This window comes from Actinoplanes sp. GCM10030250, from assembly GCF_042666575.1.
GTDB lineage: Bacteria > Actinomycetota > Actinomycetes > Mycobacteriales > Micromonosporaceae > Actinoplanes.
In genome coordinates this window covers 57,672-173,014 of sequence record NZ_JBHTDO010000014.1, presented here as the reverse complement: position 1 = coordinate 173,014, position 115,343 = coordinate 57,672, and the positions used below count along the sequence as shown (strand labels likewise).

Here is a 115,343-nt window from a genome sequence, read left to right as displayed (position 1 = left end):
ACTGCGGCTGGCCCCGGCCGCCGCGGTGCGGCAGCGGGGACAGCGACGCCGCCGGCGGCACATCGCCGTCACCGCGTCGTCCCTCGTCCTGGTCGCTGCCGCCGCCGGCTTCGCCCTGACGAACACGGCGCAGGACCGTCTTCCGGCCGTCGGCGCCGCCGGTCCCGGCAGCAGCGCCGAGCCCGGAACCGTGGACGGCACGCGCTGCGGACCTTCGGGCATACCGCTGAACCTTCAGCTCCCCGACGGTCCCGAGGCGGTTTCCGTCCGCGTCTTCAACGGCGCGACGCCGACCGGTTTGGATCAGACGGTGACGCTGCAACTGCGCCAGCGCGCATTCACCCGGGCCGAGAGCGCCGGCACCGCGACAGTCGCCCTCAAGGACAAGGTCGGGACACTTCGGTACGGTCCACGGGCGCTCGGTTCCGCCGCGCTGCTCAGGGCGTACTTCGCCGACGAGGTGGTCTCGCAGTTCGACCCGGCCCTCGACGGCGAAACCGTCGAACTCGTCGTCGGACCGGACTTCCGGCAACTGGCGACGCCGACCGAGATCAACCAGGCCCTGGTGGAGATGGGACCGGTGACCGTACCCCGGGAGTGCTGACCCGCTCCGGCGGCCGGCGCGACATCGTGGTGTACCGGGCCGGACGGTATGATCGAAAACCGCCGTCCGGCCCGGTACGCCATGGGGGATGACATCAACTCGCCGCCACGTTTCGTGTTGTTCCCCGGCCGTCACCACCTGCTGACCCGCTTCCAGGCCGACTATCTGCACCGCCTTGCCGCCGCCGGCGAGGCCCCTGGCGGTGGAACCGTCGGCAGCGGAGCCACGATCGTGTGGGCGGTGACGTCGGCCAACCACGACAACACCAGGCGCAACCCGGTGCCGTACCACCGGCGGGAGGCGGCGATCGAGCGGTTCAGCCTGCTCAGCGGGCTGCGGTCGCTTGTCGTGCCGATCTTCGACACCGCACCGACCGACGCGTTCGCCGAGGTCACCCTCAAGAGCATCGCCGTGGCCACCGGGATCGATCTCACCCCGGCGGACACCGTCGTCGCCTGCTCCACGCCGGAGGTCGCGAAGCTCTACGAGCGGCTCGGCTTCCCGATCGCGCCGGTGGAGGCCGATCCGCAGTTGCGTACGGTGCCGGAACGCCCCTGGGACGTGCTGCTGCGCCTGGCCGCCGGCGACGAGTCCTGGCGCAAGCTGGCCCACCCGGCCACCGTCGACGTCTTCGAGCGGTACCGGCTGGCCGAGACGGTCCGGACCGTCGTCGAGGACCCGCTCGTCGGTGACGAGGGCGGCCTCACCGCGACCCGTGACTACCGCACCTACGTGGAGGCCTTCGCCGGCGCCGCCGAGCGCAAGTGGTCAGCGGTCCGGCAGCACGTGCGGCCCGGCCGCATCGTGGACATCGGCTGCGGCGCCGGTGCGGTCCTGGAACTGGCCGACCGCGAACCCGGACTGCACGAGAGCGACCTGATCGGTGTCGAGGTCGCCCGGCACCTGTACTCCGAGTGCGTGCACAAGAAGGCCCAGGGCGTCTTCCGCAACGCCAACGTGTACTTCTACCAGCGCAACGTCCTCGGCGGCGCGATCTTCGCCGACCGGTCGGTCGACACCACGCTCACCTTCGCGCTGACCCACGAGATCTGGTCCTACGGCCGGCAGCGGGAGTCGCTGCTGCGGTTCGCCCGGCGCATCTTCGACCACACCGCGCCCGGCGGCGTCTGGATCAACAGCGACGTGTGCGGGCCGGACGACCGCCGCCGCCCGGTGAGCCTGCGGCTGGTCACCGACGACGGCAACAACCCCGGCGAGCCGCGGCGAGACCTGAGCGAGCTCACCTCGGGCGAGGTCAAACGGTACGTCGAGAGCCTGTCCACCCGGGCCCGGCTGGACCAGTTCGCCGCCGACTTCGCGTTCCCATTCACCTTCGAGGATCTCGGCGACGGCACGGTACGCCTCGAACTGGGCGCGGCGATGGACTTCCTGACCCGCAAGGACTACGTCGACAACTGGCTGTCGGAGACGAGGGAACAGTTCTGCGGCCTGTCCTTCGCCGAGTGGACCGAACTGCTGACCGAGGCCGGCTTCGAGCTGGACCCGGCCTCGGCACCGATCCGCAACGACTGGGTCGTCGACAACCGGATCGCCCCGGTCGCCACCCTCACCGACCCGGAGGGCCGGCCCCTCGACTGGCCCACCACCCACCTGCTCGCCGTGGCCCGCCGCCCCCGCAACAGCTGATCTCCCGCTCTCACCGCTAAGTCGGTAGAGTGTCGCTCTATTGAATGAGCGACTACGCTGCAGCGGTGAGTGTCAACCGGCGATACGTCTCGGAGCGGCGCCAGGAGCAGGCCCGGCAGACCAGGCGCGCGATCCTCGACGCGGCCGCCAAACTGTTCGTGGATCCCGGCTATGCGGCCACGCCGCTCACCGCCGTCGCCGCCGAGGCGGGCGTCGCCGTCCAGACCCTCTACGCGGTGTTCGGCAACAAGCGCCAGCTCCTGTCCGACCTCGTCGACGTGACTCTGGCCGGTGACGACGAGCAGGTCGCGCTGCCGGACCGCCAGTTCGTCACCGACATCCGCGCGCTGACCGGGCTGCGGGCGAAACTCGCCAGGTACGCCCGGCACCTCGCCGAGACCCATGCCCGCCAGGTCCACGTGATGCTGGCCCTCGCCGGCGCGGCGACCGCCGACGCCGACGCCGCGGCGATCTGGCGCAAGAACGTCGAGGAGCGCCACCACGGCATGCTGATGTTCGCCGCGGACCTCGCGGAGTCCGGCGAGGTCCGGGTGACCCGGGAGCAGGCGGCCGACGTGTTGTGGCTGGCGCAGGACATCCGCAACTACGACTGGCTGGTCCTGCGGCGCAAGTGGTCGATCGAGCAGTTCGAGGGGTGGTTCGTGGACACCGTCGGCGCCGCGTTGAGTGGACCGGGTCCGGCAGCCTCGCCGGCGGTCGAGGTGGTGCGGCGGTGGCTGGACAGCGGCGGTTTCTGCCGGGTGGTCGCGCGGGGAGACACCTGGGTCACTGTGGCGTTGCTGACCTGTACGGAGGAGGAGGCCGACCGGGTGACCTGGCCGGCCGATCCCGAACTGCTGGCGTTCCTCGCCTCCGCGGACGCGTCCGGCTCCTGACCCTCAGGCGGCCTTGCGAAGTGCGGCCGTCGAGCTGTCGTTGCGCTTGGCGGTGAGCCTGACCGGGTCGGGCCAGCGTACGTCGTAGACCCAGCCGAGCTTCTCGAAGATCCGGATGAGGCGGGCGGCCGGGTCGATCTGGCCCCGGAGCACGCCGTGGCGGGCGCCGGTCGGGTCGGCGTGGTGGCTGTTGTGCCAGCTCTCGCCGAACGACAGGATCGCCAGCGGCCAGAAGTTGGTGGCCCGGTCCTTGCTGTCGAACGGCCGTTCACCCACGACGTGGCAGATCGAGTTCACCGACCAGGTGACGTGGTGCAGCAGCGCCATGCGAACCAGCCCGGCCCAGAAGAAGGCGGACAGGGCGCCGGCCCAGGTGCCGGTGACCAGCCCTCCGATCAGGGCGGGCGTCAGCAGCGACAGGGCGATCAACGGCAGGAACAGCCGGTCGACGATCCGGATGCCGCGGTCGGCGAGCAGGTCGGGGGCGAACCGGGACTTGTTGGTGACCTCCGGGTTGAAGAACCAGCCGCAGTGGGCGTACCAGAGGCCCTTGGCCAGGGCCCGGACGCCGGTGCCGTACCGCCAGGGCGAATGCGGGTCGCCCTCGCGGTCGGTGAAGGCGTGATGCCGGCGGTGGTCAGCGACCCACTCGGTCGGCGGCCCCTCGACGGCCAATGATCCGGCGACGGCCAGAGCCAGGCGCAGCGGCCGTCGGGCCTTGAACGAGCCGTGCGTGAGATGGCGGTGGAAGCCGACGGTCACCCCGGCGACCGCGATCACGTAGCCGGTGACGGCCATGGCGGCGTCCAGCGGGGACAAGCCCCAGCCCCAGGCGATCGGAATGGCGGCGAACAACGCGAGAAACGGCCCGACTACGAAGACCCAGAGCATCGCGATGGCCGCGCGCGACTGGGTGGCCTCGATCATCGGCTTGGGGCCGGGAAGCGCCGTGGATACAGATGTGCTCATGGCACGACTCCTAAGATCTTGCCGGCTGAGCATCACGACGCATCGAGCAGACAAGCGGGGTACTGCGGGGGGATGAGGCCGCGGCGGGACCGGCGGCCGCCGTGGCCAGGCACGCGGGAACGGCCACGACATCGAGCGGTGTCCGGCCTGGTTACCCGGCTTCCGCGCCCGCAAACGGCCCGTCCCCCCAGCTGGCACTGACACCCGAAGCGCCCGGCCGGCGGTGACGCACGTGGTGGCGGCCCGGCTGGCGGTGACGCACGTGGTGGCGGCCCGGCTGGCGGTGACGCACGTGGTGGCGGCCCGGCTGGCGGTGACGCACGGAATAGCGGCCGGATAAGGTGCGTGACCGCCAGCCGAGCGGGCGCGGCTGGCGGTGACGCACGGAATGACGGCCGGATAAGGTGCGTGACCGCCAGCCGAGCGTCCTGGCTGGGCGTGGGTGCTGCGCTCAGCCACTCCTACACGGCAACCGCAACCACGCACGGCCCCCGGTCAGGAGCCGTGCGTGGAGCGCGGGAACAAGTGGGTGTGAGATCAGGGTGCGAGATCAGTGGGTGCGGGGGTCGTGGTCGTTGGTGCGGCTGCCGGCCTTCGCCAGGCCCCGGCTGATCAGGTAGCCGACGGTGAGCAGGGTGATGTACCACCATGCCTTGTCCGCCGCGAAGTAGTCGGCGCCGTTGTTCGAGGAGCCGTCGCCGACCACGTTCGAGGCGATCAGCACGCCGATGACGGCGAGCAAGTAGACGACCAGTTCGCTCGTCTTGAACGAGGGCTTGGTCTCCTCGCCCCGCGAACGGCCGTGCGCGTAGTGGGTGGTGTCGTGGTTCTCGCGGGTGGACGTAGCCATGTGGTCATCTCCTGAGAGGTCGTCGGTGTATCGCCTCGGTGACGTCCTCGATGACGTCGTATCTGAGCTACCCACCGCCCCCAGGTCCACACCGGAATGGCCACATATCACCCGTTAGAGGACCAGCTCAGAGCCAGTTCGCCTCGGTGGCGATGCGGATGGCGTCGAGCCTGCTGCGCGCTCCGACCTTCTGCATGATGGTCGAGAGATAGGTGCGGACGGTGCCGGCCGTCAGGAACAGGGCGCCGGCGATGTCGCGTACGGACATCCCCTCCGCGGCGAGCCGCAGGACGTCGCGTTCCCGCGGTGTCAGCGGGTTGGGCCGCGCGATGAGCATCGACGCGGCGATCGCCGGTTCCATGAAGCGTTCACCGGCCGCCACCCGCCGGACCGCGTCGGCCAGGTCGCCGATGTCGCAGTCCTTCTTCAGGTACGCCCGGACCCGGCAGCCGACGGCGTGCCGCAGCGCGTTGGAGGCGGCGACCGTGGTGAGCACCAGGACCGCGCGGTCGGGGTGGTTCTCGGTGAGGGTGTCGACGGCGTCGATGACCGCGCCGTTCAGGGTGTCCAGGTCGACGACGAACACGTCCGCGTCGACTTTGACGGCCAGTTCCGGTGTCACTTCCGCGCTGGTGTTCCCGGCGACGACGTCGAGGCCCGGTTCGTGCGACAGGGCCCTTCCGAGGGCGGTTCTGAGCAGGCAGGCGTCAGCGACCAGCATGATGCGGATCACGAGGGTTCCCTTCCCGGGGTTCGTGCACTCTGCCCGATTCGCCGGGAGTGGTCACGGCGCTGAATCGGCAGCTGACAAAGGCACGGAGTCCCGCCGGCACACTGCGGTGCCGGACGTGGACGGGAAGGGTCAGCCGGGCGGTGCCGCGCCGGCGGGGCAGCGCCCGCTGTGGTCCGAGAAGCCGGTCGTAACGGTGGCGGCCGCGTCGGCCGCGGGAAGCCACGCGGCCGGGGTGACGGCCCAGGCCTGCGGGGCGAGGTCCGCTCCGCCGGTGATCCAGGAATTCAAAAGCCGGAGGTACGCGGGAAGCGTCACCGGCACCGGATAGTCCCCACCCGTGGCGGCGACCGTGGCGTGATGCCGCGTGCTCGCCGGTGCGTGCTCGGCGCACGGCGGCCGTGCGATGTGATGCAGGGCCGTGGCGCCGGCCACCGGTTGCGCCACAGCGAGCGGTTGCGCCACCGCGATCGGCGGCGCCACAGCGTGCGGTTGCGCCACAGCAAGCGGTTGCGCCACAGCGATCGGGGCGACGGGCAACGCAGCCGGTGCCCGCGCCGGGCTGTCGGGGAGCGCGATGACCGGATCCGCGACCGGAACAGGTCGTGGCAGGGGAACGGCAGCAATCGGCTTGGTGAGAGGCGCGGTCACCGGCTTGAGTGCTTTGGCCAGCGGCTCGGTCACGGGCCGAATCGTCTTGGTGACGGGCTTGGTGACGCGCTCGACCGTCTTGGTGACGGGCTTGGTGACTGGCTTGGTGACGCGCTCGACCGTCTTGGTGACTGGTTTGGTGACGGGCTTGAGAGTGCGGGTGACCGGCTCAACCTTTGCCGGGACCTTCTTGACGATCCGCGTGACCTCGGCCGAATCCTTCCGAATCGGATCCTCCCGGGCCGGTGTCACCGCCTCGACGACGTCCTTGACGCCGGGGATCGCCGGCTTGTCGTCCGCCCGCGCGGCACCGGCGCTCACCAGCAGATAGGCCACCACGGCGAAACCCGCCAGGATGATCAGGCGAAGGACCGTGGGCAGGTGGCGTCCAGCCGTTCGATCGGGCACTTCTGCCGTCACCACGGGAACGCTCTCCATCCTGTTTCGCCGAGTCGGTCCATCAGGGACCGTAGCGCCGTCGCGCGTTGATCGCACATCGAGCGGCCACTCTTTTCCCTGGCGTCCTTCCGTCAAACGCTGCGTTTGTCAGTAATGCGCCGTGAATCGTGTGCCACACCCTCTGACATCGGCGACTGTCGGTGCCCGGCCGCTCCGGACAGGATTGGTGCATACCGATGAAGGGAGGCCGGGATGGACCGCCGATACGACGCCTACTGTGCCGCTGACCCGCTGTTCTACGACTCGCTGGCGACCGTTCAGCGTTCGGCGGGCGACTTCCCGGCCGCCCGCCGGCAGCTGCCGGACGGGTGGAGCATCCGGGCGCACGACGACTGGCTGATCGCCGGCCGGGACGGCGCGACGCTGCCCCGGCAGGGGTGGAAGATCCATTCCTCGGGCCGGCCGGAAAACGCGCAACAGATCGTCGACACGATCTGGCACTACTGCGTGCCGCGGGGAATCCCGTTCAAATTCCTGCGCTCACCGCAGGTGCTGTTCATGCGCAACTCGAAATACGCGTCACGTGCGTCCAGCGGCAAGCTGGCCACCATTTATCCGTCCGATGACACCGCCGCGCAGACCATCCTCACCGAGCTCGGCGCCCTGCTGACCGGCGAGTCCGGCCCGTACATTCTCAGCGACCTGCGCTGGGGCGACGGCCCGCTGTACGTGCGGTACGGCGCCTTCGCCCACCTGTACTGCGTCGCCGACGACGGTGACCTGGTGCCGGCGCTGGCCGGGCCGGACGGCACGCTCGAACCCGACCGGCGCCAGGCCGTCTTCGCCCTGCCGCCCTGGCTCGAGCTGCCCGCCTTCCTCCAGCCGCACCTGGACGCCCGCAACGCGGTGACCACCAACGACCTGCCGTACCGGGTCACCCAGGTCCTGCACTACTCCAACGCGGGCGGCCTCTACACGGCCGAGGACCAGCGCACCGGCGAGCGCGTCGTGCTGAAGGAGGCACGGCCCTACGCGGGGCTGGACGGCCGCGGGGACGACGCGATCACCCGGTTGCGCCGTGAGCACGAGATGCTCGACCGGGTCGCCGACGCCGGCTTCTCGCCGCGGGTGCGTGACCGGTTCACGCTGGGCGAGCACGAGTTCCTGGCCATGGAGTTCGTCGACGGCGAACCGCTGAACCGGCTGATCGTGCGGAAGTACCCGCTCACCGACCCGGACGCCGGCGCCGCCACGCTGGAGGAGTACACCCGGTGGGCGCTGTCCGTCCACGATCAGGTGGAGCAGGCGATCAGGGCCCTGCACGAGCGCGGTGTCGTCCACGGCGACCTGCACATGTTCAACATCATGGTGCGGCCGGACGGCCGGATCGCGCTGCTCGACTTCGAGGTCGCCGCGCCGATCACCGAGCAGCGCCGGCCGGGCCTGCGCAACCAGGGCTTCGCCGCGCCGCGCGACCGGGTCGGTGCTCCGGTCGACGAGTACGCGCTGGCCTGCCTCGCCATCGCGCTGTTCCTGCCGCTCACCCCGCTGCTGCGGCTGGACCGCGCCAAGGTGCGGCACCTCGCGGACGTCATCGCGGAGCACTTTCCGGTGCCGCGTGAGCTGCTCGACCGTACCGTTGCTGTGGTTGAAGGCCCTTCTGCCGCACGGCTCGCGGCGGTCGGCACCCGGGACTGGTCCGTCTTCGGCCCGGACCCGGACGCCTGGCCCGCGGCCCGCCGAGCGCTCGTGCGCGCCATCCTCGGCAGTGCGACACCCGAGCGCACCGACCGGTTGTACCCGGGCGACATCGAGCAGTTCCGGGTCGGCGGCCTCGGCCTCGCGCACGGAGCGGCCGGAGTGATGTACGCGCTTGCCGAATCCGGCGCGGACATTCCCGTCGAGCACCGCGACTGGCTCGTCAAACGCGCCGCCGATCCCGGGTTCGACCCACGGCACGGCTTCTTCGACGGGCTGCACGGCGTCGCGTACACCCTCGACCACCTGGGTGAGCGGCAGGCCGCGCTGGACCTGGTCGAACGCTGCCTCGGCAGCGGGTGGGAGGGCCTCGGCCCGGACCTGGCCGGCGGTGTCGCCGGCATCGGCCTCAACCTGCTGCATCTGGCCGGCCGGACCGGCGAGACCGGGCTGCGAGACGCGGCGTTCCGCGCCGCGGACCTGGCCCGGGACCGGCTCGGTGACGTCGGCTCGGTGCCGGAGACCAGCGGTGGTGCGCACCCGCACGCCGGGCTCACCCGCGGCTCCAGCGGTGTGGCGCTGTTGTTCCTGCGGATGTACGAGACCACCGGCGACACGGCGTATCTCGACCTGGCCGGCACCGCGCTGCGGCAGGACCTGCGCCGCTGCGTGACGCGGCCGGACGGCGCGCTGGAGGTCAACGAGGGCTGGCGGACCATGCCGTACCTCGCGGAGGGCAGCCTCGGCATCGGCCTGGTGCTCGACCAGTACCTGCGGCACCGGCCGGACGACGAGTTCCGGGACGCGTCGGTGGCGATCGCACGGGCCGCCCGCTCTCCGCTCTACGTGCAGTCCGGGCTGTTCGCGGGACGCGCCGGTGTCGTTGCCTACCTCGCCCGGCGCGGCGACCCCGGCATGGCCGCGCAGGTGCGCCGGCTGGCCTGGCACGCCCTGCCGTACGGCGGCGGGCTGGCCTTCCCCGGCGAGCAACTGCTGCGGCTCTCCATGGACCTGGCCACCGGAACAGCCGGCGTGCTGCTGGCGATGGCGATGGCCCGCAACGAGCGGCCGGTCACCCTGCCGCTCCTCGACTCCCATCCGACCGTGGTGGGCCCGATCACGACCGAAGAGGGGAGGAGGTGAACGACCATGGCGCTTCTGGACCTGCAGGGCATGCAGCTCTCCGCCGAGCAGCGTGGTGGCGGCGGCAGCAGGGCGTCGCTGCTGCTGTGCGGCGACAGCTCGCTCAGCGTGACGACGTGTAACTGACCATGGCAGCACCCGTCCGTTCGTACGAAATCTCGAATCATTTGATCTAGAAGGAGAAACTCTCATGGCACTCCTCGACCTGCAGGGCATGGAAATGACCACCGAGCAGCGTGGTGGCGGCGGCAGCCAGGCGTCGCTGCTCCTCTGCGGTGACAGCTCGCTGAGCGTCACCACCTGTAACTGACATCGATCGGCCCCCCATCGATGACGCGGCCCCGTGCCGGCCACGAGCCGGCCCGGGGCCGCGCGACGTCGCGACTCCGTGAGCGCGACTTCGTGATCTTGAGGAGACGCCCGTGACCACTCGCCGCTCGCTGGTGCCGCTCGCTGTCGCCGCCACGCTGTCGGCGGTCGCCGGGCTGTCCCTGCCGCTGGTGATCGGCCGCACTGTGGACGCGATCATTTCCGGTCGTGACACCGAGTTCTGGCTGACGTGGGCGTTCGCGCTCGCCGGTCTGCTCGTGGCCGCCGATCCGATCCGTGACCTGCTCGCCGGGCTGGCGCCCGCGCATCGCACCGCGGAGTTGCGCCACCGGCTGGTCCGCCACACGCTGCTGCTCGGCGCGCGCCGGGCGGACGCCACCGGTGACGTGGTGAGCCGGGTGCTCACCGGCGCCGCGGAGGCGGGCCAGGGCGGCGTGGCTCTGGTCCTCGCCGTGGTGGGCACGGTGCCGGTGGCCGGCGCGGTCGTCGTGCTCGCCTACCTGGACCCCTGGCTGATTGCCGGCTACCTGGCCGGAGCGCTGGTGATCACGGTGCTCCTGCGGCGGCACGTGCGGGACACCTCCGACGCCGTGCTCCGCTACCAGCGTGCGCAGGCCGACATCGCCGCCCGGCTCTCCGACGCGCTCACCGGCCGCCGCACCATCGCCGCCGCCGGGACCGTGCCGGCCGAGATCGATCGCTGCCTGCACCCGCTGCCGGACCTCTCCGCCGCCGGTCACCGCACCTGGCACGTGCTGTCCCGCTCGGCCGGGCAGAGCGCCCTGATCGGGCCGTTGCTGCAGCTGTCGGTGGTGGCCGTCGGCGGCCTGCTGCTCGCCCGCGGGCGGCTCACCCCGGGCGAACTGCTCGCGGCCGTCCAGTACGGCGCGATGGGCGCCGGGATCGGCGGCCTGGTCGCCGGGTTCAACCGGGTGGCGCGTGCCCGCGCCGGGATGCGCCGGGTCGCCGAGGTGCTGGACCGGCCGGAGCCCCGGTACGGGCATCGCGACCTGCCGCCCGGACCCGGCGTGCTGACGTTCCACGACGTCACGGTCCTGGCCGGCGGTGTCCCGGTGCTGGAGCGGGTCAACGCGACCCTTCCCGGCGGCCGGCCGGTCGCCGTGGTGGGCCGGTCCGGGGCCGGCAAGTCGACGTTCGCCGAGCTCGCGGCCCGCCTGATCGACCCGGACGAGGGCCTGGTCCGGCTGGACGGGGTACCGCTGCCCGAGCTGTCCGCGGAGGCGCTGCGGCGGGAGCTGGGTGTCGCGTTCGAACGGCCGGTACTGGTCGGCGCGACTGTCGCCGACGCGGTCGGGCTGGGCCAGGACCGGCCCGGCGAGGTCGCTGATGCTCTGCGGGCCGCCTGTGCGGACGCGTTCGTGTCCCGGCTGCCGGAGGGTGCGTCGACACCGCTCGGCGAGGCGCCCTTCTCCGGCGGTGAGACGCAGCGGCTCGGACTGGCCCGCGCGTGGCACGCCCGCCGCCTGCTGGTCCTCGACGACGCCACGTCCAGCCTGGACACCGCTACCGAGGCGCAGATTCTGCGGCTGCTCCTCGGGGACGACCGGCGTACCCACCTGATCGTGGCGCACCGGGTCAGTACCGCGGCACAGTGCGCGGCCGTCGTGTGGCTGGACGGTGGGCGGGTGCGTGCGGTCGCGCCGCACCGGCGGCTGTGGTTCGACCCGGAGTACCGGGCGGTCTTCGGGGGGCGATCGTGAGCGCCGGCCGGGAGACCGCCGTCGTGCTGCGCCACCATCGCGGCGACGTGTTCCGGCTGCTGGCCTGGTCGGTGCCGGAGTCGGCGCCCGCGATGCTGTCCGGGCTGGTCGTGGCGCGGGCGGTGGACCAGGGCTTTCTCCGTGACCGCCCGGCGACCGGCCTGGCGTGGCTGAGCGTGCTGCTGGTCGCGGCCGTGGCCGGTGCGTGGGGTGCCCGGCAGACGAACCTCGCGGTGGCCGGTGTGGTCGAGCCGTTCCGCGACGACCTGGTCACCCGGGTGGTCACCGCGTCGCTGCGCACGGCGACGCGGCCGGGCCCGGACACCGTACCGGCGGGTGCGGTGGCCCGGATGACCCAGCAGGTCGAGACGGTGCGGGACTCGTTCGCCGGCCTGGTACTGGTGTCCCGCGGCTTCGTGGTGACGGTCCTCGCCGCGCTGCTCGGCACGGCGTCCCTGGCCGCGCCGCTGCTGATCCTGCTCGCGCCGCCGCTGATCGTCGGACTGGGGCTGTTCGCCGTGGCGCTCCGGCTCGGCGTCAGGTGGCAGCGCGAATATCTGGCGGCCGGTGAGCGCCTCGCCGACCGGGTGTCCGCGGCGGCCACCGCGGCCCGTGACGTGGCGGCCTGCCGCGCCGCCGACCGTGCCGCCGGATACGTCGGCGAGGCGGTCACCGCGCAGGCCGGTGCGGAACGGGCGCTGGCCCGGCTGGCCGCCTTCCGGTCACTGACGGTGGTGGTCGCCGGATGGCTGCCGCTGGTCGCGGTCCTGGCCGGTGCCGGGCGGCTCACCGGTGGCGGCATCAGCACCGGGGCGCTGATCGGCGTGCTCACCTACCTGGCTCAGGTCCTCGTTCCGGCCCTCGACCTGTTCGTCGCCACCGTCGGCAACGCCGGCCTGCGGTTCGTGGTCACGCTGGGCCGGCTGCTGCAGAGGGCCGCGCGATCGCCGGACCTCGTTCCCGGCGCCGGTAGTGGTGTGCCGGCCGCGGGGCCGCTGGAGTTACGGGGTGTCACCTTCCGGTACGGCGCCGCGGCCCGCCCGGTCCTGCGGGACGCCGATCTGACCGTCGGGCCCGGCGACCACCTCGCCGTGGTCGGGCCGAGCGGCGCGGGGAAGTCCACGCTCGCCGGCCTGCTCTGCGGGACCCTGGAGCCGGACCGGGGCACAGTCCGGTACGGCGGCGTCCCGGTGACCGGCCTCGACCCGGCAGCCCGAGCCGGGTGCCGGGTGCTGATCCCGCAGGAGGCGTACGTCTTCCCCGGCACTGTCGCGGACAACCTCCGCTACCTGAACCCGGCGGCCTCGGACCGGGCAATCCTCGCCGCCGCCGAGCGTCTCGGCGCTGCCCAACTGCTGGCCCGGCTCGGCGGTCTCCAGGCGTTGCTGCGCCCCGGTGAGCTGTCGGCCGGCGAACGTCAGCTGCTCACGCTCGTCCGCGCCTACCTGGCCCCGGCGCCGGTGGCCGTCCTGGACGAAGCCACCTGCCACCTCGACCCGGCCGCCGAGGAGCGGGTGGAACGCGCGTTCGCCGCCCGCGGCCCGCTCGTGGTGATCGCCCACCGGATCAGCTCCGCCGAGCGGGCCTCCCGGGTCCTGTTGCTCGACCCGGACGGCCCGCTGCTCGGCGACCACGACAGCCTGCGCGAGACCAGCCCGCGATATCGGGAGATGACCGGTTACTGGGCGGCGACCGGCTCAGAGCCAGCCGGCCCGGCGCGCCCGCTCGACGGCGTCGGCCCGGTCGCGAGCGCCCACCTTGGTGGTGATCCGGCTGAGGCGGTTGCGGATCGTGCCCGGTGAAAGCGCCAGCTTGCCGGCGATCTCGCCGACGCCGATGCCCTGCGCGACCAGCGCCAGCACCTCACGTTCCCGGCCGGTCAGCGGGTTCTCCGGCTGCACCAGCAGCGAGGCGATCAGCTCCGGGTCGATCACCGGGTTGCCGCCTGCCAGGCTGCGCACCGCGGACAGCAGATGCTCGATCGAGGCGCGCCGGGTCACGAACCCCACCCGGTCCATGTCGTCGGTGGCGAGCCGGGCGAGCACGTCATGGCGGTCGGCGTCGATCAGAATCAACACCCGGGTTTCGGGTACGGCTGTGCAGATCGCCGCCGCGGCGAGCAGCGGATCGTCGTCCCCGCCGAAGTCGAGCAACGTGAGGTCCGCGGGGATCGGGAGCGTGGTGGCCTCGTGCCAGGCGGCCAGCTCGGCGACCACCTCCAGATCGGGCTCGGCGCGGATCGCGGCGGCCAGCACGCCCCGGTAGAGGGGTGAGTCCTGCACGACCGCTATGCGGACAGGCTCGGATTCCGTTTCCGGCACGCCGTTTCCCCCGCCGCTCCCCGTGCTTTCCGCCACGCCACTCACCATGGCACGAAGCGAAGATCGAGGGCGAGCGTGTCCACCGCCGGGGAATTGCAGGCTGACGACCGAGGCCCGAAACTTTCGGAGTTTGGAACCCTTCTATCGCTCGACACGGCTCAGTATTCGTAACATCAGTCAGCGTCCCTATGATCCATAAAGCGTCTTGAGCTGCTCTTACTCGGTGAAAACGACGAGGCTGGCCCAGGTATGGGTTACCGGTATGTTTCTGGAAGTTGTTGACAAGCCGCCGAGCTGGACCCTACCGTCGCCATCGACGGAACTCGATTACGTCGGGCCCGTTCATCACGACCCACTCACCACCACCGCTGGTATGACGCTGTTGTCCGGCGGCCCTTCCCCTGGCCGCCGCCAACCCCGCCGGGTCGTCAGGCACTGCTGGCCTCCGCCAGTCGTCACGAGGAGGAAGCATCTACATGAACGACATCCCCACCCAGCCGAGAAGGCGCGGCCGCATCCGGCTCCTTCTCGGTGCCGCGTTCGCCGCGGTGCTCGCCGTCGGCGTCAGCGTGATGGCGCCGAACGCGTATGCCGAGTCGGACCGGACGGTCAGCTCGAACACCACCGGTACGCACAACGGCTACTACTTCTCGTTCTGGAAGGACAGCGGCAACGCGAGCATGACGTTGCGTGCTGACGGCCGCTACTCCAGTAGCTGGAGCAACAGCACGAACAACTGGGTCGGCGGCAAGGGCTGGGCCACCGGTAACCGCAGGACGATCACCTACTCGGGTTCGTACAACCCGAACGGGAACAGCTACCTCGCGCTGTACGGGTGGACGCGCAGCCCGCTGATCGAGTACTACGTGGTGGAGAACTTCGGTACGTACAACCCGAGCAGCGGCGCCACCCGGATGGGGTCGGTGACCACTGACGGCAGTACCTATGACATCTACCGCAGCCAGCGGGTCAACCAGCCGTCGATCGACGGCACGGCGACGTTCTACCAGTTCTGGAGTGTGCGCCAGCAGAAGCGCAGCTCGGGCACGATCACGACGGCCAACCACTTCGACGCGTGGGCCCGTGCCGGTCTGAACCTGGGCACCAACCACAGCTACCAGATCATGGCGACCGAGGGTTACCAGAGCAGCGGAAGCTCGGACATCACCGTCCGCGAGGGCAGTGGAGGCGGTACGAACCCGACCACTCCGACGACCGGCCCGACCGGGAACCCGGGTGGCAACTGCACGGCGACGCTGTCGGCCGGTGAGCAGTTCGGTGACCGGTTCAACCTGAACGTGGCGGTCAGCGGCACCAGCAGCTGGGCGGTCTCGCTGAACCTCAACGGCGGTCAGAGCATCCAGAACAGCTGGAACGCCTCGGTCAGCGGTACGAGTGGCACGGTCACGGCGAGGCCGAACGGCAACGGCAACAACTTCGGCGTGACGATCATGGCCAACGGCAACTGGACCTGGCCGACGGTCACCTGCCGGACAAGCTGACCCAGCTTCTGACACACCCGGCTTCCTGAAACACCCGGCCTCCTGAAACACCGCACCCGTGGCGCGGCGGCCCCGACCGCCGCGCCACCCGCCGGTTTGGCCGGCTGGCTCTCAGGGGTGCCTTTCGGCCCGCGAGACGCCTCTCACGGCCAGCTGGTTGGGTCGGCTGGCTCTGAGGGGTGCTTTTCGGCCCGGGGGACGCCTCTCACGGCCAGCCGGGGTCGAATGCGGGAGGAGGAGGGGGATGGGGGAGGGGTCAGACGCGGAACTGGCCGACCAGGACGCGCAGTTCGTTGCTCAGCTGCGACAGCTCCTGGGTTGCCTGCTTGATGTCGATGACGCCGCTGGTCGTGGTCTGCGCGCCGGACGAGATGGTGGCGATGTTCTCCGCGATGTCGGCCGAGCTGGTCGTCGACCGGCTGATCGTGCGGCTCATCTCCTCGGCCGTCGCGGTCTGCTCCTGGACGGCCGCGGCGATGGCGGACTGGTACTCGCCCAGGCGGACGGCCGTCTCGACGATGCCGCCGATCGCGTCGTTGGCTGTCGTGGTGTCCTGCTGAATGCTCTGCACCTTCGCCGTGATGTCGTCGGTGGCGGCCTCGGTCTCCTGCGCCAGTTCCTTTACCGCGCCGGCCACGACGGCGAAGCCCTTGCCGGACTCGCCGGCCCGGGCCGCCTCGATCGTCGCGTTGAGGGCGAGCAGGTTGGTCTGCTGGGCGATCGCGGTGATGGTCTTGACGATGTCGCCGATCTCGCGGCTCGAGGTGGCGAGCAGGCCGACCACCCTCTGCGTCTCCTGGGCCGCCTCGGTGCTCTGCTCGCAGACCCGGGTCGCCTCGGCGGCGGTACCGGCGATCTTCTGCAGCGAGCCGCCCATCGAGGAGGAGCTCGCCGCGACCGTGCGCACGTTGGCGGCGACCTCGTCGGCGTCGAGCGCCACTTCGCCGGACTGCCGCGATGTCGCCTTGGCGTCCACCATGATCTGGATCGCGGTGGTGGTCAGGGTCTCGCTGGCGTGTGCGACGGTCGAGGCCGAGTCGCGGATCTCGCGTACGGTTGCTGCGATCTTCTCGACGAACAGGTTGAACGACCGGCTGACGTCGGTGAACTGGTCGTGTCCGGAGGTTTCCAGCCGCAGCGTCAGGTCGCCCTCGCCCTCGGCTATGTCCGCGAGGCGTTCCTGGAGTGCGCTCAGCGGTCGGATGATCGACAGCGCCAGGACGATCGCGAGCACGACCGAGACGAACAGTGCGAGGGAGCCGGCCAGGTTGGCGACCCGCCGGGTCCGGTCGGCGGTGTCGTCGGCGCGCTTGTGCGCGACGGCTTCGGCCTCCCGCGCGCCGGTGAGCAGCCGGTCGACACCGCCGGCGATCACGGCGTACAGCTCGAGCCCCGGGCCGGCGACCAGGCTGTTGGCCTTCTCGGTCTGTGCGGGGGAGCCGGCCCGGTAGGCGGCGATCACCTCGTCGTCGAGGTCCTGGAACTTCTGGAACGCCGTCCGGATCGTCGCCACGTCCCCCCTCTCGGGTGGCGTCAGCGGCAGTGCCGCCGCCTCGTCGAGCTCGGTGACGAAGTTGTCCATCGCCGAGAGGAACGCGGCCCGCTCGGGCGCCGTGTCCGAGGTCGCGTGCGGCGCCCCGCGCACGATGTTGAACGCGTAGCCGGCCTGCCAGCCGCTGATGTCGGTGACCCGGTATTTGAGCTGCTGGGCCGCGTCGAGCTGGGCCTGGGACCGGGACAGGGCCTGTGCGGTCTCCCGCGTGCTGTCGGCGGACCACACCGCGGCCATCCAGATGGCCACCACACACAGCGCCATGAGGAGGAATCCGGCCACCAGGCGCGTCGTCACCCGCATACGGCGAAGCAGTCTCACGTCGGCCTCCGCGACCATGCTATCCAGGCGATTCACCGGGTTCGGGCAAACCGGGAACCTACTGAGTCGGGACAACTCGGCACACTCGCGGAAGTTAGATCATTGTTGATATTTCCGGCTATAGCTGCTTCACTGTTGGGAGCGCTCCCATTGACCAAAGTCGATGAACGGAGGACGTACAGTGCGTCTCAACAAGCTCGAGAAATCCGGCAAGCGATCCCGGTCGGCCCCCCGCCAGCCCCTTCGCGTGCTTGTCCTGCTCCTCACGCTGGTGGTCGGTCTGCTGCCGTGGGCCGGTGCCGCTCAGGCACACGGCACCATCGTCGGCCCGGCGACCCGCGCTTACCAGTGCTGGTCGTCCTGGGGAACCCACCACATGGACCCGGCCATGCAGCAACAGGATCCGATGTGCTGGCAGGCGTGGCAGGCCAACCCCGACACCATGTGGAACTGGATGAGTGCGCTGCGGGACGGCCTCGGCGGAAACTACCAGGGTGCGACCCCCGACGGGCAGCTGTGCAGCAATGGCCTGGCCCGCAACGACAGCCTGAACCAGCCCGGTGCGTGGAAGACGACCACCATCGGCAGTAACTTCTCGGTTCACCTGTACGACCAGGCGAGCCACGGTGCCGACTTCCTCCGCGTCTACGTGAGCAAGAACGGGTTCGACCCCAAGACCCAGCGCCTGGGCTGGGGCAACCTCGACCTCATCACGACGACCGGCAGGTACGCGCCGGCGAAGGACATCACGTTCAACGTCTCGACGTCCGGATACACCGGGCAGCACATCGTGTTCGTCATGTGGAAGGCCTCGCACGCCGACCAGACCTACATGTGGTGCAGCGACGTCACCTTCGCCTGACCCTCAACCGCAGTGGTGCCCCGGCCCGGGGCTGACGTCCTGGGCCGGGGTCCGCGTCAGTTCAGCCGGAGTGCGGACGTCAGCCGCGAGCGGAACTCGGCGAGCGTGAGGACCGCCGCGCTGCGCTCCTCGACCGGGAAGATCGCGATGTCGGCGTCGTCCCCCTCGAGCTGAGGCAGCCACTCCTTCAGGAACACGTCCGCCTTGATCTTGATGGCGTGCTCGCCGTCGACCTCGCCCTCGTTCTCCAGCCGGGCCACCGTCGCATGTGGCCAGATCGGCAGCAGGGTCCGGCGCCTGGCGTCCTCGGTGAACAGGATCTCGTCCTCGTCGCCCCAGACCCACAGCGCGCCTTTGTCGCCGATGACCTCGAACGTCCGGGCCACCCGGGCCGCCTCGTCGAGCCCGCGAAGGCGTTCCGCCTCGCCGCGCGAGATGTCATCCGGTGCCACGTGACCTCCGATTGTTGTCGCCTGATGTTCCGCAGCGATCGTATCGGTCACCCCACTCCGATCCCCGGACGCTTTCGGCGCTGCCGATCCCCGAAAGTTTCAGCCGTGCCGGAGAAGGCGCGAGGGACGTCAAAGCATTGACATTCATCTATTTTTAACCCTAGCCTTCGAGCGAAGTTCCGGATGTTTACCGAAACTTCCGAAACATTTCTCAGCGCTCGCAGGAGGACCGGACCATGTCCGAATTCGCCCTACTCGGGGCCGAGCTGGTGGCCATCACCGTGCTGGTGCTCGGGCTGTACTTCCCGCGGCATCGGCGCCGCGACCTCGTGGTTGCCTATTTCGCCGTCAACATCGGGGTGCTGGCCGTGGCCGACGCGCTGCGCACCAGCGGCGCCGGAGCGGGTCTCGGGCTGGGGTTCGCGCTGTTCGGCGTACTGTCGATCATCCGGCTGCGATCCACCGAGCTGGACCAGCACGAGGTCGCCTACTTCTTCTCCGCGCTCGCGCTGGGCCTGCTGGGCGCCCTCGAGACCGTGTCGATCTGGCGCAACATCGCCCTGATGGGCCTGATCCTCGTCGTGCTGGCGATCGTCGACAACCGGTGGCTGCTCGGCCGGTACCGCCAGCAGATCATCGTCCTCGACTCCATCGTGACCGGTGAGGACGAGCTGGTCCGCCGGCTCGAGGAGCTGCTCGGCGCCAAGGTGCACTCGGCCCGGCTGCTGCGGGTCGACCTGATCAACGACTCCACGGTCGCCGACGTCCGGTACGTGATCCTGCCCGGCAAGCCGGTGGCACCGCTGCGCCCGCCCACCTACGCGGGCCGGCGATGACCACGACGACCGCCGCCTTCGGCACGCTGGCGGCGCTTCCCCCCGTCGAACTGGCCGAGATAGAGGAGCGTGCCGCCCTGCAGAGCCGGTTCGACCGCAAGTACATGGTGCCGCTCGGCGAGGCGGGGTGGCTGCTGGAGGCGCTGGCGCCGGACGCCCGGGTCCTCGAGATCGACGGCCGCCGGCACTTCACCTACGAGTCGCTCTACCTCGACACCCCGGACCTGGTCAGCTACCTGCGGACCGCCTACCGGCACCGCCGCCGATTCAAGATCAGGACACGGACGTACGTGGACTCCGGCACCTGCTTCCTGGAGGTGAAGGTGCCGGGTCCCCGCGGCAGCACGGTCAAGTACCGGGCGCCGCACGTACCCGGTCAGTTGATCGCCGGCGCGGGGCACGCCTTCCTCGACGACGTCTTCGCCCGGCACGGCCTGACGCCCGCCGAGCGCGCCGGCCTCACACCCACCCTGCGCACCGCCTACCTGCGGTTCGCGTTGCTGCTGCCCGGCTCCGACAGCCGGGTCACCGTCGACACCGCCCTGTGCTGGACCGCCGGCGGCCGCGAGCTGCGGCTGCCCGGCGTCGCGATCGTGGAGACCAAGACCGCCGCGGCCGCCTCGGACGCCGACCGCCGGTTGTGGTGCCGGGGTCACCGTCCCGTCGCCGTCTCCAAGTACGCCACCGGGCTCGCCGCCCTCCGCGCCGACCTGCCGGCTGCGCCCTGGCGGCGGGTGCTCAGACGCCACTTCACCGCTGCGAGAGAGGACTTGATCCATGGGTAGGCGCTTCTCGAAGGCCCTGATCATCATCGGGATGCTCGTCTCGACGGTGACCGTCCCAGTCGCGGCCGTCGCGGCAGCCGCGGACGAACTGAGCGGTGACATCACCTTCTCGGTGCCCAGCGGCACGTTCCAGGGCTCGGTGTCGGTGGCGCTGAGCAGCGCGGTCACCGGCGCCGAGATCCGGTACACCACCGACGGCAGCCGGCCGGTCGCCGCGTCCGCCGTCTACCCCGGCCGGCCGCTGAACCTGACCGGAACCACCCAACTGCGGGCGCAGGCGTACGTGAACGGCGCGGCCACCGGCGCACCCGGCACCGGGCTCTACGTGGCCCGTACGGTGGACACCGCGCACGACCTGCCGCTGGTGCTGATCGACGCCTACGGCAAGGGCAAACCCGGGCGCGAGTACGTGGACGCCGCCGCCATGGTCTTCGACACCGCTGCCGGGCGGACCTCGCTGTCGGCGGCACCCGCTGTCGCCACCCGTACCGGCATTCACCTGCGCGGCCAGTCGTCGGCCATGTTCGACAAGGCGCCGTACCGGCTGGAGTTCCGCGACAACGCCGACGACGACGCCGATCACGAGGTGCTCGGCATGCCGGCCGACTCGGACTGGGTGCTGCGCGGGCCGTTCAGCGACAAATCGCTGATCCGCGAGGCGCTCGCCTACGACCTCGGCCGCGAGATGGGCCTGGTGACACCGCGCTACCGGTTCGTCGAGCTCTACCTCAACACCGACTCCGCGCCGGTGGCCGCCGCCGACTACCAGGGCGTCTACATGATCGTCGAGACGATCAAGAACAGTAAGAACCGTCTCGACCTCAAACAGCTCGAGGAGGAGGACACCACGCTGCCGAAGATCGCCGGCGGCTACATCTTCAAGTTCGAGTGGCTCGCCGCGGAGGAGCCCACGCTGACCTGTACCGGGTCGCCGGCGACATGCTGGAACTACCTCGAGGTCGAGGACCCGTCGCCGCTGAACGCACAGCAGAAGGCGTGGCTGACGCAGTACCTCCAGCAGTTCCACGACATGCTGCACAGCCCCGGGTTCGCCGATCCGCAGACCGGTTACCGATCCTGGATCGACACCGGGTCCTGGGTGGACCTGATCATCCTCAACGAGCTGAGCCGGGAGATGGACTCCTACCTGCGCAGCACGTACTTCTACAAGGACCGGGAGGGCCCGATCGTGGCCGGGCCGCTGTGGGACTACGACCTGACCTTCGGCACCGGCGGTTTCTTCGGCAACGAGCAGACGTCCGGATGGCAGTACCAGCAGACCCGTACCCCGCAGGCCAACGACTGGTTCCGGATCCTGCTCACCGACCCCGCGTTCCAGAACGACCTGAAGGCCCGGTGGCAGTCGCTGCGCCGCGGCCCGCTCTCCACCGCGTCCCTCAGCAGCCGCGTCGACGCGCTGACCGCTCCGCTGACCGCCGCCGCGCAGCGCAACTTCCAGCGCTGGCCGAACCTGGGCAGCCGGATGATCGGCCCGTTCATCACCGACACCAGCCCCACCTGGGCCGGGCAGGTGCAGGTCATGCGCACCTGGATGACCCAGCGCGCGGCCTGGCTGGACGGCACGGGCGCGTGGGGCGGAGGAAGCACGTCGCCGTCGCCGTCGCCGTCGGTTCCGCCGGCCGGCGGCGGTTGCACGGCGGCCTACTCGCAGACCGGCCAGTGGACCGGTGGATTCCAGGGTGAGGTCCGGGTGACGGCCGGGGCGGCGCGCATCAACGGGTGGACGGTCACGCTGGCCTTCGCCAACGGCCAGCGGGTCAGCCAGGTCTGGAACGCGGTCATGGCCGGCACCGGCGCCTCCGTGACGGCCCGCAACGAGAGCTACAACGGCGCGCTGGCCGCCGCGGCGAGCACGACCTTCGGGCTGCTCGGCTCCTGGACCGGCACCAACACCCCACCGGTGGTGACCTGCGCCGCCACCTGAGCCCGGTCCGGGTCACCCCGCCCAGGCGATCTGGGGTGAGGGGTAGAAGTCGACACCGCGATAGGTCCACCGGGGGCCGTAGGCGCCGATCCGGGTGCGGAAGGACTCCCAGTCCCGGGCCGGTGACCAGCCGAGCTCGGCGAGGGCGGCCAGTCGCGGGAAGGCCAGAAACTCGATGTCGTCGAGGTCGCGCAGGGTCTCCGACCACAGTGGGGCCTCGACGCCGAGCACGGCGCTCTCCGGTACGCCGGCCAGGTGGGTGCCAGGATCCCAGTCGTACGCCGTACGCACCTCGATGTAACCCGCCCAGCTCAGCCCGATCGGGGTGGTGCTGTCGTACTTCATGTCGATGTAGGCGCGGTTGGCGGGCGACATGATCACCTTCGTGCCGGCCGCCACGGCTGCCGTGAGCGTGGCGTTCTCGGTGGCCAGGCCCCAGTACTGGGCGATCGCCCGGTGCGCGGCGGGCGCCTGGGCGATCTCGTTCCAGCCATACGCGATCTTGCCGTACTTCGTCACCAGCGGCAGCACGCGCTCCTGGAAGGCGACGTAGTCGGCGTCGGTGGTGGCGTGCGCCTCGTCGCCGCCGATGTGCAGGTACGGCCCGGGTGTCATCGCGGCCAACTCGCGGATCACGTCCTCGGCGAACCGGTAGGTGACCTCCTTGCCGATGCAGAGCGAGCTGTAGCCCACCGCGGTGTCGGTGCGGGGCGGCGGGGCGACCCCGTCGCAGGTCAGCTCCGGGTACGCCACCTGGGCGGCGTTGACGTGGCCCGGCATGTCGATCTCCGGGACGATCGTCACGTACCGGTCGGCGGCGTAGCGGACCAGATCGCGGTAGTCCGCCTTGGTCAGGTAGCCGCCGCCGGCGCCGTCGACACCGGTCCCCGGCGCGCCGCCGACGGTGGTCAGCCGCGGCCACGAGTCGATCTGGATGCGCCAGCCCTGGTCGTCGGAGAGGTGCAGGTGCAGGTGGTTGACCTTGAAACGGCTGATCTCGTCCACGTACCGCTTGATCTCGTCGGGGGTGTGGAAGTGCCGGGCCACGTCGAGCATCGCCCCGCGGTAGGCGAACCGCGGGTGGTCGACGATCTCGCCGCCGGGCACCGTCCACCGGCTGCGCTGCGGTGTGCCCGCGTCGATCTCGGGCGGCAGCAGCTGGAGCAGCGTCTGCACGCCGGCGAAGAGCCCGGCGTTGCCGTTCGCCCGCAGCGTGATCCCGGAGGCCCGCACGCCGAGCCGGTAGCCCTCGGCGCCGAGCCGGGCCTCGGAGTGGCTCGAGGACAGGGCGATCGCGGGTGTGCCGGGCCGGGACCGGTGGACGACGGGCAGCCGATATCCGGTGGCGGGGCGCAGCGCCTGCGCGAGGCGGCCGGCCACGCCGCGTGCCGAGGGCGGTGCCTCGATGACCGTGCTCGCGGTCAGCCGGAACGCCGAGCCGTGCGGGCGTACCTGCACCGGTGCGGGCACGACGCTGCCGAGTGCCACCGCCGGGCGCGCCGCCTCGGCCGGGGCCGAGACGACCGTCAGTGACATCACGCAGGCGAGAAGAGCGGCGAGACGGGTACGCATGAACCGACCTTACATACACGTCATTCGATCTGTGAAGACTATTAAAAGTGACACCGCGGCCACCACGCGAAAGCTCGCGCGATGACCGCGGTGCCGGCCGGCGGATTGCTTACGCCGGTTCGATCCAGATGTTGCGGTAACGGACGTTGGCACCGGGGTCGCCGTGGTCCTGGATGCGGATGGGCAGGGCCGCGGCGGACTCCGCGGCGCCGGCACCGGTCGGCCCGTCGATCGTGATGTTGTCGTGCACGGTCTGACCGTTCCAGACCACCGTCACCCGAGCGTTCTCGGTCTTCGTGGTGCCGCTCCAGCGTGCCGCCCGGAACGTGATGTCGTAGGTCTGCCACGTCTCCGGAGCGGTGCCCGCGTTGGCCGAGGGCGCCCGCTTCTGATAGATCGCCGCGCACTCGTCGTTGGCCAGGGTGGGTTTTCCGTACGTGTCGAGCACCTGGAGCTCGTAACGGTCCTGGAGATAGATCCCGCTGTTCGCGCGGGTCTGACCCGTCACGTCGGCGGGCAGATTGGGTAGCCAGAACTCCACGTGCAGCTTGAAGTCCCCGTACGCCTGCTTGGTCCTGATGTCACCACCGAGCACCTCGGCCGAACCGCCGGAGATCGGCCACGTCGGCGCGCTGCCGTCGCTGTTCTGGAAGGAACCGAGCTGGCCGCCGTCGAAGAGGGTGACCCGGCTGGTGCCGTTGTGTGTCCATTTCTGCTGTGCCACGTCGGCCCAGTCCCAGATCTGGATCTGGGTGCCGTCGGCGCTCGATCCGCCCGCGACGTCGAGGACCTTGCCGGACTGCGGATTGAGCAGCGAGCCGTTGGCCTGCTGCTGCCATACCTGCGCGGGACCGTTGTTGCAGGTGTAGAGCTGCACCTTGGTGCCGTTGGCGGTGCCGCCGTTGTCGATGTCCAGGCACTTGCCGTGCGCCTGGAGCGTGTCGCCGGACCGGGTCCAGCTCTGCGAGGACGAGTTGTTGCAGGTGTAGAGCTGGATCTTGGTCTTGTCGGCGGTGCCGCCGTTGTCGACGTCGAGGCACTTGCCGCCGATGCCGGTGAGAGTGCCGGTGCGCGGTCCGGTGCTGGTCCCGGTGCCGTTACCGACGGTCAGGTTGTCCAGGTTGACGTGCCCGACGTCGCCGGTGTCCACCTTGTAGGCGATCGTGTTGCCGTTGGCCCGTAGCGTGACGGTGTCGGCCTTGGTGGCCCAGGTGTCCCAGTTCCCGGTGTCGGCCAGGCTGACCTGCCGCACCTTGGCGCCGTTGACGTAGAGGCTCACCGTCTTGGCGCCCGCCGACGGGTTGGGGCCGTTGCTGTACCGCAGCGAGACCGGGTAGGAGCCGGCCGACGGCACGTTCACCGTGAAGGTGGTCGCCGCACCGACCGCGCCGTAGCCGCCGACGAAACCGGATCCGGTGTATCCGGTGTGGTCGGTCGCCACTCCGGCGGTGCCGCTGAGCCCGGAGTGCTCCGCCTCGACCTGCTCGGTCCGCACGGTCGTGCCGTCGGACAGGCTGTTCAGCGTGTACCACGCCTCGGTGCTCCACAGCGACGTGCCGCTGGTGGAGGTGAAGGGCCGCGGTGAGCGCAGGTGCACGACCCGGCCCGGCTTGAGCCCGGAGACCTTGACGGTCACCTTGAGCCGGTCGGCGGAGAGCGTCGCCGAGGTGACGGCCAGCTGCTCCTCGTCGACCTTCGGGCCGCCGTAGGACCGGGTGGGAACGTAACGCCACTGTGTGGCCCGGTAGCTGGCGGCGGTGGCCGCGGACACCGGCTGCGTGTATTCCATCTCGAAGCCGCCGGCGACCGCCCGCATGGCCTTGATGTCGAACACGCCGGCGCTGTTGGGAGTGAGCTTCTGCAGGCCGTAGGTCAGCTTGCCCTCCTGCCCCCAGTTGCCGCCCGCACCGAGCCCGCCGGTGTAGAGGGCGCCGTCCGGGCCCTGGCTCAGCCGCAGCACGCCCGACTCCAGGCCCTGGGTCAGCCGGAAGACCGCGCCCTGGTACTGACCGTTGACCTTCTCCAGGAAGGCGCGCTGGATGCCGCCGTACGTGACGTCGCCGAAGAGCATCTGTCCCGCGTACGGCCCGGTGTTGAGCAGCAGCGGCGTGCTCGGCGAGTTGGCGATCTCGTTCTGCGGCAGCCACAGCACCGGCTGGGTGACCGGCTGCGAGTCGAACGGGCCGTCCGGGTTGGTGAAGTGGCCGAAGAACCGGTCCTGCTTGATCTGCACCAGCTTCGAGGCGGGCAGCCAGCCGCCCTGGTTGTCGGTGACGAAGATGTCGCCCTCGGGTCCCCAGCCGATCCCGTCCGGTGTGCGCAGGCCACCGGCGATGTGCTGCACGGCGCCGGTGGACCGGTTGATCTTCAGGGTGGTGCCGCGGTTCGCCGAGCCCTGCGGCTCGGTGGTCGCGCCGCCCAGGTCGATCGACACGGACAGGTTCAGGTAGAAGAAGCCGTCCTGGTAGAGCAGGCCGAACGCGAACTCGTGGAAGTTGCCGTCGAACGGCCAGGTGGCGACCCGGCGGTACTGGTCGATGGTCCCGTCGCCGTTGGTGTCGTTGAGCTCGGTCAGCTCGTGCTTCTGGGAGACGTAGATCTTCCCGTCGACGATCTTGAGGCCCATCGGCTCGCGGAGCCCGGTGGCGATCCGCTTGTAGGTGACCTGGCTCGGTGAGGTGCTGCCGGTGACGCCGCTGAGGATGTAGACCTCACCGACGGTCGTCTCGCTGCCGCCCCAGGTGGCGATCGCCAGCCGGCCGTCCGGGAACCAGTCCATCGCGCTGACCTGCGGGTTGAAGCCGGCCGGTCGCAGGTTGGTCAGCGTGTACCCGGGGTGCACGGCGTTGAGCGGCAGGCCGTCGCCGGGGCTGTCGCCGGCACCCTCGCACTCCTTGCGGCCGGGAGCGGTCACCCGGACCACGCCGGCGTCGGTGCTGAGCGCGGTCGTCGGCACCAGCGTGTACGCGCTCGCTCCCGGCGGCCGCCAGTCGAGCGTCAGCTGCTGGCCGCCGCCCTGCTCGAAGTAGTCGATGCGCAGCGAGTGGTAGCCGGCGGTCAGGCTGATGCTGCCCTCCACCGCAACAGCGCCGTGCAGCCCGTCGTTATTGATCACCCGGGTGCTGTCGATGTACAGCCGGGATCCGTCGTCGCTGGTCAGGCGGAACTGATAGGTGCCCGCCGTCGTGATGTTGATGTTGCCGCTCACCTCGGACTGGAAGCGGTCCTCGAGGCCGAAGTCGGCGGCGGTCGTCCAGTTGATCACCGACATGCGTTTGTCGATGTTCGGGGTCTGGCCGGTTTTGAGCGTGCAGATCGAGTCGCGGGACGTCTGCAGGTCGAACGTGCGCAGGGTGACGCCGGGCTCCTGAGGAGGGACGGCGGCATGGGCCGGTGGAACGAAAAGTAGGACGCCGACGAGGGCGGCGGCGGACAGCAGCACCAGTCTCTTCATGAGGCGCTCCAGACGCGGGCTTGCACATCGAGTCTTGCCGATGCCCGGTTACGCTAGGAGCTTTCGGAAACAAAGTAAACAACTTTGGCGCCTTCATGAAAAACTTTCGTACGATGTGACTAAAGTCCGTTTATTGATGGTCGGCTAGAGCCGCCGCGGATGGGCGGCGAAGAAGTCCCACAGGACGTCGGTCGCCACGATCGGGGCGTCCGGCAGGGCCATCTGCCCAGTCTTCGCCCCCGGCCACGAGTGACCCATCTCGGTCACGACGTAGACCTCGACGTCAGAGCCATCCGCACAGCGGGCACTGGTGCGCTCGACGCCCCCGCTCGGTGGGGTTTTGCCGGGCTCGCAGTCCAGTCGCTCCCGCCACTTCCGGATGCCTGCCCGGAAGACGTCGTAATACTGGTCCAGCGCACCGATGATCGTCACCACCGACACCGGCCGCTTCGGCGCGTAGTCCGCCGCCTCCACCCGGGGTCCGCCGAAACCGCCGCTCACCGCACCGATCGCGGCGAACACGCCGGTCGCCTCCACGGCGGCCCGGAAGCTCATGTCGGCGCCGTTGGAGATGCCCGCCGCGTATACGCGATCGGGATCCACCCGCCACTCGGCGATCATCCGATCGGTGAGCGCCTTCAGGAACGCGACGTCATCCTCGGCGCCGCAGCAGATCAGCGCGTTGAAGCCGCCGGAGACGCCGTCCGGATAGGCGACCAGGAATCCGTGCTCGTCAGCCTTGGCGTCCATCCCGATCATGTCCCGCAGGCGCTCGCCGGAGCCCGGGTAGAAGTGCAGGCCGACGACCAGAGGCACGGTCCTGTCGCCGGTCCAGCCCGGCGGTGCGTGCACCAGGTAGGTGCGCTGCTTGCCGCCGACGTCGAGCGTGAGCCGATGGTCGCCGGCGGCGGGCCGGGGTGCCGGAGACGCGGGCGCGGCCGGCTGACCGCCGCCGCATCCGGAGAGCAACAGACACACCACCACCAAGATCATTTTTGTACGGTGCACGGGCCACCCCTCGTCTCGCCGACCGCCACGCCAGCAGGGTCGGGGAGCGGCTCCGGCCGGTCAACGGTTTCGGTCACCGCCGAAAGGGGTGGCAAGCTGTCCCCATGTTGCGCCTGTGGCTGGAACCCGCGGACCTCACGCGGATCCGGTTCGCCGACCGGCTTCATCCGGCCGGCACCGTGCTCCTCGCCGGGCAGGCCCTGCGGCAACCCGCCGTGGCCGCCGCCCTTCCGGCACTCACCCGCCGGGTCGCCGCCAGTGCTCCGGCGCTGCGGCCGCTGCACCACCTGGTCCCGCCGCGGGGTTTCGTGCCGGACTTCCTGACCCCGTGGGAAGGCCTGACGTCCATCGAGGACGGGCTCGAGGCGATCCGCTCCACGCCGGCCGGACGCGTCCGGGCGGAGGTGACCGCGGCGTACGCCAACACCGAGGTCAGCGACGCGCGCAGCCGATTCGCCGCCGCCGACCCGGAGGTGCTGGACACCCTCGTCACCGCGATGCGGGACTACTTCCACCAGGTGCTGGCACCGGACTGGACGGCGCTGAACCGCACCCACCGCCAGGCCGTCAGCGAGGCCGCGAGCCGCTACGCGCTGTCCGGTGCCGACGGAGTCCTCACCGGCCTGCACCCGGCGATCCGGTGGCGGGCGCCGGTGCTGGAGGTCGGCGCCTGGCAGGACGGCGAGGTCCGGCTCGGCGGGCACGGCCTGCTCCTGCTGCCCTCGCCGTTCGCCGGGCCACGCCCCCGGGTGCTGACCGGACCGGATCAGCCCGCCCTGGTGGTCTATCCGGTCGAGCCGCCGGCCGTGCCGGACGGCCCGCGGCCGGGTGCCGATCCGCTGGCCGGCCTGGTCGGGCGGACCCGCAGCGCGGTGCTGGTCCAGGTCACCGCGCCCGGCCGGCACACCACGTCGACGATCGCCCGTCAGGTCGGCATCAGCGTGTCGTCGTCCTCCGAGCACCTGTCCGCGCTGCGTGCCGCCGGGCTGGTGTCCAGCCGCCGCGACGGCGGCGCGATCGTGCACCGCGCCACCGCCCTCTGCCGCGACCTGGTGAACTGAGGGCCGTCACGGAGGTGGCGGCTCGGCCTCCTCGACGGTCTCCCCGGCCAGCACGCGCTCCTCGTCCAGCGCGGTGGTCTGCACCACGAGCACGTCGCAGACGGCGTTCTTCACCACCCCGGCGGGCACCGATCCCAGCTGTTGTCCCTGGGCGGCGCCGAGTCCCCGGTTACCGACGACGATGAGGTTCGCCGGGTTCGACCCGACCGCGTCGAGCAGCGCCTGCGCCGGGTCGCCGGCGACCAGCCGCTGGTCGATGTAGCGTGCCCGCTCCTTGGTCAGGCCGGTGACCGAGTTCTCCAGGGCCTGCCGGGCGGCCTCGACGCCGTAGAGGTCACGGCGCACCCCGGACGCGGAGGCCGGTGGGGCGGGCTCGCCACCCTCGCGATAGGCGGTCACCACGACCAGCCGGGCCTGGGCGGCCTGCGCCACCTCCGCGGCGCGATCCACCGCGTACAGGCTGGTGGGCGTGCCGTCCGAGCCGACCACGACCCGGTCGTAGACGGTGATGCTGCGCCTGCTGCCGAGCGGAACGATCGGCGACTCGTCCGCCTCGTCGGGCGGATCGACCCACAGCATCGCGATCGCTCCGATGCCCAGCAGGACCCCGGCGAGCAGGATCGCGTTGCTGCCCTTGCCGCCGAGCAGATGCTCGAAGATCCAGCCGAACGTGAGTGTCTGGATCAGCATCGGCACCACGATCATCATGTTCAGGATGCCCATGTAGACGCCGGTGCGCTTGGCCGGGACCATGCTGGCGACCATCAGGTACGGGATGCCCACCGCACTGGCCCAGAAGATGCCGAGGCCGATCATCGGGAGCAACGCGACGTACTGGTTGTCGATGCGAGCCAGCCAGACCAGCGACAGCGCGGCCAGGCCGAGGGCGACAGCGTGCACCCGCTTGGCGCCGATCCGCCGGGCGAAGCCGACCAGGAAGAGCGCGGAGACCATCGTGACGAAGTTGTAGGTGGCGTTCTCCAGGCCGCTCCAGCCGATGGCCTCCTCCCAGGCCGGGCCGCCCTCCTCGGGGGAGGTGTTGAAGACCGTCTCACCGAGGCTGACCGCCACGAACTGCCAGTAGATGAACATCGCGTACCACTGGAAGAGGAACACCACGCCGATCTTGTGCATGGCGACAGGCATGACGCGGACGGCGTCCGCGATCTCGCGAACGGCGTGGTGGAGACCCTTGGGCGCGGCGCGCATCTCCGCGAGGTCCTCGTCCGAGGGCGTCAGTTCCTTCGTACGAGCCATCGCGGTCAGAACGGTGAGCAGGATGCACACGGTGCCGATCATGAAGCACACGTACATCCAGTACGGCACACCGTTGCCGGCGGTGTTCTGCAGCGGCGAGACCTTCTCCAGGATGAACAGCGACAGGTTCGCCAGCACCGCGCCGGCCCCGGTGAACATGCTCTGGGTCAGGAAGCCGCGGGCCAGCTGGGATTTCGGCAGCCGGTCGGAGATGAACGCCCGGTACGGCTCCATCGAGGTGTTGTTGCCGGCGTCGAGCAGCCAGAAGCAGATCACGGCCAGCCACAGGACCCCGACGAACGGGAACAGGAAGAGGATCACCGCGCAGAGCAGCGCGCCGGCCGTGATGAACGGGCGGCGCCGGCCCCAGCGTGGATGCCAGGTGCGGTCGCTTATCGCACCGATCAGCGGCTGGATGATCAGCCCGGTGACCGGACCGGCGAGGTTCAGGATCGGGAGCTGATCGGGTGACGCGCCGATCAGCAGGAAGAGCGGGTTCACCGCGGACTGGGTGAGGCCGAAGCTGAACTGCACCCCGAAGAAGCCGAGGTTCATCATCAGCAGGGCGGGGCCCGTCATCAGCGGCTTGCGCTCGACCTGCCCGGCGTCCGGTGAGACGGTCCCGGCGGTTGTGGTGGTGGTGGTCATCTGACCCCCTTCGGCCGACGCGGTCATTGCCTGGCCATCGATGCGAAGCTAAGCCTGTTGTAACCACCCCGCAACAGATAGCGATGACAAACGCTGATGTCCGCGAATCCGCGGGGATGGTGACCTTGCAGGGTCTCGACCACTGTGGGAGTCATCGGACATCGGCTTCCAAGAGAGGGACGACGATGAGTGACTGGCAGACCATCGTGGTCGGCGTCGACGGATCACCCGGGAGTCGCAAAGCGCTGACCTGGGCCGCCGCCGAGGCGGCTGAGCACGCCGCGGATCTGGTCGTGGTGAACGTCTGGGAGCACACGCTGTTGCCTCCGGTCGGCAGCGTCAGCGTGTCCGAGCGGTACGTGCCGGACCCCAGTCAGCGCACCGCCGACGACCTGCTCCAGGTCATCAAGGAAGAGCTCGGCGACGAGCCGCCGGTGGTGGTGCGGCCGCTGGTCAAGCAGGGCAGCCCCGCGAAGATCCTGATCGAGGAGTCGGCGGGCGCCGATCTGCTGGTGGTCGGGCAGCGGGGTCACGGCGGGTTCGCCGGGCTCGTTCTCGGATCGGTCAGCCAGCACGTGTCCGCCTACGCGAAGTGCACGGTCACCGTGGTTCGCTGAGGCAGAACCGGTGGTGCCGCCGCCCGGGCCGAGGGCGGCACCACCGGCAGCTCCTCAGCCGGGAAGCTGATCGCCGATCAGGGCCAGGCACTGGATGGCGGCGAGGCCGTACTGGGCACTCGCGTTGGTGGAGAACACTGCCTCGTCGACCGGCTTGAGCACGGCGGGGCCCTGGATCCGGGTGCTGCCCCAGTTCTGGTTGCGGGGGTATCCCGCGTGCCCGGTGTAGAACTCCTGCCACGCCCGGGCGGCCAGGGCCGGGTCGCCGAGCTTGGCCGCCGCGTACGCGGTGAGCCGGGCATGCGCCTGCCGCAGGTTCTGGGTGCCGAACGCGACTCCGGTCTCGGCGCGCTGTTCGTCGGCGGTGCCGTTGTAGAGCCGGCAGTACTGGAGCCAGGCGTCGGTGAAGGCGGGGTCGCCGGTCAGGCCGATGAGCTCGCTGCACAGCTCCACCAGCCCGAACACCGCGCCGAGCGAGCCGACGCTGACCTTCGGCTCGGCCGGGGCGAACCGGCCGGTGTCCAGGTCGTAGAGGCCGCTGCCCTGGATGAAGCCGTTGGGCATGGCGGCGAGGGTGCGCGCGCTCTCCAGCAGCTTCTGTTTCGCGACGGGATCGCCGCCACGTTCCCACTCGGTGAGCCAGGCCAGGGCGAGAGAGCCCCAGTCGGTGCCGGTGCCCACGCTCAGGGCGTGCGGATCGGGGGTGTACGGCTCGGTGCGGATCTTGCGGGTGGGGTCCAGGACGAGGAACGTGCGGTCGGCGTCGACCAGGTCGTGGAGCAGGTCGCCGACGCGTTCGTCGGCGGTGAGGAAGTAGTAGAAGCGTTTGTACCCGGCGTTGCTGATCCGGGTCTGTTTGGCGCTGTCGGCCCAGTGCTGGACACCGTGCCGGGTGCCGAGGTCGCGGTACTTGCCGAGGTGGTAGACGTCGACCTCGCCGGTGTGCCGGGTCATCGCCTCGGCGAAACGGAACGCGTCGGCCCGCCCGGTGCGCAGGTAGTGGTACCAGAGCCACAGGTCGGTGGAGAGTTCCGAGTTGTCCCAGGCGTAACCGCCGACGTCGTACCGCCAGACGTGCCGGTCGGCGTCGTAGCTGTGCATGACGTCGCCGTAGTCCCAGAACCCGTACCAGGAGCGCTGGTCGACCTGATCGCGGTGGTGGTCGAAGATCGTGTCGAGCCGGTCCTCGATCTCGGCGCGGGCGGGCGTCGAGCGGTCGGCCGGGCTCCAGTCGCCGAAGACGCCGGCGGCGTGCAGGTGGGCGGGTGGGGCGACGAGCAGGGGCGGATGGCGTACGGCGCCGGTCAGCTCGGCCAGCCGCTGTGCGGGCGGGGTGCCGTCCAGGGCCCAGATCATCAGCTCGGTGGTGCGGGCGACGCCGTAGGGCGATCCGAAGCCGGGTTCGTAGTCCTCGTACGTTATCTCCAGGCCCTCGAGCTGCTCGGGATAGGTGTCCTGGCCCATGCCGTCGTGGTAGAACCGCAGGTCCATCGGCGGTGCCTGCGGGGACCACCACCACACGGTCACCTCGGCCTGCGCCCCGTCGGCGCCGCGGATGTCGAGCTGGGCCGGGTACAGCTGCCAGAAGTTGCGCATCCCGAAGGCGCATCCGAGGTCGGGGCCGCCGACGTAGCCGAGGCCTCCGGCCCGGGTGCCGCTGTCGACCGGGATCCAGCCGTGGCCGGGCTTGGTGCGCTTGCTGATCCGGAAGCCGTCGGCGCTGAGCTGGGTGAGCGTGTAGTCGCCGAAGGCCGGTACGTACTGGAGGCGGCTGGTGACCCGGGTGTCCCAGGTTGCCGTCGGAGGAGTGGCGTCACCGGCGATCTGCGCTGACCGTACGCCCGCCCCTGGATCTCGGCGCAAGCCGGTGATGCCTCGCACCGCCTCGCCGAGAATGCCGTCGTCCGTGCCGGCGAAGCGAACGTGCCGGTCGTGCGGCTCGCCGCTGAGCGCGACCCGGAACCGCAGGCCGAGACCCGCGATGAAGTCCTTCTTCTCGTCGCCGTCGAAGACGAACGAGTGCACCGCGCGAATGCCGTCGCTGCCGGCGTAGAAGTAGAGGCGGATGCTGAACGGCAGCCAGTGCCGCCGCCGGTCGCGGTGGCTGCCCTCGACGCGGACGACCGCGCGGACCGGCCCGGACTGCTCGACGGTCACCTTCTCGACGGCGCTGGTGAACCGGGATCGTGACACGGTGCCGGTCTCGTCGTCGTGCGGTGCGTCGCTGCGCAGGCAGACCAGCTCGGCGCTGCGGGCCACGTCGCTGCCGGCGCGGCTGATCAGCGAGATCAGCTCGCTGCCGCGGCGGGGGAGCACGCAGCGGATGACCCCGGTGTCCACCTCGACGCGGTCGCGCCGTTCGGTGACCCGCACCGGAACGGCCGGTGCGGCGGCGGTGCCGGGGGCGAGGCGGTATTCCGCGGCCGGCGGCACCTCCGCGCCGACGGCGTGTGCCGTCCATTTCAGGGTGCCGTCCGGCCAGAAGCCGGTGGCCCAGGTCTGCACCGGCACCTGGGCGCCGTCCGCGGTGGCCAGGGCGAACGTCTGATCCTTGCCGAAGGTGCCGCGCGGCCAGGCGACGCCGAAGGTGGTGCCGGCGGCCAGGGCCGGTGGGGTGCCGCCCTCCAGCCAGGTGAGCTTGGTGCCCGTGGCAGGTGCCGAGCGGGCGGGGGAGGACTGGAGGACGTAGCTCGCGGTGCCGGCGGCGGCGGCGCCGCGCAGCAGGGTGCGGCGTGACAGTGGGGTCATGACGGTTCCCATCGGGGCGGTGGATTCCATCTGTAAAACGTTTTAAGATCTGGATCGCAACATGAGACATCGATGCCTGTCAAGACCGAGGAGAGCGGTTCAACGATGACGCCGGACCTGCCCGCCGAGGACCGTGATCGCTCGCCGCTGACCGGCTGGACCCGCGCGCACTGGGAGGCCGTCGCCGATCATCTGCTGGCCTCGGTGGTGCCGTATGCCACCGGCGGCTTCGCCCAGTACCGGCTGCCCGGGCCGCCCAGCCGCAACGGGGTGACCAGCGACGGGCTGGAGGGTTTCGCCCGTACCTTCCTGCTCGCGGCCTTCCGGGTGGCCGGGGCGGGCGGCGCGGCACCGGGTGGACTGCTCGACCGGTACGCCGCCGGCCTGATCGCCGGCACCGACCCCACCCACCCGTACGCCTGGCCGCCGCTGACCGATATGGCCCAGCCCCTGGTGGAGGCCGCGAGTATCGCGATCGCCCTGCACGAGACCCGGCCCTGGCTCTACGACCGGCTGCGGCCCGCCGAGCAGGAACGGGTCGTCGCCTGGCTGGCCGGCTTCGTCGGCCGGCGCACACCGGACAGCAACTGGGTGCTGTTCCAGGTGATCGTCGAGCAGTTCCTCGCCTCGGCCGGTGGGCCGTACGAGCCGGGCGAGATCACCGGCGGGCTGGACCGCGTCGAGCGCTGGCACACCGGCGACGGCTGGTACACCGACGGGCCCGGGCGTAACTTCGACAACTACTGCGGCTGGGCCCTGCACCTGTATCCGATCCTCTGGGCCCGGATGTCCGGCGACACCGCCCGCGGTGCCCTCTACGCGAGCAGGCTCGCCGCGTTTCTCGACGGCTACCAGCACTTCTTCGCCACCGACGGCAGTCCGGTGTTCCAGGGGCGGTCGCTCACCTATCGATTCGCCACGGTGGCGCCGCTCTGGCTCGGCGCGCTGACCGGCGGGACGACCCTGGCACCCGGGCGGACCCGCCGGATCGCCTCCGGCGTACTGCGGCACTTCGTGGAGCACGGCGCGCCGGACGAGCGGGGTCTGCTCACACTCGGCTGGCACCATCCGTTTCCCGCCATGATCCAGGCGTACTCCGGCCCTGCCTCGCCCTATTGGGCTTCCAAGGGTTTTCTGGGTCTGCTGCTGCCTGCGGATCATCCGGTATGGACCGAGCGTGAGGAACCGGCGGAGATCGAGGACCGGGACGTCACCGTGAGCCTGCCGGGGCCGGGATGGCTGCTGCACGGAACCCGGTCCGACGGGGTGGTGCGCCTGCTCAACCACGGCAGCGACCGGGCCGCCAAGACACCGCCGGACGGCCCGCCGGACCCGCACTACGTCCGGCTGGCGTACAGCTCGCACACCGCGCCGCAGCTCGACAGCGGCTCGATCGCCGGCCCGGTCGACGGGCACCTCGCGGTGGTGGCACCGGACGGTGCCGTCTCGATGCGGCGCCAGATCGAGCCGATCGACGTCACCGGGCGCGTGGCGACCTCGCGGTACCGCGACGGCGCGGTTCGGGTGACCACCACCTCGGTCGTCGACGGCGCCTACGAGCTGAGGGTTCACGAGGTCACCGCGCCGTCCGGGCACCTGGTGCGGGACGGCGGGTACGCCCTCGCGGACAGCAGTCCGCCCGAGCGCGAGGTGACCGGCGGCTCGGCTGCCGTGTGGCGCTCCGGCGGTATGCGCAGCGCGATCACCGGACTGGCCGGGTTCACCGGCGCGGACACCGTCGACCGGCACGGTGCGGACCCGTTCGGGCCGTACTCCGCGGTGCCGTACCTGATGGCCCGTCATCCGGGCGGGACCTGCCGCTATGTGAGCCTGGTCCGGCTGGGGCAGGGCACGGGCGGCCCGCCGCCGGTGGTCACCCGGTGCGGCCGGAGCGGTGTCGGCATCCGGCTCGCGGGTGGAGAGACGCTGACTGTAACCGGTTAAACTTTCCGCGATCGGGACCCTTTGAAGGAGAAACCCATGCCTCAGGCCAGCGGCCCCGAGTCCGTGCCGCGCCGGGTCACCATCCGTGATGTCGCCGCCCGGGCCGGAGTGTCGATCGCCACCGTCTCGCGGGTGCTGGGCGGCACCTATCCGCCCGCGCCCGCCACCCGCAGCCGGGTGCTGAAGGCCGTCCGCGACCTGGACTACGTGGCCAACCCGCACGCCCGGGCGCTGTCCGGTGCCACCAGCAAGACCATCGCGATAGTGCTCAACTCGGTGATCTCGCCGTACTACGCACACGTCGCCCAGGGTGTGCAGGCCGAGGCCGCCCGCCACGACCGGCTCTGCCTGATCGGCACCACCGGCGGCGACGCGGCCCGCGAACTGGCCACCGTGCGGCTGATGCGCGAGGAGGGCGCCGACGCGGTGATCCTGGTCGGCAACGTCGTCGACGACGAGGAGTACAAGGCGCGGATGACGGAGTACGCCCACGCCCTCGCCGCCGCCGGATCGCAGCTCGTCCTCTGCGGCCGGCCGCCGCTGGGCCCGGACGTTCCCGCTGTCGGTGTCGAGTTCGACAACATCGGCGGCGCCCGGGCGGCCACCAGCCACCTGCTGTCGCACGGGCACGAGCGGATCCTCTACCTGGCCCATCGCACCGGATACACGACGTCGGAAGGGCGCATCGCCGGCTATCGCGAGGCGCTCGGCGCGTTCGGTGTCGCCCACGACCCCGGCCTGGAGGTCGAGGGCACCCTGGAACGCGCCGAGGGCTACCGCCTGATGAAGCGGCGCCTGCGGGACGGCCCGCCCGACTTCACCGCGGTCTTCGCCGCCAACGACCTGGTCGCCGCCGGCGCGCTCAAGGCGCTGCGGGAGAAGGGCCTGCGAGTACCCGAGGACATCTCTCTGATCGGGTACGACGACCTGCCCCCGGCCGAGGACATCGGCCTGACCACCGTGCACGTTCCGCACGAGGAGCTCGGCCGCACCGCCGCCCGCCTCGTTCTCGAGCGGGGCAGCGGTACGGCCGACGCCGAACACGTCATGCTCGGCACCCACATCGTGGTGCGCGACTCGGTCCGTCCCGCGATCCGCGGGCGCTGACCGGTCAGGAGGCCGCCTGATACTCCTTGGCGAGTTCCACGGCGAGCTCGTCCCCGCCGGCCGACCGCCACTGTGCGACCGTGTCCTTCCAGGAGGAGACCGGCTGGCGGCCGAAAGTGATCGCGGCGATGCCGTCGCCGAGGATCTGCTCCAACCGGCTGCCCTTGGCCGACTGGGTGGCCGACTGCAGGCCGAGCTGCGGGTTGGCGACGCTGCGCGGCATCACCGCCTTCTCCCAGTCGTAGGCGGCCCTGGCCACGTCCGGGAACCCGGGCAGGTGCAGCACTGTCGGTGCGGTGCCGATGTAGCGGACCGGGACGGTGGCGCTGTTCTCGGTCTTGAACAGCTCCGTGGTCGTGACGACCCCGTTCTCCTTGGTGAAGTGCTTGCCCTCGACGCCGTAGTTGACCAGCTCGTACTCCCTGGTGCCGAACGGGGCGCTGAGGTAGTCGCAGATCCGCAGCAGCATCTTGATCCGCTCCGGATCCGCCTTCTTGAAGGTGGCGAAGCCGAAGTTGCCGGTGCCGCGCCAGGCCGTGGCCTGCGGCGAGTAGGGGCGGGCCAGCCCCAGCGTGAACCGGTTGTTGATTTTGAGCAGGTTGGGCAGGGCCAGGAAGCCGAAGCCGTTGGGCAGGCTGGCGACCGTCTGGTTGTAGAAGTTGTTCTGCATGTCGGTGGAGCTGGCGGTCAGGCTGTCCGGGTAGTGCACCGCCGCGGAGGTGAGCTCGCGCATCACGCCGAGCGCCTGCTCGAACTGCGGCGTCGTGGCGGTGTGCACGAAAGCGCCGTCCCGGACCGCCCAGCCGTTCGGCGCGCCCGCCGTCCCGGCGTGGAAGGTGATGCCGCTCAGACCGCCGAACAGGGTCTTGTACCAGCTGGTGCCCCAGCGGCGCCCGGACGTGAGGTCGCGCATCGCGGACATGTACTGGTCGTGGTTCCAGTCGAGCGGGGCCTTGACCTCGTCGAGCCGGCTCCGGTTGACGAACATGCTGTTTGCCGGCATCGGCCGCTCCAGCGGCACGCCGTGGATCCGGCCGCCGATGCGGCCCATCCCCTGCCAGGCGTAGGCGGGGATGTTCGCCAGGTTCGGGTACGCCTTGACCGCGTCCCCGCCCACCAGGTCCGAGATGTCGGCGCAGACGCGCTGGATGAACTCGGCGCGCCGCGGCAGGTTGAGGTTGGTGAACATGACGATGTCCGGCAGGTCGCCGCTGCCGGCCATCAGGGTGGTCATCTTCTGGGCGTACTCGGGGTCGGGCACCACGACCAGGTTCAGCTTGATGTTGAGGGCCTTGCTGATCGCCTGCCAGTAACTGTTCTGCTCGAGCGGCTTCGGCGGCGCCTCGTAGGTGACGACCATCGCGGTGACCTCGGAGCCGTCACCGGGTGCCTCGGCGACCGCCTGCGCCAGCTGCGCCGGATAGTTCAGATAGAGCGGCTGGATGCCGACGGCGTCGTCACCGGGGGCGTCCGGTGCCGGGCCGGTGAACGGAACGTAGGTGGGCCAGGGGACGAGGTCCTTGCCGGCGTTGCCCACGTTCCCGCGGCTGGAACCGCCACCGTTGCATGAGGCGAGGGCGGGAGCCGCGGCGATGGCGCCTGCCGCGGCGATCAGGGAGCGGCGCTTCATGGTGAGCCTTTCATGACTTGAGGGCTCCGGTCAGGACGCCCTTGACGAAGTAGCGCTGCAGGAACGGATAGACGCAGACGATCGGCAGGGTCGCCAGGACGACGACTGCCATCTGGATGGACTGCGGTGAGGAGACGTCCGCCTCGCCGGCTTCGGCGAGTGCGGCTCCGCCGGTGACGTACTGGCGCAGGACGGTGCCGATCGGCCACTTCGTCTGATCGTTGAAGTAGATGATCGCCTCGAAGAAGCGGTTCCAGTAGGCGACGGCGTAGAAGAGGCCGACGACGGCGATCACCGCCTTGGACAGCGGCAGCACGATGCGGCGCAGCATGGCGAACTCACCGGCGCCGTCCAGGCGGGCCGCCTCGAGCAGCTCGTCCGGGATGGACTGGAAGAAGCCGCGCATCACGACCAGGTTGAACACGTTGACCAGGAACGGCAGGATCAGCGCCGCGTACGAGTCGAACAGGCCGGTCTCCTGCACGACCAGGAACAGCGGAACCATGCCGGGCGGGAACAGGAAGGTGAACAGCACCAGCAGCAGGATCGGTTTGCCGCCGTAGAGCCGGGGGCGGCTCAGCGCGTAGGCGAGGCCGATGGTGCAGACCAGGCTCAGGGCAGTGCCGGCCAGGGTGATCCCGGCGCTGACGAGCAGGGCCCGGGTGACGATCCCACCGTCGAGGATCTCGGCGTACGCCTCGAACGACAGCCGTTCGGGCCAGATCACCCAGCCGCCGTTGTCGATGACCTGTTGCGGGTCGGCCAGGCTGGTCGACACGACCGCCCAGAGCGGGAAGACGACGAGCGCGACGATGATCGCCAGCGCGACGCCCTTGGCGATGCGGACCGCCACGGTGGGCCGGCCCTGCCAGGCCGGATACGCGTGCCTGGTCATGACCGGTAGCCCCCTGCTCGCCTCATGACCGGTAGACGCCCTGCTCGCCTCATGACCGGTAGACCCCCTGCTCCCCGAAGCGGTGGGCGACCTTGTTGGCCGCGTAGATCAGCGCGACGCCGATGACGCCCTTGAACAGGCCGACGGCCGCCGCGTAGCCGAAGTCGCCGGAGGCGAAGCCGGTGTAGTAGACGAAGGTCTCCAGCACCTCACCGGCCTCGGCGCCGACCGACTGGCGTTGCAGGAAGAACTGCTCGAAGCCGATCGACAGGAACTCACCGAGGCGCAGCACGAGCAGCAGGATGATGACCGGGCGGATCGCGGGCAGGGTGACGTGCCACAGCCGCCGCCACCAGGAGGCGCCGTCGAGAGCTGCCGCCTCGTACATCTGCTCGTCCACCTGCGACAGCGCGGCCAGGAAGATGATCGTGGCCCAGCCGCACTCCTTCCAGATCACCTGCGCCACGACGAGCGGTTTGTAGGCGTCCGGGTTGCCGATCACCGAGATGCCGCCGACGCCGAGGTCGGCGAGCCATCCGTTGATCACGCCCGCGCCGCCCAGCATGTGCTGGAACAGCGCGATGACGATCACCCAGGACAGGAAGTGCGGCAGGTAGACCACGCTCTGCACGAACCGGCGCAGGGTGTCGCCGACGATGCTGTGCAGCAGCAGCGCCAGCGCCAGCGGAGCCGGGAAGAAGAACGCCAGCTGCAGCAGCGCGATGATCAGAGTGTTGCCGACCGCGCTCCAGAACAGCGGGTCGGCGGCCATCCGCTCGAAATTGGCGAGACCCACCCAGGCGCTGCCGCGAACGCCGAGGAACGGCACATAATCCTGGAACGCCAGCACGTTGCCGAAGAGCGCTCCGTAGTGGAACACCAGGAAGTAGAGCAAGCCGGGCAGCAGAAGCAGCAGGAGGACCCGGTCGGCACGGAAGCGATCCCGGCGCCCCGGCCGCGGCGGTGTCTCGGTCGCCTCGCGTCCGGTCTCGGCGCCCTGGGGGACCCGGGTCATGACCATCCGGGCTTCACCTTTCGTGATCTTAACCCCGCGGAAACGAGGTGGTCACAAGATAAAACGCTTTCAATCGACGGTCAAGACATCGATCAACATCCTTCATCTGTACGCAGGACGAGCTGCATATCTCTCGGACACTGTGCTAGAAAACGTTTTATCTATTTGGAGGTGTCGACGTGCCCCCTCGCCCCGTCGCGGTCTTCGCGCTCTCCGACCGAGCGCGCCGGCAGGCGTTCCCCGCACCGGTCCTCGACCGGCTGTGCCGGCTGGTCCACCTCGACCCGGACGCCGCCCTGACCGAGTTCACCTCACCCGGCGCCCGCTCCGCGCTCGCCACCGCCGAGATCCTGATCAGCGGATGGGGCGCACCCCGCATCGACGTCGACGCCCTGGCCGCCGCCCCCCGCCTGCGCGCCGTCGTACACGCCGCCGGCACCGTCAAGCTGCACCTCGACCGAGCGGTTTTCGAACGCGGCATCGTGGTTTCCTCCGCCGCACAGGCCAACGCCCTCCCGGTCGCCGACTTCACCATCGCCGCCCTCGTCCTGGGCGCCAAGGAGGTCTTCGCCCGGGCCCGCCGCTACGCCGCCGAACGACCCGAGGGCTCCTGGCCCGCCGTCCGCGGCCCCGGCCTGATCGGCTCCACCGTCGGTATCGTCGGCGCCTCCCGGGTCGGCCGCCTCGTCCTGGACCGCCTGCGTGACCTCGACGTCACCGTGCTGCTCGCCGACCCGTACGTGACACCCCAACAGGCCCGCGCGCTCGGCGCGGACCACGCCGACCTCGACTCGCTCTGCGCCCGCAGCGACCTGATCAGCCTGCACGCCCCCGCCCTGCCCGAAACCCGCCACCTGATCGACAGCCGCAGGCTGGCCCTCCTCCCGGACGGCGCCGTTCTGATCAACACGGCCCGGGGTTCGCTCGTGGACACCGAGGCGCTGGTGGCGGAGTGCGCGTCCGGCCGCATCTCCGCACTGCTCGACGTCACCGACCCGGAGCCGCTCCCACACGGCCATCCGCTGTTCCAGCTGGACAACGTCTTCGTCACGCCGCATCTGGCGGGTGCCGAAGGGCGCGAGGTCAGCCGGCTGGGCGAATTCGCCACCGCCGAGATCGGCCGGCTGCTGCGCGGCGCCCCCCTGCACGGCCAGATCCACTTCGACCACCTCGCCCGCATCGCCTGACCCGCACTCACGATCGACCTCGGCTCGGCTCGGCTCGGCGCGGCTCGGGCGCGGCTTGGGCTGGGCTCGGGCGCGGCTCGGGCGCGGCTCGGGCGCGGCTCGGGCGTGGCTTGGGTGGGCTCTGCTCGGGTCGTGACCCGCTTGGGGTCGTCGGCGGAAGTCGGGCGCCCTCAAGCAGCGCTATGCCCGCACACGTTGGCCGTAACGCGTGCAGTTGGTTGCACACGTTGGCCGCAGTCGGTGGCCGTGGGGTGGCTGGGCTACGGCTGGTCGGGGTGAGCCGTAGGCGTGGCACCCTTCGGGGGCGTGGTGAGGTGGCTGGGCTACGGCTGGGGCCGCCCGGCCGTGGGTTCCAGCGCGCGAAGCCCACGGCCGCGCCCTAGGTTGAACTGGTGACTGTGATCCCCTGGCGCATGATGGTCGTGCCGCTCGTTGTCCTGATCGCCGGTCTGGTGATGCCGCCGGTGGCCGCTCACGCCGACGAACCGGGACGGCTCGCGGCCCAGGTCAACGACGCCGGCGGGGTCCTGACCGACCGCGCCCGTGTGGACGCGGCGCTGCAGCAGCTGCAGCAGGAGACGGGCATCCAGCTGTTCGTCAGCATGGTCGACTCCTTCGACGGCACGCCCGCGCAGCAGTGGACCGACGAGACCGCCCGGCTGAGCGATCTGGGCGATCGAGATGCCTTGCTCGCGGTTGCGACCAAAGATCGGGCGTACGCCTACTCGTTCCCCGAAGACTCCCGCATCAGCACCGCCGAGCTGACCGAGGTAGCCCGCACCCGCATCGAGCCCGCCCTCGCCCGGCAGGACTGGTCCGGTGCGGTGATCGCAGCGGCACAGGGTTACCAGGATGCCGCAACCGGCTCCGGCCAGGGACCCGGTCTGGCAATGCTCGTACTCGGCGCTGTCCTGGTCGCAGCTCTGGCCTGGGCCCTCCTGCGCCGCCGGCGGCGCCGTGCAGCAGCGGCATCGGCCGGACCGTCGGCGTTCGGAATGGGTGGAGCCGGGCCGGGTGGAGCCGGGCCGGGTGGAGCCGGGCCGGGTGGAGTTGGACCGGATGGAGTCGTATCGGGCGGGGCCGGACCGGGCAGCCCGGCCACCGCTTCCGGTCGCAGCACGGCCGATCTGGCGAATCAGGCCAACGCGCTGCTCATCGAGCTTGACGACGACCTGCTGGCCAGCGAACGGGAGGGTGACCTGGCCACCGCTCAATACGGTGCTGCGGCGACCGTACGTTTTCAGGAAGCCCTTGCCTCCGCCCGCCGCGACGTGACTGAAGCCTTTCGCCTGCGGATGACCCTGGAGGAAGTGCCGGAGCCGGACGAGGTGACCCGGCGCGGCACCCTCACCAAGATCATAGAGCTGTGCCAGGCCGCTGACACCCGCCTGGACGCCGAGTCGGAGGCGTTCGACGAACTGCGAGATCTGGAGGGCCGCGCGGCCGAGGTCGCTGATCAGCTGGACCAGCAGCGTACCGCCGTCGAGGTAGCCCTGCCCGCTGCGGCCGCCACGACGCAGGACCTCCTCGCCCGGTACAGCGGCACCTCGGTGACCGCGATCGCCGGCAATGTGGATCTGGCCCGCGAGCGGCTCGCCTTCGCCGGGGACGCCCTGGCCAGGGCGCGGGCCGCCCTCGCCGGAACCCCGGTCACCAGCGCCGACGCGCCCGGTCCGGTCGCTGATGTCGGTCCGGTCGCTGATGTCGGCCCGGTCGCGGATGGCGGCCCGGTCGCTGAGCCGGCCGGTGGGGCGCGGGGCCCGGCGACCGTTGGGGCTGAGGCGGCGCTGGCGGTGCGGGCCGCCGAGCAGGCCGTCGATCAGGCCGGTCAGCTCGTCGCGGCGGTGGAGAAGGCCGCCACCGATCTGCCCGCCGCGATCGTCGCCGCTGAGGCGCTGATCACCGAGATCACCGCCGAGGTGGCGACCGGTCGCAGCGTGCCCGCCGACGCTGCCAACGCGGACGGGCTCAGCGCGGCGATTGCCGGCGGGGAGCAGGCGGTGACCGAAGCGCGCGCCGGGCTGGCCGCGGCCCGGCCGGACCCGAGGGAGATCGTCGCGCGCTTGGAGGCTGCCGACGTCACCCTCGACGGTGCCCTCGCGGCGGCTCGTGGTCGGGCCGAGCGGGATAGCCACGCCCGTACGGTGCTGGCACAGACTTTGCCGGTGGCCCGCGCGGAGGTCGCCGCGACGGACGACTTCATCACGACACGCCGTGGTGCTGTCGGTCCTGACGCCCGGGCCGGGTTGTCCGAGGCGCTGCGGCACCTCGCCCTGGCGGAGCAACTGGCCGCCACCGATCCGGCCACCGCCGTGCAGGAAGCCCAACAGGCCCGGCAACTGGCCGCAGCCGCCGGGCACGCCGCACAGGCCGACGTCAACACGTGGAGCAGCGCGGGACACTACGGCGCGGGACAGTACGGGTCGGGCGGCGGGAGGCACTACGGGCCGGGCAGCGGATTCGACGCGGGATCCTTCGCCGGCGCGGTTCTCGGCGGCATCCTCGCCGGGGGAATGCGCTCCGGCGGCGGGCCGGGCGGCTCGGGGCCCTGGGGCGGCGGGTTCGGCGGCAGCGGCTCCCGGTCCCGCCGCACCGGAGGCGGTGGGGGCGGCGGTGGCGGCCGCCGGGGAGGCGGCGGCCGGTTCTGACCGGCTGGGTGCGCTATCCGCCGAGCACGACTGCTTCGGTGCGGCCGCTGGCGGCGCCGGACTTGTGCACCACCATGAGGTCCAGCCGGCCGTCGCCGTTCCAGTCGGTGACTGATACGTCGTGGCGCTGGTCTGTCAGGCCCTGTGCGGTTGCGGTGTTCAGCACGGAGCGGCGCAGGCCCGACGCGCCGTCGATGACCTGGACCTCCGTCTTTCCGCTCTTTGTCGCGGAGGTGCGGACGATCACCAGGTCGGGGCGCTTGTCACGGTTCCAGTCGGCGACGAACGCGCGGTGCGGCCCGTCCGCGGCGGCCGGGGTGGCGGCGGCCGGGTTTACTGCGGCCGGGGTGGCGGCGGCCGGGGTGGCGGCGGCCGGGGTTACAGCGGCCGGTACGAGGTCCTGCTGGAAGTTAGCCGCGCCGTCGAGGACCCGCACCTCGGTGTGCCGGCTGGCGGTGCCCGAGGTCTGGACCGCCACGAGGTCCGGGCGGCCGTCGGCGTTCCAGTCGGTCAGGGAGAAGGCGTGGCGGTCGTCGGTGGCGGGGAGCGGCGTGGCCGTTTCGAGGAGGAGGTGCTGGAAGTTCGAGGCGCCGTCGAGGATGCGCAGCTCGGTGCGGGCGCTCGCCGTGCCGGACTTCTGGACCGCCACCAGGTCCGGGCGGCCGTCCGCGTTCCAGTCGGCCAGCGAGAGTTGGCTGCCGCCGGTCGCGGCGAGGACCGTGGCGGTGTGCAGGAGCAGGCCCTGGAAGTTCGCCGCGCCGTCCATGATGCGCAGCTCGATCTTGCCGGTGATCGTGCCGGTGCCCTGGATCACCACGAGGTCGGCGCGGCGGTCGCCGTTCCAGTCGGCGGTCGAGACCTGGTAGCGCTCGTCGGTGGGTCCGAGCCCGGTGTACGTGGCGGCCAGCGCCTGCTGGAACGGCCCGGCCGGCTTCTTCGGGGCCGCGGCCGTGCTGCCCGGGGTGGTCACCGGTGACGCGGTGCGCTCCCACAGCTGGGCGACGATCCGCTGCGCGTCGTGCGCCTCCGGCGAGTAGGCGCCCGGGTGGGCGGACGTCTGCACCCGCTGGCAGATCTGCCCGATGTCCCCGGACATCCAGCTGCCGCCAGGGTATTTGCGAATCATCGCGTCGAGGAAGGCGTTGGTGGCGTAGCCGGGGTCGGTGAGCTGATCCGGTCGTCCCCAGCCCGTCGACGGCCGCTGCTGGAACAGGCCGAGGCTGTCGTGGTCGGTCGCGACGGCGTGGTTGTGCAGGGTGCTCTCGGCGATCGCTGTGGTGACGGCGATGACCGCGGCGCGCTCGGGCAGCCCGCGAGCCAGGACGGTGCCCACGATGATGCGTGCACAGGAGATGCTGCGGCCGGTCACCGCGCGGCCGAGGCGGCGCCCGTTCATCGACGGTCGCACGCGGTCGGCGATCGCCCGGTCGACCGCTGTCACGCCGTCGTTCAGGCAGGCGGAGGATGGGGCGGCGGCCAGTGACACCGGCCCGGCGTGGGCAGCCGCCGGCAGGCTCAGCACCCCGGCCGCCAGCGTCAGGGCCGAGCACGCCTTCAGGGCAGCAAACCGTACCGACACGTGTGGACCGCCTTCTTTCCCCCGTGGCTACCGTGCCCCATCAATGTGCCACATCCCTCGTCCCGTGTGGAAGGCGCGGTCAAGGGCAGGAGCCGGCATTGCAGGCATCCACCAGAAGGCGCGGTCAAGGGCAGGGGCCGGCGTCGCAGACATCCACCACCCTGCCGGTCAGCAGGAACGTCGCCTTCTGCAGTTGCGCCTCCGGCTGGGCCCGGGGGAACTCGTGCGAATCCGGGCCGTACTGCGGTCCGCTCGGCGCCAGGTTGGTCGGCGGTGGCGCGAACGCCTGGCCGCTGTTCCACACCACCATCGCCGAGCCGCGGTACGGGTACGCGGGTATCGGCTTGATGCCCCAGAACGGCACCACCTCGTCGGACCATCCGGCGGCCAGCGCGGGCCGGTGGAGGCGGGCGCCGATCGTCCGGGCCTGCACCTGCGCGGCGGCCGGGGAGACCTGGTGGTCGCCGAACGCGACGTGCATCAGGACCTGGTGCGGTGGCGTGCCGGGCAGCGGACGGCTGGTCAGGTGCTGGGCGTACCCGTTGGCCTCGCCGCGGTCCCACAGCATCTGGATCAGCGCGAAGGTGAGCTGCTGATCGATTTTGTCCGGGTAGGCCTGGTCGAGGAGCTGCTGGAACGGCGCGAAGGCGGTGCTGCGCTGCAACAGGGTGCTGTAGTTCATCGCGGGCACGCCGAGGACCGAGCGCTTCCAGTCCTGTGCGATCGCGGTGAGCGCGCCGCCGTTGATGCCGCCCTGGCTGTTGCCGTCGTAGTGCAGCCCGCCGGCCCGGTCGAGCAGGCTGCGGCCCCGGTCGTCCTGGAAGGCGGGATGCCGCGCGAGACCGTCCGGCGAGATCATCGTCCGGCCGAGGTAGAGGAAGTTGAGGAAGCTCTGCTGGAGCCGGTCGGGTACGGCCGGGAACGTGCTCAGATCGCTCCAGGTCTGCACGACGAACGGTATGTCGCCGGACGACAGGCCGATCCAGCTCGTCGCGCAGAACATGAAGTCGTAGGTCTGGGACATCTGCTTCACGTTGCCCGCGTTGATCTCGGTGGGCGCGCCGAGCAGGCCGTGGCCGTACAGCGACAGGTGCGCCGGCTGCTCCGCGCTCGCGCCGCGCGGGATGTTGCAGATGAAATCGGCGGCGAGCGTCTGACCCGAGGTGGTGGGCAGGGCGCCCGCCCGGGACGGCTGTCCGTCGCCACCGGCCGGCCCGTAGTGGAGTCGTGAGCCCGGCCCGCCGGTGCCGGTCAGGTAACTCGGCACCGCGACCGTGCCGCGGACCTGCCGGGCGATGCGGGCGTCCTGCTCGGCGGTGAAATCGGTGACCTGGCTCACCGTGAACGCGGGCGCCCGCCGGCCGAGGCCGCCGAACGCGTCGTCGCGCATGCGCAGGATCCGGCCGGTGAGACCGGGCGCGCTGGCGACGGTGAAGTCCCACGCCAGGTAGAGGCCGCGGCGATGGATCCGGGCGCGGGCGAGGTCGCCGCGCAGGCGCGAGGTGGTTGCCCGGTCAGGCTCAGGGATCAAGGCTCCGGTACGGTCGCGCAGCCCACGAAGAACGACGACGTACCGGGTTGCCTCCCGCAGGGCCACGGCCGGCCGGATGATGAGCAGCTGCCGGTCGGGTTGATCGGTCGCGTGGGCGTCGAGCTCGGCCCAGTAGGGCGTGCGCTGCCAGGTGCGTGTGTCGAACAGCACGATCGGCGCGCCGGGAGCCAGCGAGCGCCCGATGTCGGTGACCGGTGCGATGCCGCTGGCCGCCGGGTCGAGGTTCGGCACGTGCACGAGGATCGGTGTGCCGGGGCTGAAACCGTCCTGGCGGTTCCACTCGGCCGGGTCGATGTGTTTCCCGGCCACGTTCGCCGGCAGCGTATCGGCGCCGAAGTGCACCCGGCGCCCGGTCGGGCTGGTCCGGTCGGGGACGGTGAACCGGTCGCTCGGGAACGGCAGCAGGCTCGACGGCGACTGCGGTTGCGCCTGCGGAAGGGACAGCGACTGCGGCTGTGACCGCGGTTCGGCGGCGACGGCGATGCCGGGAGGGCCCACGCCGACCAGCGAAGCACTGGTCATCACGGCAGTGGCCGGCACGGCAACGGCGAGAAGCAGGAGTCGACGCAGCATGGGCACCCCTCCGCGACACAGTGGTGGCGATCTATTGCTACGCCTTCGCCCGGGAGCCGGGCAACCACCGTTCGGTCAAGGGGTGAAACGCCGAACGGCGGCCCGCTGAACCAGCAGGCCGCCGTTCGTCAAACGTGGATCAGAGCGGGCGGATGTTCTCCGCCTGCGGGCCCTTCTGGCCCTGGGTGATGTCGAACTCCACCCGCTGGTTCTCCTCGAGGCTGCGGTAGCCACTCGAGTTGATCGCCGAGAAGTGAGCGAAGACGTCGGCGCCGCCGTCGTCCTGGCTGATGAAGCCGAAGCCCTTGTCGGCGTTGAACCACTTCACGGTACCTGTAACCATGTCTGCTCCCTTGCGAGCTGTCCGAGACCGCACTGTGCGGACTCATTCGCCGCCGCGTTGATTACCCGCGCCGGAACCGACACGAACAACGAAAAAAGCGCCATGACGGGGTTAGAGATGACCCATCAGGCGCCCCAAAACGTCTACGGAAATCAAAACTGCAACGAGGGGAACCGTATCACAGCGTCGGCCGAGCGCCAGGGACCCCCGCCGCCCGGGTGCCGAACGGGTGGGTGACCGCGGGGCGGGCCGGTGCCGAACGGGTGGGTGACCGCGGGGCGGGCCGGTGCCGAGCGGGTGGGTGACCGTGGGGCGGGCCGGTGCGATAGCGTGTTGAAACGACCTCGGTCGATGCATAGGATCGGCAGGTGGGAGCGCTCCCATGCTCCGGTCGGTACGGCTCTGGAGGGTGTTCCCATTTCGCACGTCGCCTTGACCCGCGCGGACGGGGCGCAGGACGATCCGCCGGCACCGGAGACGCCGCTTTCCCGGCTTCGCGCCGCGGCCCGCTCCGCGGCACCCGCGATCGGCCTGTACCTGCTGCTGCGCGCGCTCAGCCTCGAGATCATGTATGTGCTGGCGGCCTACGCGCACGCCCGTGATCCGGGACGGCAGGTTTACCCGGACGGGTCGATCGGCAACCAGTGGCGGGGTTTCACCTCGTACTTCGACGCGCTGATCTCGTGGGACGCGCGGTGGTACATCAAGATCGCCGCCCAGGGCCTCGGCGGACCCGTCGGCGCGGTCGACAGCGCCGGCGTCCCGTACGAATTGCGCCTGGTCTTCTTCCCCCTCTACCCGTGGCTGGCCCGCCCGCTGACCCACCTGCCGTTCCTCACGCCGACCGCCGCGTGCCTGATTGTGTCGTTCGTCTCAGCCGTCGCGGCAGCCTGGGGCCTGTACGCCATCGGCCGGCACCTGCACAGCCACCGCGTCGGCGTCCTGCTCGCCGCCGTCTGGGCGATCGCCCCCGCGGCCCTGACGCAGAACGGCGCCTACACCGAATCGCTGTTCACCGCGCTCGCCGCGTGGGCGCTCTACGCCGTACTCAAGGAACGGTGGTTGATCGCCGGCCTGCTCGCCGGTGTGAGCGGCCTGAGCCGGCCCACCGCTGTCGCGCTGATCGGCACCGTCGGCCTGGCCGCGCTGGTCGCCGCCGTCACCCGGCGCGGTGGCTGGCGACCGTACGCCGCGATGCTGCTCGCCCCGGCCGGCCTCCTCGTCTACCTCGCCTACGCCTCCGCCCGCCTCGGCGGCGTCTCCCGGTACTTCGAGATCCACGAGAACGTCTTCGGAGCCCAGTGGGACTACGGCGAGAACACCTGGAGCATGGTCAGCGACATCCTGATCGGGGTCGACGGCGACAACGCCGACAAACCTGTCCGGGTCCTGTCGTTCCTGATCCTGCTCGGCTTCGTCCTGCTGTTCGTGGCGCTGGTCGGCCGGGCACCCTGGCAGCTGACCGTGTTCGCGGCGGCGATGCTGATTCTGGCGATCTTCTCCCGCGCGCACATGTCGATGGCGGGGCGGCACCTTCTGCCCGCGTTCCCGCTGTTCCTTCTCCCGGCCGTCCTGCTGGCCCGAGCCTCACGGCGCGATCTGGTGGTCGTGCTGGGCACGCTCGCGCTGCTGTCCGGCTGGTATGCGGGGTGGCTGCCGTTCATCTCCGGCCAGGCGATCTGACCGGGTTCTAGGCCATCGCGGTGGGGTCGGGCGGGAAGAGGTCGTGCCCGGCCCAGGGGTCGACCGGCTCGGGATAGTCGGACGTGACCACGACCGGAGCCGGGGCGGGAGCCCGAGCCGGAGCGGGAGCCCGAGCCGGGGCCGGAGCGGGCGCCGGGTTGGGAGCGGGAGCCGGGGCCGGAACGGGCGCTGGGGTGGGAGCTGGGGTGGGAGCGGGAGTGGGGGTGGGCGGGGAGAGCAGGTGGGAGGCGGCTGCGCGTTCGTGGAGGAGGCGGGCGCGGGCGGACTCGAAGACCGGTCCGGTCAGGCCGGCCAGGGGCTCGTCCTGCCAGAGGTCGAGCGCCAGGCGTACGTGATGGGTGGCTGTCTGGGTGTTGCCTGTCTGGTGTTCGGTGCGGGCCCTGGTCAGCGCGGCGCGGAAGAGACCGGCGTCGACGGCGTCCTCGGCCGCGCGGAGCACGTAGCCGGCGTCGGTGAGCGCGAGCAGCGACGTCCGGTGTGGGTCGAGGGCACGGCGGAGACCACCCATATACCGCTGTACGACGTCGATGCCGTTCTCCGGCGGATCGCCGTTCCAGAGTGCGGCGACGATCTGGTGCAGGGGTACGGGCTTGCCCGCGTTCAGCAGCAGCAGGGCGAGGACCGCTTGCTGCTTGGGCGGCCCGAGGTCCACGGGTTCGGAGCCCCGGTATGCGCGGACCGGGCCGAGGATCTCGAACCGCGGCGCGACGGCGGGCGAGCCGTCGGTCATCTCGACATCCCTCACTGAGCAGCGACTTTCGTGCGGTCAGCCAGAAGCATAGCGATGGCCCGGCGGCACCGGAGTCGCCCGACAGGGTCACTCAGCGGCGGGAAGGGCTGGTCAGGTGCGGGGGAGTGCCTGCCCGGTGGGGAGTGTCCGGCCGCTCAGGAGGGACACCAGGGAGCCGCTGGGTGCGCTGACGAGCGTGCCGTCGCCCCAGCTCCAGCCGGTGTCGGTGGCCTCGAGGCGTACGCCGGTCAGGTCGACGCCGAACCAGGTGCCGTTGCTCGTGGTGAGCTGGCCGAGGACGGCGGTGACCGCCTCCGGCGGCGCGGCCGGGGGACGGTCGAGGGGGATCGTCACGTCCAGGGAGTGGATGACGGCGTGGCGCAGTGCGCCGGCCGCGCCGCCACCTGGCGGCTGCCAGGCGTGCAGACGCGGTGATCGGAGCTGGTCGAGGAGGTCGGCTTCGGGCAGGGAGGCGTCCCGCGTGGCCACGGTGTCGGACAGCACGGTGAAGTCGCCGCCGGCCGCCGCCATCTCGGCTCCGAACTGCTCGGGGGTCAGCCGAACCGGCATCGTCACGTGGGCGATCACGTGGCGGACCAGCCACTTCTCGCACAGCGACGGGGTGTCCCAGGTGTCGGCGGTGAGGGTTTCGGCCAGCTGCTGGTAGGTGGGTGCCACCCAGGCCTGTAGGTCGGTCACGATCGGTCTCCCTGTGTGAGGTGCGCCAGGTGCTCCTCGAGCCGGTCGAGGGAGGTGCGGAAGCCGCGGCGGGCGCCGGGCTCGCGCATCGCCTCGGGCACGTGCCGCTGGTGGATGACAACGGCGGTGGTGCCGTCGCCGAGGTCGTCGAGGGTGCTGGTGGTGTGCATCCCGGTGGCGGGCTCGACCCAAGCGAGCAGCTCGGGCGGGACGACGTCGGTGAAGGTGGCGAGCATCCGGTGGCTGCCGTGCTCGCCGACCATCAGGGTTTCGAAGCGGCCGCCGGGGCGGAGCTCGACGACGATGCCGCCGATCGGCGTGGTGGTCCCGCTCGGTCCCCAGAAGCGGGCCAGCTCGGCGGGCTCGGTGAGGCAGCGCCACACCAGCTCGCGGGGTGCGCGGAAGACCCGCCGGTAGACGAACTCGTCGTCGTTCACGCGTCTGCGCCCTCCTGCAACTCGGCGAGGCGGGTTTCCAGCCGGTCCATGCGGTCCGACCAGGTGCGCCGGCTCTCCTCGATCCAGGAGAGTGCGGTCAACAGCGCCGCGGGTTCGAGCCGGCACGGGCGGGTCTGCCGGTGCCGGCCGCGGCTGATCAGGCCGGAGCGCTCCAGCACCCGGATGTGCTGGGAGACGGCCTGCATGCTCATCGCGTACGGCTCGGCCAGCTCTTTCACCGTTGCCTCGCCGGTGCCGAGCCGGGTCAAAATGTCGCGCCGGGTGCTGTCGCTGAGCGCCGTGAACAGGGCGTCCAGCTGCTGGTCGTCGACGGTGAGCGCCATACGCCGTACTCAAGCATCTGCTTTATCAAGTGTCAACTTGTTTATAACGGATCGGTGGGTGCCTTCGTAGAGTTGGCGCATGGGTATCGACTTCGCCCCATCAATCAGGTCGCGCCTAGGGATTGAATGGGAGATCGCATGTGTCGACCGGCGTAGCGGCGAGCTGGCTCCCGCCGCACCGGACCTGCTCGCGAGGCTCGGCCGCTCGGATGCGTTCCCGCACGTGACGAACGAGTTGCTCACCAACACCGTGGAAATCGTCAGCGCCCCTCATCACCGGGCCCGGGACGCCGTCGCGGACCTCGCTCAGCAGGCCGAGCGGGTCGGTGCGATCGCCGAGCCGATGGGCGTCGACCTCATCTCGGCGGGTACCCACCCGTTCAGCCAGTGGTTCCAGCAGCAGGTGACACCGGGCAAGCCGCGGTACGACACCCTGATCGACCGTACGCGCTGGTGGGGCCGGCAGATGATGATCTGGGGGGTGCACGTGCACGTCGCGGTGGAGGACCGCCGCAAGGTGCTGCCGATCATCGACGGCCTGCTCACCTACATACCGCATTTTCAGGCGCTCAGCGCGTCCAGCCCGTTCTGGGCGGGGGAGAACACCGGGTACGCCTCGAACCGGGCGCTGATGTTCCAGCAGCTGCCGACTGCCGGGCTGCCGCCGCAGTTCGCCGAGTGGTCGCAGTACGAGGAGCTGGTGGCCGACCTCCAGCACACCGGCGTCATCGAGGACCTCAACGAGCTGCGCTGGGACATCCGGCCGTCGCCGCGCTGGGGCACGATCGAGGTGCGCACGTTCGACGGGATACCCACCGCGCGGGAGATCGGCGCGATCGCCGCCCTGACCCAGTGCCTGGTCGAACACCTCTCCCGCGAGCTGGACGCCGGGCGGGAGGTGCCCCGGCTGCAACCCTGGTTCGTCCGCGAGAACAAGTGGCGCGCCGCCCGCTACGGCATGGACGCGATCATCATCCAGAACGCGGCGGGCGACGAGCGGCTCGTCACCAAGGACCTGGAGGAGCTGCTGCCGCTGCTCGCGCCGGTGGCCGAGTCGCTCGGCTGCCTGGAGGAGCTGGACAGCCTGCGGGGGATCGTGGCCGGCGGTGCGAGCTATCAGCGCCAGCTGCGGGTCGCCGCGGCGCACGGCGGAAGCCTCAAGGCCGTCGTGTCCTCGCTGGTCCGGGAGCTGCGGGAGAACCAGCCGAGCTGACCGCCGAGTTGACCGCACGGCAACGCGCCGGTGGTGGGCACACGGCCCACCACCGGCGTTCGGAGAGGGTTACCACCCGCCGCCGTCGAGCGCCACCGCGACGTCCGAGACGTCCAGCGGGAAGATCCCGACGCCGGCGGCGGCGCCGGTCAGCAGGTCGACGGTGTAGAAGGTCTGGAAGCCGTCGGCCGGGGTGAGCACCGCGAAGGCGGTCGCCGAGACCGTCTTGCCGCCGCTCAGGCCGCTGAAGATGTCGAAACCGGCGTCCAGGCCGGCGTCCACGCCCAGGCTGCCGGTAGCGACCAGGAAGCCGTTGTTCGCCGGCGACTGGATGACGACCTGGTCGGTTGAGGTGTTGATGCCGAACAGGGTGGTGTTGGTCGTGCCGTTCAGATCATTGTTCGTGTACGCGGACGCGGTCACGCCCTTCGCCGGCCCGGTCCCCGGCGGAGTGGTCAGCGTGGTGTCCTCGGTCGTGGAGTGGTCCGCCAGGTTGTGCCGCAGGTTCTGGCCGTTGTCGCTGATCACCCGCAGCCGGTCGGCCGCCGGGTTGAAGTCGACGCCGAACTTCGTACCGTAGAGCGCGACCTTGAGCTGCGACACCTTCGTCGCGATCGTGCTCGGGATCCCGATGGTGTAGATGCCGCCCTTGTTGCCGACGCCGTAGAGCTTGTTGTCCTGCACCCGGAAGTCGATCCCGATCAGCGCGGTGTCACCGGTGAGCCCGGTGACGCGGCGCACCCAGTCGTTCTGCTCGGGCGTATCGGTCCGGAAGGACAGCATCAGCGTGCCGTTCCCGGCGATCCCGATCGCCTGCAATGACGGTGCGGTGGAGGCCGAGCTGCTGCCCCCGAGCCCGATCACGGCCGATGCCGTGGCGGTGATCAGAATGGCCGCCGAGGCCGCCCACCGTGTCTTCCGTGCCATCATCAGCGTTTCCTCTCCGATTCCTTCGCATGGGCCGGTTGAGGCCTGGAATCGAAGCTAGGCAGGCGCAATGGACCCGGACTGGACCCGGACTGGAGCCGCTGTCAGTGAGCAATTTTCAACCTGGCATCGGGCCCGAGGCTGCCCGGCCGTTGTCCGGCGCCGGCGGCCGAGGCCCTCGCCACGTTGAAAAAGGCTCAGTGGGGTGTACCGGACGACTGCCGCCGGCTGAGGATCAGGCGGATGTCCTCGGCCTCCGGCGCCCCGATCTCGGAATAGCGACTCCAGGCCTGGGTCCAGTGCCGGCCGGCCGCGTCCGGAACGCCGAGCATCTCGGCCACCCGGGCCAGGCCGGCGTGTGCGCGGGCCGACTCGTACCGGTCACCCGTCTCGATCGCGAGGGTGAGTGCCGCCAGGTGCTCCTCGCGCCCGTCAGCGGGCCGTCCGGTGGTGGTGAGGACCTCGCCGAGGCTGTTGGTGGCTCGGGTCTCGCCGGCCCGCTCACCGAGCTGCTGGAAGATCTCCACGGCCTCCCGCAGCACGACGGTGTCGTGGGTGACCGCGCCCAGGCCGTCGAGCGCCAGGGCCGTTCCGGCGCGCTCGTTGGTACGCCGGAAGATCGCCAGCGCGTCGCGGTAGCAGCGGACCGCCCGCCGGCTGTCGCGCTGCCGTGCGGCCACATCACCGAGGCTGACCAGCGCGTACCCCTCGCCCGTCGCATCGCCGATGCGGCGGCAGACGCGGACCGACTCGCTCAGGTAGGCCGCCGCCTGCTCGTCGCGGCCCTGGCGCCGGTACACCTGGCCGAGGTTGCCGAGCGCCCGCGCCTCGGCGGCCTGGTCGCCGGTGAGCCGGCACAGCGCGAGTGCCTCCCGCAGCCGTTCGGCGGCCTCGTCGTACCGGCCCTGCCACTGGTCGACGTGGCCGAGGTTGCCGAGCGCCCGCGCCTGCGCCGCGTGGTCACCGCACTCGCGGGCCAGCTCGACGGCCCGGCGCAGCAACGCGTCCGCCTGCTGGTAGTGGCCCTGTTGCACGTCCATGACCGCCACGTTGGTCAGCAGCTGCGCCTCGGCGGCGGCGTCGCCGGACCGCTGGGCGGCACGCAGCGCGTGCTGGTGCATGGTGACCGCTTCGGGGTAGTGGCCGCCGCTCTCCAGGTAGCGCAGCAGGGTGAGGGTGAGGCGGACGGCGTGCGCGGGCCGGTCGTGGGTGGCCGCGTGACCGACCAGGGCCACCAGGTTGTCGCGTTCGCGGTCCAGCCAGGCCTGGGCGCCGCCGGTGTCGCCGACCGGCGGTATCGGCGACTCCGGCCGGGTGACCCGGGCCCGCCGGTGCTGTTCCGCCGGGTAGAGCGTGTCCATCGCCTCGGTCGCGGTGAACAGCGTCGCGGCGAAGAGGCGGTCCAGGGCGGCATGGGCGTCACCGTCACCGGCCTCGGTGTTCAGGCCGCAGGCGTACGCCCGCAGGAGGTCGTGAAGTGTGAACCGGCCGGCGGTGACCTGCTGGATCAGGTGAGCGCGGGCCAGGGTCTCCAGCAGCTCGCAGGCTTCGGTGACCCCGGTGCCCAGCAGCGCAGCGGCCGCGTATCCCGCCACGTCGGGGCCGGGGATCAGGCCGAGCAGCCGGAAGGCTCGCGCCGCGGCCGGCGCGAGCTGCCGGTAGGACCAGGAGAAGACGGCGCGGACCCCGGTCTGCGGGTCCCCGCCGGCGTTCAGCAACTCCAGCCGGCGGCCCTCGCCGTCGAGCTCGGCGACCAGGTCCCGCAGGGGCACCTCGGGCCGGCCGATCGCCAGCTCGGCGGCGACCCGCAGGGCCAGAGGCAGCTCGGCGCACCGGCCGATCAGGTCAGCGGCGGCGGCCGGGTCGTCCCGCACCCGGTCACCGATCAGCCGGGTGAGCAGCGTCAGCGCCTCGTCCCGGTGCAGCAGCGGTACGACGATCCGCCCCGCGCCGTGCCGGGCGACCAGGCCCGGCAGGGTGTCCCGGCTGGTGACGACCACCGTGCAGCTCGCGGTGCCGGGCAGCAGCGGCCGTACCTGGCCGACCGAGGCGGCGTTGTCCAGCACGACCAGCACCCGGCGCCCGTCCAGCCGGCTCCGGTACGCCGCGGCCCGCTCGTCCCGCGCGGCCGGGATGTCGACGCCGGGCATGCCCAGGGCCCGGAGGAAGCCGGCCAGGGCGTCCTCGGGTGTCATCGGCTGCTCGGTGTCGTACCCGCGGAGGTTGACGTAGAGCTGGCCGTCCGGGAACCGCACCCGGGCCCGATGGGCCCAGCGCACCGCCAGCGCCGTCTTGCCGATGCCCGCCATGCCGGAGATCGCCAGGATGGTCACGGCGGTGGCCTGCTCGTTGTCGCCCGTGACCAGCCGGTCCAGGGCGGCGAGCTGCTCCTCGCGCCCGGTGAAGCCGGGCACGTCCGCCGGTAGCTGGGCGGGAGCCGGCCGCGCGGGTGGCTTCTCGGCCGGAGCCGGTACGGCGGCGGGCTCATCGGTGTCCCGCAGGACGGCGGCGTGCGCGGCCGACAGCGCGGGGCCGGGGTCGACACCCAGCTCGTCGGCGAGCCGCCGGCGCGTGTCGTGGAACGTCGCGAACGCCTTCGCCCGGCGGCCGGCGGCGGCGTACGCCCGGATCAGCCGGGCCTGTCCGGCCTCGTCCAGCGGCTGGGCGGCGGCCGCCTCCTCCAGGGCCGGCAGGGCCTCGGACACCGCGCCGAGCGTGATCATCAGTTCGCCGTAGCGGCCCAGGGCGGCGTGCCGCTCCTCGGCGAGAGCGACGACCTTCGGGTGCCCGGCGAGCAGCGGCACGTCCATCAACGGCGCGCCCCGCCACAGCTCCAGCGCCTGGGCGAACAGCTCGGCCGCGCCGCGCCGGTCCCCGCTCTGCTGTGCGGTGGCGGCCTCGGTGAGCAGCCGGCGGAAGCGGAGGAGGTCGAGTGCGTCGGCGGGGACCCGCAGGGCGTACCCGTCGCCGACGCGGGGCAGCAGGGCGCTGTGCGAGCGGGACGCACGGCCCGGCTCCAGCAGCCGCCGCAGGTGCTTGACGTGGGTCTGGATGATGTTGGCGGCGCTCGGCGGCGGACGGTCACCCCAGAGCGCGTCGATCAGCTCGGCCTGGCCCAGCGGCTGTCCGCCGGCCACCGCGAGCAGGCCCAGGACGGCGCGCCGGCCGGCCGAGGTCAGCTCCACCGGCACGTCGCCGAGCCAGGCGCGGACGGGTCCGAGCACCTGGATCCGCACGCTCTCACCCCCGGCGCAGGGCGGTGAAGCGGCGCTGTCCAGTCACTGTCCAGTCAGGATCCAGTGGGGTGGTCCACCCTGCTCAAGGAACCTTAGGTGGATCCGAACCGATATCTCAAGCGCGGGGGAGTTCATAGTGATGCATCGATCTGTAATGGCTGTCGCCGGTGTGGGTGCGGCCCTGCTCGTGCCCGCAGCTCCGGCCGCGGCCGAGGAGCCGGCCATCTGCCACATCGCCTACCAGGCGAACGGCGACACCTGGTCGTTCAACGGGAAGATCGTCATCTCGAACACCGGGCCGGTCACGCTGTACGGCTGGACGCTGAGGTTCTCGCTGCCGGCGGGGCACACCTTCGGCAGCGGCTGGGAGGCGGACTTCACGGTCGACGGGCAGGACGTGACCGCGTACAGCCTGGCGTACAACAGTGTGGTCGCACCGAAGAAGTCGGTTTCGGTGGGCTTTCACGCCTCCGGGAGCGTCAAGGGGCCCCGGCCTCCCGAGTTCCGGGTCAACGACCACCTCTGTACGGCTGGCTGACGCTCTGGGGCGGCGGGTGTCCGAGATCTGGCAGCGGATCGGGCTGTCCGGCTGAGAGCCGGGAGGACTGTGCCGGAGGAGCGTCGTGGTGTCTCGCGAAACGCGGAAAGGAGTACTCCATGGACACCATCCGCTACGGCCGCTCGACAGGTGGCCGTGCTGCCGCTGTCGCGGTCCTCACGCTGCTCCCGCTCGCCGCGGGGCCGGCTGCGGCCGCGTCGCCCTCGCCCTCTGAAATGGCATCGGTGGTCTCCGACTGGAATGCGGTTGCCGTCACGACTTTGATCGGCGACACCGGTAAGGCGCCCGTGGAGACGTTCCTCTACCTCGGGTTCGTGCACGCCGCGATCTATGACGCGGTGGTCGGCATCCACCCGCGCTACCAGCCGTACCGCCCGCACCACCCGGCCCCGCCTCATGCCTCGGCGACCGCTGCCGCGGCGGCCGCCGCGCACACGATCCTCGAGACCTATTCGCCGTACGCCCAGGCAGCGCTGGACACCGCGCTCGCGGCGTCGCTCGCGCGGGTGCCGGACGGGGCGGCGAAGACCGCCGGGATCGCCTACGGGGAGCTGGTGGCGCGGGACCTCGTCGAACTTCGCGCGCACGACGGCCGCAACGCGCCCGTGCAGTACACGCCGGCTCCGGCGCCCGGTGTGTGGCGGCCGACTCCGCCGGCGTACGCGCCGATGGCCGCACCGTGGCTCGGCGGGGTGACCCCCCTGCTCGCCCGCAGTGCGGCGCAGTTCGCCCCGCCCGCCCCGCCGTCGCTCACCTCGCGCCGCTACACCCGCGACTTCATCGAGGTGAAGTTGCTGGGGTCGATCGACTCCACGGTCCGCACCACCGCGCAGACCGACCTGGCGCGGTTCTTCTCCGGCAACGCCGCCGTGCAGGTCAACGTCGCGCTCCGGGACCAGGCGGCCGTGCGCGGTCTCGACATCGCCGACGCCGCCCGGATGTTCGCGGCCGTCGTCATGACCACCGCCGACGCGCTCATCGTCACCTGGCAGAGCAAGCTGGAACACGCCTACTGGCGGCCGATCACGGCCATCCAGCTGGCCGACACCGACGGCAACCCGGACACCGCGGCCGACCCGGCATGGACGCCTCTGCTGGTGACGCCGAACTACCCGGATTATGTGAGCGGCTACAACGCGGTGATCGCCGCGTCGTCGCGGGCCCTGGAGAACGTGGTCGGGCGGCGGCTGAACCTCACCCTGGGCTCCACCGCTGTGCCCGGCGCTACCCGGCACTACGAAAGCGGTACCGCGCTGCGGGCTGATGTGGTGAACGCCCGCATCTGGCTGGGCATCCACTTCCGGACGGCGGATACGGCAGCCCGGACCCTGGGTGTCGATCTGGCGGACTGGTCGAGCCGCCACTACTTCCGCCCGGCCGCACGGCACGGCTGATCGAAAGTGGTCGGCTAGTGCGGGCGATCCGGCGGGGACGGCCTTCTGTCCACCCGCGCGGGAGCAGGCGCCGGCCGCCCGTCGGTCGTTCTCGTGGGACTGAGAGGCGATTCGTGAAGATCAGTGGTCGGCTGGGCCGTGTGGCCTGACGACCCGGGTCACCTCTGACAGGATGCTCTCTGTGCGTGCCGTAGTCGTCGACGCCGCCCGGGACCAGCCGCGGGTGCGTGAGGTTGCCGAGCCCACGGCTCCCGCCGGCGGTGTGGTGGTCCGGGTGATGGCGACCGGGTTGTGCCGCAGCGACTGGCACGGCTGGGCGGGACACGACGAGGACATCGTGTTCCCGCATGTGCCGGGGCACGAGCTGGCCGGTGTCGTGGCCGAGGTGGGTGCGGGGGTCAGGCACTGGAGGAACGGCGACCGGGTAACCGTGCCGTTCGTCTGTGGCTGTGGCCGGTGTGAGTGGTGCCGGTCCGGGCAGGCTCAGGTCTGTCCTGACCAGCAGCAACCCGGGTTCACCCACTGGGGGTCGTTCGCCGGGTACGTCGCGCTGCACAGCGCGGACACCAACCTGATCGCCGTACCCGAGCAGGTCAGCTTTGCGGCTGCCGCCGGACTCGGGTGCCGGTTCGCCACGGCGTACCGGGCTCTGGCCGGTCGGGCGCGGCTCGCTGAAGGCGAGTGGGTGACCGTGATCGGTGCCGGCGGCGTCGGGCTGAGCGCGGTGATGATCGCCCGGGCGCTGGGTGGCCGGGTGATCGCTGTGGACCGCAACGCGGAGGCTCTTGCCGCCGCCGCAGACCTCGGCGCGGAACACACTCTGCACGCGGAACCGGCCGTGCAACGGGATCACACTCGGGGCGCCGACGGTCTCGACATTCCGGCGGCTGTGGCCGGCCTGACCGGCGGCGGGAGCCACGTCTCCGTCGACGCGGTCGGCAGCGAGCAGACCTGCGCCGATGCGATCCTCAGCCTCCGCCGCCGGGGCCGTCACGTGCAGGTGGGGCTGCTGCCGCCGGTCGACGGCCATCCGCGGGTGCCGATGGCGCGGGTCATCGGCTGGGAGCTCGACGTGCTGGGCAGCCACGGGATGGCCGCGGCCGACTACCCGGCGATGATGGCGCTCATCGAACAGGGCTCGCTGCAACCGCAGCGGCTGATCGAACGTACTGTCGGGCTCGGCGAGGCTGCGGAGCTGCTGCCCGATTTCGATCGGGCTACGGTCGCCGGAATGACCATGATCGACCCGTCGCGCTGAGCGTTGCCTTCCCGCAGAGTGTCACCATCCCAAGGAGAAAGAACGTGATCGAGATCGCCGGCCATGCGCCCCAGTCCGACTCCACCGCCTGGATCGCGCCGGGAGCCGTGGTCGCCGGCCGCGTCACCCTCGGGCCGGACACCGGTGTCTGGTACCAGGCGGTGCTGCGTGCCGACATGGACACGATCACCGTCGGCGCGGGCACGAACCTGCAGGATGGCGTGGTGGTGCACGCCGACCCGGGTTTTCCGGTCAGCGTCGGCGCGGGTGTGAGCGTCGGCCACCGCGCCGTCCTGCACGGCTGCACCATCGAGGACGAGGTGCTGATCGGCATGGGTTCGATCGTCATGAACGGGGCCTACGTCGGCTCCGGATCAATCATCGGCGCCGGTGCGGTGATCCCCGAGGGGTCGGTCGTCCCGGCCGGATCGCTGGTGCTCGGTATGCCGGGCAAGGTGCGCCGGGAGACGACTGAGGACGAACGCAAGTCCATCGCCCTCAACGCCGCCGCCTACGTCGAGCTGGCCAGGCTGCACCGATCAGCACAGTCGTGACCGCACCGGCAGCCGGCCGGGGTGACCGAGCTCGGGGTGCCACATCCACTAGCGGGCCGCCGGTCGCGGGCGCCACGCCCGCGGATGGGCCGCCGGCCGGGGGTGCCACACCCGTGGGCGGGCCGCCGGGGGCGCGGCCTACGATGCGGCGGTGGGATCCCCGCTGACTGTTCGCCCGGCCCGGGTCGAGGACGTCGCGCAGATGGCGCGCGTGAACGTGCGCTGCTGGCAGGAGACGTACCGGGGTCTCATGCCCGACGCGGTGCTCGACGATCCGGGCTTCGTGGCCGCCCGGGAGAGGTTCTGGACCGCCGCGCTGACCGACGAGCGATATCACGCGAACCGGGCGGCCGTCGCCGAGCGGGACGGCGAGGTGATCGGGATCGCCATGTCCGGCCCGCCCCTCGACGCCGCGACGGCGTGGACGCGGCAGCTCTATGTCCTCTATGTACGCGCGGCCGAGCACGGCCGGGGTGCCGGGCCGGCGTTGCTGGCGGCCGTGATCGACCCCGAGGATGCGGTGGCGCTGTGGGTGGCCGATCCCAATCCGCGCGCCCAGGCGTTCTACCGCAAGCACGGCTTCGTCGCCGACGGTGCGACCCAGGTCGAGGAGGGCGTGCGGGAGATCCGTATGGTCCGCGACGTGCGGCAGCCGCCGGCGATCACCGATGCGACGCTGACCCGTATCGGCCAGGGTGTGGAGATGCACCACGGGCGGGGTGAGCGTGACGCCGCTCGCCGCCTGTTCGAGGAGATCTGGGACGAGATCGGCGGCGAGAAGGGCGACCCGCTGCACGTCTGCGTCCTCGCGCACTCGATGGCCGATGTGCAGGATGACGTACGCCAGGAACTGCTCTGGGATCAGCGGGCGCTGGCGGCGGCCGACCTGCTCACCGACGAGCGCACGGGGCAGGCCGGGGTGGCGTTGCCGGTGGCCGGGCTGTATCCGTCGCTGCACCTCAACCTGGCCGACTGCTACCGCAAGCTGGGCGATGCCGGCCGCGCCCGGGAACACCTCCAGCGGGCGCGGTCGGGGATCGGCGCTCTCGGCGACGACGAGTACGGGACGCTGATCAAAGGCGGCCTCGAGCGGCTGACGCAGCTGCTGGCCGAGTAGCCACTCACCGGCCGAGCCGGTCGCTCAGCGGACGGTAGGACAGCCGGGCGCCGAGTGCCGACTGCCGGGCAGCCGGACAGCCAGGCGGGCGTGCTTCCCGCCCCCGCCGGACACGATCTTGAGTAATTGACCACCCCCGAGGGTGCTGGATCACTCAAGATCGCCCATTGAAGTGCGCGGAACGGGCTCGAGAGCGCAGCCTGTGCGGGCGCTCGCCGTGACGGCGGGCCGGCGGCTGAAAAAGCTGGAGGGGTGCGGGAACCAGGCGGGGGTGATGCCGGACCAATGTTCCGTACATCCCCCTTCGAGGAACGGACACCATGGCGACCTCCTTCATCCGCGGCTCGCGCCGGCGGGTTCTCACGGCGGCGTTGCTGGCCGCCGCACTGACGACCCTCGGCCTGGCCGGTTGTGGCGGCGACAAAGACGACAACACCGACGGCACGGGTACGCCCAGCCGGGCGCCCTCGGCCGCCGCTGCCTCGACGCTGACGATCAGGGATCCGTGGGTCAAGGCGGGTCCGGCCGGTGAGATGACCGCCGCGTTCGGGGTGCTGGTCAACGACACCGCCGCCGACATCACCATCAGCAGTGCCGAGTCGCCGGCCTCGCCGCTGGAGCTGCACGAGATGGCGATGAAGGACGGCAAGATGGTCATGCAGCCGAAGGAGGGCGGGTTCGTGGTCGAGGCGGGGAGCACCCACGAACTGGCCCCGGGCGGTGATCACCTGATGCTGATGAAGCCGGGCGCCGCGATCCAGGCGGGTGACGAGGTGTCGTTCACGTTCAAGCTCGCCGACGGTACGGCTGTGCCGTTCACCGCCATCGCCAAGCCGTTCGCGGGTGCGGAGGAGAGTTACGAGCCGGGCATGCACATGCCGCCGGCTTCGGGCGTGCCGATGGGCAGCAGCGCGCCGTGAGGTCCGGACCTTCCCCGGTGAGCAGGCGCCGCCTGCTCACCGGGGGCGCGGTTGCCGGTCTGGGCGTGGTCGCGGGTGCGGGCGTGGTGGCCGCGGCCGGTGGCGGAGAGCCGGTTCCGGGTGCGGGCGTGGTGGCCGCGGCCGGTGGTGGGGAGCCGGTTCCGGCGCTGGTCGCCACTACCGCGGAGATCGGTACGGCGACGGTCTCGTTTCACGGGCTGCGCCAGGCCGGTGTGGCCGAGGATCCGCCGGCGCACGCGTCGTTCGTGGCGTTCACCCTGGCTCGTGGCACCGACCGGCGCGCTCTGGGGCGGATGCTGCGCCTGCTCTGTGACGACGCGGCCCGGCTCACCCAGGGTGTGCCCGCGCTGGGCGACACCGAAGCGCCCCTTGCCGTGCTGCCGGCGCGGCTGACCGTCACGTTCGGGTTCGGGCCGGGCCTGTACCGGGCGGCCGGGCTCAAGTCGCCGGTGGCCGACCTGCCGCCGTTCCGGATCGACCGGCTGGAGGACCGCTGGTCCGGCGGGGACCTGCTGCTGCAGATCTGTGCCGACGACCCGCTGACCGTCGCGCACACCCAGCGGATGCTGATCAAGGATGCCCGGCCGTTCGCCGCGGTCCGCTGGGTGCAGCTGGGGTTCCGGCGCAGCCCGGGGGTGCACGCCCCGGAGCACACCCAGCGCAACGTGATGGGCCAGCTCGACGGCACGGCGAACCCGCGCGGCACCGAGATCGATCCGGCGGTGTGGAACCCGGACGGTTCCAGCACCCTCGTGGTGCGGCGGGTCCGTGCGGAGATGGAGACGTGGGACAAGCTGTCGGTGTCGGACAAGGAGAACGCGGTGGGGCGCCGCCTGGAGTCCGGCGCACCGCTGAGCGGGGCCCGGGAGCACGACGAACCGGACTTCACGGCCCTTGACGGTTTCGGGCTGCCGATGATGCCGGACTTCTCGCACGTCACCCGGGCGCGCATCACGGATCCGCGGTTGAAGATCCTGCGGCGGCCGTACAACTTCGACGGCGTTCCGGACGCGGCGGGCATTCCGGACAGCGGCCTGGTCTTCGCGTCTTATCAGCGGGACGTCATGGCTCAGTTCGTGCCCATCCAGCAACGTCTCGCCGACAAGGACCTGCTCAACGAGTGGATCACGCCGATCGGGTCCGCGGTCTTCGCGATCCCGCCGGGCTGCGCGGAGGGCGGCTGGGTCGGTGAGCAGGTGCTGGCCTGAGGCGCCTCCGCAGCCCTGATCGGGAGCGGTCAGCCCGCGCTGGTCAGACTGCGGAGGTCAGCCTGTGGGGGCGGCTCGGCCGGAGTGTGGGTCGTCGCGCATGGCGGTGATCAGGTCGTTGCGGGCGCGGGCGACCCGGGAGCGGACGGTGCCGATCGGGCAGCCGAGCACCTCGGCGGCCTCGAGGTAGGAGAGGCCGGCGATCTGGGTGAGGACGAAGGCTTCCCGGCGTTCGTGGGACAGGCCACGGACGAGGTCGGTGAGTGCCTGCTGTTCCTCGAAGCGGGGGCCGTGTGACGGCACCACCGACTCGGCGACGGCCTGCCAGTTGTGCAGGGCCGCTGTCCGGGGCCGGCGGGCGGAGAACCGGGCGTGGTCGGCGGCTACCCGGCGGGCGATGGCGAACAGCCAGGTGCGCACCGTCGACCGGCCGGCGAAGGTGGGCAGGGCTCGTACCACCCGCAGGAACGTCTCCTGGGCCAGGTCCTCGACGTCGGCGGACGGGGCCAGCGACCCGAGGAACCGCATGACGTCGCGCTGGGTGGCGCCGATGAGCTCGGTGATCGCTGTGGTGTCTCCCCGGGCCGCAGCGTTCATCAGCGGCGCGAGGGCGTCCGCCGGGCGGGTGGAAGCCACGTCCAGAGGCCGGGTGGGAGCCGCGTCCGGAGGCTCGGCGTGTGGGTCGTGCTCGCTCACCATGCGGTCGGCCGGGACCTGATCACTCTCGGATACACGCTCTAACAGTCGTCCCCCGGGCGGCTCAGGTTCCCGCTCGTGCTCCAGTCCACCTGTCCTCTCCGGTTCGGCGCCGCCATCAGGGCCGGGTAGGCTCCGCGACCTGCGCCTGGTCTCCGGGAACCGTTCGGTGATCCTTGCCGGCCGGCGCTGCGTACTGCCCGGTAGTCGCTCGATCGAGGAGTTCATGCTGACCACCGCTCGCCCCCTGTCCCCGAAACCGTCGCTGAGGCGCCGCACGGTCTGGTGCCTGCTGGCCGTGGTGCTCGGCGCCTGCGTCGCGGTGGGTCTGCCGGCGGGGCCGGCCAGTGCTCACGCCGTGCTGACGGCGGCCGTCCCGCAGCAGGGTTCGGTCGTGCCGACCTTCCCGGAGGCGGTTCTGCTGACCTTCAACGAGTCGGTGCGGATCGTGCCGGGCCGCACCCAGGTGGTCGGGCCCGACGGCAAACGGCTCAACGCCGGTGATCCCGAGCCGGTGCCGGGCGGGCTGTCCATCGCGCTGCGGGCCACCGATCGGCCGCTGGGTACGTACCTGGTCAGCTTCCGGGTCATCTCCGGTGACAGCCATCCGGTCTCGGGATCGTTCACCTTCTCCGTCGGTGCGCCGTCGGCCGGTGCGCCGCAGGCGGTCGACGCCGGCGTGGATCCGGTCGTGCGGGTGGCGACGTCGACCGCCAAGTACGCCGGTTACCTCGGTGTCGTGCTGGTGATCGGGCCGGTGCTGATGCTGGCCTGGTGGTACCCGCGGCGGCTGAGCCGGCGGCCGTTGTCCGGCCTGTTCCGGACCGGGCTGGCCGTGATCGCCGTGAGCACGATCGCGGGGATCTGGCTGCAGGCGCCGGCGAGTTCGGGTGCCGGGGTGCTGGACGTGTCCCTCGTCGAGTTGCGGGATGTGCTGCTGAGCCCGTTCGGCGCGGCCATGATCGCGCGGCTGCTGGTGGTCGCGGCCGCGGCGGCGGTGGTCGGGCGGGTGCGCCGCCGTCCGAGCCGGTCGCTTGCCCTGGTGCTGCTGGCGCTCGCCGCGGGTGGGCTGGTGACGTGGCCGCTGACCGGGCATCCGGCCGCGTCGCCGCAGTCGACAGTGCTGGTTCTGGCCGACGTGGTGCACCTGGGCGCGATGGGGCTGTGGGCCGGTGGCCTGATCTGCCTGCTCGTGGTGCTGCGCCGGGCGGACGTCCGGGAGCTGCGGGTGATCCTGCCGGCGTGGTCGAGGTGGGCGATGATCGCCGTGTACTGGCTGATCGCCGCCGGCGTGCTGCAGGCAGTGGTGCAGATGGGTGGGTGGGCGGAACTCGTCGATACGCCGTACGGCCGCCTTGTTCTGATTAAATCTTCGCTCGTCGCCGTTGTCCTCGCGGTGGCAGCGGTCTCCTGGCGGCTGGTCCGCCGTGCCGGACCGGCGACCGCGCGAACGCTGCGCTGGACCGTCGGCGCGGAGGTCGCGGTCATCGTCGGTGTGCTGGTGGCCACGACAGCGCTGGTGCAGACCAACCCGGGCCGCACGGTCGACGTCGAGGCGGAGGCCGCCGCCAAGGCCCGGGGCTTCGCGACGACGCTCACCAGCCCGCTGTACGCGATCCAGTTCGACGTCTTCCCGGCGAAGGTCGGCGAGTTCAACACGCTGCACGCGTACGTGTACACGCCGGAGGGCAAGCCGCTGCAAGTTCAGGAGTGGAAGGTAACCGCGGCGCTGCCGGCGATGGGTATCGAGCCGATGGACAATCCGGTCGCGTCGCTGGGCGCCAATCAGGGGCTGGGCAATCTGTCCTTCCCGTTCCCCGGCGAGTGGGACGTGCGCCTCACGCTGCGGGTGTCGGAAATTGATCAGGCGACGGTCACCACCACCATCCCGGTGAGCTGACGGGAATCCGCCGGCTCACCACCACCATTCCGGTGAGCTGACGGGGGACCAGCCGGCTCACCGGAATGTTCGGGACGCTTTCGCCGTACCCCAGCGGTGTTGATCTTGCGGCTTTGAATCACTGGCCGGTGAGGCGGTTCCCGTCCTTGCCGGCGCGCCCGCGGATGGTGCCGGTGATGAGGTCGACCGTCAGGAACGCGAGCAGCGGAATGCCGAACAGGGGCAGGGCGAAGGCAAGAGCGAAGATCAGGGGTACGCCGACGACGATGCCCCAAGTCGGAAGCTGCTGCCAGGCCCCGCGTGCCGGTGGGGTGCCGGCGATCGCGCGGCGGCCGGTGCGTGTCGGGCGGCGCTGCCACCACATGCGGTAACCCCAGATGATCACGGTGATCAGGCCGATCGCCAGCGCGGCGAGGATGATCTGGTTGAACAGGCCGAACAGGTTGCCCATGTGCGCCTGCACGCCCCACGAGGTGAGCTTGGCCAGGAACGGCCAGTCGGCGAAGTCCACCCGGTCGACGACCGCGCCGGTGCTGTCGACGGCGACGCTGTCCAGGCGGACCGGCCACAGGTTGTCGTTCTGGGTGACGGTCCAGGAGGTGGCGGTGTCCGCGGGTACGGCGATCGCGAGCGGGCCGTCGAGTCCGGCGGTGCGGGCGCCCGCGACGATGGTGTCGATGGCGGCCGGGTCGATGCCCCCGCCGGTGCTTCCGCCGCCGTGATGCCCGCCGGTCTCGGCGCTCGCGCCGGCCGTCAGCTCGGTGGCCACGTAGGGCCGGTTGCCCTTCACGGCGTCCAGGGCTGAGCTGAAGTTGGCGCCCGCGTAGCCGGACCAGGTGAGGCCGGTCGCCGACAGGATCAGCAGGCCGAGCAGCAGCCAGAGGCCCAGTGCGCCGTGCCAGCTGCGGGTGCGGCGTACGCCCTTCCTGGCGGCCAGATCCGGTGCCAGCAGACGGCGGGCGGTGCGGTTACCGCGCTGGCGGCGCCACCAGAGGACCACGCCGCCCAGAGCGATGATCCACAGCCAGCTGGCGGCGAACTCGGAGTACAGCTCGCCGGTGGTGCCGAGCTGCAGGTCACGGTGGAATTTGTCGGCCCACTCCACCAGGGGCGTCGATGTCCACCACGTGGTCAGCTGACCGGTCACGTCCCCGGTGTACGGGTCGACGTAGACCGTGTGGCTGTGCTCCTCGTCGAGCTCCGGTGAGGTGAAGTCGACCTGGGTGGTGGCGTCTTCCGCGCCGACCCGTACGGCCGTCAGCGCGCCCTCGGGATGAGCGGCCCGGGCCGCCGCGATCTGCTGGGCCAGCGGCAGGGCTTGGCCGCCGGGGTCGGCGACAATCAGCTCGGTGCTGTAGACGATCTTGTCGAGCGTCGGGGTGGTGGTGAAGAACAGGCCGGTCGTGGCCGCTATCAGCAGAAACGGGGCGACCAGGATGCCGGCGTAGAAGTGCAGGCGCAGCAGCAGCGGGCCGAAGCCGCGGGGCGGGCTGGTGCGGCGTTGAGCGGGTTCGTCGCTGGTGACGGGCTCGGCGACGTGGGGTGTTACGGCCATCGGCTGTCCTCGCAGGGGTGTCGGCGGCGCTCAAGGGGGCGCCGGCATCCGGGGGGTTGCAGTCGACGCACCGCTGTTGCGTTTCGTCCGGATCAATGCGTCACGGCACTAGTCGTCGGGCGATGCGCGATAGTTCCCAGTGATTTCTCAGCTCGTCCGGCGCGGAGGTGGCTCGGCTTGTTCGGTACGTTCAGGGGCGTCGTACTGCTCACGGTGGCCGCACTGCCGGTGGCGGCGCTCGCGGTCTGGGTGCTGGCCCGCCGCCGGACTGCCCACGGCACCGCACCGGCGCAGACCTGGCGCAGGGCGCTGGCCGAGGTGGGCATCGTCTACGGGACAGTGCCGTGGGTCTGGATGATCATGTTGCCGGGCGACCGGGCCGGTGAGGTCCCCGGGCGGGTCAGCCTGGTGCCGCTGCGGGATCTGCTCACGGTCCTCGCCGCCGGGCCGCTGACGGTGATCGCCCAGGTCGGCGGCAATCTGCTGGTCTTCGCGGCACTGGGATCCCTCGCCCCGATGCGGTTCGCAGCGCTGGCATCGGTGTGGCGGGTTCTGGCACTCGGTGCGGGGTGTTCGGTGGCGGTGGAGGCGGCGCAGTACGTGCTGCGGCTGGACCGGGTGTCGTCCGTCGACGACATTCTGCTGAACGCCGCCGGTGCCGGGCTGGCCGCGCTCGCGTCCCGGCGCTGGTGGCGCGCACCGGCCGATGCGGACGAAAACCTCCGAAATGGCGATGGCGACCTTGCATCAGCCAACCGCAGCATCGAATGATGAGGCGAAGCCCGTGGACGGTGGTGGTCTGAGCCCGCACGGGACCGCCGTCATCGCGCTCGATGCTGTTGGGCCGGACGCCGCGGATCGGTTCGTGCGAGATCGGGTCTTCGATCCGGACCGGTGGCTGCCAGTTCTACAGGCGTTGCGGTTGACGTGGGGCGCTCAGAGGAGGGTGGCCAGGTCGCCGGCCAGGGTCCACAGCACGTCGCCGTTGATGTGGCACTCGTGGACCCCGGGGGCGGTGCGCCTCCAGAGCGGCCGGCCGCTCCGGTCGGTGACGACGATCTCGCTGTCGTCGGTCACGAGGGCCAGATGGCGGCCGTCGGTGGACGGGACGCCGCGGTCGGCGGGAATCGTCGCGGTGACGGTGAGCCGGTGGTCCAGGAATCGGGTCGAGGAATCGGGGCCGGTGTACATCCAGCCGCCCGCGGGGATCGGCCAGACCTGACCGGCCCGCGGTGCCTCGGCGATCAGGCGGGGGCGCACAACCGGGGAGGCTACTCGGCGGCCACGCAGGCGGCCGGGGTGGCGCCCAGTGCGTCGACGAGGCGGGTGGCGGCCCTGGTGTGCTTCGCGTAGGCCTCCGGATAGGCCGACACCTGGACGGCCTGGGCGGCCTCGGTGAGCCGCATCCGGTGCCAGCCCTCGACGGTGAGCAGCTTGTCGTAGAACTTCTGGGTCTGGTAGGCCGGGTCGGAGAGCTGCTTGGGTGTTCCCCAGCCCTGGCTGGGGCGCTGCTGGAACAGGCCGATCGAGTCCCGGTCACCGCCGCGCAGGTTGCGCAGGCGGGACTCCTGCATGGCGGTGGCGACCGCGATCACCAGGGCCTGGCTCGGCACCTTCCGCTGGTTGCCGATGGTGACGATGACGCGCGCGTTCTCGACCTGCTCGTTGTTCCAGTCGTCGAGTACCGACGCCGATGCCGACGCCGCGGGGACGGGGGTGCAGGCGGCGTCGGCGCGCAGCAGGGGGCTGATCAGAAAGCCGGCCAGGACAGCGACGGCTATCACGAATAACGAGCGCACGACGAGGCTTACCTTCCGAGGGCGCGTGGGGGACCGGCGAAGGGTACCGGTCGCCGCCGGTCGAGAGTGGACCGGAGTTGGTCTTGAGCCGGAAATCGGCCGAAGATCGTACTGTGGCTCGGTGGCACGTACACGACTCACCGCCGCATCGGTGGTTGACGGCCGGGTCGCGCGGGCTTTGGCGCTGTCTCCGGACGGGAGGTGGGTGGCCTATGTGGTCGCTCCGGCCGGTCAGGCCGGCGAGCACCCGGTCAGCGAGCTCTGGGTGGCCGCCACCGACGGGACCGGGCCGCCGCGGCGATTGACGCCGGGTGACACGTACGTCGCGGCGCCGCGGTGGTCCGCGGACTCTCTGCTCGTTCAGTTCCTCTCCGGCGGGCAGGTGCACCGGGCCGGTCTGGCTGACGGTGCCGTGGAGGCTGTCACCTCCTGGTCGGGTGGGGTGTCGGGACACCTGCCGCCGGCTGATTCGGGCCCGGCCGTCGTGATCTCGGCCGATGAACCATCGGCCGAGGACGAGCGCCGGGTCAGGGAGCGCGACGACGCCCGGGTGTGGGGGGAACGGGTACGCCCGGACCGGCTGCGGCTGCTGGACGTGCCCAACGGCAAGATCCGGACACCGTACGGGTGTGGCGATCGCCATGTCGCCGAGGTGGCCCGGCGGCCCGGCGACGGGATGCTGGCGGTACTCACCTGGTCGAGTCCCGACGTCGACCCGGGCCTGGTCCGGACCAACCTGCACCTGGTCGATCCGGTCAGCGGCACGGTGCGCGACCTCGGCCCGGCCGCGGCCGGTGCGTCATCGCTGGTCTGGTGGTCCACCGGCGACGGCTGGCACCTGGCCTACGTCGCGAAGACCCCGCCGGCCCTGGTGGGCGGGTCCGCGGTCCTCGACGTCGCCGTGCCGGAGAGCGGGCCGGTGGGTGAGCACCGCAACCTGACCGCCGGTGCGACGGTCTGCCCGATCAGCCTGGTGCAGGCCGACAGCGGTACGCCGCTGGCGCTGGTCGCCGACGGGCTCGACACCGCGATCCACCGCCTCGATCCGGCCGGGCCGCGTCTCGTCGAGGTGTCCCGGATCGACGGCCACGCGGCGTCGCTGGCCACCAGCCGGGACGGTGACGTCGTCGCGGCGGTGGTCAGCACGGCGTACGAGCCCGGCAACGTCCACGCCGGTCCCGCCGGCGGGCCGCTGACCAGGCTGACCGACCTCAGGCCGGAGCTGCGCGACATCCGGTGGGGTGTCCAGGAGCGCCTGTCCTATCCGGCCGGCGACGGGCTGGCCCTCGACGGACTGCTGATCCTGCCCACCGGCCGGTCCCGGGAGGACGGGCCCTTTCCGCTGGTGACGCTGGTGCACGGCGGCCCGTACGACAGGCACGCCGACCGGCTCATGCTCGGCTGGGACCCGTCCGGCCAGTGGCTGGCGGCGGCGGGATACGCGGTGTTCCTGCCGAACCCGCGCGGCGGTAGCGGGCATGGCCACGACTTCGCGGCGCGGGTCGCCGGAGCGGTCGGCCTGGAGGAGTGGGCCGACATCCGCACCGGTATCGACCTGCTCGTGGCCGATGGTGTTGCCGACCCGGAGCGGCTGGGCATCGGCGGCTGGAGCCACGGCGGGTTCATGGCCGCGTGGGCGGTCGGGCAGACCGGCCGGTTTCCGGGCAGCCGTGATGGGAGCCGGGATCAGCGACTGGGGGATGCTCGCCGCGACCGGGGAGGAGGGGCCGTTCGAGTCGGCTCTCGGCGGCAGCAGCGGCTGGGAGGGGACAGGTCCGCATCGGCACGATGTGGTGAGCCCGGTCTCGTACGTCTCCAGGGTCTGCTCGCCGATCTTGATCTTGCACGGTGAGAACGACACGAACGTTCCGCTGTCGCAGGCGGAGTTCTACCATCGCGCGCTGCGCAGGTTCGGGGTCGAGCACGAATATGTCGTGTATCCCCGGGAGGGGCACGCGATCCGGGAACGCAACCACCAGCTCGACGTGCTCCGCCGCACCCGCGCCTGGTTCGACAGATGGCTCGGGCCGCATTGCTCACGGTCAGTGCCCGGCACTGCCGGGCACTGACCGCGTAAGCCTGTCGCAGGGCAGGCCACTCGTCGCCTTTGGTGCCACTGTGGCGTCCCGATTCCCCCGTAACGCTTGCGTAACCGGGCGAGGGTGACCTGTCCCCCTGCAACGAGGTCAATGCTCCCCGGCGGACCTTGTACGAAGCATGCGAGACTCGTGACCCACCTTGTGGATTTCTTGAATCCCCTGGTCGGACGAGAATTTCAGGAATGACCTGTTCGGGCGAGAGAGGTGCGGAGGACAGTTGGCGGCGGAGTTCGGTGTGCTCGGCGTGGTGGAGGCCCGGATCGGCGGCCGGCCCGTCGACCTGGGGCACGCCCGGCAGCGATGCGTGCTGGGTGTGCTGCTCGTCGAGGCGGGCCGTCCGGTCACGGTGGACCAGTTGGTCGACCGGGTCTGGGGCGAGCACGCGCCGCAGCGGGCCGCCGGCGCTCTCTACAGCTACCTGTCCCGGCTGCGGCGCGCCGTGGCGGGCGAAGTGGAGATCCGGCGCGAGGCGGGTGGCTACCTGCTCACCGTGGATCCGCAGGCGGTTGACCTGCACCGGTTCCGCAAGCTGATGACGCTGGCCCGGGCGGCGGAATCGGACCGCGCCGCCGCCGGCCTCATCGAGCAGGCACTGGGCCTGTGGCGCGGTGACCCGTTCGCCGGCCTGGACACGGCCTGGCTGAGCGCGATGCGGCGCACGCTGCACGGCGAACGGTTCGCCGCCGAACTGGACGGCAACGACGTGCTGCTGCGGCTGGGCCGCCACGGCGAGCTGCTGCCGGCGCTGTCCGCCGCCGTCGCCGAGCATCCGCTGGACGAGCGGCTGGCCGGGCAGGCGATGCTCGCGCTGTACCGGTGCGGCCGCCAGGGCGACGCGGACGAGCAGTACCGGCGGATCCGCCGCAGCCTCGCCGACGAGCTGGGCAGCGACCCGGGCACCGCCCTGCGCCGGCTGCACGAGCAGATCCTCGCCGCCGACCCCGCTCTGGCCGGGCCGGCCGCCAATGTCGCTCTGTCCGGGCCGGCCGCCGATGCCCGGGTCGCGGTCGCACCGCCCGCCCCCGCGGCGACGGTGCCCACGCAGCTGCCGGCCGACGTGCGGGCGTTCACCGGGCGATCCGGGGAGCTCACCGCGCTGGACCGCCTGCTGGCGCCGCCGGACGGTGACGAGCCGCCACTGACCGTCGCGCTGCTGTCCGGCACGGCAGGGGTCGGCAAGTCCGCGCTGGCGGTGCGGTGGGCGCACCGCGTGCGGGACTCGTTCCCGGACGGGCAGCTCTATGTGAACCTGCGCGGCTACGACGCGGAGCAGCCGGTCGCGGTCGCGGACGCGCTGGCCGGGTTCCTCACCGCACTGGGCGTACGCGGAACGGAACTCCCACTCGGCACCGACGAGCGTGCCGGCCGGTACCGCTCCGAGCTCACCGGGCGGCGGATGCTCGTGCTGCTCGACAACGCGTCCTCGGTGGAGCAGGTCAGGCCCCTGCTGCCCGGTACGGGATCGTGCCTCGTGCTGATCACCAGCCGTGACTCGCTGCCCGGCATGGTGGCCGTGCACGGAGCCGAGCGGGTCAACCTCGACCTGCTCCCGCTCCCGGACGCGGTCGGCCTGCTGCGCAAGCTGATCGGCGACCGGGTGGACCGGGAGCCCGCGGCCGCCGCCGACCTGGCCGCGGCGTGTGCCCGGCTGCCGCTGGCCCTCCGGATCGCCGCCGAACTGGCCGCCGAGCGCACCGACGTGCCGCTGGCCGACCTCGTCGCCGAACTGGGCGACCACTCCCGGCTCGACCTGCTGGACGCGGGCGGCGACCCGCGCGCCGAGGTCCGGGCGGTGTTCTCCTGGTCCTACCAGAACCTGCCCGCCGACGCGGCCCGGGTGTTCCGGCTACTCGGTCTGCATCCGGGGGTCACCGCGCACGTCGACGCGGTGGCGGCGCTGATCGGCGCCGGTGCCGGTGAGGCGCGGCGGCTGCTGGGCGTGCTGGCCAGGGCCAGCCTGGTCCAGGCCGGCCGTGGCGGGCGGTACACGATGCACGACCTGCTGCGCGCGTACGCCTCGGAGCTCGCCGTCAGGCACGACGCGGAGCCGGATCGGCGGGCCGCCCTGACCCGGCTGTTCGACCACTATCTCGCGGGGTCGGTGGCGGCGATGGCCACGCTGTACCCGGCGGGTGGCTCCCCGGCGCCGGCTTCTCCCGCGGGCGGGGATCAGGATGCGGCTCGGGCCTGGATCGAGGCGGAGCGGCCCAACCTCGCCGCGGTGTGCACGCACGGCGCGGCGCACGGCTGGTACCGGCACACCATCACCCTCGCCGAGACCCTGTTCCGCTATCTCGACGCGGGCGGGCCGGTCGCCGAGGCGGCCAACGTCACCGCGTCCGCGGTGTCCGCTGCCCACGCCGCCGGCGACACCGGCGCGCAGGCGCGGGCGCTGTCCAACCTCGGCCGGCTGCACCGGCGGCAGGGCCGGCTGCACGAGGCCGCGGCGACCTACCGGCAGGCGCTGACCCTTTACGGGCAGCTGGGCGAGCCCGCGGCCGAGGCCGTGGTGCTGCGCAACCTGGGCAGCGTCGACTGGCGACTGGGCGACTACCGCCGGGCCGCGGACCACTATCGGCGGGCGTTGACGCTGTACGGCCATCTGGGTGACGACGCCGGACAGGCCGACGCGCAGGTCAGCCTCGGGCTCGTCGACGCGCGGCTGGGCGACGAGAACCAGGCGGCACAGCGGTTCGGGTCGGCCCTGGAGCTGTACGCCACGCTCGGTGACCGGTTCAGCGAGGCCTACGTGCTGTCGTTGCTCGCCCGGCTCCCGCACCGTCCGGCCCCGCTCGACCGGGCCGCCGGCCACCTCGAACAGAGCCTCGACGCTGTCCGGCGCACCGGGGACCGGACCGCCGAGGCGTACGTCCTGACCGATCTGGCCGCGATCCACGCCCGCCAGGGCCGCCTCACCGATGCGGCCGGTCACCTGCGCCGCGCGCTCGTGCTGCACCGGCGGATCGGGGACCGCGCCAGCGAGGCGGAGGCGCTCAACGACCTCGGCCAGGTGCTGCGGGCGGCGGGGGACGCGGCCGAGGCCCGGATCCAGCACGACCAGGCGCTGGCCCTGGCCGAGGAGATCGGTGACCGGTACGAGCAGGCGCGCGCCCACGACGGGATCGCCGCGGCGTTGCCCGACACCGGCGCTGCCGGCCCTGCCCAGGCGCACCTGGAGCGGGCCCGGACCATTTTCGCCGGCCTGGAGGTGCCCGCCGCCCCGGTCGTCGGTGCCCCGGTCGTCGGTGTCCCGGCGGAGGATCAGGGCCGGCGTACGCCGTCGATCCACAGCACGGTGACCGGGCACCCGCGGGCCCGGGCGTAGGCGACCACGTCCGCGGTGCCGCCCAGCCCTCGTGCGGGCTGGCCGTCCCACACGGCGAACAGATGATCGCAGCGGTCCACCATGGCCTGGCCGGCGGCGAGGAAGCCCCGGTCGGACGGTTCCGGGTAGGGCATCGTGAGCACCGATGCCGCCGCGTGCAGCAGGCCCTCGAACCGGGCCCGGCTGCCGTCCGCGGTCAGCGAGCCGGCGTAGTCCGCGCAGGGCAGGACCGCTTCCAGGGTGCCGCCGGCGGCCAGCACATGGGCGGCGAACAGCTGGTCGGCGCCGTCGGCGAGGCTCGACACCCCGAGCAGGCCGGTGCCGGTGGGCAGCACCCGGCGCCAGTGGTCCACCGCGTGGTCGGCGATGCCGGGCGGAAGCACCCGGTGACCGGTGATCCCGAATCTCGTCAGCGGGCCGGTTGGTGCGGGGGCTCGGGGAGCGAACCCATCGAATGACATGGCTGTCCCCGCGGTCGGCGTGATCGGCGGGAACCGATTCTCCACGGGACCGGCCCGCAGGTAAAGCGGTGCGGCGCGGCGGCTCAGGTGCGGACCCACCGGTCGTAGGCGTCCAGGTCGACGTTGCTGCCGCAGATGATGGTGGCCACCCGGCGGCCGGCGAAACGCTCACGGTCCTCCAGGACTGCCGCGACGCCGAGGGCCGCCGACGGTTCGACGATCAGCCCCGCGTGCTCCAGCAGCATCCGCATGCCCCTGACGATGGACGCCTCGCTGACCAGGACGGCATCGTCGGCCACCGCGAGGAGGTCGTCCAGGACCTCCGCGATGGGATACCGGCCCGCGACGCCGTCGGCGATGGTGTCCGCCGACTCGGTGGTGACGACCCGCCGCTGGTGCCAGGAGCGGGTCATGGCGGGCGCGCCGGCGGGCTGCACGCAGATCACCTCGGTACCCGGCGAGAGGCTTTTCAGGGCGTAGCCGACGCCGGTAGCCATGGCGCCGCCGCCCAGGGCGACCAGGACGGCGTCGAAGGGCGGCCCGCTCGCCAGTTCCAGGCCGATGGTCGCCGCGCCCTCGCAGGTCTCGATGTCGAGGCTGTCCTCGACGAGCCGGATGCCGCGCTGGTGCGCGATGCCGCGGGCTCGTTCGCGGGCCACCTCGATGTCGCCGTCGACCAGCTCCAGCTCCGCGCCCAGCGCGCGGATCCGCTCGAGCTTGACAGCGGGGGCCCGCCGCGACGCCACGACCGTCACGTCGACGCCGTGGCGGCGGCCGGACCAGGCGAGGGCCTGGCCGAGGTTGCCGGCGCTGGCGCACACCGCGGCCGTACGGCTCTGCTCGGTCAGCAGGCCGGCGACCAGCTCGGTGCCGCGGCCCTTGAAGCTGCGCACCGGGTTCGCCGTCTCCAGCTTGATGCTCACCGTGCAGCCGAGCTCGCGTCCCAGCGCGTCGCACTCATAGAGCGGAGTGTCGAGAAAGCCCGGGTCGATGGTTCGGCGGGCCGCACGGATCCGGCCCAGGTCGAGGCGCGTGGTGATCATGATCGGGCAACCTACTTCACCGCCACCAGTCGTCGAGGGGTGTGACCGGGACGGACCGCTTGTGGCGGGTGGCCAGGAACGTCCGCTCGATCTTCGCCGCCACCTCCGGGGTCACCTCCGCGCCCTCGAGGTAGTCGTCGATCTCGGCGTACGTCAGTCCCAGCGCCACCTCGTCCGGCAGGGCGGGCCGGTCGTCCTCCAGGTCCGCGGTCGGCACCTTCTCCCAGGTGCTCCGCGGCGCGCCCAGTTCGCGCAGCAGCGCGGCACCCTGCCGTTTCGTCAGCCCGGTCAGCGGTGTCACGTCGACCCCGCCGTCGCCGTACTTGGTGAAGAAGCCGGTCACCGCCTCGGCGGCGTGGTCGGTGCCGGCGACGAGCATGTTCAGCTGGCCGGCGACGGCGTACTGGGCCACCATCCGCTCCCGGGCCTTGATGTTGCCCCGGACGAAGTCCCGCAGTGCCGCCTCGTCCAGGCCGGCCGCGGTCTGCGCGGCGACCGCGTCCGAGCTCGGTTTCACGTCCACCGTGATGGACCGGTCGGGCTGGATGAAGGCGAGCGCCACCTGTGCGTCGATCTCGTCGGCCTGCACGCCGTACGGCAGCCGCACCGCGACGAACGTGGCGTCCACCCCGCCGGCCCGCAGTTCGGCGCAGGCCAGCTGGCACAACCGGCCGGTCAGGGTGCTGTCCTGACCGCCGCTGACTCCCAGGACGTACCCGGTGGCGGGTGTCGACCGCAGATAGGCCGTGAGGAAGCCGACCCTTCGCCGGATCTCGTCCGCGGGGCTGATCGAGGCCTTGGCGCCGAGCTCGGCGATGATCTGATCACGGAGGTTCGCCATCCGCGTACTGTATGCGGACCTTCGTGGTCACGCCGGTAGACCGCGGTCGCCGGTGAAGGCGGCGCGGGCGATGGTGTTCATCGCCGGCAGGTCCAGCGGCCGGGGGTTGTTCTGCACCAGCCGGGCGGCGCCCATGCCCTGCTCGGCGAGCCATCCCAGGCGGGACTCCGGCAGGCCCAGTTCGGCGATCGTGCGGGGCAGGCCGAGCCCGTCGATGAGCGCGTCGACCGCCTCGATCGCGGCGCGGGCCAGGGCGGTGTCGTCGAGGCTGGTGTCGCCGACGCCGAGAGCGCGGGCGATCTGGGCGAACTCGCGCACCCGCACGGGCAGGTTGAACCGCATCACGTACGGCAGCAGGACGCCGACGCCGAGGCCGTGCGGTGTGTGGGTCGCCGCGCCGAGCGGATATTGCAGGGCGTGTGCGGCGGCGGTCCCGGCCGTGCCGAGCGCGACACCGCCGGCGAAGGCGGCGAGCATGACGTCGTGCCGGGCGCCCGCGTCGGCCGGGTCGCGGTAAGCCTTGAGCAGGCTCCGGCCGATCAGTTCGAGGCCGTTGAGGGCGACGTGATCGGTCAGCGCCGACTTGCCGATGAACACCCGTTCAAATGCCAGGCGAGGGTCGGGGGTACGGGTGACCGCCGTGAACGATTCGACCAGGTGGGTCAGCGCGTCGGCTCCGGAGTGTGCGGTGAGGCCGGGCGGGCAGGAGTGGGTCAGCTCCGGGTCGCACACGGCGGTGTGGGGAATCAGGTGGGGACTGGAGATTCCCACCTTCATCTCCCGGTCCGGGTCGGCGAAGACGGCCACCGGCGTCGCCTCCGATCCGGTTCCCGCGGTGGTCGGCACCGCGACCACCGGCAGGATGGGCCCGGGTACGGCGTTCTCGCCGTAGTAGTCCTGCGGCTTCCCGCCGTGGCTGAGCAGCAGCGCCACCGCTTTGGCCATGTCGAGGCAGCTGCCGCCGCCGATGCCGACGACGACGTCCACGCCGTGCCCGGCGAGCCCGCGGACGCAGTCGAGGACGCCGTCGACCGGCAGTTCCGGCTGGGTGTCGCCGAACACCTCGACCCGTACGCCGGCCGCCTCGATCTCCTTGCGGATGGTGGCGAGCTCGGGGTCGGCGGCCAGGCGGGCGTCGGTGCAGATCAGGGCCGTACGGCCGAGGCCCGCCACCGCGTCGGCGATGGCGTGCCGCTGTCCCGGTCCGAACAGCACGGTGCGCGGCAGGCGCAGAACGCCCAGTGCGGTGGTGATCATGCGAAGTCCTCTCGGGGAAAGCGCGGGAGAGTCAGGAAGGGCCGGGAGAGTCAGACGGTGGAGGTGACACTGCGGGAGGCGGCCTGCCAGACGTCGTCCCAGCCGGGTGCCAGCCGGGCCGCGCGTTCGCAGGCGAGCACCAGGCTGGCCTCACGGGCGATGCCCTTGCCGGCGATGTCGAAGGCGGTGCCGTGGTCGACCGACACCCGCACCACCGGAAGCCCGATGGTGATGTTGACGCCGTCGTCGCCGTAGACCGCCTTGAACGGCGCGTGCCCCTGGTCGTGGTAGCAGGCGATGACGATGTTCCACTTGCCACGCACGGCGGCCGGGATGAGCGCGTCGGCGGGGAGAGGGCCGTGCGCGTTGATGCCGCGCTCGCGGGCGCGGGCCACGGCCGGGGCGAGCACCTCGGCGTCCTGGTGGCCGAAGATGCCGTTCTCGCCGGCGTGCGGGTTCAGCCCGGCCACCGCGATCGCCTCGTCCGGCTTGCCGAGGGCGCGGACGAACGCGCCGGCGAGGTTGAACACGTCGTCGGAGCGTTCCGGGGTGCAGTTCTCCACCGCCTGCTGCAGCGACATGTGCGCGGTGAGGTGGAAGAAGTACAGGTCACCGGCGGACAGCACCAGGCTGAAGTTGCGGACCCCGAACTCGTGGGCGAGCAGTTCGGTGTGGCCGGGCCAGGTGTGCCCGCCGGCGTGCATGGCGGCCTTGTTCAGCGGTGCGGTGACGATGCCGTCCACCAGGCCCGCACGGGCGAGCCGGCAGGCCTCGACGACGAAGCGGTAGGCGCCGTCGCCGGCGGCGGCGCTGAGCTCGCCGAGCGGTACCGATGCGAGCGAGTCGCCGGTCTGGATCAGCTCGATGGTGCCCGGGTCGTTGGTCGCCGCCCGCGGGTCGGTGATCACGCGGACGGCGTCGGGGTCCAGCCCGGCGCGGACGGCTCCTGCGCGCATCGCATCGGCATCGCCGATCACCACCGGGACCAGGCGTTCGCGCAGGTCCGGATGCTGCAGCAGGGTCTTGGCGGTGATCTCCGGGCCGATGCCCGCGACGTCACCGAGGGTGATGGCCAGCACCGGGCGGGGTGTGGTGGACGAGGTCATGGGTGTTCCTTTCCGGTGGTACCGAGCTGGTCGACGATGTCGACCAGGGAGCCGGCGCTGCCGAAGCCGCCGGATCTGGTGACGAGGTGTACGCCGTGGGCCGGGCCGCCGCGGATCGTCCCGATCGGGACGCCCGGGGCCAGCGCCGAGTGCACGGTGACGGCATCGGCGCGGACGTGGTCGAGGACCGCGGCGGCGCCGTCGCCGCCGACGAGCACCACGGCGTCGTACGGAATCTGTGTCAGTTGATGTGCCACCCGCTTGCCGAAACTCGCAGCGGTGGCGACCGCGGTGGCGCGGGAGGTGGGTGTGGTGATCACGTCGACGGCCGGCCGTGCGGCGCGCAACCGTTCGACAGCGCTCAGGGCGACCGGATGCAGGGAGCTGACCGCGACCAGGATCCGCCGGCTCGGCCGGAGCGGGTCCGGTGTGAATCCCGCGACCGGCCACCGCCGGGCCAGGGCGCTCGCCAGCCCGGCGGAGCCCGCCGCCACGCGGCGGGAACCGCTCCGGTCCAGGTCGGCAGCGATGGCGTCGAGGTCGGCGTCGGTGCCGGCATCGGTGGTGGTCAGGCCGGCGGTGCCGGAGAGCAGGTCGCTGAGCAGGCTGCTGGTGACCGGCGTGACCGGATCCCGGGCGGCGGCCGTGCGCGCCAGCGGCACCCCGCCCACCAGCACCCGGCCGCCGGTGACGGTGCGGCCCTGCTCCGGAAACGCCGGGCAGAGCACGACAACCGCGCCGGGATGTGCCTGCGACCACCCGGCGAGCGCCCCGCGCAGCTGGGCGGCCACCGAGCCGCGCATCGTGGAGTCGACCTTGAGATAGAGCCGGTCACAGCCACGCGCCAGCAGGTCGCGCACTGCCGCCGCGGTGACGGCCGCCGCCTCGTCGTCACCGGCCGCCCGCACCCCGGTCGCCACCGCGAGCAGGCACGGCCGGTCGCCGCCGGGTTCGATCGCGGCGGTGCCGCGCAGCAGGTGTGCCGACCAACCGGCGGCGGCGAACGGCACTGCCGCATCGGTGGCGCCGGTGAGGTCGTCGGCGACCAGGCCCAGCATGCGTGGCCTCACAGCGACGCCCCGCCGCAGATCACGAGCTGCTGCCCGGTGATCGAGCCGCCGTCGGCGCCGAGCAGGAAGGCGGTCAGCCCGGCCACCTCAGCGGGTTGCACGAACCGGCCGAGCGCCGGGACCCGGGGCGGCGTCGCGGCCCGGTTGGGGTCGCTGAGCATCGCGGTCTCGGTCGGGCCGGGGGCCACCACGTTGACGGTGATGCCGCGCGGTGCCAGTTCGATCGCCCACGAGCGGGCCAGCCCGGTCAGCGCCGACTTGGTGGCGGCGTACTGGCTCTTGCCGGCCACCCCGGCGGCGGTGCGGCTGCCGATCAGCACGATCCGGGCCCGGTCGGGCAGCGTAGCGGCGAGGGCGTCGACCAGGCGGGCCGGAACGTCGACGTGCAGGCGCCACATCAGCGCGCCGTGGTCGTGGCCGAGCTCCCCGAGCCGGGCGCTGTACTGCACTCCCGCCGCGTGCACGACGGCGTCCAGGTGGCCGGCGCGCGCGGCGACGTGCTCGGGTGCGCCCGGCTCGGCCAGGTCCGCCTCGATCCAGCGGCAGCCCGGTTCGGGGAGGCCGGGCCTGCGCCGGCTGACGCCGATCACCTGCCATCCGGAAGCGAGCATCCGGTCGGCGATCGCGTACCCGATGCCTGAACTCACGCCGGTGACCAGCACGGAGCCCGCCATGTCAGGCTCGCGTCCAGTCCGCCGGCAGGCGCACGTACTTGATGGTCCGCCGGTGATAGGTGTAGCTGATGTGCAGCGTGCCGTCGGCGCCCTGGTGCACGGCCGGGTAGGACAGCTCGCGGTTGAGCCCGTCGCGGGAGTTGTTGGTCAGGCAGTACCCGTCGCCCTCGTCGAGGTTGCCGGCACGCTGCCAGCTGGCTCCCTGGTCGCTGGAGAAGGCCAGCGTCATCGGCGCGCGCGGAGCACCCCAGAAGGCCAGGCCCTCGGCGGAGGAATCAGCGGACGAGCCGGAGGAGACCAGCCCGTCGTCGTCGATCTCGTCGTAGAGCGACACCCGCCGCTCGGTGGCGTCCAGCCGGCTGGAGTGGTTGTAGACGAGCGCGAGCCGCCCGTCCTCGAGCGCGCACTGCTGGATCGACGAGTTGTTGTTCGGCAGGTCACTCGGCTGCGGCGCCGACCAGCTCTCGCCACCGTCACCCGACCGGGACGTGTAGATGTGGTCGGCCCACCGGCTGCGGTACAGCGCGAACAGCCTCCCGTCACCGGCGTCGACGATGTTCATGTGCACGCACCCGACGCTGTCCGGCACCGCCACCTCCCGCCAGGTCGCGCCCTGGTCGTCGGAGACGAGCACCGAGCTGGTGTCGGCGTCGCCGGCCCAGCGCTCGCCGGGAACGGTCACGCAGCGGAAGATGCCCAGCAGCCACCGTCCCGAGTCGGTCACCACGACCGGCTGGCGTACGAAGATCCCGCTGCGCTCGTCGGCCGGGAACAGCGTCTCGGCCGGTCCCCAGGTGCGGCCGGAGTCGGGCGACACGCGCCGGCGTACCTCCGCGGTGTCCTGGTTGCCCGCCCGCTGCGCGGTGTAGAGCAGCCACAGCTCCCCGGACGGGGTGGGGAACAGCACCGGGTTCTGCTCGGACCGGTGCGGGTCGTCGCTGAGCCGCACCGGTGCGGACCATTGCCCGGCATCGGGGGCGAGGCGGGCGAACCAGATGCTGATGTCGCCGACACCCTCCTGGGTTCCGCCGAACCAGATCAGGCCGAGGTCGCCGTCGGGCAGCGTGGCCAGGAACGAGGCGTGGCTCTGCACCGTGGGCGCCGCCAGGTAGGCGTCGGTGCGGCGCGGGTCGCCGGGGTCGGTACGCAGCACACCGTCGAACAGCGAGCGGTCCAGCGACGCGGTCATCGCTCGCCCCTGGCCACGGTGAGGTGGGTGCGCGCGGCGAGTTCCAGGTGGTTGAGGTCGCCGGCCACGGTGACCAGGGTGAACCCCTCGGACAGGCGTTTGGCGGCCTCCTCGCCGGAGCGGGTGTGCAGGCCGGCGGCGATCCCACTGGCCTCGCAGGCGTGGCGGATGCGCACCAGCGCGGCCTCGAACGCGTCGGCCACGGCGGGATCGGCCGGTCCGGCGCCGCCGACGGCGATGGTCAGGTCCGAGGGCCCGATGTAGAGGCCGTCGATACCCGGGGTGGCGGCGATCTCCTCGACGTTGGCCAGCCCCTCCGGGGTCTCGATCATGGCGAGCAGGGTGATCGCCTGGTTGGCCTCGGCCGGTGCCGGGCCGATCCGCAGCATGGAGCGCATCGGGCCGTACGAGCGGATGCCGATCGGGGGATAGCGGGTGGCGGCGACGGCGCGCGCGGCGTCGGCCGCGGTGCTGACCAGCGGCACGATGACACCGGCGGCCCCGGCGTCGAGGGCCTGCCCGATCGGGGTGGCGTCGTTGGCCGCGACCCGTACCAGCCCGGCCGCTCGCGCGGCCGCGTCGATGGCGGTCAGCCCGGCCAGCATGCCGGAGTAGCCGAACAAGCCGTGCTGGGCGTCGAGCGCCACGTAGTCGTAGCCGAGCCGGGCGATCCGCTCGGTGGCCGGCGGCGCGTCGAGGGTGACCCAGTAACCGATGACGGTCTCGCGGGCCCGGACCTTACCGGCGAATGCTGCGGCGTTCATAGTGCCTCCGTTTCGGTGACCGGGACCGCGAGCGCGCTGCGCGGTTTGCGGCCGGAGATGGTCGAGGGGTCGAGGGCCGCGGCGCGCAGGGCGCGGGTGTAGGGCTGGGCGGGCCGGGCCAGCACGGTGCCGGTGGGCCCGTACTCGACGACCCGGCCGTGGCGCATGACCAGCACGTTGCTGCTGATCTCGCGGACCACGCCGAGGTTGTGCGAGATGAACAGGTACGTCACTCCGGTGGCCTGCTGTAACTCGGCGAGCAGCGTGAGCACCTGTGCCTGCACCGAGACGTCGAGCGCGCTGGTGGCCTCGTCGCAGACCAGCACGTCCGGCCGGCTGGCCAGGGCGCGGGCGATGCCGATGCGCTGCCGCTGGCCGCCGGAGAACTCGGCCGGCCGGCGTTCCAGAGCGGTGCCGGGCAGGCCGACCAGGTCGAGCAGCCGGGCGGCCTCGGCGTTGCGCTCGGCCGGGCGCATCCCGCGGATCTTCAGCGGCTCGGCGACGATGCGCTGGGCGGTCATGTGCGGATCCAGGGAACCGTACGGGTCCTGGAAGACCATCTGGATCTTGGAGCGCAGCGGCCGCAGCGTCTTCTCCGGCATGGCCGAGATGTCGACGCCGTCGAGCGTGATCGAGCCGGAGGTGGGCCGGATCAGCCGGACCAGTGAGCGGGCGATCGTCGACTTCCCGCAGCCCGATTCGCCGACCACCGCGAGGGTGCTGCCACGTTCGATGGTGAAGCTGACGTCGTCGACGGCCCGGTGCACGCCGGAGGCGGTGGGGTACTCGACGACCAGGTTCTCGACGCTCAGCACGTCGCTCACGACACCGCCTCCCTGCGGTTGGGTGGCGCGGTCTCGCCGTCCCAGCCGCCGAGCTGGGGTATCGCCGCGAGCAGCGCCTTGGTGTAATCGGTCTTCGGGCGGTCGACGACGTCTTCGACGTCTCCGCTCTCGGCGAACCGCCCGGCCCGCATGACATGGATCCGGTCGGAGACCACGCGGGCCACGCCGAGGTCGTGGGTGATCATCAAAACCGCGATTCCGGTACGGTCCTGGAGCTCGAGGATCAGGTCGAGCACACCCGCCTGAACCGTGACGTCCAGGGCGCTGGTCGGTTCGTCGGCGACGAGCAGGCGCGGTTGCCCGGCCAGCGCGATCGCGATCAGCACCCGTTGCAGCATCCCGCCGGACAGCTGATGCGGGTATTTGCCGAGCTGCTCCTCGGGCGTGCGGATGTGCACCTGGTCGAGCAGCTCGACCGCCCGCCGCCGGGCCGGTGCCCGGCCGAGCTCGCGGCTGCGGGTGCGCACCGCCTCGACCAGCTGGCTGCCGATGGTCAGCACCGGGCTCAGCGCGGTCATCGGGTCCTGCGGGATCAGCGACACCGATCGTCCGCGGACCGCGGCGATCGAGGCCGGGTCGGTGATCACGTCCTTGCCGGCGAAGCTCGCGTGGCCCGACAGCACGGCCAGGCCCGGCGGCAGCAGCCGCAGGATGCCCATGGCGGTGGTCGACTTGCCACACCCGGACTCGCCGATGATGGTGACGGTCTCACCCTCGTCGACGTGGAAGCTGATCCCGTCGACCGCGCGGATCACACCGGCGTCGGTCATCAGCTCGATCTGCAGGTCGCGGACGTCCAGCAGCGGCGTGCTCATGATTGTCCTCCCTTGCGGCGCCGGGAGCGGTCGCGCAGGCCGTCGCCGAGCAGGTTGACCCCGACCACCAGCAGCACGATGACCAGGCCGGGCAGGGTGACCAGCCACCACGAGGTGGTGATGTAGTTCTGGCCGTCGGAGATGATCCGGCCGAGAGTGGCGAACGGGCGCTGGGGCCCGGCACCCAGATAGCTCAGCGCGCTCTCCAGCAGCACCGCCTGCGCGAGCAGCAGCAGCACGACGAGCGAGGCCTGCCGGATGATGTTGGGGATGATGTGCTGGGCGAGCGTCTGGAACCGGTGCAGGCCGAGCACCCGGGCCGCGGCCACATAGGGTTTCTCCCGTTCCACCAGCACCAGGCTGCGGGTCAGCCTGGCCACCTCCGGCCACAGCGCGAACGCGATGACCAGGGTGATGACCGGCATCGACGGGCCGAACAGGGCGACAACCAGCAGCAGCATCATCAGCAGTGGCAGCGACATCTGCGCCTCGAGCAGCCGGGACACCACGGTGTCCACCCAGCCGCCGAGGAAACCGGCCGCCGAGCCGAGCACGATGCCGATCAGGCCGGAGACGGTGACAGCGATGACGCCGATGGCGATCGAGACCTGGGCGCCGTGCAGCACCAGCGACAACAGGTCGCGCCCGAGCGCGTCGGTGCCGAAGAGGTGGCCCTCGCTGAGCGGCGGCAGCCGGCGCCGGCTCAGGTCCTGAGCACCCGGGTCGGGCAGCGGCAGGACCTGGGCCAGGGCGACGGGTACGAGGATGAGCAGGGTGCACACGGTGCCGGCGATCAGCTTGAGCCGTACGCCGCGGTGGCGCCGGGTGACGGCGGAGCGGGACAGGTCCCGGGCGGTGACGGCGCTGGGCCGCTCGGGTGCGGCGATGCTCATGCCGCCACCTCCGCTGCGCTCCGGCGTCGCCCTGAGCCGGCAACTGAGCCGAATGATTCACTCGCAAGCTCGTTCATGCGGCGGCCTTTCCAAGGCGGACCCGCGGGTCCAGGAGCGGGTAGCAGAGGTCGACCAGCAGCTGGACCAGCACCGCGAGCACGGAGGTGACCAGCACGGTGGTCACGATCAGCGGGTAGTCCCTGGTCTCCAGGGCGCGTACGACGAGCGAGCCGACACCGGGCCAGGCGAAGACCACCTCGACCACGACGACGCCGTTGAGCATGGCCGCGAAGCGGGTGCCCAGCGCGGTGACGACCGGAACCGACGCGTTGCCCATGGCGTAGCGCCACGTCAGCAGCCGTTCGCTGACACCGCGCGAGCGCGCCACGGTCAGGTACGGTGCGCCGAAGTTGGCGATCATCTCGCGGCGCACCATGCGCGAGATCAGCGCGATCTGCAGCACCGCGATCGTCACCGTCGGCAGCACCAGGCCGCCCCAGGTGGTGAAGCCCGAGGCGGGCAGCACCGGCACCAGCACGGCGAACACGGTCAGCAGCATCACGCCGGTCCAGAACTCGGGCATCGACTGCCCGGCGACGGTCGCCACGTTGACGGTGAACTCGCGGCGGCTGTCGGCGTGCCGGGCCATCCACATGCCCAGCGGCACGGAGACGACGGTGGTCAGCACGATGGCCGCGAGGGCGAGCGTGAGCGTGTAGGGGAGCCGGTCCATGACCACGTCCAGGGCGGGCGCCTGATAGCTGAACGACGTGCCCAGATCGCCGCGGAACAGCCCCTTCAGGAAGGTCCAGTACTGCGCGATCATCGGCTGGTCGAGGCCGAACTGCCGGCGTACCTCCTCGACCTGCTCGTTGGTGGAGAACGGGCCGGCGTAGGCGCGGGCCGGGTCACCGGGTGCCAGCCGGATCAGCACGAAGACGGTGGAGACCGTGAGCAGGATGGTCAGCAGGCTCTGGGCCAGGCGTTTGGCCAGGTAACGGATCATGCGCGTTGCGCCAATCGGATCTGGGTGAGGTCGTAGGAGTTGTTGGCGCCCATCGCCATGCCGGTGACCCGTTCGCGGCGGGCGACGACGGCCTTGGGCGCGAACGCCCACATGGCCGGCCAGGTCTTCCACACCGTCTGCTGGGCCTCGGTGAGCAACCGGGTGCGCCGGGCCGGGTCGATCTCGGCCGAGGCACGGGCGATCAGCGTGGTCGCCTGCGGGACGATGTAGCCGTGGTAGGTGTCGCGGGTCTCCTCCTTGGCGGCGGTCCCCGCGTACATGCCCTGCATCATCGTGACCGCCAGGCCGGTCGGGCTGGCGTAGCCGTTGGCCAGCAGGTCCCAGTCGCCGGCCCGGCCCTGCCGCCAGGTGGAGATGTCGCCGCCGGGCTCGAACTGCTGGAGCGTGGCGCGTACGCCGACCGCGCGCAGCATCTCGTAGACGGCCTCCATCACCTGGGTGTCGCCGGCGAACTCGCCGGACTCCCAGATGATCTTCATCGGCAGGTCGCGTACGCCGAGACCGGTGAGCATCTGCCGCGCCCTGGCGGGGTCGTAGCGGAACTCGCCGACCGCCGCGGCACCGCTCAGGCCGGGCGGGACCACCCCGGGCACGGGGATGACGGCCTGTTGCAGGACGTCGTTGATCAGCGCGTCGCCGTTGATCGCATAGCTGAGTGCCTCCCGAACCCGGACGTCGGCCAGCGGGTGCCCGGCGCGCTTGCGGAAGTTGTAGAACAGGTGGGTGATCCGGGTGCCGGGCCGGTTCTCGATCTGTACGCCGGGAAGGCCGCGCAACTGCTCGACCGAGTCCGGGGTGATCGAGTCGATGACGTCGACCTCGCCGCTGCGCAGTGACACGACCCGGCTGGTCTCGGAGGGCAGGAAGCGCACCTGCACCTGTTCGACGGTCGGGCGCGTACCCCAGTAGTTGGGGTTGACCGCAAGTTGGTAGTTGCCCGCGCCGCGGTCGGCGGTGGTCACCACATAGGGTCCGGTCCCGGCGCCCGTCTGCAGTTCCTCGGCCTTGTTGGCCGCCGCCGGGGTGATGAGGATGTTCGCCATCAGGTAGTCGAGGATCGGCAGCGGCGCGTCGGTCCGGAGCTTGAAGGTGCGGTCGTCGACCGTGACCACGCGCGGCCACTCCGGGAAGAAGGTGGCCAGGAACCCGCCCTTGGTGTCGCGGTAGGACTCCAGGGCCTTGGCGACGTCCTCGACCCGCACCGGCGTGTTGTCGGAATAGCGGATTCCGGGCCGGAAACGCACTGTCCACTCGTTCGGCGCGGTGAGCCGGAAACTCTCGGCCAGCACCGGCTGGATCTCGAGGTCGGGGGTGAGCCGGGTCAGTGCCTGGCGGACCGCCCGCTGCACGGTGACGGCTGCGTCGAACTGGTTCAGCTTGTTGTCCAGGCTGACCAGCGAGCGGTTCAGGGCGATGTTGAGCGTGCCGGCGCCGGGCAGGCCGGTCGGTGTCGCACAGGCCGTGGTCAGGCCGCCGAGGGTGCCGCCGGTGCCGAGGGCGAGCGCCATTCTGAGGATGCCCCGGCGGCTGTGACCGCCGGGCTGCGGAAGCGAGAATGCATTGGTCATCGTTGATCCGCTCCTAAATGGGATCAGTCACGATGGAGAAGGGGATCAGCGGCTTCACCAGCCGGCCAATTACGAATGACGATGGCATTCCGTGCGCATTACGAGCAAGTTTCCGGCGCGAAATGCGCGGGAAATGAGTGACCTGCGTGACCGGCAGAGCAATTCATCGCCATCACTTGCGCGGACCGCGCAGGACCCGCATCCTGAGGCCATGCCGCCGGTACTGGGCTCGCGCCGCCGCCGGGAAGAGATCGTCCGGCTCGCCGAGACGACGGGACTGGCCAGCGTCACCGACCTGGCCGAGCGTTTCCGGGTGTCGGCCTCGACGATCCGCCGCGACCTGGCCCGGCTGGAGGCGACCGGCCGGCTGACCCGGACGTACGGCGGCGCGGTGGCCGTGCCGCACCGGGCCGAGTCGCCCCTGCGGCAGCGCATCGGCGAGGCGTTCACCGAGAAGGTCGCCATCGCCCGCTGGGCCGCGTCGCAGATCGAACCCGGCGACTCGCTGGCGCTGGACGCCGGCTCGACGGTGGCGGCCCTGGCCCATCAGCTGCGCGACCACACCGATCTGACCGTCGCCACCCCGAGCCTGACGGTGCTCAGCGAGCTCGCCGGCGCGGAGGGGCTGACGGTGCACTGCCTCGGTGGAACCATGCGAACGGTCAGTCAGGCGCTCGTCGGCCCGATCGCCGAGAACGCGCTGGAGCGCATGAGCTTCGACCGGGCGTTCCTGGCCGCCGACAGCGTCGACGCCGAGCGGGGGATCTGCGAGGCCGACCTGGCGCAGACGCGGCTCAAGGAGCTCATGGCGCAGCGCTCCACGCGGGTCTACGTGCTGGCGCACGCCGCCAAGCTGGGGCGCCGGCCGTTCCACGCATGGACCCGCCTGGCGCCCGGGTGGACCCTGGTCACCACCGGCACCGACACGCAGGTCGGCCCGTTCCGCGACAAGGGCATCAAGGTCGTCACCGTGCCGGCCTGACGCCGGGCCGGTCTTGATCGGTGCGGGCGCGCAGGCTCCGTGCCAGGGCGGGGATCATCACCGCCGCGGGGATGAGGTGCAGCCCGATCAGGGCGGCGGTGGTGGCGGTGGTCGCGCCGGAGAGCAGGGGCGGGATCAGCGAGATCGCGGTCAGCGACACCGTCGTCCACACGAATCGGTGGGCGGGGCGGGCGCTCCATCGCAGCAGCGCGAGGGCGATGACGACGCCCACGACCGAGAAGAAGCCGGTCACCACGGCGAACCCGGGCAGCGGGATCGTCTCGCCACCCTCGGGGATCTCGAAGTCGACGCCGGCGGCCACGGCAAGTGCGGCGGCGAGGGTGGTGGCCACCATCGCCGTCAGCGTGGCGATCAGGCCGGCGCCGGCGAGCCCGCGAAAACGGCCCGATGCCGTGACGACTCCGTTGTCAATGGTGCTGCTCATGTCGTTCCTCCATCACTGAGCAATTTTCAACCTGACATCGGGCCCGAAGCCGCCGGGCCGTTGTCCGGCGCCGGCAGCCGAGGCCCTCGCCACGTTGAAAAAGGCTCACTCGGTATCGGCGTGCGGGGGGTGTACTACTCCGTGCCGTCCGCCGGCAGGCGCTCCGGCAGTCCGAGCCACGAGAACCGGTCGAGGGGGAACGTGACGATCTCGGTGATCGCCCCGCCGGTGACGCGCAGGACGTCGACCGTCAGCGGCAGGTAGGCGCCCTCCTGCTCGCGCCAGTGGTAGAAGGCGACGGCGGGCTGCCGGTTCACGCTGGTGAGGACGCCACGCAGGCCCGTCATGTCCGCGAAGCCGCCGTCGGCCCAGTCGCCGACGACCGCGTCGCGGCCGACGTACCGGCCCGGCGTGGGCGGCATCGACGAGCGGACGTCGTCGCGCAGCAGCGTGGTGAGCGCGTCGATGTCGGTGGCCACGCTGGCCGCGGTGAAGCGGCGCACCAGCTCGCGCGTCCCGGCGTCCTCCGCGCCGCCGGTCCAGTCCTGCCGTTCGGCGGGCAGGTGCTCGCGCATCCCGGCGCGGGCCCGCTGGAGCGCGCTGTTCACGGAGTTGACCGAGTCACCGAGAAGCTCCGCCACGTCCTTCGCCGGCCAGCCGAGCACGTCGCGCAGGATCAGCACGGCCCGCGGGCGCGGCGCGAGGTGCTGAACCGCGACCAGATACGCCAGCTCGATCGTCTCCCGCGCGACGGCAACGGTCTCCGGGTCGTCAGCGCCGGCCGCGGGCAACTCGTCGAGCAGCCGGTCCGGGTAGGGCTGCAACCACAGCACCTCACCACCGGTCGCCGGCTCCGGGCGGCACTTGGCGAGCAGGTCCAGGCAGGCGTTGGTGGCGATCCGGTACAGCCAGGCCCGGAACGTCGACCGCCCCTCGTAGGTCTCCCGCCGCCGCCAGGCCCGCAGGAACGTCTCCTGCACGGTGTCCTCGGCGTCCTCGAACGACCCGAGCATCCGGTAGCAGTGCACGTGCAACTCCCGCCGGTGCCGCTCCGCCAGCCCCGAGAACGCCGGCTCGTCGACCTCACCCAGACCGCTCACGCCCAGCTCCTCCAGCCGCGTATCAACACTCATCACGCCATCCTTCCGCCTCGTCGTCTCCAGTCGTAGGTATGACGGCCGCGGCCGCGACAACTCATCACCCGGCACGCGGGAGACCGGCACGCGAGAGACCGGCACGAGAGGAGACCCGGCACGCGAGAGCCGCCCGGGTGAGGTTCACCCGGGCGGCTCCTGTCGGACCAGTATCACCAGATGCGTACGCGGCTGCTGCCTGACTTGAGGCCGGCCACCGGGCCAGCGGCATAGGTCGTGCCGGGCTCCTTGACGGCGCCGGTCAGGTCGACGTCGATGACAGCGGGGGAGCCGTCGCGCTCCTCGAAGTCGGCGTCGGGGAAGCGGACCCGTGGCAGGTCGCGGCCGGTGAGTGCGCCGAGCTTTGCCTGGTCGAACGCTTCGGGCAGCTCGGACACCAGGTAGACCTCGTCGCCGTCCTCGACGATCGACGCGGTTGCGGTGTCGAGGGTGTGGGGGCCGTCCTCGCCGGAGAACGGTTTCGCGCCGGCGGCGTAGACGTTGCTCCGGGCGTACACCGGCTGTTTGACATGCAGGAAGCGCTGGTGATCGCCGGGCGGTTGCGCGGCGATGCGCTCGAGATACTCCTCGAACGACGCCGGGTGGCCGTTGTAGCCGGCCGTGCCGGCGAACGCCGGCGCGACACCCTCCGCCTCCTCGGCGTAGGCGGCGGCCGGGTCACCGCCGAGGAAGACGTTGCCGACGTAGCGGTCGTCGGCGCCGAAGATCACGGCATAGCCGGCGACCTGCGTGCTGTGCGGCCGGTGGTAGGGGGTGGCGCGGTCCATGACCGGCTCGACGCGCATCGTGCCGAGGATGAGGTTGTTGACGAACGCGCCGCCCTGGCTGAACGACTCGAAGGCCGCCGGTGAGCCGAGCACGTTGTGCTCCACCAGGTAGGGGCCGTGGCTGACCTCGATGAACAGGTCGCGGCTGTTGTTGTAGAAGACGTTGCGGGAGACCCGGGTGCCCTGGGTCTGCCAGTCGAGCCAGGTGCCCAGCGAACAGTCGTGGATGCGGTTGTGGCGGATCTCCACGTCGATCGCGGCGTGCAGCTTGATGCCGCCGATCTCGTACCCGTAGAACTCGCGTTTGATCGCGATGTTGTAGATGTGGTTGTCCTCGATCGTCGAGAAGACGCACCCGAGGTGGCCGACGATGCCGTTCTGGCCGCAGTCGTAAATGGTGTTGCGGCGGATGATGTGGGAGCCGATGTGCTCGGAGTCCCAGCCGATCTGCTGCGCCGAGAAAACCGATTCCAGCTGGTATTGGTAACCGGGTTTGTCGCCGCGCTCCGTGGAGTAGTTGTGGCCGGTCGACGCTTCCTTGCCGATCGAGATCGCCGAGCACTTCGCGTCGTGGATGACGTTGTCCTCGATGATCCAGCCCTTGGCCCAGTTGGGGCCGATCAGGCCGGGCTGGTCGGCGGTGGGTGGCGTCCACGGGCAGGCGGCCTGGGCCAGCTCGAAACCACGCACGGTGATGTAGTCCAGGTGCGGGACGAGCGGGTAGAACACCGACCGGCGTACGTTGATCTCGACAAGCTCGGTGTTGGGGTCGGCACCCTGGAAGTTCGCCCAGATCGTGGTCTCGCCGTCGCCGACTTCCGCGTACCAGACCAGCCGCGTCTGCTCCGGGTTGCGGACACGGTCGGTGACGCCGGTCCAGTTGTCGACCACCTCGGTGCGCAGCTGCGGGCCGGCCACCTCGGCGGCACTGGCCACCTCGTAGAAGCTGAGGCCGTTGAGATAAACGTCGCCGAGGTGCTTGTGCGCCGCATTTCCGGGATAAACGATCCAATCACCAGAAACTTCTTCGGCGTACGGGTTGAAGTCCCCGAACATCGTGTTCGGCACCGCCACCCGCCAGACCGTCCCGTCCTCCCGGGTCCACCCGGTGATCCGCTCGGATCCCTTGATCACCACGTGTTCGCCCTCGGCGGCCGTGTAGGTGATCCGGCGGGTGTCGCTGAGCCCGCCGCGCGGTGGTGCCACCCACTCCCGGTACTCCCCGGCGTGCACGACCACGGTGTCGCCGGGCCGGGCGAGCGCCGCCGCCCGGTTGATCGTGCGCAACGGCCGCTGCGCCGAGCCGTCGGCGTCGTCGGATCCCGTGGTCGCCACGTGCAGCAGCGATGTCATGTCGTTGTCGGCCTTCCTGGTGGGCTCCGACCCGGCCGCGGACTCCGGAAGTTCCGAAGGCATCCCCGGCCCGGACTCTTCATCTTCTTCGCTCAAGGACGCACTTCGGGTTTATAGAGGTGCGTTCACCTGGGATTATAGTGGAACGTTCGCCGTGAAGATCAAGCTCGGTATTTCCGTCGAGTCTCCGAAAGTTGTTGACAACCCGGCTGTCGGAGGCCACGATCGTCGCAGTGATGGGCCTCAATGGACGTCGTACCGCCACGAGGGGCGACACCGGCAGCGGAGGTAATTCATGACGATAGCCAAGGCCGCCGCCTCCATCGTCGGTGATGGCGGGACGGGCCACCCCCTGATCCGGAATCCGGTGCTCCCGGGTTTTCATCCGGATCCGTCGATCCTGCGGGTCGGCTCCGACTACTACATCGCGACGTCGACGTTCGAGTGGTACCCCGGTGTGCGGGTGCACCACTCGACCGATCTGATCGACTGGCAGCCCCTCGGCGGGGTGCTGACCGAGCGGCGGCTTCTCGACCTCACCGGGACCGCCGACTCGTGCGGGGTCTGGGCGCCCAGCCTCACCCATGCTCACGGGCAGTTCCACCTGCTGTACACCGACGTGGCCACGTTCGCGGGCGGCTACTGGGATCCGCAGAACTACCTGATCACCGCACCGAGCATCGACGGTCCGTGGTCGGACCCCGTGGTCCTGCACGGCCGGGGCTTCGACGCGTCGCTGTTCCACGACGAGGACGGCACCACCTGGATGCTGTCGATGCGAGCCGACTGGCGGCCCGGCCGCAACCGCTTCGCGGGCATCGCCCTCCAGCAGTACGACAGGTGCGAACGCCGCCTGACCGGCCCCGAGCACATCATCTTCGAAGGCACCGAGGCCGGCCTCACCGAGGCGCCCAACATCTACCGCAAGGACGGCTGGTACTACCTGGTCACCGCTGAGGGCGGCACGACCTGGACGCATCAGGTCACCGTGGCCCGGTCCCGCCACCTGCTCGGCGAGTACGAGGTGGATCCCGGCGGGCCGCTGCTCACCTCGTCCGGGCGCCCGGACCTGGCCCTGCAGAAGGCCGGGCACGGCAGCCTCGTGCGGACCCCGGCCGGTGAGTGGTACCTGGCGCACCTGACCGCCCGGCCGTACGCGCCGTCCGGCCGGTGCGTGCTCGGCCGCGAGACCGCCTTGCAGAAGGTGGAATGGGCGGACGGCGGGTGGCCGCGTATCCACGACGGCGTACCGGCCGAGCAGGTCCCGGCACCCTCCGGCGCCACCGCGGTGCTCCGGCCGCCGTCGTCCGAGCAGGTCGAGGACGACCACTTCGACGGTCCCGTGCTGGGCGTCAACTGGTCGACGCTGCGCCGCCCGGCCACGCCGGACTGGATCGATCTGTCCGCCCGGCCGTCGCACCTGCGGATCCGGGGCGGTCAGTCACCGATGGCACGGCACCGGCCGAGCCTGGTGGCTCGACGGGTCACGGCCCCGCGGTCCACGTTCACGGCGACGTGTGAGTTCGAGCCCCGCGACTTCAGGCAGCTGGCGGGCATCACGGCGTACTACAACTCCCGCAACTGGTACTACCTGCACGTGACCGCCGACGACGACGGCGCGGCCGTGCTCGACGTGTTGTGCTGCGACAGCGGGCGGGTCACCGCGGCGCCGGGCCTGCGGGTTCCCCTCGGTGACGTGCGGCGGGTGGGATTGCGTGCCCGCCTGGACGGGCCGGCCCTGACCTTCGCCTACACGACCACGCCCGGCGCCGAACCCGTCTGGCGGGACCTCGGCCGGACCTTCGACGCCACCACCCTGTCCGACGAGTACGCCGTGACGCTGGTACCCGGAGAGCCCGAGGCCTGGGGTTTCACCGGCGCGTTCGTCGGGCTGTGGGTCCAGGATCTGGGCGCCGACGGGGCCTGCGCCGACTTCGACCGAGCCGTCTATAGCGCGGACTGACACCCGCGGTGTGTTCACAGGGCGCCGCTCACGGTGATGAACGAGTGGGGCGGCAGGTGGACCTTGAGCTTGCCGCCGGCAACCGACACGCCGTCGTACGGGCGGGGTGTCACCACCGACGGCGATTGCGGCGTGTTGTGGTCCTGGAGCGCACCCGACGTCAGGATCAGGGCCTCGGCAGCCCTCACCGTGCCCCCGCGCAGGTCGATCTCCACATCGGCGGCCGAAGAGGCGTCGAGGTTCGACAGCGAGACGAGCAGCCGGCCGTCCTTGCGGCTGGCCGAGACCGAGACGGTGGTCAGCGTCGTGTCGCCGACCGGGCGGGCCGGCGGCGCGGTGCGGAAGTCGACCCGCAGCGACGTGGCGTCCTGGTGACCCCGGTTCATCCGGAACACGTGGTAGGTGGGTGTGAGGACCAGGGCCCCGGAGTCCGGATCGGTGAGGATCATGGCCTGCAGCACGTTGACCGTCTGTGCGATGTTGGCCATCACGAGGCGGTCGGCGTGCCGGTGGAAGACGTCGAAGTGCACGCTCGCCACCAGCGCGTCGCGCAGGGTGTTCTGCTGGTACAGGAAGCCCGGGTTGGTGCCCGGCTCCACGTCGAACCAGGTGCCCCACTCGTCCAGGACCAGGCCGACGCTCTTCGCCGGGTCGTAGCAGTCCATCACCGCCGCGTGCCCGGCGAGCAGTTCCTCGACGCGGGCCGCGGACACCATCGTCGTGTAGTACTCGTCGGTGTCGAAGACCGTTGCTGAGCCCTTGTTCTCCCAGGTGGATCCGGTGACCGTGTAGTAGTGCACGGACAGGGCGTGGTAGGCCGTGCTGCTGACGTGCCGGCAGCCGAGGTGCCCGACCTGTTTCATCAGGGTCTCGGTCCAGGCGTAATCGGTGCCGTTGGCCCCCGCGGCGATCTTGTAGAGCTTGTTGTCGCCGTAATCACGGCAGTAGGTGCCATATCGGCGGGCCTCCTGCGCGTAGTGCTCGGCGGTCATGTTGCCGCCGCAGCCCCACGCCTCGTTGCCCAGCCCCCAGAACCGCACCTTCCACGGCTCGTCGCGGCCGTTCGCCTTGCGCAGCCGGGCCATCGGCGAGTCACCGTCGCGGGTCAGGTACTCAACCCAATCGCTCATCTCCCGTACGGTGCCGGAGCCGACGTTGCCGCTGATGTACGGCTCGGCGCCGAGGAGTTCGCACAGCGCCAGGAACTCGTGGGTGCCGAAGTGGTTGTTCTCCTCGACCCCGCCCCAGTGGGTGTTGACCATGACGGGCCGCTGGTCCTTCGGCCCGACACCGTCCTGCCAGTGGTACTCGTCGGCGAAGCAGCCGCCGGGCCAGCGCAGGTTCGGGATGTCCAGCGCGCGCAGCGCTTCGACGACGTCGAGGCGGATGCCCGCCTGGTGGGGGATGCCGGAGTCCTCGCCGACGTAGAACCCGCCGTAGACACAGCGGCCCAGGTGCTCGGCGAAGTGCCCGTAGACGTGCCGGTTGATCCGCGGACCGTCGAGGTCCACGTTGATGACGGCGTGGATGGTCATCGGTTGCCCTTCACTCGAAACTTCCGAAAGCTTTTGCAAAATTCCAGGATGACGTACGGGTGAAACGCTTCATGCCAACCGGTGCTCGCCGACCCTGATGCGACCACAAACGCGCTAGCTGTGACTCTCGGTGCGATACCCGTTACGCACGTGTTACCTGTGATCACGATGAATATCTTGACATCGACGTCGGCCTCTCCCTAGTTTTGGCGACATCTTTCGGAAACACTCCGAAACTTTCGCTACCGAGAGGTGGGCTCATGTCACCTAACAGGACCCTCGCAGTGGCTGCCGTGGTGGTGGTGAGCGCCATGGGCCTGGCCGCCTGCGGAAGCGACGACGACGGCGGCGGCTCCGGCTCGGACGGCAACGTCACGATGCAGTTCTGGCACAACGCCACGACCGGGCCGGGCAAGGCGTTCTGGGACAAGACGGTCGCCGACTTCCAGACCGCACACCCGACCGTCAAGATCAAAATTCAGCAGGTCCAGAACGAGGACATGGACGGCAAGCTTCAGACCGCGCTGAACTCCGGCTCCGCGCCCGACATCTTCCTCCAGCGTGGCGGCGGCAAGATGGCCGCGATGGTGGAGGCGGGCCAGCTCAAGGACATCACCGGCGACATCAGCGCCGAGACCAAGCAGGCGGTGGGAGAGGCCGCCCTGAAGACCGGGCAGGTCGACGGCAAGGCGTACTCCGTACCCGTCTCGATTCTTCCCGGTGGTCTTTGGTACAGCAAAGATCTGTTCGAGAAGGCGGGTGTCGCGGCACCGCCCACGACGCTCGAGGAACTCAACACGGCGGTGGGCAAGCTCAAGGCCGTCGGCGCTCCGGTCGCCCTCGGTGGCAAGGACGCGTGGCCCGCCGCCCACTGGTACTACTTCTTCGCTCTGCGTGCCTGCAGCCCGGCCACGCTCGACGCCGCCGCCAAGGACAAGAACTTCAGCGACGCCTGCTGGACGAAGGCCGGTGAGGACCTCAAGGCCTTCGCCGGCACGAAGCCGTTCAACGACGGGTTCCTGACCACTTCCGCCCAGCAGGGCGCGGGCAGCTCGGCGGGTCTGGTGGCCAACTACAAGGCCAGCATGGAGCTCATGGGCGCCTGGGACCCGGGCGTGATCGCCTCCCTGACCAAGGATGCCAAGCCGCTGCCCGACCTGGGCTTCTTCCCGTTCCCGGCGGTACCCGGCGGCCAGGGCGACCCGGCCGCGATCATGGGCGGCGCGGACGGCTACTCCTGCTCGGCGCAGGCGCCCAAGGAGTGCGCGGACTTCCTCAACTACATCGTTACCAAGGACGTGCAGGAGGGCTACTACAAGGCCTTCAACTCACTGCCGATCAGCAAGGAAGCCCAGGGCGCCGTCACCGAGGACTACCTCAAGGCGGTCCTCGACGCCTACAACAAGGCGCCGTACGTCTCGCAGTGGCTCGACACGATCTACGGCCAGAACGTGGGCAACGCCCTGAACATCGGTGTCGTCAACCTGCTCGCGGGCAAGGGTGACGTCGCCGGGATCATCCAGGGCGTGAACGAAGCAGCCAAGAAGGGCTGAGGTAGTTCAGCGATGATCAGCAACTTCGGTGCCGAGAGCGTAGCGGTCACTGAGGATGCGCCCGGCAAACTCGGACGGCACGGGGGTGGCGCGCAGGCGTCGCCCCCGTTCCGTCCCCGCCGGCGCGGAATCGGCTGGGCCCAGCGCCTGGAGATCGCCGTGCTGTCCGGCCCGGCGATCCTCATGTTCCTCGGCTTCGTGATCTTCCCGATCCTGATGGCGGCGTACTACGGCTTCTACCGGTGGAAGGGTTACGGACCACCGACCGACTTCGTCGGCCTCGACAACTACGTCACCATCCTCAAGGACAGCTCATTCCACGAGGCGCTGTGGCACAACGGCCAGATCGTCGTATTGTCGATCGTCCTCCAGGGCCCGATCGCCGTCGTTCTCGCCCTGCTGCTGAACCAGAGGATGCGCGCCCAGTCGATCATCCGGGTGCTCATCTTCGTCCCGTACGTGATCTCCGAGGTCATCGTCGGTACGGCCTGGGCCCTCATGCTCCAGACCAACGGCGCGATCAACGACGTCCTCCGGTCGATAGGTCTCGGATGGCTGGCCGAGGACTGGCTGGCCAACCCGGAACTCGCGATCTGGACCCTGATGCTGATCCTGACCTGGAAGTACGTCGGGTTCGCGGTGATCCTGTTCCTGGCCGGGATGCAGAACATCCCGGAGGAGCTGGCCGAGGCCGCCGCTGTCGACGGCGCGTCCTACTGGCAGACACAACGGCGGATCACCCTGCCGCTGCTCGGGCCCACCATCCGGATCTGGGCCTTCCTGTCGATCATCGGCGCCCTGCAGCTGTTCGACCTCGTCTACATCATCTGGGGCCAGTACGTCGCGTCGACAGCGGGCACCTCGACGATGGCGACGTACATGGTCGTCGAGGGCCGCAACGCGGGCAACTACGGGTACGGCAGCGCCGTGGCGGTCGTGCTCTTCGTCGTCTCGATGTTCATCGCCCTCGTCTACCAGCGTTTCGTTCTTCGCCGGGACACCGACGGCGCGCTCACCGGAGGGCAGTAGGACATGGCCAGAAGGAACAACGGCTGGGGCAGCCCGGTCGTCTACGTCGCCGCCCTGATGCTGGTCGGGCTCATGCTCGGCCCGGTCATCTACATCATCATCGGCGGCTTCCGGACCAACTCGCAGATCACCACCGACCCCGCCGGCCTGCCTGACCCGTGGGAGACCGGCAACTACACCGGCGTACTGACCGGCGACACCTTCTGGCGCCAGGTCGGCAACTCGACGATCGCGGCCGTCGTCACCACCGTCGGCGTCGTCGCGCTGGGTGTCATGGCGAGCTACGTCCTGGCCCGGTACAGGTTCCGGGGCAGGGGAGCGATGTACGCGCTGTTCGCCGCCGGTCTGATGTTCCCGATCACGGTCGCCATCACGCCGCTCTACATCCTGGTGAAGAACCTGGGCCTGGTGAACACCCTGCCCGGCATCATCCTCCCGCAGATCGCCTTCGGACTGCCCACCACGATCATCATCCTGGTGCCGTTCCTGCGCGCCATCCCCCGGGAAATCGAGGAGGCCGCCGCCATCGACCGCTGCAGCCGCCTCGGCTTCTTCTGGCGGATGGTGCTGCCGCTCTCGGTACCGGGCCTGATCACCACCGGCATCCTCGCGTTCATCAACAGCTGGAACAGCTACCTGCTCCCGCTGTTCATCCTGAACGACCAGGACAGCTTCACGCTGCCGCTGGGCGTGCAGGCCTTCGCATCGCAGTACTCGGTCGACACCGCGAAGGTCCTCGCCTTCACCTCACTGTCGATGATCCCCGCCCTCGTCTTCTTCAGCCTCTTCGAACGCCGCATCGTCGGCGGCCTCACCGGCGCCGTCAAAGGCTGAGCCGGCTCACCCGGCTGGTCGTCAGCGGGGGGTTTCGCGGCCGGGAGCACCGCTGTGCGCCAGCTGGTTCGGTCGGCTGGTCGTGAGTGGGGGTTTTCGCGGCCGGGAGCACCGCTGTGCGCCAGCTGGTTTGGTGGGCTGGTCGTGAGTGGGGGCTGCGGGTGGGCGGGGCTCGTCGTACCGTCGTGGCCATGGCTGGATTCGAGCTGGACCCTGTCGGCCGGGTGGAGTCTCTGCTCGACGCGGCGAGCGCGCCGAAGCAGGGTGACGAGGGCGCGCCGCCCGCGTGGCTGGTCTTCGAGCCGCGATATGCGGAGGCGCTGGGCGACATCCGGCCAGGCGCCTCGCTGTTGCTGTTCACCTGGCTGGACCGGGCCGATCGCGGTGTTCTGCGGGTCCACCCACGTGGGGACGATGCCCGCCCGCTGACCGGAGTCTTCAGCACCCGTTCGCCGGACCGGCCCAACCCGATCGGCCTGCACCGGGTCACCGTCCTCGCTGTCGACGGGCTGCGGGTGCGGGTCGCGGGCCTGGAGGCGTTCGACGGCACGCCGATCCTGGATCTCAAGCCGGTCCTGGAAGCGCTGGGCGAGCGCTGAGAAGCCAGTCCTGGAAGCGCTGGGCGAGCGCTGAGAAGCCGGCTCGGAAGTTGGTCCCGGCCGCGGCATTGTCGATGGATGTCATCCTGATCGTGTGGAGCTGTGGCGGAAGCTGGCGATCGTGTGTGCACTGTCCGTCATGGCCGTGGCAGTGGTCGGCTCGGGGCTGGTCGACGGCTACCGGAATGTCGCGATCCGGGGGGACTGGGTGAAGACCACCGCGGCCCTCCGCGAGTTCAACACCGGCGCCTGGTTGGTGGAGTACCGGTGGGAGGGCCGGATCCGGACGAGCTGGACCGATCGGGTGGCCGGCGAGCCGCCGGGCGTCGGCGATTTCCTGCCGGTGCTCGTCGATCCGGACGATCCCGGCCGGGTGGCGACACCGGCGTGGGTGGACCGTGCCACGCCGAGGATTCTCGGAAAGATCGGATTCGGGCTCCTGATCGCGCTGGGGGTCGTTCTGATGCTGCGGCACATGTTGCGCGCGGAGGAGCCCGCCAGGCCGATCTTGCGGCCGCGTAACAAGCAGCGGCCGATCAATCGGCGGCGGCCGGTGAATCGGCAGCGCATACGTCGGCGTTGAGGTGCCAGAGTTGATGTGGGACCAGCGGTAGACGGGCCCGGGGTAGATCAGCGGTGGGGGCAGGGTGGATCAGCGGCGGGGGCGGAGGGTCTGCATGCCGCAGTCGACCGGGAGTGCTACGCCGGTGGTCGCTGAGGCGCGGGGGCCGGCGAGGTAGGCGATGGCGCCGGCGATCTCGGTTGCCGTCACCAGGCGGCCGGAGGGCTGGCGTGCCTCCAGGGAGGCCCGTTCCGCGGCCGGGTCGTCGGCGGAGGCCAGCAGGCGGCCGATCCACGGCGTGTCGGCGGTGCCGGGGTTGACGCAGTTGACGCGGATGCCGTCGGCGAGGTGGTCGACGGCCATGGCATAGGTCAGTGACTGCACGGCGCCCTTGGTGGCCGAGTAGAGAGCGCGCTGCGGCAGTCCCATGGTGGCGGCGATGGAGCAGGTGTTGACGACAGCCGCGTGCTGCGACGAGCGCAGGTGGGGCAGCGCGGCGCGGGTGACGCGGACGATGCCGTGCACGTTGACGTCGAAGACGCGGGCCCACTCGGCGTCGTCGTTGTCCTCGACGGTGCCCTGCGCGCCGATGCCGGCGTTGTTCACCACGATGTCGAGCCCGCCGAGCGCGGCGACCGCGGCGGAGACGGCGTCGCGGACCGAGGTGTCGTCGGTGACGTCGCAGCGGATGCCGAGCAGCGGTTTCTCGACGGTGGTGTCGAGGTCGAGGCAGGCGACTGTCGCGCCGCGTTCGGCGAGCAGGGTGGCGGTGGCCAGGCCGATGCCGGAGGCGCCGCCGGTGACGACGGCCCGCAGGCCGGTGAACTCTGACATGTCAGTCCTTAGAGAGATGGGGCGCGAGTCAGCCCTCAGAGAGATGGCGCAGGCCTCAGAGAGATGAGGCGCGGGCCTCAGGAGGTGGGGCGCGGGCCTCAGGAGGTGGGGCGCGGGCCGACGACCCGCTGGCGGGCGGTGCCGAGCCGGTCGATGCCGAGGTCGATGACGTCGCCGGGTTGCAGCCACACCTGCGGCGTGTGGCCCATGCCGACGCCGGGCGGTGTGCCGGTGTTGATCAGGTCGCCGGGTTCGAGGACCAGGAACTGGCTGAGGTGATGGATGATGAAGTACGGGTCGAAGATCATCGTCCGGGTGTTGCCGGTCTGCCGGCGCACCCCGTTGACGTCGAGCCACATGGTCAGGTCGCCCACGTCGGGGACCTCGTCGGTGGTGGCCAGCCACGGCCCGGCCGGGTTGAACGTCTCGGCGGACTTGCCCTTGACCCACTGCCCGCCGCGCTCCATCTGGAACGCCCGCTCGCTGACGTCGTTGACCAGCACATATCCGGCGATGTGGTCGCGGGCCTGCTCGACCGTGTCGAGGTAGGAGGTGCGCCTGCCGATCACGATGCCGAGCTCCACCTCCCAGTCCGGCTTCGTCGAGCCCCGGGGGATGCGTACGTCGTCGTTCGGGCCGACCAGGGTGTTCGGGCTCTTGGTGAACAGGATCGGCTCGGCGGGCACCGCCTGGCCGGTCTCCGCGGCATGGTCGCTGAAGTTCAGCCCGATGCACAGGATCTGGTGCGGCCGGGCGATCGGGGCGCCGATCCGCTGGTCGCCGAACTCGTGGACATCACCGGCGGCGATCCGTTCGCTGACCGGACCGGCGAGGGAGGCGACGCCACCGGAGCCGAAGAACTTCTCGTCGAAGTCGCCGGCGAGGTCGGACACGTCGACGTAGTGGGTGTCGTCGGCACGGACGACCGGCTTCTCGGCGCCGGGGGCGCCGATACGCATGAGGAACACGAAACGCTCCGGTGGCTCAGAGGGCGGGATTCCAGTACGGGGTGGGCAGGCCGGTCACACCGACCCGGGCGGTGAACAGCCGGCCGGACAGCGGGTGTTCGGCGAGGCCGGCGGGGGAGAGGTCCTGGGTGGCGGTGGTGATGACCAGGATGTCGAGGTCCGGGCCGGCGAAGGCGGCGCTGGAGGTGTGCGGTGCGTCCACGTCGACCACGGCGATCAGCTCGCCGGCTGGGGAGCGGCACTCGACGCGGCCACCGCCCCAGACGGCCAGCCACAGGTTGCCCTCGGCGTCCACGCACAGGCCGTCGGGGTGCCCGTCGGTGACTCTGAACAGCTCCGACCGGGCGCCGGCGGGGTAGTCGCGGGCGTAGACGGTGTGCGACATGGTGTCGACGCTGTAGAAACGGTCACCGGCCGGACTCCAGGCCAGGCCGTTGGAGAGCGTCAGGTCGTCGTCGATCGTGGTGCAGTCGCCGTTCTCGAAGCGGACGAGGATCTCCCGGTCGCCGCCGAGGCTGCCGACCAGGAACCGTCCGGCCGGGTCGACGGCGCCGTCGTTCAGGCGATTCGGTGCGCCTTCCGGCAGGACGCGCGCGAGGTGCGTACGCGTGCCGTCGTTCTTGACGTGGGTCAGTGTCTCCTTCTCGGCGACCAGCAGGTCGCCCGTCTCCGCCACGGCGACCGCGCCCACGCTCTGCTCGAAGGACCAGGTCGTGACCGTCCGGATCTCACCGGTCGTGGTGTCCAGGCGGCCCTCGTGCACGTCGCCCGCCATGATGTCCACCCAGAGCAGCCGCTCGCGGGCGGCGTCCCACACCGGGCCCTCGCCGAGGAAGTAGGCGCCGGTTCCGCCGGGCTGAGCGGTGAAAAAGCTGGTCACGGGATCTCCGTTTCGCCGGCCACGATCGCGCGGATGGCGGGCAGGTCGTCGGCGAGTTTGCGCACCGGGATGCGGTAGGCGAGGCCGCTGATGCTGATCGCACCGCTCGGCACTGTCGGTGAGGTGAGGTGGACCGGAACGGCCAGGCAGTTGACGCCGGGTTCGTTCTCCTGGTCGTCGACGGCGTACCCGTTCGCGCGGGCCTTTTCGAGCTCGGCGTGCAGCTCCTCGGCGGTGCCGGCGGAGCGCTCGGTCCGCCGGACCAGGGGCTGGTCGCCGATCCAGTCGCGGACCGCCTGCTCGTCGCGGAGCAGACCGGCGAGCAGCACCTTGCCGACGGCGGTGCAGTGTGCGGGGTTGCGGCCGCCGATGACCGAGGTGAGGCGGACCGCTCCGACGGACGGGTCCAGCTTCGATCGGTAGACCACTGATCGGCCGTCGAGGGTGGCGTAGTGGACGGTTTCGCCGTATCTGTCGCACAGGGCGCGCAGGATCGGCATGACCCGGACGTGGTCGGGACGCGCCTCGTGGTGGGCGAAGGCCAAGCGCAGGAACTCGTCGCCGAGCACGTACCGGCCGTAGCCGTCCCGGCCGGCGAAACCGGCCCGGCGCAGTGAGGCCAGAGCACGGTGAACGGTGGGCTTGGCGCTGGCGACCGCACGTGCCATCTCGTCCAGGCCGATGCCGTCGGGATGGCGGGCCAGTTCGGCCAGCACGGCCAGGACCCGGTCGGACCCGACCAGTCGGTCCTCTTGCTCCGTCACGATTCCGGATGGTAGACCGATGTTCCGGCAGAATGAAAGCATGGAGCTTTCGGAGGTGGACGATTCGGAGGTGGACGATGCAGCCACGGCGCAGCGCTCAGTGGTACGGCGGCGACGACCGCAACAGCTACATCCACCGGGCCTGGATGCGGCGCGGCCTGCCGGCCGACGCGTTCGACGGCCGCCCGCACATCGCCATCGCCAATACGGCCTCCGACCTGACCCCGTGCAACGCCCACCTCGACGAGGTGGCCCGGAGCGTCTCCGACGGCATACACCAGGCCGGCGGCATCCCGCTGAACCTGCCGGTGGTGTCGCTGGGTGAGACGCAGGTCCGGCCCACCGCGATGCTGTGGCGCAACATGGCCGCGATGGCGATCGAGGAGATGCTGCGCGCCAACCCGATCGACGGCGTGGTCCTGCTCGGCGGCTGCGACAAGACCATTCCCGCGCTGCTGATGGGCGCCGCCTCGGTCGACCTGCCGGCGGTGGTGGTGCCGGGCGGCCCGATGTTGACCGGCACCTTCCGCGGTGTCCCGCTCGGCTGCGGCACCGACGTGTGGAAGCTGTCCGAGGAGGTCCGGGCGGGCACGCTCAGCTCGGCGGAGTTCCAGCGTTCCGAGTCCTCGATGATCCGCAGCAAGGGCCACTGCAACACGATGGGCACCGCCTCGACGATGGGCCTGCTCGCCGAGGTGCTCGGCATGACCCTGCCCGGCGTGGCCGGCACCCCGGCCCCCGACAGCCGCCTGCTCGAGGCCGCCCATGCCACCGGTGTGCTCGCCGTCGAACTCGTCGACAAGGGCAGGCGGCCCAGCGAGGTGCTGACCCGCGGCTCGTTCCTCAATGCCATCGTCGCGCTCGCCGCCCTCGGCGGGTCAACCAACGCGGTGGTGCACCTGCTCGCGATCGCCGGGCGGCTCGGCGTGCCGCTGACCCAGGACGACTTCGACCGTACGGGTGCCGGTGTGCCGTTGCTCGTCGACCTGCTGCCGGCCGGCCGGTTCCTGATGGACGACCTCTACCGGGCCGGTGGCCTGCACGCGGTGCTCGCCGAGGTCCGTGACCTGCTCGACCCGGCGGCGATCACGGTGACCGGGCGCCCGCTCGTCGACCACCTGGACGGAGCACTCGTCTACGACCGGGAGGTGATCCGGGCCCGCGAGGAGCCGTTGCAGCCGCACGCGGGCATCGCGGTCCTCTACGGCAACCTGGCCCCGGACGGTGCGGTCATCAAACCGGCCGCCGCGTCACCGCACCTGCTCCAGCACCGCGGCCCGGCGGTGGTCTTCGACTCGGTCGAGGACCTGCACGCCCGCCTCGACGACCCGGATCTGGAGGTCACCGCCGACTCGGTACTGATCCTGCGCGGTTGCGGGCCCAAGGGATATCCGGGCATGCCGGAGGTGTCGAACATGCCGTTGCCGGCCAAGCTCCTCGAACAGGGGGTGCGGGACATGGTGCGGATCTCCGACGGGAGGATGAGCGGTACGGCGTACGGAACAGTGGTCTTGCATGTGGTCCCGGAAGCCGCCGCCGGTGGTCCCCTCGCCAAGGTCCGGACCGGCGACATGATCATCCTGGACATCGCGAACCGGCGCCTCGACGTCGACATCCCGGACGCCGACCTCGAAGCGCGCGAACCCTCACCGGCAGCGGTCGCCGCCTTCGCCAACCCCCGCCGCGGGTGGGAACGCCTTTACGTCGACACGGTCGGGCAGGCCGACACCGGCGCCGACAACAGTTTCCTGCTCGGCGCCAGCGGCGATCGGGTGTCCCGCGAATCCCACTGACCCGGAACCTGGAGAAGGCGGGCGGCTCAGGCGTACACCTGCTGTTTGATCTTTTGATCTGATCGGCCGGTCCGCAGGCTGCACGGACCGGCCGGGTGCCAGGTCTTCATCGCGTCGATGTTGGCCTGCGCGGACGGGTCACCGTCACACATACCCTTGCCCTGTACGCAGGCGAACTCGCCGCTGGAGCGGTTGACGCCGAGCAGGCGGTAGGTCTTTCCGGCGGCGAGGCCGCGGTTGATGGCGCGGCGCGAGGCGAGCCACATCGCGGCGCCGGCGAGGAGCACGAGGCTCTCGGTGACGGTCAGCGCCCAGTAGGGTTCTGACTGTCAACGCTCTAACTTTCCGCGCCGGCTTCGGAGAGCCGTGGCCACCACCGCTCCGCGGAGGCGAGTGCGTCGAGACACTGCTCGGCGAGATCGTCCCTGATCTCCGCCGGAACGAGGTCGAAGACCGACGCCAACAGGGCGAAGCAGTCGTTCAGGTCGACGCCCTCCAGGCAGCGGCGCAAAACGTCCATCCGTTCGGGATCGAGCTCACCCTGCCAGAGCAGGGCCGCCTGCTGGAGCAGAAGCTGGCGGCCCCGGACGTCGTTGGTGTCGCGGAACAGGTGAGCGAGAGCGATCCGGCGCGGCCGAGGCGGCAGGTGCGCGGCAAGCGGACCGAGGAACAGGACCCGGGCTCGCTGATCGTGGATCGCTCCCACTGCCTCGACCGCCTCGACCAGCAGGTTGTCCGGTATCAGGTGCAGCGCTTCGCGGGGGAAGCCCGCTCCGGTCCGGCCGCCTGTCAGCATCCGGACTGCCGAGATCGAACGTAGCTGGAGCGGTTTCGGCAACAACCGGAAGGCGCGGATCGCGATCGGTGCGATCCGGCGCAGGGCGGGAGCCACCGTGGCGCCACTCGCGGCCTCGTCGAGAAGTGCTGTCGCTTCCAGGAAGAGGTCACGCTGCCGCACCGGATCCGGGACACGCGTGGAGAGGTCGGCGAGCAGGAAGGCCCTCACGAGTGAATACGGGAACTCCCCGGCTGCGGCGTAAGCCTCATCGAGGACCGCGTCGCGGAGTTCCGGTGACAGCCATTCGACGATCTCGCCGAGCGCGTACGCGCGGAGATCGGTGAAGTCGTCGGCACGTGCGGCGTCGAGCGCGGCCTGTGCCGCTCGCGTCCGTTCGCCTTCGGGCAGTACCGGGAGCAGCCGTTTCAACCCGTAGTAGCGGATGTTGGCGGACTCGGCGTCCAGGATCGCGTCGAGAGCCGAGGTCAGTACGGCTCCGGCGTGCCCGGGTTCGCACACCCGCGCCAGCTCAACGGCTGCCCGTGCTCGGTCGACGTCGTTCAGCAGGCCGTTGATGTGGTGTTCGGCCTCCGCGATCAGAGGAGGCCGACGGTCTCGCGGACGGGTCCCGGCGATCCGGGCGAGAAGCATCGCGCGCCCGAACTCGTCCGTGATCGACTGGACCACGGTGAGAGCACGCCCGAGAAGCCGGTCCGGGATCGTGCCGGCGATCCTCGCCACCAGCCCATAACGCTCGACGGAGCTGGACCACCCGGCGGCCTCGTCGAGCAGGCGCGCGGCGGTCAGCCCGCTCACCGGGCGGGTGGCCAGCGTCATGAGCGGAGCGGTCCGGTTCTCCGCGTCCAGTTGCTTGACGGCGCGCAGGAGATCCTCGCTGAGATCCAGCGGAATGGAACCGGCCAGCGCTGTCAGGGCCTCGGCGCGGGCCGCGTGGCCGGTGATGGCCTCGGCCGCGGTCAGCAGGCGAGCAAACGGCGGCTCGGTCCAGGTGGCGTCGGCCAGCGTCTCGATCATCCGTGCTCGCAGCCGGTGATCCGGGTCGTGTTCGCACAGGCGGAGGGCCCGGCTGAGGGCGTCCTGCCGGGCACCGTCCCCGAGGAGCTCGACGATGTCGAGCATGTCCCAGACCGGGTCCGCCCGCGGGTTCAGGCCGGCCCGGACCGCGAGCGCCTCCTCGAGGATCCCGTTGCGCTGATGCGCGCCGGCGGCGGTGCCCACCCAGACCAGGGCGCTGGCACGCCACTCGAGGTTTTCGGTGGTCCGGGCCGCTGCGAGGGCCTCGGCAACAACGTCTTTCCGGGTACGGTCGTCCAGCCCTTCCGCGACGACAGCGAGGGAGATGGCTCGGTCGTCCGGGTCGGCGGGACGCCTGGCCAGTGTCAGCAGCCGCTCTGCCGGCGTGGCCGCCGGCAGCGGGGTCAGGGCGCGCAGCAGGTCGGTGTCCACGGGCTGGATCGCCTCGGTGTCCAGCCGGTCGGTGAACGCCCTGACCTGCGCCGGCGGTAACAGGGGCATCAGCTCGGCGAGCAGGGGCCCGGCCGCGTAGGTGGAGTCGAGCAGGGGCTCGGCGAGGGCGAGCACCCGCAGGAGAAGGTCCTCGGGAAGAAGGGGCAGGATGTCCCGCAGCCGCGAGATTTCCTCGCCGTCGTCCTCGACTGCCTCGGCGACCGCTGCGACGGCGACCGCCAGCAGATCGTGCGGGGCATCCCGGTCCAGCAGCTCGACGAGGGTGACATACAGACCCGCCCGTTCCTCCGGGTCGGTGGTCGCCGCGGCGACGGCCACCGCGTCGGCCTGTGCCCGGGTTCGTTCCGCTTCCGGCAGCCACGGCAGAAGGGAGGCGAGCAGCACGACGCGGTGCAGGTCCCACAGCAGGTGGGCGGCGTGGTTCAGCGCCTGCCGGCCGGTCCAGACGCCGCTGCGGACCATCCTGGTGATCAGGTCCGGCGGGATGCTGTTGGTCAACGAGACCACGGCGGCGGCGATCACCGAGTACCGGACCTCCAGGCCCAGCCGGACGCTCTGGCCCCGGCCGAGCCGGGCGTCGTTGTCAGCGGCGGCGAGCCGGTACGCGCGTTGCACGTCGGCCAGGTAGTCGGCGAGGGTCCCGGCCCGGTCATGTGCCGCGTACCAGCGGTTGCGTACGCCGCCGCCGGTGCCGGTGATCTCCTCGGCGAGCAGCTGGTGCAACTCACCGGCGCGTCCGGCTCGCTCCAGGTGGTAGGCGAGGTTGCGCAGACCGTACCCATCGATGTTCTCGTCCGTCGCCCGCCGGTAGAGATCGGCGATGCGCGCGTGGGCTTCCCGGGCCCAGCCGGCGAGCCGATGCGCCTCCGCCAGGTCGGCGTCCCACCGCGGCTCGGCCGTCGCACCATGAAGGTAGTCACGCAGCGAGACGTGGTAGATGCCGTAGGACGGCACCCCGGCGGTGTCCGGCACCGCGGTGAGGAAGGGACGCAGCGCCCCCGAGCACAGCCTGTCGACGAGCCCGGGGTCGGTGAGCCCGGCGAGCCGGGCCAGCTGATCAGGCGGCAGCGGCTCGGTGACCGCGGCGAGCGTCGCGGTCAGGCGAGCCCGCGCGGACTCGCCGTCGAACAGGTCCGGGCGCAGCGCCTCGGTGTAGTAGCCGATCAGATCCGACGGGAGGTTTTCGAGGTCATCGATCTGCCGCATCCCCAGGCGCAGCTCATTGAGGATGTACCGCAGGTAGACCCAGACACCGCCGCAGCGCTTCAGCAGCCGTTCGGCGAACTGGTCCTCCGGCACCTCCCGCTCGGCGAGCTGCGCGGCGATCACCGGATCCGACGTGGCGGTCTGCCGGATGAACAGGCGCATGTCGTCGAGGTTGCGCTTGTCGGTCAGCTCGAACGTGGTGTGCTCCCACGGCAGGCGCATACCCATGAGGCGCTTGCCGGTACGGCACGTCACCACCATGATGACGCCGGCCGGCAGCCGGGTCGGCAGTCCCAGAGGGAGTTCGCCGTCGAACGACTCGGCCTCGTCCAGCCCGTCGACGATCAGCACCAGCCGTTCGCCGCGAGCCGTGGCGGCCGTACCGCCGGCTTTGAGAACCTGCTCGAACCAGCCGGGCTCGCCGGCGGTCTCCGGCAGGACACCTCCCGGCGCGAACTGTTCCGACAGTTGGTACCCGGCGATCACCTGCGCCGCGAGATTGCGGAGTGCGGTGGTGGCATAGCGCCCGCGCTGGCGGCGGGTGAAATGGCACGGCCACCCGCGATCGGCGGCCAGCCAGGCGGCGACCATGGTCTTGCCGACCCCGGCCGGTGCCTGGATCACCACATAGCCGCGGTTGTGCCGTTCGATGAACCGGTCCACCCGCTCGATCAGCCACTCACGGCCGGCGAACCGGTCGACCTCGACCTCGTCGAAGACCGCCCCCGGATCGATCCACACATCCCTCAGCCGGGCGAAGCTCCCGGTGAACACATTGCCGGTGATGACGTCCCGGCCGGCCTGCATGATGACCGAGCCGCTGCGCGCACTCGCCCTGAGGTCATGGGCCGCACCATCGCCCGCCGCACTCTCAGCGGTCGCCATCGTGCTCCTCGGGGCGAGGCAGCGGCGGAGTCGGCTGCCGGCCCGGCAGGATCACATCGTGCTCGGCTCGCACTGTCCGGCCCGGCAGGATCACGTCGCGGCCGGCCTGCACCACCTGGCCACCTCGGGACGCCCGGGCGGTCAGGCCCCCGGTCCGGCCCGGCTCCTCCGACCGGCTCACCACCACCTGTAGGACGACGCCGAGAACCACCAGGGCGCCGAGAACCGTGAGCAGTACGACGTTCCAGTTCGAAGTGACCACGTTGGTCACCACGCCGACCGCCGCGCTGACGAGCACGCTCACCGACGCCGCCAGGATCCGTCCCCTCGCCATGGCGCCCTCCGGGCTCCGAAACTGGTCGACACCTCGATGCTAGAGCGGCGTTCGAACCTGGACCATCGCCCGATTCGGCCGGACGAATCGTGACCGTGGGGAGGGACATCCGCCGCTGCAGGTGTCGGCGACGCGGGAGCGGGTAGCTGACAGATGATCGGGAACGTCGATAAACGGAGGCGAAGCGGCATGGCTGCTACCAAGACTGCCAAGAATCCGACGAGCGGGAACGACACACCGAACACCCCGGAGGTCAGCGAGAGCAAGATCGCGCGGATGAAGGCGTCCGACTTGCGGACTCGGCTGGCGCGGCGGGGCGTCAAGGGTACGGCTGACATGAAGAAGCCGGAGCTTGTCGAGAAGTATGTGAAGGCCGAGCTGAAGTCGGCGAAGAGCGCCAAGAAGAACGCGCGGTCCACCAAGAACCCGACGAGCGGGAACGACACTCCGAACACCCCGGAGGTCAGCGAGAGCAAGATCGCTCGGATGAAGGTGGCGGACCTGCGTGCTCAGCTGTCGCGGCGTGGGGTCAAGGGTACCGCTGACATGAAGAAGCCGGAGCTTGTCGAGAAGTATGTGAAGGCCGAGCTGAAGTCGGCGAAGGCCGGCAAGAAGTCCGGTAAGTAGCTGCGTCTCGGGTGCGGGAGGGCTGCGGTCGCCGTGACTTCTGGATCTTGGACAGTTGGACCGGCTATAGGCGGCTTGATTGTCCAAGATTGACTGGAGCTGCGTTGATAAAGGGCGGTGGCGGCGCCGCCTGACGGCCCGCAAGGCTGCGGCGGCGGGCGCCCCGGGGCCAGCGGTTGAGGGGGGTGGGCGGCAGGTGGGGCGGTTGAGTGGGTGGGGCGGTTGAGTGGGTGGGGGTCAGCGGTTGAGGTAGGCGGCCAGGCCGCCGAGTTCTTCGCTGGCTATGAAGACGGAGCGGACGTTGATGATGGCTTCCTCGACGTGGGAGGAGCAGCCCCATGCCGCGTCGCCCCAGGAGTCGGCGATTTTGATCTCGGCCGGGGAGGTGCAGCCGGCGGCGCCGCCGAGCTGGCAGTGGTCGGGGTGTGGGGTGGCCGACTGGGCGGCTGCGGCGGTGCGCATCCGGGCGGTGAGCTCGGCTGCCGCGGCGGCGCGTTGTTCGGCTTCGGCGCGTAGTTCGCGTTCTGCGCGCACTGCTTTGGCCAGTTCCTCGTTGGCTGACTTGGCGAATGCTTCGGCGGCCAGTCTTGCCTGCTCGTCGTGGTGACGTTCGATGGCGAGGGCGGCGGTGCCGGCGAAGACCCGGGCGAGGGCCAGGTCGGTGTCCTGCGGGACGCGGGGAGTGCGGTGGTACATGGCGAAGGTGCCCAGCAGGCTGCCGTCGCGGGCCAGGATCGGCGTGGACCAGCAGGCGGCCAGCCCGGCACGGCCGGCCAGGTCCCGGAAGTCGGCCCAGAACGGGTCCGTGGTGATGTCGGTGACGATCACCGGTTGCCGGCGGTGGGCGGCGGTGCCGCACGAGCCGACACCCTCACCGGTGGCGATGCCGTCGATGGCCTCGTTGTAGAAGTCGGGGAGGCTGGGTGCGGCCCCGTGGCGCAGGTGGCTGCCGTCGGGGTCGGCGAGCAGTACGGAGACGAGCACCTCTTCCGGGGCGAGGTTCTCGATCGAGCGGGCCATCCCGTCGAGCACCTCGGTCAGGGGTGCCTGGCGGGCGATCTGCTCCAGCAGGGCTCGGTGTTCGGCCATCAGTCGCTGGGCCTGTTTGACCTGGGTGATCTCCATGCCGATCACGTGGATCCCGGCAACGGTGCCGTCGGCGTCCCGGCGCGGTTCGTAGGTGAGGTCGAAGAACGCCTCCCGCGCGTCCGGGCCGGAGCCGAGCACGACCCGGATGTCACGGCCGGTGTAGGGCTCACCCGTGCGGTAGACCTGGTCCAGCAGGGTGATGAAACCCTGATCGGTCAGGCCGGGTGCCAGCTCCGTGAGCGGGACCCCGGTGTGGGCGTCCTCTTTGCCGATGGTGGCGAAGAACGCGGGGTTCGCCGACTCCACCAGGTGTTCCGGACCGGTGAGCGACGCGAAAACGGCTGTGGACTGCCCGAACAGCGCCCGCTGATCCTCGTCCGTTCCGTGCCCGGCGCTTGCGGGAGCCCCAGCGGCTGACTGCCGACCTGATACCGCCGTCATCGTGTGATTGCCTCTTATTCTGCGTACGTCGCGTGCGAGGTCACCAACCTACGGTATGGCGCCCCGTACTGCAGGTTTGCGGCTCGCCACGGTCACTCCCGGCGTAACCATCGTGGCCGGACGACCTTCACTCCCGGCGTAACCATCGTGGCCGGACGACCTTCACTCCCGGCGCGAACA

The 115,343-nt window shown here is 71.0% G+C and carries 96 protein-coding genes and 1 pseudogene (2 of these 97 cut by a window edge); 42 read left to right on the top strand and 55 right to left on the bottom strand.

Annotated elements, in window-relative coordinates; translation table 11 throughout:
* The 3 genes from ACFQV6_RS19940 to ACFQV6_RS19930 form a co-directional block, all read left to right on the top strand.
* Positions 1-604: the 3' portion of a LytR C-terminal domain-containing protein gene (locus ACFQV6_RS19940; protein ID WP_378029020.1), read on the top strand. 53 nt of this gene lie to the left of the window's left edge; only the last 604 of its 657 coding nucleotides appear in the window; its start codon lies off the left edge, out of view; it ends in the stop codon at positions 602-604.
* Positions 605-652: 48 nt separating this feature from the next.
* Complete coding sequence (locus ACFQV6_RS19935) at positions 653-2,251, top strand: class I SAM-dependent methyltransferase (RefSeq protein WP_378029019.1); 1,599 nt, start codon at positions 653-655, stop codon at positions 2,249-2,251.
* Positions 2,252-2,316: 65 nt separating this feature from the next.
* Positions 2,317-3,147, top strand: coding sequence for a TetR/AcrR family transcriptional regulator (locus ACFQV6_RS19930; protein WP_378029018.1), 831 nt, complete (start codon positions 2,317-2,319; stop codon positions 3,145-3,147).
* Between the two features lie 3 nt (positions 3,148-3,150).
* Here the strand turns inward: ACFQV6_RS19930 and ACFQV6_RS19925 are convergent, their stop codons facing one another.
* The 4 genes from ACFQV6_RS19925 to ACFQV6_RS19910 form a co-directional block, all read right to left on the bottom strand.
* Positions 3,151-4,116 carry an acyl-CoA desaturase gene (locus ACFQV6_RS19925; protein ID WP_378029017.1) on the bottom strand — a complete coding sequence of 322 codons (966 nt, stop codon included), beginning with the start codon at positions 4,114-4,116 and terminating at the stop codon, positions 3,151-3,153.
* A gap of 550 nt (positions 4,117-4,666) precedes the next feature.
* The gene (locus ACFQV6_RS19920; protein ID WP_378029016.1) at positions 4,667-4,966 is read right to left on the bottom strand and encodes a hypothetical protein; all 300 of its coding nucleotides are present in this window, start codon (positions 4,964-4,966) and stop codon (positions 4,667-4,669) included.
* A 127-nt stretch (positions 4,967-5,093) separates the two neighbouring features.
* Complete coding sequence (locus tag ACFQV6_RS19915) at positions 5,094-5,699, bottom strand: LuxR C-terminal-related transcriptional regulator (protein ID WP_378029015.1); 606 nt, start codon at positions 5,697-5,699, stop codon at positions 5,094-5,096.
* Positions 5,700-5,828: 129 nt separating this feature from the next.
* Positions 5,829-6,755 carry a hypothetical protein gene (locus ACFQV6_RS19910; RefSeq protein WP_378029014.1) on the bottom strand — a complete coding sequence of 309 codons (927 nt, stop codon included), beginning with the start codon at positions 6,753-6,755 and terminating at the stop codon, positions 5,829-5,831.
* A gap of 243 nt (positions 6,756-6,998) precedes the next feature.
* Here ACFQV6_RS19910 and lanKC point away from each other — a divergent pair, with 243 nt between their 5' ends.
* The 5 genes from lanKC (at position 6,999) to ACFQV6_RS19885 (ending at position 13,440) form a co-directional block, all read left to right on the top strand.
* A complete protein-coding gene (lanKC, locus tag ACFQV6_RS19905; protein ID WP_378029013.1) occupies positions 6,999-9,587 on the top strand; it encodes a class III lanthionine synthetase LanKC in 2,589 nt (862 codons plus the stop codon).
* A gap of 6 nt (positions 9,588-9,593) precedes the next feature.
* Positions 9,594-9,713, top strand: a complete 120-nt coding sequence (locus tag ACFQV6_RS19900) for a SapB/AmfS family lanthipeptide (RefSeq protein WP_378029012.1) — start codon at positions 9,594-9,596, stop codon at positions 9,711-9,713.
* A 64-nt stretch (positions 9,714-9,777) separates the two neighbouring features.
* Positions 9,778-9,897 carry a SapB/AmfS family lanthipeptide gene (locus ACFQV6_RS19895; RefSeq protein WP_378029011.1) on the top strand — a complete coding sequence of 40 codons (120 nt, stop codon included), beginning with the start codon at positions 9,778-9,780 and terminating at the stop codon, positions 9,895-9,897.
* Positions 9,898-10,009: 112 nt separating this feature from the next.
* Positions 10,010-11,638, top strand: a complete 1,629-nt coding sequence (locus ACFQV6_RS19890) for an ABC transporter ATP-binding protein (RefSeq protein ID WP_378029010.1) — start codon at positions 10,010-10,012, stop codon at positions 11,636-11,638.
* Positions 11,635-13,440: an ATP-binding cassette domain-containing protein gene (locus ACFQV6_RS19885; RefSeq protein ID WP_378029009.1), complete on the top strand. Its 1,806-nt coding sequence runs from the start codon at positions 11,635-11,637 to the stop codon at positions 13,438-13,440. Before ACFQV6_RS19890 ends, ACFQV6_RS19885 begins: the two co-directional genes overlap by 4 nt.
* On the opposite strand, the gene ACFQV6_RS19880 is transcribed toward ACFQV6_RS19885, so the two are convergent.
* The gene (locus tag ACFQV6_RS19880) at positions 13,336-13,920 is read right to left on the bottom strand and encodes a LuxR C-terminal-related transcriptional regulator (protein ID WP_378029008.1); all 585 of its coding nucleotides are present in this window, start codon (positions 13,918-13,920) and stop codon (positions 13,336-13,338) included. The genes ACFQV6_RS19885 and ACFQV6_RS19880 overlap by 105 nt on opposite strands.
* A 515-nt stretch (positions 13,921-14,435) precedes the next feature.
* Here ACFQV6_RS19880 and ACFQV6_RS19875 point away from each other — a divergent pair.
* Positions 14,436-15,461 (top strand): glycoside hydrolase family 11 protein, encoded by a 1,026-nt coding sequence (locus tag ACFQV6_RS19875; protein ID WP_378029007.1) that lies wholly within the window; start codon positions 14,436-14,438, stop codon positions 15,459-15,461.
* 256 nt (positions 15,462-15,717) lie between these two features.
* Here ACFQV6_RS19875 and ACFQV6_RS19870 read toward each other — a convergent pair whose 3' ends face one another.
* A complete protein-coding gene (locus tag ACFQV6_RS19870) occupies positions 15,718-17,334 on the bottom strand; it encodes a methyl-accepting chemotaxis protein (protein ID WP_378029006.1) in 1,617 nt (538 codons plus the stop codon).
* Between the two features lie 247 nt (positions 17,335-17,581).
* Here ACFQV6_RS19870 and ACFQV6_RS19865 point away from each other — a divergent pair, with 247 nt between their 5' ends.
* Positions 17,582-18,196, top strand: coding sequence for a lytic polysaccharide monooxygenase (locus ACFQV6_RS19865; protein WP_378029005.1), 615 nt, complete (start codon positions 17,582-17,584; stop codon positions 18,194-18,196).
* 56 nt (positions 18,197-18,252) lie between these two features.
* On the opposite strand, the gene ACFQV6_RS19860 is transcribed toward ACFQV6_RS19865, so the two are convergent.
* A complete protein-coding gene (locus tag ACFQV6_RS19860; protein WP_378029004.1) occupies positions 18,253-18,648 on the bottom strand; it encodes a DUF2750 domain-containing protein in 396 nt (131 codons plus the stop codon).
* A gap of 236 nt (positions 18,649-18,884) precedes the next feature.
* Here ACFQV6_RS19860 and ACFQV6_RS19855 point away from each other — a divergent pair, with 236 nt between their 5' ends.
* Genes ACFQV6_RS19855 through ACFQV6_RS19845 form a run of 3 tightly spaced genes read left to right on the top strand, consistent with a single transcriptional unit; the run spans position 18,885 to position 22,214 of the window.
* Complete coding sequence (locus tag ACFQV6_RS19855) at positions 18,885-19,484, top strand: DUF4956 domain-containing protein (RefSeq protein ID WP_378029003.1); 600 nt, start codon at positions 18,885-18,887, stop codon at positions 19,482-19,484.
* The gene (locus ACFQV6_RS19850; protein ID WP_378029002.1) at positions 19,481-20,269 is read left to right on the top strand and encodes a polyphosphate polymerase domain-containing protein; all 789 of its coding nucleotides are present in this window, start codon (positions 19,481-19,483) and stop codon (positions 20,267-20,269) included. Before ACFQV6_RS19855 ends, ACFQV6_RS19850 begins: the two co-directional genes overlap by 4 nt.
* Positions 20,262-22,214, top strand: a complete 1,953-nt coding sequence (locus ACFQV6_RS19845; RefSeq protein ID WP_378029001.1) for a CotH kinase family protein — start codon at positions 20,262-20,264, stop codon at positions 22,212-22,214. Before ACFQV6_RS19850 ends, ACFQV6_RS19845 begins: the two co-directional genes overlap by 8 nt.
* Before the next feature lie 12 nt (positions 22,215-22,226).
* Here ACFQV6_RS19845 and ACFQV6_RS19840 read toward each other — a convergent pair whose 3' ends face one another.
* From ACFQV6_RS19840 to ACFQV6_RS19830, 3 genes are all read right to left on the bottom strand, one after another.
* Positions 22,227-23,786 (bottom strand): beta-N-acetylhexosaminidase, encoded by a 1,560-nt coding sequence (locus ACFQV6_RS19840; RefSeq protein WP_378029000.1) that lies wholly within the window; start codon positions 23,784-23,786, stop codon positions 22,227-22,229.
* Positions 23,787-23,895: 109 nt separating this feature from the next.
* On the bottom strand, positions 23,896-27,240 hold the full coding sequence (locus ACFQV6_RS19835) for a family 16 glycoside hydrolase (RefSeq protein ID WP_378028999.1): 3,345 nt from the start codon (positions 27,238-27,240) through the stop codon (positions 23,896-23,898).
* A 144-nt stretch (positions 27,241-27,384) separates the two neighbouring features.
* Positions 27,385-28,233 carry an alpha/beta hydrolase family esterase gene (locus ACFQV6_RS19830; RefSeq protein WP_378028998.1) on the bottom strand — a complete coding sequence of 283 codons (849 nt, stop codon included), beginning with the start codon at positions 28,231-28,233 and terminating at the stop codon, positions 27,385-27,387.
* 119 nt (positions 28,234-28,352) lie between these two features.
* On the opposite strand from ACFQV6_RS19830, the gene ACFQV6_RS19825 reads away from it, so the two are divergent.
* Positions 28,353-29,309, top strand: a complete 957-nt coding sequence (locus ACFQV6_RS19825; protein WP_378028997.1) for a winged helix-turn-helix domain-containing protein — start codon at positions 28,353-28,355, stop codon at positions 29,307-29,309.
* Positions 29,310-29,315: 6 nt separating this feature from the next.
* On the opposite strand, the gene ACFQV6_RS19820 is transcribed toward ACFQV6_RS19825, so the two are convergent.
* On the bottom strand, positions 29,316-31,214 hold the full coding sequence (locus tag ACFQV6_RS19820; protein ID WP_378028996.1) for an MFS transporter: 1,899 nt from the start codon (positions 31,212-31,214) through the stop codon (positions 29,316-29,318).
* A 185-nt stretch (positions 31,215-31,399) separates the two neighbouring features.
* On the opposite strand from ACFQV6_RS19820, the gene ACFQV6_RS19815 reads away from it, so the two are divergent.
* Positions 31,400-31,831: a universal stress protein gene (locus tag ACFQV6_RS19815; RefSeq protein ID WP_378028995.1), complete on the top strand. Its 432-nt coding sequence runs from the start codon at positions 31,400-31,402 to the stop codon at positions 31,829-31,831.
* A gap of 54 nt (positions 31,832-31,885) precedes the next feature.
* On the opposite strand, the gene ACFQV6_RS19810 is transcribed toward ACFQV6_RS19815, so the two are convergent.
* Positions 31,886-34,579 (bottom strand): hypothetical protein, encoded by a 2,694-nt coding sequence (locus tag ACFQV6_RS19810; RefSeq protein WP_378028994.1) that lies wholly within the window; start codon positions 34,577-34,579, stop codon positions 31,886-31,888.
* A 72-nt stretch (positions 34,580-34,651) separates the two neighbouring features.
* On the opposite strand from ACFQV6_RS19810, the gene ACFQV6_RS19805 reads away from it, so the two are divergent.
* Entirely contained in the window at positions 34,652-36,523 is a 1,872-nt protein-coding gene (locus ACFQV6_RS19805) for a DUF2264 domain-containing protein (protein WP_378028993.1), read from the top strand.
* 36 nt (positions 36,524-36,559) lie between these two features.
* On the top strand, positions 36,560-37,630 hold the full coding sequence (locus ACFQV6_RS19800) for a LacI family DNA-binding transcriptional regulator (protein ID WP_378028992.1): 1,071 nt from the start codon (positions 36,560-36,562) through the stop codon (positions 37,628-37,630).
* A gap of 4 nt (positions 37,631-37,634) precedes the next feature.
* Here ACFQV6_RS19800 and ACFQV6_RS19795 read toward each other — a convergent pair whose 3' ends face one another.
* Genes ACFQV6_RS19795 through ACFQV6_RS19785 form a run of 3 tightly spaced genes read right to left on the bottom strand, consistent with a single transcriptional unit; the run spans position 37,635 to position 41,176 of the window.
* Complete coding sequence (locus tag ACFQV6_RS19795) at positions 37,635-39,260, bottom strand: extracellular solute-binding protein (RefSeq protein ID WP_378028991.1); 1,626 nt, start codon at positions 39,258-39,260, stop codon at positions 37,635-37,637.
* Between the two features lie 10 nt (positions 39,261-39,270).
* Positions 39,271-40,155, bottom strand: coding sequence for a carbohydrate ABC transporter permease (locus tag ACFQV6_RS19790; protein ID WP_378028990.1), 885 nt, complete (start codon positions 40,153-40,155; stop codon positions 39,271-39,273).
* Positions 40,156-40,204: 49 nt separating this feature from the next.
* Positions 40,205-41,176 (bottom strand): ABC transporter permease, encoded by a 972-nt coding sequence (locus ACFQV6_RS19785; protein ID WP_378028989.1) that lies wholly within the window; start codon positions 41,174-41,176, stop codon positions 40,205-40,207.
* A gap of 173 nt (positions 41,177-41,349) precedes the next feature.
* Here ACFQV6_RS19785 and ACFQV6_RS19780 point away from each other — a divergent pair, with 173 nt between their 5' ends.
* A complete protein-coding gene (locus ACFQV6_RS19780; RefSeq protein WP_378028988.1) occupies positions 41,350-42,357 on the top strand; it encodes a hydroxyacid dehydrogenase in 1,008 nt (335 codons plus the stop codon).
* 392 nt (positions 42,358-42,749) lie between these two features.
* Positions 42,750-45,005: a TPM domain-containing protein gene (locus ACFQV6_RS19775; protein WP_378028987.1), complete on the top strand. Its 2,256-nt coding sequence runs from the start codon at positions 42,750-42,752 to the stop codon at positions 45,003-45,005.
* 13 nt (positions 45,006-45,018) lie between these two features.
* Here the strand turns inward: ACFQV6_RS19775 and ACFQV6_RS19770 are convergent, their stop codons facing one another.
* From ACFQV6_RS19770 to ACFQV6_RS19760, 3 genes are all read right to left on the bottom strand, one after another.
* On the bottom strand, positions 45,019-46,584 hold the full coding sequence (locus ACFQV6_RS19770; protein ID WP_378028986.1) for an FG-GAP repeat domain-containing protein: 1,566 nt from the start codon (positions 46,582-46,584) through the stop codon (positions 45,019-45,021).
* Between the two features lie 124 nt (positions 46,585-46,708).
* The gene (locus ACFQV6_RS19765) at positions 46,709-48,709 is read right to left on the bottom strand and encodes a hypothetical protein (protein ID WP_378028985.1); all 2,001 of its coding nucleotides are present in this window, start codon (positions 48,707-48,709) and stop codon (positions 46,709-46,711) included.
* 139 nt (positions 48,710-48,848) lie between these two features.
* Positions 48,849-49,052, bottom strand: coding sequence for a cold-shock protein (locus ACFQV6_RS19760; protein WP_378028984.1), 204 nt, complete (start codon positions 49,050-49,052; stop codon positions 48,849-48,851).
* Positions 49,053-49,484: 432 nt separating this feature from the next.
* Between ACFQV6_RS19760 and ACFQV6_RS19755 the strand changes: the two genes are divergently transcribed.
* Positions 49,485-50,735, top strand: coding sequence for a glycosyltransferase family 39 protein (locus ACFQV6_RS19755; RefSeq protein ID WP_378028983.1), 1,251 nt, complete (start codon positions 49,485-49,487; stop codon positions 50,733-50,735).
* 7 nt (positions 50,736-50,742) lie between these two features.
* On the opposite strand, the gene ACFQV6_RS19750 is transcribed toward ACFQV6_RS19755, so the two are convergent.
* The 4 genes from ACFQV6_RS19750 to ACFQV6_RS19735 all read right to left on the bottom strand — a co-directional run bounded on the left by ACFQV6_RS19750 (position 50,743) and on the right by ACFQV6_RS19735 (position 52,966).
* On the bottom strand, positions 50,743-51,486 hold the full coding sequence (locus tag ACFQV6_RS19750; RefSeq protein WP_378028982.1) for a BTAD domain-containing putative transcriptional regulator: 744 nt from the start codon (positions 51,484-51,486) through the stop codon (positions 50,743-50,745).
* Between the two features lie 111 nt (positions 51,487-51,597).
* Positions 51,598-52,185, bottom strand: a complete 588-nt coding sequence (locus ACFQV6_RS19745) for a maleylpyruvate isomerase family mycothiol-dependent enzyme (RefSeq protein ID WP_378028981.1) — start codon at positions 52,183-52,185, stop codon at positions 51,598-51,600.
* Positions 52,182-52,622, bottom strand: a complete 441-nt coding sequence (locus ACFQV6_RS19740; protein ID WP_378028980.1) for an SRPBCC domain-containing protein — start codon at positions 52,620-52,622, stop codon at positions 52,182-52,184. Before ACFQV6_RS19740 ends, ACFQV6_RS19745 begins: the two co-directional genes overlap by 4 nt.
* The gene (locus ACFQV6_RS19735; protein WP_378028979.1) at positions 52,619-52,966 is read right to left on the bottom strand and encodes an ArsR/SmtB family transcription factor; all 348 of its coding nucleotides are present in this window, start codon (positions 52,964-52,966) and stop codon (positions 52,619-52,621) included. The genes ACFQV6_RS19740 and ACFQV6_RS19735 overlap by 4 nt, the downstream gene beginning before the upstream one ends.
* A 79-nt stretch (positions 52,967-53,045) precedes the next feature.
* On the opposite strand from ACFQV6_RS19735, the gene ACFQV6_RS19730 reads away from it, so the two are divergent.
* On the top strand, positions 53,046-54,179 hold the full coding sequence (locus ACFQV6_RS19730) for a glutamate--cysteine ligase (protein ID WP_378028978.1): 1,134 nt from the start codon (positions 53,046-53,048) through the stop codon (positions 54,177-54,179).
* A 69-nt stretch (positions 54,180-54,248) separates the two neighbouring features.
* Here ACFQV6_RS19730 and ACFQV6_RS19725 read toward each other — a convergent pair whose 3' ends face one another.
* Positions 54,249-55,106, bottom strand: a complete 858-nt coding sequence (locus ACFQV6_RS19725; RefSeq protein ID WP_378028977.1) for a DUF4394 domain-containing protein — start codon at positions 55,104-55,106, stop codon at positions 54,249-54,251.
* A gap of 197 nt (positions 55,107-55,303) precedes the next feature.
* On the bottom strand, positions 55,304-58,342 hold the full coding sequence (locus tag ACFQV6_RS19720) for a tetratricopeptide repeat protein (RefSeq protein ID WP_378028976.1): 3,039 nt from the start codon (positions 58,340-58,342) through the stop codon (positions 55,304-55,306).
* Between the two features lie 139 nt (positions 58,343-58,481).
* Between ACFQV6_RS19720 and ACFQV6_RS19715 the strand changes: the two genes are divergently transcribed.
* From ACFQV6_RS19715 to ACFQV6_RS19685, 7 genes are all read left to right on the top strand, one after another.
* Positions 58,482-58,880, top strand: a complete 399-nt coding sequence (locus ACFQV6_RS19715) for a cellulose binding domain-containing protein (protein WP_378028975.1) — start codon at positions 58,482-58,484, stop codon at positions 58,878-58,880.
* A gap of 119 nt (positions 58,881-58,999) precedes the next feature.
* On the top strand, positions 59,000-60,295 hold the full coding sequence (locus ACFQV6_RS19710; RefSeq protein WP_378028974.1) for a vanadium-dependent haloperoxidase: 1,296 nt from the start codon (positions 59,000-59,002) through the stop codon (positions 60,293-60,295).
* Positions 60,296-60,467: 172 nt separating this feature from the next.
* Positions 60,468-61,553 carry a zinc-dependent alcohol dehydrogenase family protein gene (locus tag ACFQV6_RS19705; protein WP_378028973.1) on the top strand — a complete coding sequence of 362 codons (1,086 nt, stop codon included), beginning with the start codon at positions 60,468-60,470 and terminating at the stop codon, positions 61,551-61,553.
* A gap of 44 nt (positions 61,554-61,597) precedes the next feature.
* Entirely contained in the window at positions 61,598-62,107 is a 510-nt protein-coding gene (locus ACFQV6_RS19700) for a gamma carbonic anhydrase family protein (RefSeq protein WP_378028972.1), read from the top strand.
* Between the two features lie 151 nt (positions 62,108-62,258).
* Positions 62,259-63,224, top strand: coding sequence for a GNAT family N-acetyltransferase (locus ACFQV6_RS19695; protein ID WP_378028971.1), 966 nt, complete (start codon positions 62,259-62,261; stop codon positions 63,222-63,224).
* Positions 63,225-63,544: 320 nt separating this feature from the next.
* The gene (locus tag ACFQV6_RS19690) at positions 63,545-64,144 is read left to right on the top strand and encodes a copper chaperone PCu(A)C (protein ID WP_378028970.1); all 600 of its coding nucleotides are present in this window, start codon (positions 63,545-63,547) and stop codon (positions 64,142-64,144) included.
* A gap of 17 nt (positions 64,145-64,161) precedes the next feature.
* Positions 64,162-65,373 carry a Dyp-type peroxidase gene (locus ACFQV6_RS19685; protein ID WP_378028969.1) on the top strand — a complete coding sequence of 404 codons (1,212 nt, stop codon included), beginning with the start codon at positions 64,162-64,164 and terminating at the stop codon, positions 65,371-65,373.
* A gap of 57 nt (positions 65,374-65,430) precedes the next feature.
* Here the strand turns inward: ACFQV6_RS19685 and ACFQV6_RS19680 are convergent, their stop codons facing one another.
* A complete protein-coding gene (locus tag ACFQV6_RS19680) occupies positions 65,431-65,970 on the bottom strand; it encodes a sigma-70 family RNA polymerase sigma factor (protein WP_378029051.1) in 540 nt (179 codons plus the stop codon).
* A gap of 325 nt (positions 65,971-66,295) precedes the next feature.
* On the opposite strand from ACFQV6_RS19680, the gene ACFQV6_RS19675 reads away from it, so the two are divergent.
* A complete protein-coding gene (locus ACFQV6_RS19675) occupies positions 66,296-67,969 on the top strand; it encodes a copper resistance CopC/CopD family protein (RefSeq protein ID WP_378028968.1) in 1,674 nt (557 codons plus the stop codon).
* Positions 67,970-68,087: 118 nt separating this feature from the next.
* Here ACFQV6_RS19675 and ACFQV6_RS19670 read toward each other — a convergent pair whose 3' ends face one another.
* Positions 68,088-69,524: a PepSY-associated TM helix domain-containing protein gene (locus ACFQV6_RS19670; protein WP_378028967.1), complete on the bottom strand. Its 1,437-nt coding sequence runs from the start codon at positions 69,522-69,524 to the stop codon at positions 68,088-68,090.
* 177 nt (positions 69,525-69,701) lie between these two features.
* Here ACFQV6_RS19670 and ACFQV6_RS19665 point away from each other — a divergent pair, with 177 nt between their 5' ends.
* A complete protein-coding gene (locus tag ACFQV6_RS19665) occupies positions 69,702-70,295 on the top strand; it encodes a VanZ family protein (RefSeq protein ID WP_378028966.1) in 594 nt (197 codons plus the stop codon).
* Positions 70,296-70,460: 165 nt separating this feature from the next.
* On the opposite strand, the gene ACFQV6_RS19660 is transcribed toward ACFQV6_RS19665, so the two are convergent.
* Together ACFQV6_RS19660 and ACFQV6_RS19655 are read right to left on the bottom strand one after the other, a co-directional pair.
* The gene (locus tag ACFQV6_RS19660) at positions 70,461-70,784 is read right to left on the bottom strand and encodes a hypothetical protein (RefSeq protein WP_378028965.1); all 324 of its coding nucleotides are present in this window, start codon (positions 70,782-70,784) and stop codon (positions 70,461-70,463) included.
* Between the two features lie 11 nt (positions 70,785-70,795).
* Positions 70,796-71,323: a peptidase M23 gene (locus ACFQV6_RS19655; RefSeq protein ID WP_378028964.1), complete on the bottom strand. Its 528-nt coding sequence runs from the start codon at positions 71,321-71,323 to the stop codon at positions 70,796-70,798.
* Positions 71,324-71,999: 676 nt separating this feature from the next.
* On the opposite strand from ACFQV6_RS19655, the pseudogene ACFQV6_RS19650 reads away from it, so the two are divergent.
* From ACFQV6_RS19650 to ACFQV6_RS19640, 3 genes and pseudogenes are all read left to right on the top strand, one after another.
* Positions 72,000-72,923 (top strand): annotated as a pseudogene (locus tag ACFQV6_RS19650) (alpha/beta hydrolase family protein); the annotation flags it as partial.
* A complete protein-coding gene (locus ACFQV6_RS19645; protein ID WP_378028963.1) occupies positions 72,892-73,392 on the top strand; it encodes an alpha/beta hydrolase family protein in 501 nt (166 codons plus the stop codon). The pseudogene ACFQV6_RS19650 and the gene ACFQV6_RS19645, both read left to right, overlap by 32 nt.
* A 247-nt stretch (positions 73,393-73,639) precedes the next feature.
* Positions 73,640-76,747, top strand: a complete 3,108-nt coding sequence (locus ACFQV6_RS19640) for a BTAD domain-containing putative transcriptional regulator (RefSeq protein ID WP_378028962.1) — start codon at positions 73,640-73,642, stop codon at positions 76,745-76,747.
* Here ACFQV6_RS19640 and ACFQV6_RS19635 read toward each other — a convergent pair.
* The 14 genes from ACFQV6_RS19635 to ACFQV6_RS19570 form a co-directional block, all read right to left on the bottom strand.
* On the bottom strand, positions 76,684-77,208 hold the full coding sequence (locus ACFQV6_RS19635) for a hypothetical protein (RefSeq protein WP_378028961.1): 525 nt from the start codon (positions 77,206-77,208) through the stop codon (positions 76,684-76,686). The two genes, ACFQV6_RS19640 and ACFQV6_RS19635, sit on opposite strands and share 64 nt — an antisense overlap.
* 83 nt (positions 77,209-77,291) lie before the next feature.
* On the bottom strand, positions 77,292-78,251 hold the full coding sequence (locus ACFQV6_RS19630) for a threonine/serine dehydratase (protein ID WP_378028960.1): 960 nt from the start codon (positions 78,249-78,251) through the stop codon (positions 77,292-77,294).
* A 16-nt stretch (positions 78,252-78,267) separates the two neighbouring features.
* The gene (nadE, locus tag ACFQV6_RS19625; protein WP_378028959.1) at positions 78,268-79,092 is read right to left on the bottom strand and encodes an ammonia-dependent NAD(+) synthetase; all 825 of its coding nucleotides are present in this window, start codon (positions 79,090-79,092) and stop codon (positions 78,268-78,270) included.
* Positions 79,093-79,119: 27 nt separating this feature from the next.
* Complete coding sequence (locus ACFQV6_RS19620; protein ID WP_378028958.1) at positions 79,120-80,349, bottom strand: iron-containing alcohol dehydrogenase; 1,230 nt, start codon at positions 80,347-80,349, stop codon at positions 79,120-79,122.
* 50 nt (positions 80,350-80,399) lie between these two features.
* Positions 80,400-81,455 carry a 4-hydroxythreonine-4-phosphate dehydrogenase PdxA gene (pdxA, locus tag ACFQV6_RS19615; RefSeq protein WP_378028957.1) on the bottom strand — a complete coding sequence of 352 codons (1,056 nt, stop codon included), beginning with the start codon at positions 81,453-81,455 and terminating at the stop codon, positions 80,400-80,402.
* Positions 81,452-82,525 carry a four-carbon acid sugar kinase family protein gene (locus ACFQV6_RS19610; protein ID WP_378028956.1) on the bottom strand — a complete coding sequence of 358 codons (1,074 nt, stop codon included), beginning with the start codon at positions 82,523-82,525 and terminating at the stop codon, positions 81,452-81,454. Before ACFQV6_RS19610 ends, pdxA begins: the two co-directional genes overlap by 4 nt.
* Positions 82,522-83,199, bottom strand: coding sequence for an SDR family NAD(P)-dependent oxidoreductase (locus tag ACFQV6_RS19605; RefSeq protein ID WP_378028955.1), 678 nt, complete (start codon positions 83,197-83,199; stop codon positions 82,522-82,524). The genes ACFQV6_RS19610 and ACFQV6_RS19605 overlap by 4 nt, the downstream gene beginning before the upstream one ends.
* Before the next feature lies 1 nt (position 83,200).
* Positions 83,201-84,388, bottom strand: coding sequence for an exo-alpha-sialidase (locus tag ACFQV6_RS19600; RefSeq protein WP_378028954.1), 1,188 nt, complete (start codon positions 84,386-84,388; stop codon positions 83,201-83,203).
* Positions 84,385-85,152: an HpcH/HpaI aldolase/citrate lyase family protein gene (locus ACFQV6_RS19595; RefSeq protein ID WP_378028953.1), complete on the bottom strand. Its 768-nt coding sequence runs from the start codon at positions 85,150-85,152 to the stop codon at positions 84,385-84,387. Before ACFQV6_RS19595 ends, ACFQV6_RS19600 begins: the two co-directional genes overlap by 4 nt.
* Complete coding sequence (locus tag ACFQV6_RS19590; protein ID WP_378028952.1) at positions 85,149-85,976, bottom strand: ATP-binding cassette domain-containing protein; 828 nt, start codon at positions 85,974-85,976, stop codon at positions 85,149-85,151. The genes ACFQV6_RS19595 and ACFQV6_RS19590 overlap by 4 nt, the downstream gene beginning before the upstream one ends.
* A complete protein-coding gene (locus ACFQV6_RS19585) occupies positions 85,973-86,812 on the bottom strand; it encodes an ABC transporter ATP-binding protein (RefSeq protein WP_378028951.1) in 840 nt (279 codons plus the stop codon). Before ACFQV6_RS19585 ends, ACFQV6_RS19590 begins: the two co-directional genes overlap by 4 nt.
* The gene (locus ACFQV6_RS19580; RefSeq protein ID WP_378028950.1) at positions 86,809-87,705 is read right to left on the bottom strand and encodes an ABC transporter permease; all 897 of its coding nucleotides are present in this window, start codon (positions 87,703-87,705) and stop codon (positions 86,809-86,811) included. Before ACFQV6_RS19580 ends, ACFQV6_RS19585 begins: the two co-directional genes overlap by 4 nt.
* A gap of 73 nt (positions 87,706-87,778) precedes the next feature.
* The gene (locus tag ACFQV6_RS19575; RefSeq protein WP_378028949.1) at positions 87,779-88,711 is read right to left on the bottom strand and encodes an ABC transporter permease; all 933 of its coding nucleotides are present in this window, start codon (positions 88,709-88,711) and stop codon (positions 87,779-87,781) included.
* A complete protein-coding gene (locus tag ACFQV6_RS19570) occupies positions 88,708-90,300 on the bottom strand; it encodes an ABC transporter substrate-binding protein (protein ID WP_378028948.1) in 1,593 nt (530 codons plus the stop codon). Before ACFQV6_RS19570 ends, ACFQV6_RS19575 begins: the two co-directional genes overlap by 4 nt.
* 211 nt (positions 90,301-90,511) lie before the next feature.
* Here ACFQV6_RS19570 and ACFQV6_RS19565 point away from each other — a divergent pair, with 211 nt between their 5' ends.
* Positions 90,512-91,282, top strand: a complete 771-nt coding sequence (locus tag ACFQV6_RS19565) for a DeoR/GlpR family DNA-binding transcription regulator (RefSeq protein WP_378028947.1) — start codon at positions 90,512-90,514, stop codon at positions 91,280-91,282.
* Here ACFQV6_RS19565 and ACFQV6_RS19560 read toward each other — a convergent pair.
* From ACFQV6_RS19560 to ACFQV6_RS19550, 3 genes are all read right to left on the bottom strand, one after another.
* Positions 91,266-91,727: a DUF6069 family protein gene (locus tag ACFQV6_RS19560; protein ID WP_378028946.1), complete on the bottom strand. Its 462-nt coding sequence runs from the start codon at positions 91,725-91,727 to the stop codon at positions 91,266-91,268. The two genes, ACFQV6_RS19565 and ACFQV6_RS19560, sit on opposite strands and share 17 nt — an antisense overlap.
* Positions 91,728-91,861: 134 nt before the next feature.
* A complete protein-coding gene (locus ACFQV6_RS19555; protein WP_378028945.1) occupies positions 91,862-92,863 on the bottom strand; it encodes an RNA polymerase subunit sigma-70 in 1,002 nt (333 codons plus the stop codon).
* A gap of 170 nt (positions 92,864-93,033) precedes the next feature.
* On the bottom strand, positions 93,034-95,064 hold the full coding sequence (locus ACFQV6_RS19550; protein WP_378028944.1) for a right-handed parallel beta-helix repeat-containing protein: 2,031 nt from the start codon (positions 95,062-95,064) through the stop codon (positions 93,034-93,036).
* A 232-nt stretch (positions 95,065-95,296) separates the two neighbouring features.
* On the opposite strand from ACFQV6_RS19550, the gene ACFQV6_RS19545 reads away from it, so the two are divergent.
* Entirely contained in the window at positions 95,297-96,964 is a 1,668-nt protein-coding gene (locus ACFQV6_RS19545; protein ID WP_378028943.1) for a glycoside hydrolase family 43 protein, read from the top strand.
* A gap of 14 nt (positions 96,965-96,978) precedes the next feature.
* Here ACFQV6_RS19545 and ACFQV6_RS19540 read toward each other — a convergent pair whose 3' ends face one another.
* Positions 96,979-98,499, bottom strand: coding sequence for an alpha-N-arabinofuranosidase (locus tag ACFQV6_RS19540; RefSeq protein WP_378028942.1), 1,521 nt, complete (start codon positions 98,497-98,499; stop codon positions 96,979-96,981).
* A gap of 260 nt (positions 98,500-98,759) precedes the next feature.
* Between ACFQV6_RS19540 and ACFQV6_RS19535 the strand changes: the two genes are divergently transcribed.
* From ACFQV6_RS19535 to ACFQV6_RS19515, 5 genes are all read left to right on the top strand, one after another.
* Complete coding sequence (locus tag ACFQV6_RS19535; RefSeq protein WP_378028941.1) at positions 98,760-100,052, top strand: ABC transporter substrate-binding protein; 1,293 nt, start codon at positions 98,760-98,762, stop codon at positions 100,050-100,052.
* 12 nt (positions 100,053-100,064) lie between these two features.
* Positions 100,065-101,081 (top strand): carbohydrate ABC transporter permease, encoded by a 1,017-nt coding sequence (locus ACFQV6_RS19530; protein WP_378028940.1) that lies wholly within the window; start codon positions 100,065-100,067, stop codon positions 101,079-101,081.
* Positions 101,082-101,084: 3 nt separating this feature from the next.
* Entirely contained in the window at positions 101,085-101,915 is an 831-nt protein-coding gene (locus ACFQV6_RS19525) for a carbohydrate ABC transporter permease (protein WP_378028939.1), read from the top strand.
* A gap of 191 nt (positions 101,916-102,106) precedes the next feature.
* On the top strand, positions 102,107-102,514 hold the full coding sequence (gene tsaA / locus ACFQV6_RS19520; protein WP_378028938.1) for a tRNA (N6-threonylcarbamoyladenosine(37)-N6)-methyltransferase TrmO: 408 nt from the start codon (positions 102,107-102,109) through the stop codon (positions 102,512-102,514).
* A gap of 94 nt (positions 102,515-102,608) precedes the next feature.
* Entirely contained in the window at positions 102,609-103,097 is a 489-nt protein-coding gene (locus tag ACFQV6_RS19515; protein ID WP_378028937.1) for a DUF3592 domain-containing protein, read from the top strand.
* A 69-nt stretch (positions 103,098-103,166) separates the two neighbouring features.
* On the opposite strand, the gene ACFQV6_RS19510 is transcribed toward ACFQV6_RS19515, so the two are convergent.
* From ACFQV6_RS19510 to ACFQV6_RS19495, 4 genes are all read right to left on the bottom strand, one after another.
* Positions 103,167-103,910: an SDR family NAD(P)-dependent oxidoreductase gene (locus ACFQV6_RS19510; RefSeq protein ID WP_378028936.1), complete on the bottom strand. Its 744-nt coding sequence runs from the start codon at positions 103,908-103,910 to the stop codon at positions 103,167-103,169.
* 98 nt (positions 103,911-104,008) lie between these two features.
* Complete coding sequence (locus tag ACFQV6_RS19505) at positions 104,009-104,869, bottom strand: fumarylacetoacetate hydrolase family protein (protein WP_378028935.1); 861 nt, start codon at positions 104,867-104,869, stop codon at positions 104,009-104,011.
* 25 nt (positions 104,870-104,894) lie between these two features.
* Positions 104,895-105,758, bottom strand: a complete 864-nt coding sequence (locus ACFQV6_RS19500) for an SMP-30/gluconolactonase/LRE family protein (protein WP_378028934.1) — start codon at positions 105,756-105,758, stop codon at positions 104,895-104,897.
* Entirely contained in the window at positions 105,755-106,522 is a 768-nt protein-coding gene (locus ACFQV6_RS19495; RefSeq protein ID WP_378028933.1) for an IclR family transcriptional regulator, read from the bottom strand. Before ACFQV6_RS19495 ends, ACFQV6_RS19500 begins: the two co-directional genes overlap by 4 nt.
* A 77-nt stretch (positions 106,523-106,599) precedes the next feature.
* Between ACFQV6_RS19495 and ACFQV6_RS19490 the strand changes: the two genes are divergently transcribed.
* Positions 106,600-108,315: an IlvD/Edd family dehydratase gene (locus tag ACFQV6_RS19490; RefSeq protein ID WP_378028932.1), complete on the top strand. Its 1,716-nt coding sequence runs from the start codon at positions 106,600-106,602 to the stop codon at positions 108,313-108,315.
* Between the two features lie 26 nt (positions 108,316-108,341).
* On the opposite strand, the gene ACFQV6_RS19485 is transcribed toward ACFQV6_RS19490, so the two are convergent.
* From ACFQV6_RS19485 to ACFQV6_RS19475, 3 genes are read right to left on the bottom strand one after another with little or no spacing between them, the layout of a single operon-like run.
* Complete coding sequence (locus ACFQV6_RS19485; RefSeq protein ID WP_378028931.1) at positions 108,342-108,602, bottom strand: hypothetical protein; 261 nt, start codon at positions 108,600-108,602, stop codon at positions 108,342-108,344.
* Positions 108,603-108,652: 50 nt separating this feature from the next.
* The gene (locus tag ACFQV6_RS19480; protein WP_378028930.1) at positions 108,653-112,672 is read right to left on the bottom strand and encodes a hypothetical protein; all 4,020 of its coding nucleotides are present in this window, start codon (positions 112,670-112,672) and stop codon (positions 108,653-108,655) included.
* Positions 112,659-113,006: a hypothetical protein gene (locus ACFQV6_RS19475; RefSeq protein ID WP_378028929.1), complete on the bottom strand. Its 348-nt coding sequence runs from the start codon at positions 113,004-113,006 to the stop codon at positions 112,659-112,661. Before ACFQV6_RS19475 ends, ACFQV6_RS19480 begins: the two co-directional genes overlap by 14 nt.
* Before the next feature lie 189 nt (positions 113,007-113,195).
* Here ACFQV6_RS19475 and ACFQV6_RS19470 point away from each other — a divergent pair, with 189 nt between their 5' ends.
* Positions 113,196-113,633 (top strand): hypothetical protein, encoded by a 438-nt coding sequence (locus ACFQV6_RS19470; protein ID WP_378028928.1) that lies wholly within the window; start codon positions 113,196-113,198, stop codon positions 113,631-113,633.
* Between the two features lie 237 nt (positions 113,634-113,870).
* On the opposite strand, the gene ACFQV6_RS19465 is transcribed toward ACFQV6_RS19470, so the two are convergent.
* Entirely contained in the window at positions 113,871-115,163 is a 1,293-nt protein-coding gene (locus ACFQV6_RS19465; RefSeq protein WP_378028927.1) for a GAF domain-containing protein, read from the bottom strand.
* Between the two features lie 162 nt (positions 115,164-115,325).
* On the bottom strand, positions 115,326-115,343 hold the end of the coding sequence (locus ACFQV6_RS19460) for an ATP-binding protein (protein WP_378028926.1). The gene runs 810 nt beyond the window's last position; only the last 18 of its 828 coding nucleotides appear in the window; its start codon lies off the right edge, out of view — the gene reads right to left on this strand; it ends in the stop codon at positions 115,326-115,328.

Coding starts and splice junctions, on each gene's coding strand:
- ACFQV6_RS19620 (WP_378028958.1), bottom strand. CDS start 80,349: ATGATCACCACCGCACTGGGCGTTCTGCGCCTGCCGCGCACCGTGCTG.
- ACFQV6_RS19535 (WP_378028941.1), top strand. CDS start 98,760: ATGTCACCTAACAGGACCCTCGCAGTGGCTGCCGTGGTGGTGGTGAGC.
- ACFQV6_RS19525 (WP_378028939.1), top strand. CDS start 101,085: ATGGCCAGAAGGAACAACGGCTGGGGCAGCCCGGTCGTCTACGTCGCC.
- ACFQV6_RS19530 (WP_378028940.1), top strand. CDS start 100,065: ATGATCAGCAACTTCGGTGCCGAGAGCGTAGCGGTCACTGAGGATGCG.
- ACFQV6_RS19895 (WP_378029011.1), top strand. CDS start 9,778: ATGGCACTCCTCGACCTGCAGGGCATGGAAATGACCACCGAGCAGCGT.
- ACFQV6_RS19855 (WP_378029003.1), top strand. CDS start 18,885: ATGTCCGAATTCGCCCTACTCGGGGCCGAGCTGGTGGCCATCACCGTG.
- ACFQV6_RS19820 (WP_378028996.1), bottom strand. CDS start 31,214: ATGACCACCACCACCACAACCGCCGGGACCGTCTCACCGGACGCCGGG.
- ACFQV6_RS19935 (WP_378029019.1), top strand. CDS start 653: ATGATCGAAAACCGCCGTCCGGCCCGGTACGCCATGGGGGATGACATC.
- ACFQV6_RS19585 (WP_378028951.1), bottom strand. CDS start 86,812: ATGAGCACGCCGCTGCTGGACGTCCGCGACCTGCAGATCGAGCTGATG.
- ACFQV6_RS19540 (WP_378028942.1), bottom strand. CDS start 98,499: ATGACCATCCACGCCGTCATCAACGTGGACCTCGACGGTCCGCGGATC.
- ACFQV6_RS19835 (WP_378028999.1), bottom strand. CDS start 27,240: ATGAAGAGACTGGTGCTGCTGTCCGCCGCCGCCCTCGTCGGCGTCCTA.
- ACFQV6_RS19630 (WP_378028960.1), bottom strand. CDS start 78,251: ATGATCACCACGCGCCTCGACCTGGGCCGGATCCGTGCGGCCCGCCGA.
- ACFQV6_RS19470 (WP_378028928.1), top strand. CDS start 113,196: ATGGCTGCTACCAAGACTGCCAAGAATCCGACGAGCGGGAACGACACA.
- ACFQV6_RS19900 (WP_378029012.1), top strand. CDS start 9,594: ATGGCGCTTCTGGACCTGCAGGGCATGCAGCTCTCCGCCGAGCAGCGT.
- ACFQV6_RS19550 (WP_378028944.1), bottom strand. CDS start 95,064: ATGCCTTCGGAACTTCCGGAGTCCGCGGCCGGGTCGGAGCCCACCAGG.
- ACFQV6_RS19570 (WP_378028948.1), bottom strand. CDS start 90,300: ATGACCAATGCATTCTCGCTTCCGCAGCCCGGCGGTCACAGCCGCCGG.
- ACFQV6_RS19480 (WP_378028930.1), bottom strand. CDS start 112,672: ATGGCGACCGCTGAGAGTGCGGCGGGCGATGGTGCGGCCCATGACCTC.
- ACFQV6_RS19560 (WP_378028946.1), bottom strand. CDS start 91,727: ATGAGCAGCACCATTGACAACGGAGTCGTCACGGCATCGGGCCGTTTT.
- ACFQV6_RS19750 (WP_378028982.1), bottom strand. CDS start 51,486: ATGACCGACGGCTCGCCCGCCGTCGCGCCGCGGTTCGAGATCCTCGGC.
- ACFQV6_RS19705 (WP_378028973.1), top strand. CDS start 60,468: ATGCTCTCTGTGCGTGCCGTAGTCGTCGACGCCGCCCGGGACCAGCCG.
- ACFQV6_RS19475 (WP_378028929.1), bottom strand. CDS start 113,006: ATGGCGAGGGGACGGATCCTGGCGGCGTCGGTGAGCGTGCTCGTCAGC.
- ACFQV6_RS19810 (WP_378028994.1), bottom strand. CDS start 34,579: ATGACCCCACTGTCACGCCGCACCCTGCTGCGCGGCGCCGCCGCCGCC.
- ACFQV6_RS19735 (WP_378028979.1), bottom strand. CDS start 52,966: ATGGCGCTCACCGTCGACGACCAGCAGCTGGACGCCCTGTTCACGGCG.
- pdxA (WP_378028957.1), bottom strand. CDS start 81,455: ATGACCTCGTCCACCACACCCCGCCCGGTGCTGGCCATCACCCTCGGT.
- ACFQV6_RS19595 (WP_378028953.1), bottom strand. CDS start 85,152: ATGAACGCCGCAGCATTCGCCGGTAAGGTCCGGGCCCGCGAGACCGTC.
- ACFQV6_RS19690 (WP_378028970.1), top strand. CDS start 63,545: ATGGCGACCTCCTTCATCCGCGGCTCGCGCCGGCGGGTTCTCACGGCG.
- ACFQV6_RS19670 (WP_378028967.1), bottom strand. CDS start 69,524: ATGGCCGTAACACCCCACGTCGCCGAGCCCGTCACCAGCGACGAACCC.
- ACFQV6_RS19785 (WP_378028989.1), bottom strand. CDS start 41,176: ATGGTCATGACCCGGGTCCCCCAGGGCGCCGAGACCGGACGCGAGGCG.
- ACFQV6_RS19710 (WP_378028974.1), top strand. CDS start 59,000: ATGGACACCATCCGCTACGGCCGCTCGACAGGTGGCCGTGCTGCCGCT.
- ACFQV6_RS19825 (WP_378028997.1), top strand. CDS start 28,353: ATGTTGCGCCTGTGGCTGGAACCCGCGGACCTCACGCGGATCCGGTTC.
- ACFQV6_RS19605 (WP_378028955.1), bottom strand. CDS start 83,199: ATGGCGGGCTCCGTGCTGGTCACCGGCGTGAGTTCAGGCATCGGGTAC.
- ACFQV6_RS19715 (WP_378028975.1), top strand. CDS start 58,482: ATGCATCGATCTGTAATGGCTGTCGCCGGTGTGGGTGCGGCCCTGCTC.
- ACFQV6_RS19600 (WP_378028954.1), bottom strand. CDS start 84,388: ATGACCGCGTCGCTGGACCGCTCGCTGTTCGACGGTGTGCTGCGTACC.
- ACFQV6_RS19805 (WP_378028993.1), top strand. CDS start 34,652: ATGCCTGTCAAGACCGAGGAGAGCGGTTCAACGATGACGCCGGACCTG.
- ACFQV6_RS19845 (WP_378029001.1), top strand. CDS start 20,262: ATGGGTAGGCGCTTCTCGAAGGCCCTGATCATCATCGGGATGCTCGTC.
- ACFQV6_RS19580 (WP_378028950.1), bottom strand. CDS start 87,705: ATGAGCATCGCCGCACCCGAGCGGCCCAGCGCCGTCACCGCCCGGGAC.
- ACFQV6_RS19725 (WP_378028977.1), bottom strand. CDS start 55,106: ATGGCACGGAAGACACGGTGGGCGGCCTCGGCGGCCATTCTGATCACC.
- ACFQV6_RS19830 (WP_378028998.1), bottom strand. CDS start 28,233: ATGATCTTGGTGGTGGTGTGTCTGTTGCTCTCCGGATGCGGCGGCGGT.
- ACFQV6_RS19545 (WP_378028943.1), top strand. CDS start 95,297: ATGACGATAGCCAAGGCCGCCGCCTCCATCGTCGGTGATGGCGGGACG.
- tsaA (WP_378028938.1), top strand. CDS start 102,107: ATGGCTGGATTCGAGCTGGACCCTGTCGGCCGGGTGGAGTCTCTGCTC.
- ACFQV6_RS19920 (WP_378029016.1), bottom strand. CDS start 4,966: ATGGCTACGTCCACCCGCGAGAACCACGACACCACCCACTACGCGCAC.
- ACFQV6_RS19840 (WP_378029000.1), bottom strand. CDS start 23,786: ATGCGTACCCGTCTCGCCGCTCTTCTCGCCTGCGTGATGTCACTGACG.
- ACFQV6_RS19760 (WP_378028984.1), bottom strand. CDS start 49,052: ATGGTTACAGGTACCGTGAAGTGGTTCAACGCCGACAAGGGCTTCGGC.
- ACFQV6_RS19850 (WP_378029002.1), top strand. CDS start 19,481: ATGACCACGACGACCGCCGCCTTCGGCACGCTGGCGGCGCTTCCCCCC.
- ACFQV6_RS19635 (WP_378028961.1), bottom strand. CDS start 77,208: ATGTCATTCGATGGGTTCGCTCCCCGAGCCCCCGCACCAACCGGCCCG.
- ACFQV6_RS19815 (WP_378028995.1), top strand. CDS start 31,400: ATGAGTGACTGGCAGACCATCGTGGTCGGCGTCGACGGATCACCCGGG.
- ACFQV6_RS19505 (WP_378028935.1), bottom strand. CDS start 104,869: ATGCGTATCGGCGCCCCCGGCGCCGAGAAGCCGGTCGTCCGTGCCGAC.
- ACFQV6_RS19510 (WP_378028936.1), bottom strand. CDS start 103,910: ATGTCAGAGTTCACCGGCCTGCGGGCCGTCGTCACCGGCGGCGCCTCC.
- ACFQV6_RS19645 (WP_378028963.1), top strand. CDS start 72,892: ATGGTGTTGCCGACCCGGAGCGGCTGGGCATCGGCGGCTGGAGCCACG.
- nadE (WP_378028959.1), bottom strand. CDS start 79,092: ATGGCGAACCTCCGTGATCAGATCATCGCCGAGCTCGGCGCCAAGGCC.
- ACFQV6_RS19730 (WP_378028978.1), top strand. CDS start 53,046: ATGGGTATCGACTTCGCCCCATCAATCAGGTCGCGCCTAGGGATTGAA.
- ACFQV6_RS19465 (WP_378028927.1), bottom strand. CDS start 115,163: ATGACGGCGGTATCAGGTCGGCAGTCAGCCGCTGGGGCTCCCGCAAGC.
- ACFQV6_RS19565 (WP_378028947.1), top strand. CDS start 90,512: ATGCCGCCGGTACTGGGCTCGCGCCGCCGCCGGGAAGAGATCGTCCGG.
- ACFQV6_RS19680 (WP_378029051.1), bottom strand. CDS start 65,970: ATGAACGCTGCGGCCCGGGGAGACACCACAGCGATCACCGAGCTCATC.
- lanKC (WP_378029013.1), top strand. CDS start 6,999: ATGGACCGCCGATACGACGCCTACTGTGCCGCTGACCCGCTGTTCTAC.
- ACFQV6_RS19490 (WP_378028932.1), top strand. CDS start 106,600: ATGCAGCCACGGCGCAGCGCTCAGTGGTACGGCGGCGACGACCGCAAC.
- ACFQV6_RS19800 (WP_378028992.1), top strand. CDS start 36,560: ATGCCTCAGGCCAGCGGCCCCGAGTCCGTGCCGCGCCGGGTCACCATC.
- ACFQV6_RS19795 (WP_378028991.1), bottom strand. CDS start 39,260: ATGAAGCGCCGCTCCCTGATCGCCGCGGCAGGCGCCATCGCCGCGGCT.
- ACFQV6_RS19575 (WP_378028949.1), bottom strand. CDS start 88,711: ATGATCCGTTACCTGGCCAAACGCCTGGCCCAGAGCCTGCTGACCATC.
- ACFQV6_RS19925 (WP_378029017.1), bottom strand. CDS start 4,116: ATGAGCACATCTGTATCCACGGCGCTTCCCGGCCCCAAGCCGATGATC.
- ACFQV6_RS19675 (WP_378028968.1), top strand. CDS start 66,296: ATGCTGACCACCGCTCGCCCCCTGTCCCCGAAACCGTCGCTGAGGCGC.
- ACFQV6_RS19790 (WP_378028990.1), bottom strand. CDS start 40,155: ATGACCAGGCACGCGTATCCGGCCTGGCAGGGCCGGCCCACCGTGGCG.
- ACFQV6_RS19875 (WP_378029007.1), top strand. CDS start 14,436: ATGAACGACATCCCCACCCAGCCGAGAAGGCGCGGCCGCATCCGGCTC.
- ACFQV6_RS19765 (WP_378028985.1), bottom strand. CDS start 48,709: ATGCTGCGTCGACTCCTGCTTCTCGCCGTTGCCGTGCCGGCCACTGCC.